Raw genomic sequence first — 115343 nt, 5'->3', positions numbered from 1 at the left:
CGTCCGGCTCGGCACGACCAAAGCGATCGTTCGTCCGCATGATTTTCCGTACGTCGAACCACTGCGCCTGCACGTTGCGTTCGCGCAGGATCTCAACAAACAGCAGGGTCGACATCAGTTCGCCGTGGCTGACCAGCTCGTCTGTCAGCGCTGCCGAGGTGGCTAATGAGGCGGCTTCCGCCAGCGTGGTGATATTTTCCAGCAGGCGTTCGATCTCTTCACGGATCACGTTCGGGTAACGCAGGCGTTCAAGAATATCGAACTGAATTTGCCGAATGGCGTCGAGTTTTTCAAAACGCGCAGGCGGCTCCAGTCCCTCCGCCAGCGCAACCAACAGATTGGTGATACCCGCCGAAGCGGAAAGCACCACCACGCGCACGTTGGTGTCGGAAAGCACCACGTCGGCGCTACGGTTCATGGCATCAAAATCGGCTACGCTGGTACCGCCAAATTTGGAGACGACTAGCTCTGTCATAACAACCTCGTGTCAGGGAATGAGAAAGCGACCATGGCACAAGGGCAAAACAGAAACCGGTGCAGGCGCAAATGCAAATTTAACTCGCGTATTTATAAATAAAATGAGTGGCCTGGACTGTCAACGCCGGGATTATGCGGATTTTTTATGCTGCGTTTAGGCTCAGTAAAGGTGCTAATAACGTCTATACTTTTGGCTTCTTTTCATTTCGTTTGACCATGGCCAGGGCAACGGCATTAAAACAATCACACTTTTCGGTGACTGGCGTTACAATCGATCCCAGTCACAATTCTCAAATCAGAAGAGTATTGCTCATGAAAAACATCAACCCGACGCAGACTTCTGCCTGGCAGGCACTCCAGAAACACTTTAACGAGATGAAGGACGTAACCATCGCGGATCTGTTCGCGAAGGATAGCGATCGCTTCAGCAAATTCTCCGCAACGTTTGACGATCTGATGCTGGTGGATTTCTCCAAAAACCGCATCACGGAAGAAACGCTGAGCAAACTGCAGGATCTGGCGAAAGAGACCGATCTGGCGGGCGCCATCAAGTCCATGTTCTCCGGCGAGAAAATCAACCGTACTGAAGACCGCGCCGTGTTGCACGTGGCGCTGCGTAACCGTAGCAATACCCCCATTATCGTTGACGGCAAAGATGTGATGCCGGAAGTCAACGCGGTACTCGAGAAGATGAAAACCTTCTCTGAAGCGATCATTTCCGGTCGCTGGAAGGGTTACACCGGCAAAGCGATTACCGACGTGGTGAATATCGGTATTGGCGGCTCCGACCTTGGTCCGTTCATGGTTACCGAAGCGTTGCGTCCGTACAAAAATCACCTGAACATGCACTTCGTTTCCAACGTCGATGGCACCCACATCGCTGAAGTGCTGAAGACAGTGAATCCGGAAACCACTCTGTTCCTGGTCGCCTCCAAAACCTTCACCACTCAGGAGACCATGACCAACGCCCACAGCGCGCGCGACTGGTTCCTGAAAACCGCCGGTGACGAAAAGCACGTGGCGAAGCACTTCGCGGCGCTGTCCACCAACGCGAAAGCGGTCGGCGAGTTCGGTATTGATACCGCCAACATGTTTGAATTCTGGGACTGGGTGGGCGGCCGTTACTCTCTGTGGTCAGCGATTGGTCTGTCGATTATCCTCTCTGTGGGCTACGACAATTTTGTTGAGTTGCTCTCCGGCGCGCATGCAATGGACAAGCACTTCTCCACCACCGCGCCAGAGAAAAACCTGCCGGTGCTGCTGGCGCTGATCGGTATCTGGTACAACAACTTCTTTGGCGCAGAAACCGAAGCGATTCTGCCGTACGACCAGTATATGCACCGCTTTGCGGCCTACTTCCAACAGGGCAACATGGAATCCAACGGCAAATACGTTGACCGTAACGGCAATCCGGTGGATTACCAGACGGGTCCCATCATCTGGGGCGAGCCGGGCACTAACGGCCAGCACGCGTTCTACCAGCTGATCCACCAGGGGACTAAGATGGTGCCTTGCGACTTTATCGCCCCGGCGATTACGCACAACCCGCTGTCCGACCACCATCCGAAGCTGCTGTCTAACTTCTTCGCCCAGACCGAAGCGCTGGCGTTTGGTAAATCCCGCGAGGTGGTTGAGCAGGAATACCGCGACCAGGGTAAAGATCCGGCGACGCTTGAGCACGTTGTGCCGTTCAAAGTGTTCGAAGGCAACCGTCCGACCAACTCTATCCTGCTGCGCGAAATCACGCCGTTTAGCCTGGGCGCGCTGATCGCGCTGTATGAGCATAAAATCTTCACTCAGGGCGTGATTCTTAACATCTTCACTTTTGACCAGTGGGGCGTAGAGCTGGGCAAACAGCTGGCTAACCGTATTCTGCCGGAGCTGAATGATGATAAAGAGATCAGCAGCCATGACAGTTCAACCAACGGGTTAATCAACCGCTATAAAGCCTGGCGCTAATCGGCTTTTGAAACGCAGCCGTAGCGGCTGCGTTTATGCTGTCATTCCAATGAATTTATCGAACTCATTTTAAGCCGATATTCATATCGGCTTTTTTATAAGATAATTCTGTTTGTCCGTGCTGATGCGCAAATAATGATATTGAGCTTAATCCTAAAATAATGAATACCCCTAAAATCACCCTGCGTTATTTTAGGAAAATACGGAGGGTAAAGGCATACGCATGAAATTTCAACGCATTGATTATAAAGCGTAATCATATTTACATTAAAATCAATTGCTCACCAAAAGTCCAATTATCCTAAAACGACTTCGCTATTTAGACCCGCCGCAATCCGCATGCTTTAGTTGTGTATACTCGATCCCGCCCGAAACGCTTTTGGGTAAATCTCCATTCATTCAATGAAGGGAAATTGTTATGAAAAAAGTTCTGTATGGCATTTTTGCCATATCTGCGCTTGCGGCGAGCTCTGTCTACGCAGCCCCCGTTCAGGTGGGTGAAGCGGCAGGTTCGGCGGCGACGTCGGTGTCAGCGGGCAGTTCCTCCGCGACCAGCGCCAGCACCGTAAGCTCAGCGGTGGGTGTCGCTCTGGCGGCAACCGGCGGCGGTGACGGTTCCAATACCGGGACCACCACCACCACGACCACCAGTACCCAGTAACACCGGTACGTTTAACCATAACCACACTTCGGTGTGGTTATTTTAGATTTCCGAAAGCCTGTGGGCCTGAAGGCCAGGGTTACGCACCCCTGGCAACCATGCGGAGAAGAGTCGTGAAGCGACCTGGAATCATCTTTATTTGCCTGCTGTTACAGGCATGCTCAGCCACCACCAAAGAACTGGGCAACTCACTGTGGGACAGCATGTTCGGTACGCCTGGCGTCCAACTGACGGACGACGATATCCAGAATATGCCCTATGCCAGTCAGTATATGCAGCTTAACGGCGGACCGCAGCTGTTCGTGGTGCTCGCCTTCGCGGAGAACGGGCAGCAGAAATGGGTGACCCAGGATCAGGCGACTCTCGTGACCCAGCATGGTCGGTTGGTGAAAACGCTGCTCGGCGGCGACAACCTTATAGAGGTCAATAACCTCGCTGAAGACCCGCTAAGAAAGCCCAACCAGATCGTCGACGGCGCCACCTGGATCCGCACGATGGGCTGGACCGAATTCAGGCAGGTTCGCTACGCCACCGCGCGCTCGGTCTTTACGTGGGACGGCAGCGATACAGTGAAGGTAGGCAGTGATGAAACGCCGGTACGTGTGCTGGACGAGGCGGTGACCACCGACCAGGCACGCTGGCATAACCGCTACTGGGTAGACAGCGAAGGGCAGATTCGCCAGTCAGAGCAGTATCTGGGGGCGGACTTCTTCCCGGTGAAAACCACGCTGATCAAGGCGGCAAAATCATGATGAGACGAACGCTTACCGCACTGCTCTTGAGCCTGAGCGCGTCATCGGTTATTGCCGCGGGCACCGTCAAGGTCTTTATGGCAGGGGGCGAGGAAGCCAAAACGCTGACCGGCGCGGAACACCTGATCGATCTGGTCGGCCAGCCGAGGCTGGCGAACAGCTGGTGGCCGGGGGCGGTCATTAGCGAAGAACAGGCTACCGCCACGGCACTGCGTCAACAGCAGGCGCTGGTCGCGCGACTGGCGGCGCTGAGCGCGGAAGAGAGCGGTGACGATGCCGCCGCTATCAACACCCTGCGCCAGCAAATTCAGGCGCTGAAGATCACCGGCAGGCAACATATCACGCTCGACCCGGACGTGGTGCGCGTTAGCGAACGCGGTAATCCGCCGCTCCAGGGAAACTATACGCTGTGGGTAGGCGCGCAGCCCACGGAGGTCACTCTGTTCGGCCTGCTGAGCCGTCCCGGAAAACAACCGTTTATGCCCGGACGCGATGTCACCCATTATCTTGACGGACAAAACTTGCTCAGTGGCGCGGATCGCAGCTACGCGTGGGTTGTTTATCCTGATGGACGCAGTCAGAAAGTGCCGGTCGCTTACTGGAATAAACGTCACGTTGAACCGATGCCGGGCAGTATCATTTTTGTAGGGCTTGACGATTCTGTCTGGAGCAGCGAACCGGACGCGCTGAACGCCGACATTCTCCATACCCTGACGCAGCGGATACCCGAATAATGAAAAAAACACATCTGCTCAGCTTACTGGCGCTGGGCATCAGCGCGGCCTGCCACGCCGAAACGTACCCGGCGCCCATTGGCCCCTCTCAGTCTGACTTTGGCGGCGTAGGATTATTACAAACCCCGACCGCGCGCATGGCGCGTGAGGGTGAGCTGAGTCTCAACTATCGTGATAACGATCAGTACCGTTACTACTCGGCTTCCGTACAGCTTTTCCCCTGGCTGGAAACCACACTGCGTTATACCGACGTGCGAACCCGACAATACAGTAGCGTAGAGTCTTTCTCCGGCGATCAAACCTATAAAGATAAAGCCTTCGATCTGAAGCTGCGACTTTGGGAAGAAAGCTACTGGATGCCGCAGGTGGCGGTGGGCGCGCGGGATATCGGGGGGACCGGCCTGTTTGACGCCGAATACATCGTGGCGAGCAAGGCCTGGGGTCCGTTTGATTTTTCACTTGGGCTCGGCTGGGGTTATCTGGGGACCAGCGGCAACGTCACAAACCCGCTGTGTTCCTACAGCGACAAATATTGTTACCGCGATAATAGTTATAAGCAGGCGGGATCCATTGACGGTAGCCAGATGTTCCACGGCCCGGCCTCGCTGTTTGGCGGCGTTGAATACCAGACACCCTGGCAGCCGCTACGTCTGAAGCTGGAATATGAAGGGAATAATTACCAGCAGGACTTCGCGGGCAAGCTGGAACAGAAAAGCAAGTTTAACGTCGGCGCCATTTATCGCGTCACCGATTGGGCCGACGTTAACCTCAGCTATGAGCGCGGCAACACCTTTATGTTTGGCGTCACGCTGCGTACAAACTTCAACGATTTGCGCCCCTCTTACAGCGATAACGCCCGACCGAAATACCAACCGCAGCCCCAGGACGCGATCCTGCAACACTCGGTGGTAGCGAACCAGCTTACGCTGCTGAAATACAATGCCGGACTGGCGGATCCAAAGATTCAGGTGAAGGGTGATACCTTGTATGTCACCGGCGAGCAGGTGAAATACCGCGACTCGCGTGAAGGGATCGAACGTGCGAACCGGATCGTGATGAACGATCTGCCAGAGGGGATCCGCACGATCCGCGTAACCGAAAACCGGCTTAACCTGCCGCAGGTGACCACCGAGACGGACGTCTCCAGCCTGAAACGTCATCTTGAAGGGGAACCGCTGGGACACGAAACGCCGCTGGCGCAAAAACGCCTTGAGCCTGTGGTTCCCGAAAGTACCGAGCAGGGCTGGTATATCGACAAGTCGCGCTTTGCTTTCCACATCGATCCGGTGCTGAACCAGTCCGTGGGCGGGCCGGAAAACTTCTACATGTACCAGTTGGGCGTCATGGCGACGGCCGATCTGTGGGTCACCGACCATCTGTTGACCACCGGTAGCCTGTTTGGCAACCTTGCCAACAACTATGACAAGTTTAACTACACTAATCCGCCAAATGACTCGAAGCTGCCGCGTGTGCGTACCCGGGTGCGTGAATATGTGCAGAACGACGCTTACGTCAATAACCTACAGGCCAATTACTTCCAGTATTTCGGCAACGGCTTCTACGGCCAGGTCTACGGGGGTTATCTGGAAACCATGTACGGCGGCGCGGGGGCAGAGGTTCTTTACCGTCCGGTAGACAGCAACTGGGCCTTTGGTCTCGATGCGAATTACGTGAAACAGCGTGACTGGCGCAGCGCGAAAGAGATGATGAAATTCACCGACTACAGCGTTAAGACCGGGCATTTGACCGCCTACTGGACGCCGTCATTTGCACAGGATGTGCTGGTGAAAGCGAGTGTCGGTCAGTATCTGGCGGGCGATAAGGGCGGAACGCTGGATATTTCCAAACGCTTCGACAGCGGCGTGGTGGTGGGCGGTTACGCCACCATCACAAACGTGTCGCCGGACGAATACGGCGAAGGGGACTTCACCAAAGGGGTGTATGTCTCGATTCCGCTGGATCTCTTCTCCGCCGGCCCGACCCGCAGCCGGGCGGCGGTTGGCTGGACGCCGCTGACGCGTGACGGTGGTCAGCAGTTGGGGCGTAAATTCCAGCTGTACAACATGACCAGCGACCGGAGCGTGAATTTCCGTTAATGCTGTTAGCCGGGCGGCACAGCGCTTGCCCGGCTAACGTTTTTGTCGCTCCGCTAACCGCAGCGCCATCGGATGAATAAGCAAACATAAACAAAAAATATAGATCACCGTCACATTTTTGCGTTATACAGGAACCTCGCCACTGAGAAAGAGGTGCCGTTATGACGTCATTATCTCGTCCACGCGCGGAGTTTATCTCCACCGTGCTTCAGACTGTTCTGAACCTGGGCCTGCTGAGTCTGGGGCTGATCCTCGTTGTCTTCCTCGGAAAAGAGACGCTGCATCTCGCGGATGTCTTGTTTGCGCCTGAGCAAACCAGCAAATATGAGCTGGTGGAAGGGCTGGTGGTCTATTTTCTCTATTTCGAATTTATCGCTCTGATTGTTAAGTACTTTCAGTCCGGCTTTCACTTTCCGCTACGTTATTTTGTGTATATCGGGATCACTGCGATAGTGCGGCTGATCATCGTCGATCATACCTCTCCACTGGATGTGCTGATCTACTCGGCGGCGATCCTGCTGTTGGTGATCACGCTATGGTTATGTAATTCGAAACGGCTTAAGCGGGAGTGACGCTTCAGGCAGTGTTTAAAATGTGATCTATATAGATTTAATTTAAAACTATATAGTTTTAAATGCTTTTCCATGAAACCTGAGGGCGGTGAGGGATCTCACCAGAGGTGGATGTCGTCATTCACATTTCATGGAGAGTGCATATGTTTAGCGAAACAGGCTATGAAGAGACCGTGATGGGCCTGATTGTTAATGCCGGGCAGTGTAAAAGCTGCGCATTTAAGGCGTTACAGGAGGCCCGAAAAGGCAATTTTTCTGAATCCGCGAAGCAAATGGCCGCGTCTGAACAAGCCGCGAAAGAAGCCCACGCCTTACAAACCCGACTAATTGAATATGATGAAGGAGAAGGGAAAGTACCGGTTCATTTAATTATGGTCCATGCACAGGACCATTTAATGACGGCCATGCTCGCCCGGGAACTTATTCAGGAAATGATCGCGCTGAATTTCCCCGCTCCGCGTTAATCCTCTTTTCGACAGGGATACGGTATGTTTCAATCCTCAATACTGGGGCGGATTACTGACGCCTCGCAGAAGATGGCCGCTGAGGTTCATTTACGGAGCTTACGCGATAGTTTTATTATTGCGGTTCCCTTCCTCGTGCTGGCGGGTTTATTTATTATGCTTAATTATGTCATTCTTGATACCAATGGCCTATTGAGCAACTTTTTATCTGCCGAAGCCTTATTACGTCTGCGTAATATTGGTGAGCGAATTCTTAATGGCACGATGAATATATTATCGCTGATGCTGGTAATATTAGTGGCGTATCACGTCGCCAGTAAGAAAAAACACCCGACGCCGGTTATACCCGCGATGGTCGCGCTGGCGGTATTCTATGTATTGATGCCGCTCGAAACAACGCAAACCCTGGCAGATGGTCAGGAGATTACACTGTCGGGTATCGTGCCTTACGCTTGTACCAATGCCGGGGGCGTCTTTCTGGCGATACTCACGGCGATACTCTCAACCAATCTCTTCTTGTGGGTGTCAAAATGTCAGGCGCTACAGATTCGCCTTGGTGACGACGTCCCGCCAATGGTGGTGCAATCCTTTCAGGCCATGTTTTCGATAATGCTGACGATAGCCAGTTTCGCGCTGGCGGCGTTTGCGGTAAGCACGCTGGCGCACACAGAAGTTCAGGCCCTGATACAGCGGCTTATACAGGCGCCATTAGTGCATTTAACCACCAATCTTCCTGGCTTTCTGGTGCTGACGACGCTTACCAATATCCTGTTTGCATTAGGGATTCATCCCGGCGGTATTATCAATCCTGTCCTGGAGCCGCCGTTACTGGTGGCGATGCAGGAAAATATGGCGGCTTTTGCCAGCGGGCAAGTTCCGCCGCATATCATCGTGCTACCGTTTCGCGATCTTTACGGTCATATGGGCGGGACAGGGAGCACGCTGGCGCTGCTGCTGGCCGTATTTATTCGTAGTAAATTATCCAGCCATCGTAAATTTTCCCGAACGGTCATTGCGCCGGGCCTCTTCAATATCAACGAACCGGTAATATTTGGTTTCCCGGTGCTTTATAATCCGTTAATGATGATTCCATTCATCGTTTACCCACAAATTAATTTTATTATCGCTTATTTTTCGACGTCCTGGGGATGGGTGTCGAAAATAGTCGCGTATGTCCCGTGGTCTGTTCCGCCATTTATTTCCGGATGGCTGGGTTCCGGCGGTGATTACCGCAATGTGATTTTGCAGGCGGTTTTGCTGGCGCTGGGGGTGATTATCTATATGCCATTTTTGAAAGCCTACGAAAGCGCAATGATCAAGAACCGCAATGAAAAGGTCATCGACGAAATCGTTGCGGAGCAAAACGCTGAGACCCATGGCGATGACGCAGAGGGTATTCATCTGCTGGACGGTAAAACCATTATTCTGGCCTGCAATGAAGGCATGTCCACCTCATTGATGGCATCGAAAATGCGTAAATATACCGAGAGCCAGAGTTGCACGCTGACTGTTTATGCGGTTAACGCCGGAAAACTGGCGCAAGAGTATGAAAAGGCGCAGCTGATTTTGCTCGGGCCGCAGCTTGCTTATCTTCAGGAAACGATCGCGCAGGAGATTAATCATCACTGCCCTGTTGTCCCGATAGATCCTCAGCATTTTAGCAAACTCGACGGACCCGCTGCGGTTCACGCGGCCTTATCTTTTTTTATTAAGGAATAATCATGATTAATTGTGCTTATATCGGTTTTGGTAAAAGCGCCACCCGTTATCATTTGCCGTATGTTCTGCATCGCAAAGATAAATTCAACGTTAAGCGTATTTATGATATTCAGCGTAAGCCGGAAATTGAAGCCAGCGAACGCTATCAACACATTACTTTCACGTCGAATCCTGACGATATTCTGAACGACAGCGAAATCCAACTGGTGGTGATCTGTACCCACCCTGACAGCCATTATCAATACGCAAAATTATGCCTTGAAAAAGGTAAAAACGTGCTGGTGGAGAAACCGTTTACCACCACGCTGGAGGAAGCCAGAACGCTGTTTGCGCTGGCGCGCGAAAAAGGACTCACCGTCACGCCCTTTCAGAACAGACGGTTCGATAGCTGCTTTCTGACCATGAAACAGGCTATTGAGAGCGGCAAACTGGGCGATATTGTCGACATCGAAAGCCACTTCGACTATTTTCGCCCCGATGCAGAAACCTGTCCGGGCAGCGATTTCACCGGCGCGTTTTATGGCCTGGGCGTGCACACCGTTGATCAAATCCTCTCGCTATTGGGTCGTCCGCAGCAGGTTGGATACCATCTCCGTAAGCTGAGAAATCCGCATAATCCTGACGATACCTTTGAAGTACATCTCTATTACGGCACCACCACCGCGATTGTCAAAACCAGTCATCTGGTCAAAATAGCCGGGCCGCGGTTTATCGTTCATGGTACCCGGGGGTCGTTTATTCGCTATGGTATCGATCAACAAGAGACCAGCCTGAAAGCCGGTATTATGCCAGGAGACGCCGCATTTGGCGCGGATCAAGAAATGGCCGTGCTGGAATATGTGAATGCTGACGGGGATTCCGTCCGCGAGACGTTTGCGGCGGTTCCGGGTGATTATGGCCGCGTTTACGATTCGCTGTATGCGACCCTGACCCGCGGAGAGGCGAATTACCTCAGTGAAAGCGAGGCGCTGACCAACCTCGAAATCCTTGAAACGGCATTTCGCCAACCGTCTCCTGCCATTGTCACCCTTGGCGGGGAGGTCGCATGATGAAACGGATCCTCAACTGTCGGGCCAGCGACTTTTCTCTCCCCGTCATGGGCGATGAGTTGCGCGAAGCCATTATGGTCAGCGAAGGGCGAGTCATTATGGCCGAGATCGCCGTACAGTCACCGCCGTTGTTTGCAGAAGTGACCAACGCGGAACTGATTAGCGCCTTCGGCGCAGATTTGCTGTTGCTGAAGGGCGTTAACTGCCTGCAACCTGAGATCAACGGCGGCGACGGCCGGTTTGGCAACGATCCTGTCACCCAGGTGAAACGGTTAACCGGGCGCTTAACTCGCGTCAGTTTTGAAATCAGCGGAGAAGGCGATGCCTCAACGCCCAATGCTTTTTCGCCCGCGCATTTCCATGCGATGGCACATGCAGATTTCTTCTGCCTCACCGGCTATGACAAACCCGGCGTCACGCCTGAACGTCTGCGCCAGGCGATTAGCCAGCTCCGAGCGCAAACAGATAAACTGATTCTGGTCGCGAAATTCTTGACGACAGGGCTGGGGCAGCCGGAAGAGTATGCCAGCTATATCCGGGCTGGCGCGCATGGCGTAATCTTTCCGGCACCCGCGGGCTGTCGCGGCGCGTCGGAAGTCCGTGTAGCGGAAATTGTGCAGGCGGTGCACGACTGCGGCGGACTTGCCGTCACCACCCTGAGCAGTAGTCAGGAAGGGGCGGATTGTGCTACGGTGCGCGAAATTGGCCTTGCCAGTAAGCGTTGCGGCAGCGACATGCATAATTTTGGCGACGCCGGCGTGGCGGGTATGGCCGATCCGCAGGCGCTCAATGCCTTGTCGATTGCGATTCGTGGGCGACGACATACCTGGGTGCGGATGGCGGCCTCACTATCCCGATAACAAGAACCGGCCCCGTAAGGGGCCGTTTGCGGAGGAACTATGCCGAAATATATGGACATATACCACAAGGTGCGACATCGCATTGTGGCGGGCATTTATGCTCCGGATAAAAAACTTCCCGAAGGCGCGAAACTGGCGGCTGAATTTGCCTGTAGCGAATTAACGGTGGCGAAGGCGCTGGATCTGCTGGTCAGAGAAGGTCTGGTGTTACGTAAACGCGGGCTGGGGTCTTTTGTAAAGCGTCAGGTTTCTGCCGCCAGCAATTCTCATCTCATAGGCACCGCGCAGCGGTGTGCCAGCTACGGTAAAACGTTGTCGACACGCGTCCAGCAGTATGCCGCTGTGCCTGCGAAGCAGGACATTGCGCAAAAATTGCAAATCCCGGAAGGCGAACTGGTCCATGAGATTCAGCGGGTGCGTATTATTGACGCGATCCCATCGATTGTTGAGTACACCTGGATGCCGGTGGCGCTTTTCCCTCATCTCAACCTCCGTCATATTCAGCACTCCATTTACGCTTACATTACCCGTGAACTGGGGCAGATTATTCACAGTGCGCATATGACGGTAACCGGGCGGAACGCCAGTGACCAGGAGCGACAGTGGCTGGACTTAAGCGAGCCGACTATCCTGATTCAGGTGGAACAAACGGCCTTTCTCGACAATGGTCGCCTTTTCGAGTACTCCTGCGCGCGTCATCTCTGGCATACCTTTAATTTCGAAACCGACTTTGTACGTGTCTAGCGTTGCGCTAAACAGCAAAAGGCGGCCCGCAGGCCGCCGTTGAAGGTCAGAGTAATCACTGTGCGGGGGCTTCGCGGGATTTTTTCTCCGCAGGTGCCCACAGCTCTTCCAGTTCTTCCAGCGTCTTGCCTTTGGTCTCCGGCACGAACTTCCACATAAACAGCGCTGCCAGCACGCCCATACAACCGTAAATCCAGTAGGAGAAACCGTTGTGGAAATGTGCGACCAGCCACGAATTTTTGTCCATCATTGGGAAAGTCCAGGAGACAAAATAGTTTGCCAGCCACTGAGCGGCGACGGCGATAGCCAGCGCTTTGCCACGAATCGCGTTCGGGAAGATTTCCGCCAGCAGAACCCAGCATACCGGGCCCCACGACATGGCAAACGCGGCGACGTAGAACAGCATCGACAGCAGGGCGACGATTCCCGGCGCCTGGGTGTAAAACGCGGTGCCGAGGCTAAACATCCCGATAGCCATACCGAGCGCGCCGATGATTTGCAGCGGCTTACGGCCAAATTTATCTACCGTCATAATGGCCAGCACGGTAAAGCTCAGGTTGATCACGCCAACGATAATGGTTTGTAACAGCGCCACGTCGGTGCTGGCGCCCAGCGTCTTAAACACTTCCGGCGCGTAATAGAGGACCACGTTGATGCCGACAAACTGTTGGAACACTGAGAGCATAACGCCAATCACAATGACTCCCACACCAAACATCAGCAGGCGTCCGCCGGTTTTGCGGCCGTGCTCCAGCGACTGGTGAATCTCCTGTACGGCCTGCGTGGCGAGCGAGGATCCCATAATTTTGCGCAGAATGCCTTCGGCCTGTTCCTGTTTGCCGTGCGCCATCAGCCAGCGCGGGCTTTCCGGAACGGTATACAGCAGCAGTAAAAAGAGCAGGGCAGGAATACATTCCGAGGCGAACATATAACGCCAACCGTTGATATTCAGCCAGGTCGCGTCACCGGATTTGGCAATAAAATAGTTGACGCAGTACACCAGGAGTTGGCCGAAAATAATCGCGAACTGGTTAAACGAAACCAGTTTCCCGCGGATTGGCGCAGGTGCCATTTCAGCGATATACATTGGCGACAGCATGGACGCTAACCCGACGCCAATACCGCCAATGATACGATAAATAACAAATTCAGGAACGTATCCGGCCAGATAAACGGGGACGGTATTATCCGGATTGATGGTGGTAAAGCCTAATTCCGGCCAGGCGGAACCGACACCGGAAATAAAGAACAACAGTGCGGCAATTTTAAGCGAATCGCGACGACCGAAGCGGTTGCTGCAATAGCCGCCGATCGCGCCGCCAATGATGCAGCCGATCAAGGCGCTGGCGACACAGAAGCCGAGCAACGAGTTGGCGGCGGATTCACTGAGATGTTGTGGGGCAACAAAGACGGTATTCAATGACTCAACGGTACCGGATATTACCGCAGTATCGTAGCCAAATAATAACCCTCCTAATGTTGCGACTAAGGTAATCGAAAAAATATATCGGGAATTATATGGGGTGTTCATTCAGACCTGCCTTGCGGATACAGTTCTTTTTATCAGTGTCGAAGATGGTGGGTTTAACAGGCAGGTAAAACAATTATCATTTTTTACATTGCGGTTACGTAATGTCTTTTCTGTGATCTTAATTCTGTTTGTTGCGCCGGGTGATAAAAGGAAAATAGAAAAGCAGTGACCGTGAGCACGAAAGATAATAATCATAACGGCATTATCAAATAACATAAAAAAAGGCGCTCCGGGGAGCGCCGAATTACAGTCACAAGTTGGATAAATACACGTTGAGGGTGCAGTGGCATTGCCCGTTTCCGGGCGGGTACAGCATAAAACTTATCCTTTCACACCGCCTGCCGTCAGGCCGTTAACCAGCCAGCGCTGGGCCAGCAGGAACACCAGGGTGATCGGAATGGCAGAAAGCACAGCCGCCGCGGCAAAATCGCCCCACAGATAGTTTTGTGGGTTGAGATATTGCTGCATCCCCACGGCCAGGGTATAGCTGTTGACATCACGCAGTAACAGAGAAGCAACCGGCACTTCAGTGATGGCGGCGATAAACGACAGGATAAACACCACCGCCAGAATCGGTACCGACAGCGGCAACAACACCAGGCGGAAAGCCTGCCACGGCGTGGCGCCATCCAGCGCTGCCGCTTCTTCCAGCGAGCCGTCGATGGTTTCGAAATAGCCTTTAATGGTCCAGACGTGCAGCGCGATACCGCCAAGATAGGCGAAGATCACCCCGCCGTGCGTGTTCAGGCCGATAAACGGAATGTACTGACCGAGACGGTCAAACAAGGCATACAATGCCACCAGCGACAGGACCGCCGGGAACATCTGGAAAATCAACATCCCTTTAAGCAGCGTGGCTTTACCCGGAAAGCGCATGCGGGCAAAGGCGTAAGCGCAAGTGGTCGAGAGCGCCACGATACCGATGGCGGTGATCCCGGCAATCTTCACCGAGTTCCACAGCCACAACAGTACCGGGAAGGGTGGCGGCGTGACCCGGCCATCAGCATGCTCGACGCTGAAGCCCAGCGCCAGCCGCCAGTGCTCCCAGGAGATTTTTTCCGGGATCAGACTGCCGGTGGCAAAGTTCCCTTCACGTAGTGAGATCGCGATAACCATCAGCAGGGGGAACATGATCGCCGCGATAAAAATCAGCAGTCCTAAGTGCGTCACGAGGAGGCGCAGCTTTTGAGATTTGGGTTGAACCATAGCCATGATCGATGCCCTCCTTAGTCAAATTTCATTCGTGTGGCTTTCAGGTTAACGATAGCCAGCGCGCCCACCAGCAGGAAGATCAGCGTGGCGATTGCCGCCGCCAGACCAAAGTCCTGCCCGCCGCCGCCTTCAAAGGCGATGCGGTAGGTGTAGCTGACGAGCAGGTCGGTATACCCGGCTGGCGTGGTGGTGCCGAGACGATCCGGGCCACCGTTGGTCAGCAGTTGAATCAGCACGAAGTTGTTAAAGTTAAAGGCGAAGCTGGCGATCATTAGCGGCGTCAACGGTTTAATCAGCAGCGGCAGCGTAATTTTGAAGAAGTTCTGGAACGGGCCTGCGCCGTCCATCGCCGACGCTTCGTACAGGTCGTCCGGGATGGCCTTCAGCAGCCCCATGCACAGGATCATCATGTACGGATAACCCAGCCAGGTATTCACGATGATAATCATCGAGCGGGCGGTTAGCGGGTCGCTGAACCAGGCCGGTTTGATACCGAACAGCGCGCTCAGCATCATGTTGATTTCACCAAAACTCTGGTTAAACAGCCCTTTGAAAATCAGAATCGAGATAAACGACGGGACGGCATACGGCAGAATCAGCAGTACACGATAAATCGCTTTGCCTTTCAGCGACTCCCACTGCACGAGGCAGGCCAGCACCATACCGACTGCGACGGTAAGGATGACGGTCAGCACCGAGAACACGACGGTCCAGACGAAGATGGCGAAGAACGGCTTCTGAATGCCTTCGTCGGTGAAGACGCGGGTGAAGTTATCCCAGCCGATAGTGACCGTGTAGCCCGGACTCAGTTTTTCATCGCCCCAGTTGCCATCGGCGTTGATGGACTGATAAAAACCGATGTTGTTGTTCGGACGGTACTGTACGCCGTTCTGGTTATTGGTGAGCGTGCCGTCGTCGGCCAGCGTGTACAGCGGTCTGGTGCCGGAGAACTGGCGCAGCGAGCTCATGATGACTTTGCTTTCATCCGGCAGCACGGCGGTGATCTGGTTCAGCGCCTGGCGATTCTGGGTAATGACGCGCAGGTTGGCGCGCTCGCCGGAAGGCAGGGCGTCCGCTGCTTTTAACTCGAGTTTCTGCTCGCCGCCAAATGTGAAGGCGTCAGAAACGTAATATTTACCGGTTTCCCCGTCGGTCAGCGCCAACTGCCAGTCGTCGCCCGCCGGGTATAATCCAAAGTTATAGGCTTTACCCGCCTGATAAGAGCGGTCCAGCAGAACCTGTTGCGCGCGCTCTTGCGCCAGTTGGTTGGTGCTGCTGTAGTTAGTAAACGCAATGGCGATAGTGCAGATCAGCGGAAACAGGACGAACAGCCCCATCCCGGCGAGACCCGGATAAACATAGCGCCAGGCGTATGCTTTACGGTTAGCGAAAATGTACAGGCCAACAGAGCTTAAAATCAGCGTCATGATGGCGAACAGATACTCCCCTTGTGCGTACATTAAAACTACAAGGTAACCCACCAGCAGGCCAAGCAGACCAATCGCCGACCACTTCAGCGCGTCGCTTTGCCACCAATGTTTCTTTTTAATGACATCCATGGGGATCTTCCTCAACAACATTGAAATCCTGCAGGTCAGTGTGTCTGATGGCGCTGCGCTTATCCGGCCTGCAGCGTTATGCAGACCGGATAAAGCACGGATGCCGCCATCCGGCACCTTACCTGTACATTACTTGGTGATACGGCCCTGCGCGTCCTTCAGCGCGGCGTCAACAGTCTGGCGACCGCTGGCGGCGTTGATTACCGCTGTGCGTACCGCATACCAGAAGGCGGACATTTGCGGAATGTTCGGCATGATTTCGCCTTTCTGGGCGTTATCCATGGTGGCGGCAATACGTGGGTCTTTGGCTAACTGATCCTGATAGGATTTCAGCGCCACGGCGCCCAACGGTTTGTCCTTGTTCACATCCGCCAGGCCTTCGTCGGTCAGCAGGTAGTTTTCAAGGAACTCTTTCGCCAGCTCTTTGTTCGGGCTGGCGGCGTTAATACCGGCGCTCAGCACGCCCACGAACGGTTTTGACGGCTTGCCTTTGAAGGTCGGCAGCAGGGTAACGCCGTAGTTCACTTTGCTCTTGTCGATGTTTGACCACGCCCACGGACCGTTAATGGTCATTGCCGTTTCGCCTTTGTTAAAGGCCGCTTCGGCGATGGAGTAATCGGTATCCGCGTTCATGTGTTTGTTCTTGATGAGGTCAACCAGGAAGGTCAGACCGGCTTTCGCGCCCGCGCTGTCCACGCCGACATCTTTCACGTCGTACTTGCCGTTTTCAAACTTGAACGCGTAACCGCCGTCAGCGGCGATCAGCGGCCAGGTGAAGTACGGCTCCTGCAGGTTGAACATCAGCGCGCTCTTACCTTTCGCTTTCAGTTCTTTATCCAGCGCCGGAATTTCTTCCCAGGTCTTCGGTGGGTTTGGTACCAGGTCTTTGTTATAAATCAGCGACAGCGCTTCGACCGCGATAGGGTAGGCGATCAGCTTGCCGTTATAACGCACCGCATCCCAGGTAAACGGATACAGTTTGTCCTGGAACGCTTTGTCCGGGGTGATCTCAGCCAGCAGGCCAGACTGCGCGTAGCCGCCAAAGCGGTCATGCGCCCAGAAGATAATGTCCGGGCCGTCACCGGTGGCCGCGACCTGCGGGAATTTTTCTTCCAGCTTGTCCGGATGCTCAACGGTCACTTTAATGCCGGTGTCTTTCTCGAATTTTTTGCCCACTTCGGCCAGGCCGTTATAGCCCTTGTCGCCGTTAATCCAGATAACCAGCTTGCCTTCTTCAATTTTGGCGAGCGCAGGTGCGGAAATCATCATTGCTGCGAGGGCGGACAATGCGAAAACGCGTGCGCCAGTCTTAATCTTCATATCTGCCATCCTTTTGGTGATGTGCTCGTGGTACGACTTCAGTGGTTCAACGTGCCCCAGTCTCCTTAATTGACATCCTCTTTCCATCATCCTTCCCCCTACGCCCCACCCCCGCTTTATGTGATCTGTGTTACATAAATGTGAGTAATGCGTACTGGCGCACATAAAAACAGTCCCATTTTTGCAAGCGACATCACGAAATTCCCTGCTGCTGCCTGGCGTCGGTCTCAGTGCTCCTTCTCTCATCCTCCCGACTCCTCCCCCATAAAAAAGCCGGGGGGTGGAGGATTTACGCAATCAATGAATCACGCATAGTCAGGCCATCATGAATGTTGCTGTCGATGACAGGTTGTAACGAAGGGAGAAGGGCATGGCGAGCGTACAGCTGCGAAATGTAACGAAAGCCTGGGGTGACGTGGTGGTATCGAAAGATATCAACCTCGACATTCACGAAGGGGAATTCGTGGTGTTTGTCGGACCGTCAGGCTGCGGAAAATCCACACTGCTGCGTATGATTGCCGGGCTGGAAACCATCACCAGCGGGGATCTTTTCATCGGTGACACCCGAATGAACGATATCCCGCCCGCAGAACGCGGCGTTGGCATGGTCTTTCAGTCTTATGCGCTCTATCCCCATTTAACCGTTGCGGAAAATATGTCGTTTGGCCTCAAGCTGGCGGGCGCCAAAAAAGAGGTGATGAACCAGCGCGTCAATCAGGTGGCGGAAGTACTCCAACTGGCGCACCTGCTGGAGCGTAAGCCGAAGGCGCTTTCCGGCGGTCAGCGCCAGCGCGTGGCGATTGGCCGTACGCTGGTGGCGGAACCGCGCGTGTTCCTGCTCGATGAACCGTTGTCCAACCTTGACGCCGCGCTGCGTGTCCAGATGCGTATTGAAATCTCCCGCCTGCATAAACGCCTGGGCCGCACGATGATTTACGTCACCCACGATCAGGTCGAAGCGATGACGCTGGCGGACAAAATTGTGGTGCTCGACGCCGGACGCGTGGCGCAGGTCGGCAAGCCGCTGGAGCTGTACCACTATCCGGCTGACCGCTTTGTCGCGGGCTTTATCGGCTCGCCGAAGATGAACTTCCTGCCGGTAAAAGTCACCGCCACCGCCATCGACCAGGTGCAGGTTGAGCTGCCTAACCGCCAGCACGTCTGGCTGCCTGTCGACAGCGCGAATGTCCAGGTGGGGGCAAACATGTCCTTAGGGATTCGTCCTGAACACCTGTTGCCGAGCGACATCGCCGACGTCACCCTGGAAGGTGAAGTGCAGGTTGTCGAACAACTCGGTCACGAAACGCAAATTCATATCCAGATCCCCGCCATCCGTCAGAACCTGGTTTACCGCCAGAACGACGTGGTGTTGGTAGAAGAGGGCGCCACATTCGCTATCGGCCTGCCGCCAGAGCGTTGCCATCTGTTCCGTGAGGATGGCACCGCATGTCGTCGGTTGCACAAGGAACCGGGCGTTTAAGGCTCCCCATTAAAAAAACAAAACGTAAAACCCGACGTGGCGGCATCAAGCCAACAAAGCGGCAGCCCGACCGGTGACGCGTTTAAAGAAAAGCAATGATCTCAGGAGATAGAATGATGATTACTCTGCGCAAACTCCCCCTGGCGGTTGCCGTAGCAGCAGGCATGATGTCTGTTCAGGCAATGGCCGTGGATTTCCATGGTTATGCTCGTTCCGGTATTGGCTGGACGGGCAGTGGCGGCGAACAACAGTGCTTCCAGGCAACCGGCGCTCAAAGTAAGTACCGTCTCGGTAACGAATGTGAAACCTACGCGGAACTGAAACTGGGTCAGGAAGTGTGGAAAGAGGGCGATAAGAGTTTTTACTTCGATACCAACGTCGCTTACTCCGTCGCGCAGCAGAACGACTGGGAAGGAACCGATCCGGCGTTCCGTGAAGCCAACGTACAGGGTAAAAACCTGATCGACTGGCTGCCGGGCTCCACTATCTGGGCCGGTAAGCGCTTCTATCAGCGTCATGACGTCCACATGATCGACTTCTACTACTGGGATATTTCCGGTCCTGGCGCCGGTATTGAAAATATCGATCTGGGCTTCGGTAAACTGTCTCTGGCCGCGACCCGTTCTCAGGAAGCGGGCGGTTCTTATACCTTCAGCAGCCAGAATATTTACGATCGCTCCAAAGATACCGCCAACGACGTGTTCGACGTACGTTTAGCCGGTCTGGAAACCAACCCGGACGGCGTACTGGAGCTGGGCGTTGACTACGGTCGCGCGAATACTACCGACGACTACCGTCTGGCGGATGGCGCATCGAAAGATGGCTGGATGTTCACCGCTGAACACACCCAGAGCATGCTGAAGGGCTACAACAAGTTTGTGTTGCAGTACGCTTTAGATGCGATGACCACGCAGGGTAAAGGGGTTCCGCAGGGGTCTTTATCCGATATCAACGATCCAAACATTAATAACAATGGTGAAATGTGGCGTGTCCTGGATCACGGCGCAATCTCGCTGGGCGATAAATGGGATTTGATGTACGTCGGTATGTACCAGAACGTCGATCTGGATAATAACCTCGGCACCGAATGGTGGACCGTGGGCGTGCGTCCGATGTACAAATGGACGCCGATCATGAGCACCCTGATGGAAGTGGGTTACGACAACGTGAAGTCACAGCAAACCGGTGATCGTAACAGCCAGTACAAAATTACCCTGGCGCAACAATGGCAGGCGGGCGATAGCATCTGGTCCCGTCCAGCAATCCGCGTCTTCGCGACCTACGCGAAATGGGATGAAAACTGGGGTTATATCAAAAACGGTGACAATGTGTCCCGTTACGCCGCAGCAACCAACTCCGGCTTCAGCACAACCAGCCGTGGCGACAACGATGAGTGGTCCTTTGGCGCCCAGATGGAAATCTGGTGGTAATCCGGCATTAACCTGACGTAACGAGGGGCGTAAGCCCCTCTGTTTTCTCGCGGTTTAGCGCGCTATTGCCTGGCCACCGCTGAACCCATGCTTTCTGAGGTGATAACAATGAAAATGAAGAAAAGTCTCGTCGCCCTTTGTTTATCCGCAGGGTTACTCGCCAGCGCGCCGGGCATCAGCCTGGCTGAGGTCAACTATGTGCCGCAAAACACCAGCGCCGCGCCGACTATTCCGACCGCTGCGCTCCAGCAATTAACCTGGACGCCGGCCGATCAATCTAAAACGCAATCTGTCCAGCTTTCAACCGCCGGCCAGCGTCTCGACGTGGCGGGCATTACCGGCCCCGTCGCGGCCTGGAGCGTCCCGGCGAATATCGGCGAACTGAACATTACGCTTTCCAGCGAAGTAAATAAACAAACCAGCGTCTTTGCGCCGAACGTGCTGATTCTTGATCAGAACATGACGCCATCCGCGTTTTTCCCCAGCAGCTATTTCACTTACCAGGCGCCGGGCGTAATGAGCGCGGATCGTCTGGAAGGGGTGATGCGTCTGACGCCAGCGCTGGGCCAGCAGAAGCTCTACGTGCTGGTCTTTACCACCGAGAAAGATCTCCAGCAGACCACTACGCTGCTTGATCCGGCCAAAGCCTATGCCAAAGGTGTCGGTAACGCCGTGCCGGATATTCCGGACCCCGTGGCCCGTCACACCACCGACGGCCTACTGACACTGAAAGTGAAAACCAGCAGCAGCTCCAGCGTGCTGGTAGGGCCGCTGTTTGGATCGTCCGGCCCGGGTCCGGTGACGGTCGGTAATACCGCCGCGCCTGCCCCAACGTATGCGGCGCCAGTGGCTGCGCCGACAGCGACACCTGCGCCGGTTAAGAAAAGCGAGCCGATGCTGAACGACACTGAAAGCTACTTTAACAAGGCGATTAAAGACGCCGTCGCCAAAGGTGACGTGGATAAAGCGCTGAAACTGCTTGATGAAGCTGAACGCCTGGGGTCGACATCTGCTCGTTCCACCTTTATCAGCAGTGTAAAAGGCAAGGGGTAAGGTTCTCCCCACATTGCTGATTTGCAACAACTGGTGCGTCTTGTGGCGCACCTTTTTTTCGCCCTCGTTTTAGCATTCAATGCGAATTGTTACGTTTCTGTTGCGTAACAGATCACTTAACTGTGTTTCTTCCTTCTGTAATCGCTTTTCTGCGATACAATGACTTTCAGTTATGAAACGGAGAGTCAGCATGTCACACCCCGCGTTAACGCAACTGCGTGCGCTGCGCTATTTTGAAGCGATCCCTGCGCTGGATGCAGAACAGCTCGACTGGCTGTTACTGGAAGATTCCATGACAAAACGTTTTGAGCAGCAGGGAAAACGGGTCACGGTGACGCTGATAAGAGAAGGCTTTGTCGGGCAACAAGAGGTAGCGGACGAACTGGCGTTGCTGCCGCAAGAGTCCCGCTACTGGCTGCGTGAAATCCTGTTATGCGCCGATGACGAACCCTGGCTTGCCGGACGCACAGTGGTGCCTGAATCTACCCTCAGCGGCCCGGAAATAGCCCTACAAAAATTGGGCAAAATCCCGTTAGGGCGCTATCTTTTTACATCATCGACATTAACCCGAGATTTTATTGAGATTGGTTGTGATGCCGGGCTTTGGGGGCGGCGTTCGCGCCTGCGGCTGAGCGGTAAGCCGCTGTTGCTGACCGAGCTGTTTTTACCGGCATCACCGTTGTACTAAGAGGAAAATAAAATGGAGTGGAGTCTGACGCAGAACAAGCTTCTGGCGTTTCATCGCTTAATGCGGACGGATAAGCCCATTGGCGCCTTACTGCTGCTCTGGCCGACGCTATGGGCGTTATGGGTCGCGACCCCTGGCGTGCCTCCATTGTGGATTCTGGCGGTCTTCGTTGCAGGCGTCTGGCTGATGCGCGCCGCCGGGTGCGTGGTAAACGACTATGCCGATCGCAAATTTGACGGCCACGTGAAGCGCACGGCGAACCGTCCGTTACCCAGCGGCGCAGTGACTGAAAAAGAGGCGCGGACGCTGTTTGTCGTGCTGGTGATGCTCGCCTTCCTGCTGGTGTTGACGCTCAACACCATGACTATTTTACTTTCCGTTGCCGCGCTGGCGCTGGCCTGGGTGTACCCATTTATGAAGCGCTACACCCATTTGCCGCAGGTGGTGTTGGGCGCGGCGTTTGGCTGGTCGATTCCGATGGCCTTTGCCGCAGTGAGCGAATCGGTGCCGCTGAGCTGCTGGTTAATGTTCCTGGCTAACATACTTTGGGCGGTGGCCTACGACACACAGTATGCGATGGTTGACCGTGACGATGACCTGAAGATCGGTATTAAGTCGACCGCTATTCTGTTTGGTAAAAACGACAAGCTGATCATCGGTATTTTGCAGGTCGCGGTGCTGGTATTGATGGCGCTGATTGGCTGGCTGAACGGACTGGGGATAGGATTTTACGGGGCGATTGTGGTCGCTGGCGCGCTGTTCGCGTATCAGCAGAAGCTGATTGCTAACCGCGAACGTGAAGCCTGCTTCAAAGCGTTTATGAACAATAACTATGTCGGACTGGCGCTGTTTATCGGGCTGGCGATGAGCTACTGGCATTTATAAACAATAAACCGGTCATTCGACCGGTTTTTTTATACGTTACTCGCTTTGCGTCGCGCTCTCGATAGTGAGGCGCACATCCGAGGTAATCAACTCCGCCAGCATCTGGTACACCTTCATGGTTTCGCCAGGTTCTGCATCGCCGGTATCGCTGATATAGCCTTCGTCACGTAAAGTAAGCACTAACGAACTGAACACAGCCTTGTCGAAAAACTCCGGCGCGTTGATGCCGTGCAGAACCGACAAACGCTGCGCCACGGTCCGGCTCTCTTTTTCCAGCGTACCGCGGTTGATTGATGGGTTCGCGCTCAGAAGCCAGAAGGTAATGGCGTAACGTTGCAACGTTTCGCGTGCGCCTGCCGCCAGCAGTTGCAGCGTGCGGGAACGCGCAGGATGAATATGCAGCTCGTCGTTTTGTACGGTAATCAGCCCCTGACGCTGCATTTCTGTCGCCAGCGCGTCAATGACTCCAGCCAGTTCATCGCGCTCCCAGCGCAGGAACAGCTCGGCTTTCAGCATTGGGTAAAGGACATCCACGTGCTGCAGCAACGCGTCGCGGGAGATACGGCGGTGCTGGGTAATGATCGCCGCCATCAGCGACGGCAGAACCAGCATATGGGCAATGTTGTTGCGATAATAGGTCATCAGTACCGCCTGCTCGCGCGGCAGAATGATGATATCGCCAATGGTATCCTTTTCGACTTCAAACTTATTCATCTGCAACGCGTGATCGATCAGTTCACTGGCGCTGGCCGACGGGACCGTTGAGTCAGAGGAGTACGGCACATTGTGCATCAGATCCAGATAACAGTTGAGCTGCTCGGTCAACTGCTCGCGAGTGAGCGAACGCTGACGTGACGCCAACAGCGCGGTGCAGCACAGGTTCATGGCGTTCGCCGCCCCTGCGTTGTTAATGCGCACCATCAGTTCAGAAGCAATACCGTTAACCGTCGGCGTCAGCCAGGCCGGACGCACCGCTTCAATAGGGTCGATAGACTCGCGCCAGTCGGGAACGTGGTGGTTGAGGTACGTCATCAGCGGCATCGGTTCGCCGAAGTTAACGTAGCCCTGACCGAGATTACGCAGTTTGCTCAGGCCACGCAGCATCTGCGGCAGGCTCTCTTTCTCTTTCGTCGCCCCGCGCAGCTCTTTGGCGTAAGTGCCCACTTCCATGACGTGCTCGTAGCCGATGTAAATCGGGACTAACGTAATCGGACGGGTACCGCCGCGCAGCATCGCCTGGATGGTCATCGACAGGGTGCCGGTTTTCGGATCCAGTAAACGGCCAGTACGGGAACGCCCGCCTTCGACAAAGTATTCAACGGAATAGCCGCGGCTGAACAGTTCGCCGAGATACTCGCGGAACACCGTCGAATAGAGCTTATTGCCTTTAAAAGTGCGGCGGATAAAGAACGCGCCCAGGCGACGGAAAATCGGTCCCGCAGGCCAGAAGTTCAGGTTGATACCGGCAGCGATATGCGGCGGCACCAGCCCCTGATGGTAAAGAACATACGAGAGCAGCAGATAGTCCATATGGCTGCGGTGGCACGGCACATAGACGATTTCGTGCCCGTCGTGGGCCAACTGGCGCACGCGCTCGGCGTTATGGACGTTGATCCCCTGATACAGCCGGTTCCACGTAAAGCCCAGAATGCGGTCGGTCAGGCGAATCATCTCGTAAGAAAAGTTCGCAGCGATCTCTTCCATCAGCGCAATGGCGTTTTGCTGCGCTTTTTCGTGAGAGATCTTCTTGCTACGCGCCTCGTCTTCTACCGCCCGGGCAATGGCTTTCGAGGCCAACAGTTTGTTAAACAGATCCTGTCGCGCCGGCAGACGCGGACCGACCGCCGCCAGACGCTGACGGGCGAAGTGCATACGCGCCACGCGCGCCAGTTTCTGCGCGATGGTTTTGTCGGTGCCGTGTTCGTCGGCCATGCGGCGCAGCGACACGGACGGCGAGAAACGCACAAAGCTGTCGCGCCCCAGCCAGGAGACGGCAAAGAATTTCTGAATGCCGTTAAGCATACGTAGCGGCGGATTCACTTCGCCTTTTTCACGTCCAGGCGAGCGGCCAAACATCACCGAGACCGGCACCATTTGCACATCCAGGTCTGGATTACTGCGATGCAGGTCGAGATAGTTATGGAACAGCTTGATAGATTCTTCTTTCGGCGTGTAATACGTAAAGACACGCGGTCCGCCATGAATAAAGACATAGCGCGGCAGCAGCGTGCCGTCGATCTCCAGCGGCTCTAACGGGTCGGGAAGATCGTGCGCCAGACACTGCGCGCGCAGTGTGAGTAAGTCCGCTTTGGAGTTATACGGCAAAACGTACATAATTGGGCGAGAGGTATCGAGTCCCAGTTCCGGGGCAGGATCCGCCGGAATAGACTTGCTTTTTACCAGTACGCTTAATGGTAAATTCAGTAATTTATAGTAAATTCGTGGCCAGCCGGACATAAACGATGTAAAGCCTCTGGTTAATAATGCAAATGCGCTGCAAGGATATCAGAAAGTCATGTGAATTTCTGTTGTATACGGTCATACTTCGCGCCGCGTTGCCCGCACTCAGATTATACGCGCTAACAAAGCATTGTCATTGACGCCAATAATGCAAAAAGGTTCTTTTAATGGCTAACAATACCACTGGATTCACCCGAATTATTAAAGCAGCCGGTTACTCCTGGAAGGGGTTTCGCGCAGCATGGGTCAACGAGGCGGCGTTCCGTCAGGAAAGCATTGCGGTGCTGGCAGGCGTGGCCATCGCCTGTTGGCTGGATGTCGATGCTATTACCCGCGTTCTGCTGATTGGCTCGGTGCTGCTGGTCATGATTGTTGAAATTTTAAACAGTGCAATTGAAGCCGTCGTCGACCGTATTGGATCCGAATATCACGAGCTGTCAGGACGGGCGAAGGACATGGGATCGGCGGCAGTGCTGCTTTCCATTATTGTCGCGCTGATCACCTGGGGCATTCTGCTGTGGGCCCATTTTCGCTAACAACATACGCGCTCCGTTCCATAACCGCATAAAACTGCGGATCATTGTGCAGTTTGTGGTTCCAAAATCACCTTTAGCTGTATATACTCACAGCATAACTGTATATACACCCAGGGGGCGGAATGAAAGCGTTAACGGCCAGGCAGCAAGAGGTGTTTGATCTTATTCGGGATCACATCAGCCAGACAGGTATGCCGCCGACGCGTGCGGAAATCGCGCAGCGTTTGGGGTTCCGTTCCCCAAACGCCGCTGAAGAACACCTGAAAGCGCTGGCGCGCAAAGGGGTGATTGAAATCGTTTCCGGCGCGTCCCGCGGCATTCGACTGCTGCAGGAAGAAGAAGATGGCTTACCGCTGGTCGGTCGCGTTGCGGCAGGCGAGCCGCTGCTGGCGCAGCAGCACATTGAAGGCCATTACCAGGTCGATCCGTCACTGTTTAAACCGAACGCCGACTTCCTGCTGCGCGTCAGCGGTATGTCGATGAAAGACATCGGCATTATGGACGGCGATCTGCTGGCGGTACACAAAACGCAGGATGTACGTAACGGTCAGGTGGTCGTGGCGCGCATTGATGACGAAGTAACGGTAAAACGCCTGAAAAAACAGGGCAACAAAGTCGAGCTTCTGCCAGAAAACAGCGAATTTACACCGATCGTCGTGGATCTGCGTGAACAAAGCTTCACGATTGAAGGGCTGGCCGTCGGCGTCATCCGCAACGGTGAATGGCTGTAATTTCATTTAGCCGGATATAAGAGCGTACGCGCCGTTATCCGGCGCCAGGCCTGGCAGCGCTGTGCTTATCAGGCCTGTATAATTTTAAATCTACGATAACTGCTCCTCAGGCTTCTTCTCATGCCGTTCTTTGCATCTGCTGATAAAGCGCTCTGGCGTCTTGCCTTACCCATGATTTTCTCCAACATCACTGTGCCGCTGCTTGGACTGGTGGATACCGCGGTGATAGGCCACCTTGACAGTCCTGTTTACCTCGGCGGGGTGGCGGTTGGGGCGACGGCTACCAGTTTTCTGTTCATGCTGCTGCTCTTTTTACGAATGAGCACTACCGGGCTTACGGCGCAGGCGTTTGGAGCGAAGAACCCACAGGCGCTGGCGCGCGCGTTAGTACAGCCATTGCTGCTGGCGCTGGGCGCTGGCCTGCTCATTGCGCTCTGCCGAACGCCGCTGATCGATCTGGCGCTGCATATCGTCGGCGGTAGCGAAGCGGTGCTGGCGCAGGCAAGACGCTTCCTGGAAATCCGCTGGCTTAGCGCGCCCGCCTCGCTGGCCAATCTGGTCCTGCTGGGCTGGCTGCTCGGTGTGCAGTATGCGCGGGCGCCGGTGATTCTGCTGATTGTCGGTAACATCCTCAACATTATCCTCGACCTGTGGCTGGTGATGGGCCTGCATATGAACGTGCAGGGCGCTGCGCTGGCTACGGTGATAGCTGAATACGCCACGCTATTGCTGGGAATGCTGATGGTGCGCAAGGTGCTGCATCTGCGCGGCGTCTCGATGGCGATGTTAAAGCAGGCCTGGCGCGGGAATATTCGTCGCCTGCTGGCGCTTAATCGCGACATTATGCTGCGTTCGCTGCTGCTCCAGCTCTGCTTTGGCGCCATTACTGTTCTTGGCGCAAGGCTCGGCGGCGACATCATTGCCGTGAACGCAGTGCTCATGACGCTGCTTACTTTTACCGCCTATGCGTTGGACGGCTTTGCCTACGCTGTTGAGGCGCATTCCGGCCAGGCGTATGGCGCGCGGGACGGTAGTCAATTGCTGGAGGTCTGGCGGGCGGCGTGTCGTCAGTCAGGCATCGTAGCACTGCTGTTTTCTTTGACCTACCTGTTGGTGGGGGAGCAGATAATCGCGCTGCTGACCTCACTGCCGCAGTTGCAGCAGTTAGCCGATCATTATCTGTTCTGGCAGGTGATCCTGCCGTTGGTCGGCGTCTGGTGCTACTTGCTGGATGGCATGTTTATTGGCGCGACCCGCGCTGCGGAAATGCGTAACAGTATGGCGGTGGCGGCGTCGGGTTTTGCGTTAACGCTGCTGGCGCTACCGGCATTGGGGAATCACGGTTTGTGGTTGGCGCTGGCGGTTTTCCTGGCGCTGCGCGGACTTTCGTTAGCATGGATTTGGCGGCGGCACTGGCGTAACGGTACCTGGTTTTCGGTAACGTGACGGTTAAATATTCTGAATACTCAACCGAACCCAGAATCCCTGACTACACTTAATATCACGTCCAGCAAGAAACGTAGCAACGTTGGATGACGTAGACTCGCTATTCACAGCCTAACGAAGAGGACTTTATGATGAATAAAGACGAAGCCGGTGGTAACTGGAAACAATTCAAAGGTAAGGTGAAAGAGCAATGGGGCAAATTAACCGACGATGACATGACGGTTATCGAAGGTAAGCGCGATCAGCTGGTAGGTAAAATCCAGGAACGTTATGGCTACCAGAAAGATCAGGCGGAAAAAGAGGTGGGTGACTGGGAAACCCGCAACGACTACCGCTGGTAAACCCTCCTGCCCAAAAGTACAAGGACGTACTGCCCTTTATTTGCTTACAGTGAGCGGCGCGCCTTGCCGCTCGCGCCATTAACGGGGTTTTTTCTTGACCTGAATAGAATGGTCATGTTGGCAATCGCCAGGATGACGACAGGCTTCAACCTCCACGCACGCTGAGCATAACCCATGCGCTTCAATCACGTTATGACGCAGGGCAAAACCCATTTTTGCCGCCAGCGTATGCATAATATCTTCCACACCTTCCGCACACTCTTCCTTCACCGCGCCGCAGCGATCGCAGATAAACATGGCTGAGGTATGCGTCGGCTGATCGAAAAGATAACAAAGTACGTAGCTGTTTGTGGATTCCACCTTATGCACAAACCCTTGCTCTAGCAGAAAATCCAGCGCCCGGTAAACCGTCGGCGGTTTGGCCTGTGGCTCTGACTCCCGCAGCAGATCGAGCAGATCGTAAGCGCTAATCGCCCCGTCCTGCAGGCTCATCAGGCGTAACACTTCGAGGCGCTGCGGGGTCAGTCGCACATTGCGTTGCGCGCACAATTTTTCAGCTTGCGCCAGCAGCTCTTGCGTTGTGGTCTTTTCCATTGGGCACCTCGGTTAGCGTGGGGTGATAAACCCTCACTTTATCATGTTCTGCAGGAAACGCCGAGATCCTGCCAGTGACGATATATCGTCTGCGAATCTTTCCGCGCTTAATAAAGTCTTCTATACATATTGAGGCGTATCACAAAAAGAGAACGCTTCAGCCCCATTCTGCATGAAGCGAATAGCACCATTTTTATTCATTTTCTCACAGCAATAGTTCTCCTCTGCTGCGTTGATACTGGCAGAGGCGTTATTTCACCTGCTAATAAAAATGGGTTTACTGTGAATAAAAATTTTAATTTTTCGGTGGTGGCGATTGCGGTTTCGTTTTGGGTATCACACCAGGCGAACGCGGCAAATACCTGGGCGGAAGCGCGTAACGATGCAATGGGCGGGACGGGCGTGGCTTCGGCACATTATGGCAGTGGGGTTCTCATCAACCCGGCTTTGCTGGCGAAGGCTAAACCTGAGGACAGCATTACCGTCATCCTTCCTGCGGTTGGGGCGCAAATTACCGACGAGGATAACTTGCAGGATGAGATTGATGAAATCAGCGACAAAATCGACTACTACGATGACGTTGTCGATAACCTGACGCCAGCCGAGGTTCTGCTGAACCCTCGCGGCGTGTTAAACCAGTTTCAGGGGGCGGCGCGCGATCTTGCCGATGAACTGGAGTACCTGAAAGGGAAGACGGCGCATGCTAACGCCGGGGCCGGACTGGCGGTCAGTATTCCCAACGAGGTGTTATCCGTTGCGTTTGTGGCGAAAGGCTATGCGCATGGCCGTGTAAGCGCGTCAATCGATCAAGGCGATATTGATTATCTGCGCAGAATCGAGGGTAGCGATGCCTATGCGTTAGTTGAAGCGGGCAGGGCGGCGCTGCAGGGCTCTGATGAAATCACCAAACACCTTAACTCCACGGCATCCGGCCGGGCGGCGATCGTCTCCGATTACGGTATCGCGGTGGCGCGTCAGTTTGCCTTAGGCGACGTGCCGCTTTCTATTGGCGTCACGCCGAAACTGCAAAAAACCTGGCTCTATAATTACACGACCTCGATTTATAACTACGACAGCAGCGACTGGAACAGCAGCCGATACCGCAACGATGACACCGGCTTTAACGTCGATGCCGGGATTGCGGCGGACTTTGGCGAAAACTGGACGCTGGGCGTCAGCGGGCAAAACCTTATCTCGCGCGATATCGACACCAAATCAATTTACATCACCAACGGCCTGACCGGCGAAACGCGTAATTATCAGGATACCTATCAGATTCGCCCGCTGGTCACCGCGGGTGTCGCCTGGCATAACGACGTAGTGACGCTGACAGCGGATGGCGATCTAACCGAAACGAAAGGTTTTAAGAGCGAAGATGATTCCCAGTATGTAGGCGTCGGCGCAGAGGTTCGTCCGCTGAACTGGCTGGCCGTTCGGGCAGGCTACCGTGCTGATGTGAAGGCGAACGACAGCAATGTCTTTACCGGCGGCGTTGGGTTTTCTCCGTTCAACCGCGTTCATGTGGATCTGATGGGTCTGTATGGTGAAGACGAAACCTGGGGGGCAGGCGCGCAGCTCAGCATGACGTTCTGAGGTAGCACCGGAGACGTTACGTCTCCGGTTTACCTTTGTGCTATAGTAGCGCCCCTTGTTCACCAGACGCTCAAAAAATCGCCATGTCACCAGAATTACACGCTGCCTTTCCCGCACACCGTTTCTCCATCGCACCGATGCTCGACTGGACGGACAGACATTGCCGCTATTTCTTGCGCCTGCTGTCTCGCCAGACGCTGCTCTATACCGAGATGGTCACAACAGGCGCCATTATTCATGGCAAAGGCGATTACCTGGCGTACAGCGATGAGGAGCATCCGGTGGCACTGCAACTGGGGGGAAGCGATCCGGCTCAGCTTGCGCAGTGTGCAAAACTTGCGGAGGCTCGCGGCTATGACGAGATCAACCTTAACGTCGGCTGTCCGTCGGATCGCGTGCAGAACGGTATGTTTGGCGCATGCCTGATGGGGAACGCGCAGCTGGTAGCCGATTGCGTGAAGGCGATGCGTGATGCGGTGTCGATTCCGGTGACGGTAAAAACCCGCATCGGTATCGACGACCAGGACAGCTATGAATTTCTCTGCGACTTCATGAATACCGTCTCAGGCAACGGTGAATGCGACATGTTCATCATTCATGCCCGAAAAGCCTGGCTTTCCGGATTAAGCCCGAAAGAGAACCGCGAAATTCCGCCGCTGGATTACCCACGGGTTTATCAGCTCAAACGGGATTTTCCGCATCTCACCCTGTCGATTAACGGCGGTATTACGTCACTGGAACAGGCGAAAGCGCACCTTGCCCATATGGATGGCGTTATGGTCGGGCGCGAAGCGTACCAGAATCCGGGAATTCTGGCCTCGGTTGACCGGGAGATTTTCGGCGTTGACACGGCGGATGCCGATCCGGTGGCCGTGGTACGGGCGATGTATCCGTATATTGAGCGGGAACTGCGCCAGGGGACCTATTTAGGCCATATCACCCGCCATATGCTCGGCCTGTTCCAGGGCATTCCGGGCGCGCGTCAGTGGCGTCGTTACCTGAGCGAAAATGCCCATAAAGCCGGTGCGGATATCAACGTGCTTGAGCATGCATTAAAACTGGTCGCTGATAAGCGTTAAAATTTCACCATTAGTTAGTCAATTTCACCACGCCCTGCGCATTGCCGCGGGGCGTTTTGTTTATATATCAACGAATTAATGTTGGCACGCATTTTGTAAAGCATTGAGCAGAATTTCATTATGGGAGAGCGTCATGCTGGAACTACTTTTTGTGCTTGGCTTTTTTATCATGCTGATGGTCACTGGCGTTTCACTGTTGGGCATCCTGGCTGCGCTGGTGGTGGCAACCGCGGTGATGTTCCTGGGCGGAATGTTTGCTTTGATGATCAAACTGTTGCCGTGGCTGCTGTTGGCGGTTGCTGTGGTATGGGTTATCAAGGCAATCAAATCGCCGAAAGTGCCGCAATATCGTCGCAATAACCGCTGGCGTTACTAGGGTATTGTGGGGTTCGTCACAACCTGCAATTTTGCCTTTAGAACCAAATAGGAATTGATAATCAAATCTGTCACTATTGCGCGTCTAACGGATTCATCGTGCTGTACCCTACATACAGCCGAACTAAAAAAAGAAAGGGCTTCCCAGGTGGAAGCCCTAATTCTTTCAGCGGATCCCGGCTTACGGAATCAGCAAGCTGGACCCTTGCGTGGCCCTGCTTTCCAGCATTTCATGCGCGCGTTGCGCATCCTGCAGGGCAAACTTCTGGCTATCCGCCACATCGACTTTGATCACGCCGCTGGCGATTAGCGAGAACAGTTCATTGCTGGCTTCAGTCAGCTCATCGCGATTGGTGACGTAGCCCTGCAGAGAAGGGCGCGTGACGTACAGGGAACCCTTCTGATTCAGGATCCCCAGGTTCACGCCGGTCACCGGGCCGGACGCGTTACCGAAGCTGACCATCAGGCCGCGACGCTGCAGACAGTCCAGCGAGGACTCCCAGGTGTCTTTCCCCACCGAGTCGTACACTACGCAGACCTTTTTCCCGCCGGTGATCTCTTTGACCCGCTCTACGAGATTTTCTTCGCGATAGTTAATCACCTGCCACGCGCCTGCATCCCGCGCCCGCTGTGCTTTTTGCGCGCTGCTCACGGTACCGATAAGTTTTGCGCCCAGCGCTTTCGCCCACTGGCAGGCAATCAAACCCACGCCGCCTGCCGCCGCATGGAACAGGAACGGTTCATCGGGTTTGATTTCATAGGTTTTACGCAACAGGTAAAAGACAGTCAGCCCTTTCAAAAACGAGGCAGCGGCCTGCTCGAAAGAGATCGCGTCGGGTAAAATCGCCGCCTTATCGGCCACGACGTTATGCACTGAACTGTAGGCGCCGAGCGCAGATTGCGCATACACGACGCGATCGCCCGCTTTGATGTGCGTTACGCCGCTGCCCACTTTGCTCACTACGCCCGCTGCTTCGGTACCCAGCCCGCTGGGCAGCGCTGGCGGCGGATAAAGCCCGCTGCGGATGTAGGTATCGATGTAGTTAATGCCAATCGCTTTGTTTTCGACCTGGATTTCGTTCTCCGCCGGATCTGCCGGGGTGAACGCCACGGCCTGAAGCACTTCAGGGCCACCATGCTTGTGAAATTCAATACGTGTTGCCATGCTTCCTCCAAAAGAAATGTGGTAATCTTTCGACCCAATCATTATTTCGGTAACTCCATTCACTATGGCAGGAAATAAACCCTTCAACAAACAACAGACTGATGTCCGGGAGCGCGACCCGCTGGTTGCCGGGCTGAAAGTGCCGCCGCACTCGATTGAAGCGGAACAGTCGGTGTTGGGCGGTTTAATGCTGGATAACGAGCGCTGGGACGACGTTGCCGAACGTGTGGTAGCGGATGATTTCTACACCCGTCCGCACCGTCACATCTTTACTGAAATGGGTCGCCTGCAGGAAGGCGGCAGCCCTATCGACCTGATTACGCTCGCGGAATCGCTGGAGCGCCAGGGACAGCTGGACAGCGTTGGCGGATTCGCCTATCTGGCGGAACTGTCAAAAAATACGCCAAGCGCGGCGAATATCAGCGCTTATGCCGACATTGTCCGCGAACGGGCCGTTGTCCGTGAAATGATTTCGGTGGCAAATGAAATCGCCGAAGCCGGGTTTGATCCGCAGGGGCGCACCAGCGAAGACCTGCTCGATCTCGCCGAATCCCGCGTTTTCAAAATCGCCGAAAGCCGCGCCAATAAAGACGAAGGTCCGAAAAATATTGCCGATGTGCTCGACGCTACCGTCGCGCGTATCGAACAGCTATTCCAGCAGCCGCACGATGGTGTGACCGGCGTGAACACCGGCTATGACGACCTCAATAAAAAGACCGCCGGTTTACAGCCCTCGGATCTAATTATCGTCGCCGCGCGTCCGTCGATGGGGAAAACGACCTTTGCGATGAACCTCGTTGAAAACGCGGCGATGTTGCAGGACAAGCCGGTGCTTATCTTCAGTCTGGAAATGCCCTCGGAACAGATCATGATGCGTTCTCTGGCGTCGCTGTCCCGCGTCGATCAAACCCGCATCCGTACCGGTCAGCTCGACGACGAGGATTGGGCGCGTATTTCCGGTACGATGGGCATTCTGCTGGAAAAACGCAATATCTATATTGATGATTCATCCGGCCTGACGCCGACGGAAGTGCGCTCCCGCGCGCGCCGTATTGCCCGCGAACATGGCGGCATCGGGCTTATTATGATCGACTATCTTCAGCTGATGCGCGTACCGTCGCTTTCCGACAACCGTACCCTGGAGATCGCCGAAATCTCCCGCTCGCTGAAAGCGCTGGCGAAAGAACTGCATGTGCCGGTAGTGGCGCTGTCGCAGCTTAACCGCTCCCTGGAACAACGTGCCGACAAGCGTCCGGTCAACTCCGACCTGCGTGAGTCCGGCTCTATCGAGCAGGACGCCGACCTGATTATGTTTATCTACCGTGATGAGGTTTATCACGAGAACAGTGACCTGAAAGGCATCGCGGAAATCATTATTGGTAAGCAGCGTAACGGCCCCATCGGCACGGTGCGTCTGACATTCAACGGGCAATGGTCGCGCTTTGATAATTATGCCGGGCCACAATACGACGACGAATAAATAATTTGGCTATTTTATTTGCGATTTTGGGATTGGGCAGTGCTCGCCATCCTCACGTACTTCAGTACGCTCCGGTGGCTGCGCGCTGGCCGCACCCAAACTCGCTGCAACAATAACGCCAAATTTGAGACATATAATTTAAGGAACTCAAATGCAAGCGGCAACCGTCATGATTAATCGCCGCGCTCTGCGACACAATCTGCAACGTCTGCGTCAACTGGCGCCTGCCAGCAAGCTGGTTGCGGTGGTGAAAGCGAACGCCTATGGACACGGCCTGTTAGAGACCGCGCGAACGCTCCCCGATGCTGACGCTTTTGGCGTCGCGCGACTCGAAGAGGCGTTGCGCCTGCGCGCGGGAGGGATCACCCAGCCTATCCTGCTGCTGGAAGGCTTTTTTGAGGCGTCTGATCTACCCACTATCTCCGTACAGCATCTGCATACGGCGGTACATAACGAAGAACAACTGGCTGCGCTGGAAGCGGCGGAACTGGATGCGCCAGTAAGCGTGTGGATGAAGCTCGACACCGGTATGCACCGTCTGGGCGTGCTGCCGGAGCAGGCAGACGCGTTTTATCAGCGTCTGACCCAGTGCAAAAATGTGCGTCAGCCGGTCAATATCGTCAGCCATTTCGCCCGTGCTGATGAACCGGAATGTGGAGCGACGGAAAAGCAGCTCGCGATTTTCAACACCTTCTGCGCGGGAAAGCCTGGGCAGCGCTCCATTGCCGCGTCCGGCGGGATCCTGCTATGGCCACAGTCGCATTTTGACTGGGTGCGTCCGGGGATCATCCTTTATGGCGTTTCGCCGTTGGAAAACCAGTCTACCGGCGCGGACTTCGGCTGCCAGCCGGTGATGTCCCTGACCTCCAGCCTGATAGCGGTGCGCGAGCACAAAGCCGGGGAACCGGTAGGCTACGGAGGAACGTGGCGAAGCGAGCGAGACACGCGGCTTGGCGTTGTCGCGATGGGCTATGGCGACGGCTATCCGCGCGCGGCGCCGACCGGCACCCCGGTGCTGGTGAACGGTCGTGAAGTGCCGATTGTGGGACGCGTGGCGATGGACATGATCTGCGTAGATCTCGGCCCGCAGGCGCAGGACAATGCAGGCGATCCGGTGATTCTTTGGGGCGAAGGGCTGCCCGTCGAACGCATCGCTGAAATAACGAAAGTAAGTGCTTACGAACTTATCACGCGCCTGACATCACGGGTGGCGATGAAGTATATCGATTAAGCGTACGGCTCTCCGGCCTGGGTTGATCTCACTGCAGGCCGGAGTCGTTGTCGCCATCCGGCAAAGCGCGGCATATTCTCTGCAACATCCTCTCGATCTTCACGGTTATCCGGTTTATTGTGTCTTAACCCCTGCCTGTAAACCTGGAGAACCATCGCGTGTTTCAAAAAGTTGACGCCTATGCTGGCGACCCGATTCTTTCGCTCATGGAGCGGTTTAAAGACGACCCGCGCAGTGACAAAGTGAACCTGAGTATCGGCCTGTATTACAACGAAGACGGGATCATTCCACAGCTCAACGCGGTAGCCGAAGCGGAAGCACGCCTGAATGCGCAACCGCATGGCGCCTCGCTTTATCTACCAATGGAAGGTCTGAACAGCTATCGCCACGCCATTGCGCCACTGCTGTTTGGCGTCGATCATCCGGTTCTCCAGCAGCAGCGTGTCGCCACGATCCAGACGCTGGGCGGCTCCGGGGCGCTGAAGGTTGGCGCGGATTTTCTCAAGCGCTATTTCCCGGATTCCGGCGTGTGGGTCAGCGACCCGACCTGGGAAAATCATATCGCCATATTTGAAGGGGCTGGATTCGAAGTAAGTACTTACCCCTGGTATGACGACGCCACTAACGGCGTGCGTTTTGACGACCTGTTGGCTACCCTGAAAACGCTGCCCGCACGTAGCATCGTGCTGTTGCATCCTTGCTGTCATAACCCCACCGGGGCGGATTTAAGCCATGCCCAGTGGGACGAAGTTACCGAAATCCTGAAAGCGCGCGATCTGATCCCGTTCCTCGACATCGCCTACCAGGGGTTTGGCGCAGGGATGGACGATGACGCCTGGGCGATTCGCGCTATTGCCAGCGCCGGATTGCCCGCGCTGGTCAGCAACTCTTTTTCTAAAATTTTCTCTCTCTACGGCGAGCGTGTCGGCGGCCTTTCCGTGATCTGCGACGATGCAGAATCCGCCGGGCGCGTACTGGGACAGCTTAAAGCCACCGTACGGCGTAACTACTCCAGCCCGCCAAACTTTGGCGCGCAACTGGTTGCGACAGTGCTGGGCGATGAGACGCTGAAAGCGAACTGGCTGGCGGAAGTGGAAACGATGCGCACCCGGATTCTGGCGATGCGTCAGGAACTGGTGAACGTGCTGACGGCGACCATTCCAGGGCGAAACTTTGACTATCTGCTAAAACAGCGCGGCATGTTCAGCTATACCGGCTTGAGCGCCGCCCAGGTGGATCGCCTGCGCGACGAGTTCGGCGTTTACCTTATCGCCAGCGGACGCATGTGCGTCGCCGGACTAAACACCGGCAACGTTCAGCGCGTGGCAAAAGCCTTTGCCGCCGTTATGTAACATTTTTACGTCAGCAGGCCGGATGGCACATTGTTCATCCGGCTTATGGGCTTACTTTCTTCAGCTGTGATCATTCTCTTTTTCTATGACAAAACCGTAGAAACTTCTTCCCTTCATTTGTCGTCGGGGTTAAGGTCAGAGCGTTTTGAATAGTCGCACTAAAAATCATAACTAAATGACTTTGAAGGGAAAAATATGCGTAAGATCACACTGGCCTTCAGCGCCCTCTGTCTGCTTTTCACGTTAAATCACTCCGCCAGCGCGCTTGCATCCCCGCCGTCTCCGCTTAATCCGGGCACTAACGTTGCAAAACTCGCTGAACAAGCGCCGGTCCACTGGGTGTCGGTCGCACAGATCGAAAACAGCCTCACCGGGCGTCCGCCGATGGCGGTCGGGTTTGATATCGACGATACCGTATTATTTTCCAGCCCGGGCTTCTGGCGCGGAAAGAAAATGTACTCGCCGGACAGCGAAGCGTATCTGACGAATCCGGCATTCTGGGAAAAGATGAATAACGGCTGGGATGAGTTCAGCATTCCCAAAGAGGTGGCGCGCCAGCTGATCGCCTTGCATGTGCGTCGTGGCGACGACATTTACTTTGTCACCGGACGAAGCCAGACCAAAACCGAAACAGTATCGAAAACGCTGGCCGATGACTTTCATATTCCGGCGGCAAATATGAATCCGGTGATCTTCGCGGGCGATAAGCCGGGACAGAACACCAAAACCCAGTGGCTACAGGCGAAAAATATTCGCATCTTCTACGGCGATTCGGATAACGATATCAGCGCTGCGCGCGATATGGGTATTCGCGGCATCCGCATTTTGCGCGCGTCCAACTCGACCTATAAACCCTTGCCGCAGGCAGGAGCGTATGGCGAAGAGGTGATCGTCAATTCGGAATATTAAGAAACGCCCGGCGATTCGCTGTTTTTTTAAACAAAAATGAGCGCGTAGCTTTTACCTTTCGCTGACTTGCTGCAAACTGAATAAAGACGTTTCAACAAGGAGCAGCCTATGTGGTATCAGCAAACCCTGACTTTACACGCGAAGCCGCGCGGGTTTCATCTCGTCACGGATGAGATCCTCGGGCTTCTGGCGGATATGCCGCGCGTAGAGACCGGGCTGCTGCACCTTTTGCTGCAACATACCTCCGCTTCTCTGACGCTTAACGAGAATTGTGATCCCACCGTTCGGCACGATATGGAACGCTTCTTTCTGCAAGCCGTTCCCGATCATGGCAACTACGAACATGACTACGAAGGGCCAGACGATATGCCAGCGCATATCAAATCGTCCCTGCTTGGCGTATCGCTACTGCTGCCGGTTCATAAAGGGCGAATAAAGCTGGGTACCTGGCAGGGCATCTGGCTCGGTGAGCATCGCATCCACGGCGGTTCGCGCCAGATAATCGCGACACTACAAGGGGAATAAAGATGACTAACTCAGAGTTACTGCAATACTGCATGGCAAAACCTGGCGCAGAACAGAGCGTGCACAGCGACTGGAAAGCCACCCAGATTAAAGTTGAAGATGTGCTGTTTGCCATGGTGAAAGAGGTGGAAGAACGCCCGGCGGTATCTCTGAAAACCAGCCCCGAACTGGCGGAATTATTGCGCCAGCAGCACAGCGATGTGCGCCCGAGCCGGCATCTCAACAAAGCGCACTGGAGCACCGTATACCTTGACGGTTCGCTGCCGGATTCGCAGATTTACTATCTGGTGGATGCGTCGTATCAGCAGGCGGTGAACACGCTGCCGGAAGAAAAACGTAAGCTGCTGGTACAGTCATAAATAAAAACGCCGTTCTTCTGACAATGAACGGCGTTTTTCGTTTTACAACATCGGCTTGAGGAAGCGGGCGGTGTGGGACGCTTGACATTCCGCCACCGTTTCCGGCGTACCGGAGACGAGGATTTCCCCGCCGCCGCTCCCGCCTTCAGGACCGAGATCAACAATCCAGTCCGCGGTTTTGATTACGTCGAGGTTATGCTCAATCACCACGATGGTGTTGCCCTGATCGCGTAACTGGTGCAGTACGTCCAGCAGTTGCTGGATATCGGCAAAGTGCAGACCGGTGGTCGGCTCATCCAGAATATACAGCGTCTGGCCGGTGCCGCGCTTCGACAGTTCGCGCGCCAGCTTCACGCGCTGGGCCTCGCCGCCGGAGAGGGTGGTCGCCGACTGGCCGAGACGGATGTAGGTCAACCCCACGTCCATCAGGGTTTGCAGCTTACGCGCCAGCGCCGGTACGGCATCAAAGAACTCGCGCGCTTCTTCAATGGTCATGTCCAACACTTCATGGATGGTTTTGCCCTTGTACTTTATCTCCAGCGTCTCGCGGTTATAGCGCTTGCCTTTGCACTGGTCGCACGGGACATAAATATCCGGCAGAAAGTGCATCTCAACTTTAATGACACCGTCGCCCTGACAGGCTTCGCAGCGCCCGCCGCGAACGTTGAAGCTAAAACGTCCCGGCGTATAGCCGCGCGAACGCGCTTCCGGCACACCGGCAAACAGTTCGCGAACCGGTGTGAATACGCCGGTATAGGTCGCCGGGTTAGAGCGCGGCGTGCGCCCGATCGGGCTTTGGTCGATGTCGATAACCTTGTCAAAATGCTCCAGCCCCTGAACGTCGCGATAGGGCGCAGGTTCGGCGATCGTCGCGCCGTTCAGCGCACGCTGGGCGATCGGGAACAGGGTATCGTTGATCAGGGTCGACTTACCGGAGCCGGACACCCCGGTAATGCAGGTGAACAGTCCCACCGGCAACGTCAACGTCACGTCTTTCAGGTTGTTACCGCGCGCGCCGGTCAGCTTCAGCACTTTTTCCGGATTCGCCGGAACGCGCTGTTTCGGCACGTCGATTTTCCGTTTGCCGCTCATGTACTGCCCGGTCAGCGATTCCGGCACCGCCATAATCGCTTCCAGCGGACCTTCGGCAACCACTTCACCGCCGTGGACGCCCGCGCCCGGACCGATGTCGATCACGTGGTCGGCGGCGCGAATCGCGTCTTCGTCGTGCTCCACCACAATGACCGTATTCCCGAGATTACGCAGATGAATCAGTGTGCCCAGCAGACGCTCGTTATCGCGCTGATGAAGACCGATGGACGGCTCATCAAGGACATACATGACGCCGACCAGCCCCGCGCCAATCTGGCTTGCCAGACGGATGCGCTGCGCTTCGCCGCCGGAAAGCGTTTCGGCTGAGCGGGAAAGCGTGAGGTAGTTCAGACCGACGTTCACCAGAAATTTGAGGCGATCGCCAATCTCTTTCAGCACTTTCTCGGCGATTTTCGCTCGCTGGCCGGACAGTTTGAGATTATTAAAGAAGTCCATCGCATGACCGATGCTCATATCGGAAATGGTCGGCAGCGGCGTATTTTCAACAAAGACGTGGCGCGCTTCGCGACGCAGACGCGTCCCTTCGCAGCTGGCGCACGGACGGTTGCTGATAAACTTGGCTAACTCTTCGCGTACCGCGCTGGATTCCGTCTCTTTATAACGCCGCTCCATATTGTGCAGCACGCCTTCGAACGGATGGCGCCGCACCGAGGTGTCGCCGCGATCGTTCATGTATTTAAATTCAATGTTCTCTTTGCCGGAACCGTACAGCACCACTTTGTGCACGCTGGCGTCGAGACTTCCCCACGGCGCATCTACGTCGAACTTGTAGTGCTCCGCCAGCGATTTCAACATCTGAAAGTAGTAGAAGTTACGGCGATCCCAGCCGCGGATTGCGCCGCCAGCCAGCGACAGGTCCGGATTCTGGATCACGCGGTCCGGGTCGAAATATTGCTGTACGCCGAGGCCGTCACAGGTCGGACACGCGCCCGCCGGGTTGTTGAACGAAAACAGGCGCGGTTCCAGCTCGCGCATGCTGTAGCCGCAGATCGGGCAGGCGAAGTTCGCCGAGAAAAGCAGCTCTTCCGCTTTCGGGTCGTCCATATCGGCAACCACTGCCGTACCGCCGGAAAGTTCCAGCGCGGTTTCAAACGACTCCGCCAGACGGGTGCTGAGATCGTCACGCACTTTGAAGCGATCAATCACCACCTCAATGGTGTGTTTTTTTTGCAGTTCCAGCTTCGGCGGATCGGAGAGATCGCACACTTCACCGTCGATACGGGCACGGATATACCCCTGACTTGCCAGGTTTTCCAGCGTTTTGGTGTGCTCGCCTTTACGCTCTTTAATCACCGGCGCCAGCAGCATCAGGCGCTTGCCTTCCGGCTGTGAGAGCACGTTGTCGACCATCTGACTCACCGTCTGCGCCGCCAGCGGCACGTCGTGATCCGGACAGCGCGGTTCGCCGACGCGGGCGAACAGCAGACGCAGGTAGTCGTGGATCTCAGTAATGGTGCCGACCGTGGAACGCGGGTTATGCGACGTCGATTTTTGTTCAATTGAGATAGCCGGAGACAGCCCCTCAATGTGATCGACATCCGGCTTTTCCATTAGCGACAGAAACTGACGCGCATAGGCGGAAAGGGATTCTACGTAACGACGCTGCCCTTCGGCATACAGCGTGTCGAAAGCAAGCGAGGATTTGCCAGACCCCGAAAGCCCGGTCACGACAATCAGTTTGTCGCGAGGGATAACGAGGTTGATGTTTTTGAGATTATGGGTGCGGGCGCCCCGAACTTCGATCTTATCCATTCACCTTTCCCGGATTAAACGCTTTTTGCCCGGCTGCATGCATGGTGCGACCGGCGATCACAAACGGTTAATTATGACACAATATAACCTGAATGGATATACAGTATTGGAATGCAAAACGCAGTGTAGTGTGTAACAATGTCCGGCTAAGGTTGTTTCGCGGAATCAGCGTCACAACGTGGTAAAACCGCCATTGGTAATGCTACAATCGCGCGTTTACACTTATTAAGAAACGTTTTTCAGGAGACTCGATCATGGCCAGCAGAGGCGTAAATAAGGTTATTCTCGTGGGTAATCTGGGCCAGGACCCGGAAGTACGCTACATGCCGAATGGTGGCGCAGTTGCCAACATTACGCTGGCTACTTCCGAATCCTGGCGTGATAAACAGACCGGTGAAATGAAAGAGCAGACTGAATGGCACCGTGTTGTGCTGTTCGGTAAGTTGGCGGAAGTGGCCAGCGAATATCTGCGTAAAGGCTCTCAGGTATACATCGAAGGTCAACTGCGTACCCGTAAATGGACCGATCAGTCCGGTCAGGACAAATACACCACGGAAGTTGTGGTTAACGTGGGCGGCACCATGCAGATGCTGGGTGGCCGTCAGGGCGGCGGCGCGCCGGCAGGCGGTCAGCAGCAGCAGGGCGGTTGGGGTCAGCCGCAGCAGCCTCAGGGCGGCAACCAGTTCAGCGGCGGCGCGCAGTCTCGTCCGCAGCAGCAGTCTGCACCGGCACCGTCTAACGAACCGCCAATGGACTTTGACGACGATATTCCGTTCTAAGCGCGGCATCAGGCATTCCAGTGTAAAGGCCTCCGAAAATGGAGGCCTTTACGTTACTCTGATTACGCCGTCCGGCGGAATTTGCGGGTCAGCGGTTTCTCGATTTCAACAATCAGGAACAGCGCGACGCCAATGGCCAACGTGATACCCCAGTAGCGCAGCGGCAGTGCTTCGGTACCAAACATCATTTGCAGGAAAGGCACATAGATAATGGCCAGCTGTAGCAGAAGCAGAATGCCGCTCACCAGCCAGATGCCTTTGTTCATCAGCAACCCACGCCCCAGCGAGAAACCGTCCGATAAGCGGCAGTTCAGCATATAGACCCACTGCGCCGTGACCAGCGTCTGCAGCAGTACGGTTCGAATAAACTCCGGGCTATGGCCGCGCGGCTGAAGCCAGGCTTCCAGCATAAAGGCACTGGCGGCAATCAGCGTGCCGACAAAGCCGACGCGCCAGATAGCAAAACCATCCATCACGTTTTCGTGGGGCCGGCGTGGCGGGCGGCGCATAATATTGCGCTCTCCGGCTTCGAACGCCAGGCCGAACGACAGCGTAGCGGACGTCGCCATGTTCATCCACAGAATCAGTACCGGCGTCAGGGGCATCAGGTTTCCGGCCAGCAGCGCGACAATAATCAACAATCCCTGCGCGAGGTTGGTTGGCATAATAAACAGGATCGTTTTCTTCAGATTGTCGTAGACGCGACGCCCCTCCTGCACCGCGCTGGCAATGGTGGCGAAATTGTCGTCCGTCAGCACCATGTCAGCGGCCTCTTTGGTCACTTCGGTGCCTTTGATCCCCATCGCGATGCCAACGTCAGCCTGCTTAAGGGCTGGGGCATCGTTCACGCCATCGCCCGTCATACCAACAATTTCGCCTTTATTTTGCAGCGCTTTCACCAGGCGCAGCTTATGTTCCGGACTGGTGCGGGCAAAAATATCGTACGTCACAGCGGCTTCAGCGAGCGCGGTGTCGTCCATCTGCTCCAGCTCATAGCCGGTCACCGCGTGGGCGCTGTTATGAATCCCGAGCATACCGCCAATGCTCATGGCCGTTTGCGGATGATCGCCGGTGATCATCTTGACGCGGATCCCAGCCTGCTGGCAGGCGCGGATCGCATCAATCGCTTCCGGGCGCGGTGGATCCATCATTCCGGCAATGCCGAGGAAGATCAGCCCATCGCTCAGGCAGTCATGCGTTAGCGTACCGGCATCGGCACGCGTGGGTTTCCAGGCGGCGGCGACCATGCGCAACCCCTCTTTGGCATAGCGGGCGATTTCTGCTTCCCAGTGTGCCTGAGTAAAAGCTTCTGTTCCGGTGGCGGTTTGCTGCTGCTGACAGAGTTTAAACAGAACGTCCGGCGCGCCGGTCACCAGCACGCGCTCGTCCTGGCCGATACGGAAATGGGTCGCCATATATTTGTACTGCGAGTCGAACGGAATCTTGCTGCGCAGTTCTGTATCGATGGCGGGCAGGTTCGCTTTTGCGGCCAACACTTTTAGCGCGCCCTCGGTTGGCCCGCCGGTAATGCCCCAGTGCCCCTGCTCGTTCCGCATCAGTTGGCTGTCATTACACAGATCGATCGTGCGCAGGTAGGTTTCCAGCACACTACCCGGACGCATTTCCGCTGTCGTGGCGTCGTTCTCAACGAGGATCTCGCCCGTGGGTTCGTAGCTGTTACCCTGTACGCGATAGTTTTTATCTGCCGTAATGATGGCTTTCACCGTCATCTCGTTCATCGTCAGGGTGCCCGTTTTATCGGAACAAATCACCGACATGGCGCCCAGCGTTTCGACCGTTGGCAGCTTACGGATAATGGCGCGTTTGCGGGCCATCGTCTGGATGCCGAGCGACAGGATGATAGAAATAATGGCGGGCAGGCCTTCCGGAACCGCCGCGACGGCAAGGCTAATGAGCGACAGCAGCAGTTCGCCCATTGGCATATCGCGCAGCAGCAAGCTGAAAATAAACAGCCCAACCATCATGGCAAGAATCAGAGAGAAGATCGCTTTGCCGAGCTTATCCATCTGTACCAGCAGCGGCGTACGATGCTTCTCGATGGCGGTCATCATCTGATTGATGTGGCCCAGCTCTGTGGCTTCGCCGGTGGCAATGACCACGCCAAGTCCGGCGCCTGCGCTGAGGGTGGTGCCGGAAAACAGCAGGTTTTTACGATCGCCGAGCGGCAGTTCCCCTTCCAGCGCTTCCGCCGTCTTATCGACCACGGTGGATTCGCCGGTCAGGATGGCTTCTTCCACCCGCAGATTATGTGCTTCCATGACACGCAGGTCGGCGGGGATACGATCCCCCGCGCGTAACACCACGATATCGCCGACGACCAGTTCGGTGGTCGGCGCCGTTTCATGCTGACCGTTGCGAATCACCACGGCGGCGCTGGAAAGCATATTGCGAATGCCTTTTAGCGATTTCTCGGCGTTGTTTTCCTGAACGTGCCCAATCAGGGCGTTGATGACCGCCACGCCAAGAATGACGGCGGTATCGACCCAATGACCCATAATGGCCGTCAGGGCCGCGGCGGCTATCAGCACGTAAATTAATACATCATGAAAATGGGTCAGAAAGCGCAGCCAGGCGGGTTTACCGGCTTTTTCCGGCAGGGCGTTAGCGCCGTCTCTGGCGAGACGGGCGCTGGCTTCGTTTTGAGTCAGTCCACTTGACTGGCTCTGCAGGTTGTTTAAGACCTCATCCACAGAAAGCTGGTACGGTTTTTTTCCAGCGCATGGCGCAGAATGGAGACGATTGCTGTTCGGCATTCTGGTCAATGTAAAATTCCTCGAAGTATAAAAATTATAATATTTAAAAAGCCAGAGCATGCTATTGGAATAATGCGTTCCGGTTTTTGATATTAATCAATAGCGTTTCGCTAAATATTATTTTATCGTTGCCATTGTTAGCGAGTTATTCATGTTGCTCAGTGACTTAATGGCTTTTGTAAATTTTAGAAAGGAGGGTGTATGTTTGGTATTTATAATGGCAAGAGATTGATTGCATTGATTATTTTTGCGATAGTAGTTGCGGTTGTCAGCGGTATTTCAACCTATGCTTTCGTAAAATATCTGGGTTAAAAGGAATAAAAATAGTCTTCCTTACATAACTTTTAAAACCTGAATAATAATGACATTAGGCAGATTCTTATGCAGTTTTAATAATTATCCTATACGCGGTCTGGTAATTAATCAGACCGCGTGTCGTTAACGGAAAATACACAGTGGTTTTCCAAAAACAGGTTCAGGAGGTATTTCAGTATGAATATTACATATTTGCTATAAAACACGAGGTTGCATTACGTGGGCGGCGTCTCCTTGCGCCACCGTTTTTCCCGCTTGTCTGAATGTCTGTATTTGTCCCATCAATACTACCTGCTCATTGAGTCGAGGCGGGTTGTGGGTTCATCCCACAGAACAATCGACGTAACCTGCCATCTCGTTGGTGTCAAAGGCCAACCGCACTTTGCGCGCCCGCCCGGACGTTAACCCGTCGTGGTGCTCAGGCGCATAAGGTGCGCAATGTACAGGAGTAGACTTAGCCAATCGTTTCGACAGTTAATTTTTCCTGGCGCCCATTAATATGAGAATAGTTCTCACTTCAAATTTGTGGACGATTTTTTTTCACACCGGGAGGTTGTGCTTTTTTCCCTTTTTTGAGTAAGTGTTAGGAAAACAATTATTTCGTGAATAATGAGTTAAAGAGAAAGTAAAAATATTTGGGAATGCTTCTTATTATTATAAAAAGTCTTCAAAAACACCATGGCTATTTATTTCGGTTGATAAAAATCAAATACCCAAAATGAATTACCCCTGATGATACGCTTTTTGAGGGGATGAAATGCAAGATCACGAAATAAGAGAGGATACGCCCTCTCTGAATGTCTCCCGGCGGGGCATGTTAAAAGCGAGCGCAGCGTTAGTCACGCTGCCTTTTATTTTGTCGGAACAGGCAAAAGCCGCAGAGACCGGACACGCCGACGCGTCGGTAGATACCCCGGCAGAGCGTGTAGTACCTACCTGTAGCACCTTCGACTGTGGCGGAAAGTGCGATATCCGCGCCCACGTTAGCGATGGCGTGGTGACGCAAATCACCACCCGTCCCGATAATGAATTAGATCCGGATATGCCCATTATGCGCGCCTGCGTGCGCGGACGGGGTTATCGTAAATTTGTTTATCATCCCGACCGTCTGAAATACCCAATGAAACGCGTGGGAAAACGCGGTGAAGGAAAGTTTGAACGTATTTCCTGGGCGGAAGCCGTCACACTTATTGCGGATAATTTACAACGTATTACCGAAAAATATGGCCCGGCTTCTCGCTTTGTTCATAATAACACCGCGACCAGCGGCGGAACTTTTTCCGGCGATAAAATGATTCGTCGCTTGTTAAATCAAACCGGCGGCTATCTGGAATATTATCACTCGGTGAGTCTTGGCAATACGGTTGCCGCCACCCCCTATACCTACGGCGTCGCCGCCAGCGGCAACTCGCTGGATACGCTGGAAAATACACCGCTGGTAATACTGTGGGGGCATAACCCGACAGAAACCATTTTTGGTCATACCAACCACTATTTCCAGCGGATGAAGCAGAACGGCACGCGTTTTATTGTCGTGGACCCGCGTTATTCCGACACCGTTTCATCGCTGGCCGATCAATGGGTCCCCCTGCTTCCAACCACCGATAACGCGCTGATGGACGCGATGATGTACGTCATCATCAGTGAAAACCTGCATGATAAAGCGTTTATTGAACGCTATACGCTCGGCTTTGATGAAGCGTCCATGCCGGAAGGCGTTCCGGCGAACGAGTCGCTGGTCGCTTACCTGACGGGCGATAAAGACGGCGTACCTAAAACGCCGGAGTGGGCGGAAAAAATCACCCATGTGCCTGCGCAGACCATCCGCCAGCTGGCGCGCGACTATGCCACCACCAAACCGGCGGCGCTGATTCAGGGCTGGGGCCCACAGCGTCATATCTGCGGCGAACGTACCGCGCGCGGTTCCACTCTGCTGGCGACCATTACCGGCAACGTTGGCGTTAAAGGTGGCTGGGCGGCGGGCTACGGCGGTTGCGGCAATCGCCTGTTCACCACCGGTCCGGAAATGCCGGAAAACCCGGTGAAAGAGAAAATCTCGATCATGAACTGGGTGCAGGCGGCGGACGATGCCAGCAAGGTGACCCCGGAACAAGGGCTGAAGGATGCAGAGCAGCTTAAGAGCAACATCCGCATTCTCTTTTCGCTGGCGGGCAACTATCTGGTGAACCAGAACCCGGACGTTAATCAGGCGGCAAAGATCCTCGCCGACGAGTCGAAAATCGAGTTCATCGTGGTCAGCGATTTGTATATGACGCCGAGCGCGAAATATGCCGACGTTCTGCTGCCGGAAACCAGCTTTATGGAGCGCTGGAACATTGGCGAAACCTGGGGAACGGCAAACTACCTGGTGCTGTCGGAAAAACTGGTGGAACCCGACTTTGAGCGTCGCTCCGACTATGACTGGATCCGCGAAGTGGCGGCGAAGCTCGGCGTGGAACCCGCGTTCAGCGAGGGGCGCAGTGAGAAAGAGTGGATTGAGCACATCTGGGAACAGACGCGGCTGTCAATGCCGGAACAGCAGTTGCCGGACTTTGCTGAATTACAGGTGAAGCGTCGCCATCTGTTCAAGAGCAAGCCGTATGTGGCTTTCGAGGACAACATTCGCGATCCGCAAAACCATCCGTTCCCAACGCCGTCGGGTAAAATTGAGATCTTCTCGAAGCGTCTCTACGACATGCAGCATCCGGAAATTCCGGCGCTTTCGCACTACGTGCCCGCACACGAAGGGCCACAGGACGCGCTAACGAAATCCTTCCCTCTACAGATGATCACCTGGAAAGGCAAAAACCGCGCGAACTCTACCCAGTACGCGAACCCGTGGCTGCAGGAAGTGCAGGAACAGAAGCTGTGGATTAACCCGGTTGATGCACAAAAACGCGGCATTGCCCACGGCGACACCGTGCGCATCCACAACAACCGTGGTATTTGCCAGGTGCCCGCTGAGGTCACGCCGCGCATTATTCCCGGCGTGGTGGCGATGCAGGCCGGCGCGTGGTGGCAACCTGACGCAGAGGGCGTTGATCATGGCGGTTGTCCGAACGTGCTGAGCTCAACGCGTATTACGCCTCTTGCAAAAGGGAATTCACATCAAACCATGCTGGTGGAGGTCGTTAAAGCATGAGTCAATTTAAAGAGTATCCGCCCGTTAGCGACAAACAGCTTGGTTTCTTTATCGATACGTCGCGCTGTTCCGGCTGTAAGGCGTGTCAGGTGGCATGCAAAGATCGCCATAATCTGGAAGTGGGACGCCGTTTTCGTCGGGTGTATGAAGTCAATGGCGGAGGGTTTATCGCCACCGGACAGGGCGGTGTGGCGAACAACGTTTACGCGTACACGATGTCGATCTCGTGCAACCACTGTGCCGACCCGATTTGCACTAAGAACTGCCCGACCACGGCGATGCACAAACGTCCAGGCGACGGCATTGTGCGGGTCAATACTGATAAATGCGTCGGCTGCGGCTATTGCGCCTGGTCATGTCCCTACGGCGCGCCGCAGATGGACACCGAGGCCGGACAGATGTCGAAATGCGATATGTGCATCGACCTGCTGGTAAAAGGCGAGCAGCCGGTGTGCGTGGCGACCTGTCCTCTGGAGGCGATTAAGTTCGGTCCGATTGACGAACTGCGCGCTAAATACGGCGATGTTTGCGATGTGCAGGGGCTGCCAGACTCCTCCATTACCCATCCGAATTTAGTGATCAAACCGCACCAGGGCGCAGAGAAGGGAGGTAAACGCCATGCATGAGTTACCGTTGCTGATTTTCACCCTGCTGGTGCAGGGCTCCGTAGGGCTGACGCTGTTTATTGCCCTGGCGACGGGCGAGAAGCGGTCGCTGCTGCCGGCGATGCTGGTTTCCTGCGTGATGGGCGGACTGGGGCTGATCGCCTCGACGTTGCACCTCGGTTACCCGCTGAATGCGTTTAATGCGCTGCGCCATGTAGAAAGTTCATGGCTGAGCCGGGAGATCGTCTTTGCCAGCCTCTATCTGGCGATTCTGGGCCTGGCAACGCTGCTGGTGATGTTGAAAAAACAGCCTTCGCGCCTCCTGCTGGCGCTAGCGACCCTGGCCGGACTGGTGGATATCTACTGCATGGGCGCAATTTATGTCCATTCGTCGGTCGTGACCTGGCAGCATATCAATACCTGGGTCATGTTCTTTGGCGCGGCGGGCATTCTGGGTGCGGCGATCGGCAACGGCCTGCTGCCGGGTATCACACGGCTTCTGCGGATGGCCGCGGTGCTGGTGGTGGCGATCACCGCCATTCGTCTGCTGGTGCAGCCGGACTATGTCAACTTTCTGGCATCCGCAAGCCTGAACGAGGTGGTCACGCTGCCGCATCAGCCGCTGGTCGCGTTTCACCAACTGACAGGGCTAAGAAACGTTGCCTGGGGACTTTCCGTACTGGGTTCCTTGCTGTTCGCCATTGGCGCATGGCGCTCGTGTCGCACGGCGATGCTGCTGGGCGGGCTGGGGCTGGTTGTGGCTGAGGCGCTGCTGCGCTTTATGTTCTTCAGCATTCTTTAATGGCCCTTTTTACCCTGATGAAAACGCCCACACCGCCGGGTGTGGGCGCCTCCTGCGTACGTAAGCGTTTTCCTCAACATACCTGTGACGCCTGCCGTCAGGCCTGTCCGGCGCAGGCCATTTCGTTTTCTGCCTCTACGGTTACGCTGGACAACGATCGCTGCATTCGATGCGGTCATTGTACGTTTGTTTGTCCTGTCGATGCGCTGGAAGATCTGCCAACCGCCCGGCGTTCTTACCGTCAGCAAACGCTGGTGGCGCCGTTTACCGCCCAGGCGGCGAGTGTAGAAGAACTGCTGATGTGGCATCTTCAGTATCAGATTCGCGGACTGGAAATCGACATCGATGCATATCCCACGTGGGCGCTTGCCGTGGCGGCGTTAAATATTCGCCTTAGGGCGCTGGGGGAACCACTCTGGCAAGTGATTCCGCCGTCCGCGAAGCGCGTGAACGTGGCGCGCCGTCATTTACTGCACGTCAGCGAAGAGAAGGTGCAGACCGCGAGCGTGAACCCGTCGCCGCGTTTGCGCCGAAGCCGTATGCCGCACATGCAGGACTATGCGCTACAGCTTGATATCGCCAGTTGCGTACTCTGCGGAGCGTGTGAACGGGTTTGTCAGGAGAAGGCGATTCAGATTGGCGAACGGGCGTTACGCGCAGAGATGTCACGTTGTACGGGGTGCAATAACTGCGCGGTAGTTTGCCCGACAAAAGCGATTACGACCAGGCACAGCGTGGGCGAGAGTCAGCCACAGCACTATCCGTTTACGCGTAAGGTCTGCCGGGACTGTCGCCGGGTGTTCGCCACGTTTGGCGCAGACGACACACAGTGTCCCATTTGCCAGCGGCATGAATACGGAATGCGGGGGCGGTAATGGACTGACCAGGCCCCTGTCGGGATTGCAAACGCGGGGCCGGGAATCAGGTCAATACCATCGGCCATTCGGGCGGTGTGTGGCTCATCACTTCGACCATAACGGATTCGATGTTTTTCCAGATGGCGGAGATATCCATCAGGGTGATGCCGAGCAGCCCGGTGGCAAACCAGCAGGCGGCGATAACGCCCAGACCGCTGCTGATAACAGCCAGGCCAATATAGTCGGATTTACGAAAACGGATATTCAGCGTACTGGCTAAAAACATCAGCACGGCGCTCAGCAGTGGCCAGCGGAGAAGCACTACGCCAGTGGTTAGGGTTGCCATGAAACATTTCCTCTGAAAAGCAGGGTGCCCGGACAGCGCGGCGTTTTCACGGGCGTGTAACACTCTGGCTATCGACAGGCATTCACATTAACACGAATGAAACGTTGTTTCTGTTTCATAATTTTTGTGAACTATATCACGTTAATGAGCTTGTTTTCCAGCCAGGGCGAGGATTTTTTGTTTGATTTTTAACCATGCTTTGCGTGTGGGTAAAGGTGTTCAGAGGAAGTAAAAGCATCGGGGCGTCTGGTCGGAATAGACCGTTAATAACGCGCGATTAAGTCGACCTTTTTTGGTTTGTCCAAAATAATACCGGGAAATTGAACGCCACTGCTTAATAGAAATGATGGCTTGCCAGGAATGATCCACGAAATGATATTAATAACCCCTGATATTATCAGACTTTTACTAATAAAAGTCAGTTGCTAATATTGTAGGATTCATGCAACGTAACACCCCTGTGTGATTTATACCTGTCAGGCTTCAGATTGCCCGTGCGTTGGCGGCAATGGCAATTATCCAGGTATGGCATCCGGCCTCGATAATAACAGGCGTATAATATGCAGGGATATAGGGCTGAAATGAATCATCAGGCGCGACGGAAGATGCTGAGGTTTCTCGGGATAATCATGGTGGTGTTGCTTCCCATGATGTTAGCGCTATGGTTTGCCCAATTGCGAGCCGTATCCCAGACCAGTCATCAATTGCGTATATTCGCACAACTGACATTAGATAAAACTGAACTGGTTATTTTACAGGCTGACTTAGCGCGCGACGCCGCCGAACAGTATCAGGGACAAGCCTGTACCCCTGCACATCGGCAAAGAATGTTAAATATTATTCGTGGGCGTCTTTATATCAATGAGTTAATTTATGCGCAGGGTAATCGCTTTTTATGTTCAACGGTCATGGCACCGACCACGCCCTTTATTATGCCGGACGCTGAGTATAAACGAAAACCTGATGTCGCGATTTATTACTTCCGTGACACGCCCTTTTTTACAGGCTACAAAATGGCGTATATGCAGCGTGGCAATTACGTTGCAGTGATCAATCCCTTATCCTTCAGCGAAGTGATGACAGACGATCCGGCGCTTGCCTGGGGCGTTTTCGACACGGTTACCGATACGTTCTTTTCCGTCAGCGAAAAAGCGTGGGTTGCGGAGCTACTGCCGCTGGTGCGCCGCGGTCAGTCCGTGTTTCAGCAGGATGGCCGTTTTTACACGCTCGTTCATTCCGATAAACGCCCCATCGCGGTAATTGTTTCGACAACGACCGGTCGATTTTATCAAAATCTGTACCAGCAACTGCTCTTCACCCTTCCGCTTGCCGTGCTTTGCAGCATACTGCTGTTGCTGCTCTGGTCGCGGGCGCGTCGGCAATACAGGTCGCCGCCGCGGATGCTGCAGCGGGCGCTTAAACAGCGCCAACTGTGCGTACACTATCAGCCGATTATGGACATCAAAAATGAGAAATGCGTGGGCGCGGAAGCGTTGCTGCGCTGGCCTGGATACAACGGACAGGTCATGAGTCCCGCCGAATTTATCCCCCTGGCGGAAAAAGAGGGGATGATCGCGCAGATCACCGATTATGTGGTGGAGAACGTTTTCCGGGAGATGGGGGCGTTTCTGGCGGCAAACCCGTCGCTGTATATTTCGATCAATCTCTCCGCGTCAGACTTCCATTCTTCCCGACTGATTGCCCTGATCGCCAACAAAGCGCGTCAATACGGCGTGCTTGCGCAACAGATCAAAGTGGAAGTCACTGAGCGGGGCTTTATCGACGTGCCGAAAACTACGCCGGTTATTCAGGCGTTTCGTCAGGCGGGCTACGAAGTGGCGATCGATGACTTTGGCACCGGCTATTCCAACCTGCATAACCTGTATTCCCTGAAGGTGGATATCCTGAAGATCGATAAATCGTTTATCGACACACTCACCACGAACAGCACCAGCCACCTGATCGCGGAGCATATTATCGAGATGGCCCAAAGCCTGCGGCTGAAAACCATCGCGGAAGGCGTGGAAACGGCGGATCAGGTCAACTGGTTGCTTAAGCGCGGCGTACAGTATTGTCAGGGGTGGCACTTCGCGAAAGCGCTGCCGCCGCAGGCGTTCATCGACTGGCTACAGCAGCCGCCCGCACGTCTGATGTCGCGCGGGCAGTAAACTTACAGACGATGGCGGTAGTCGCTGGGTGTACGATCAAACTCCCGGCGAAAAACGCGGGAAAAGGTCTGTTGTGATACGTAGCCTAAATCCATAGCGATATCGAAGATGGGCCGCTCGGTATTACGCAACTCCACGGCGGCTAACAGCAGTCGGCGCTGGCGGATATAGTCGCCGAGCGTCTGGCGCATCACGGTGCGGAACATCCTTTGTAAATACCATTTTGAATAGCCTGATTTTTTCGCGACCACATCAATGTTCAGCGGTTGGTCGATATGTTCATCAATCCATTCAACAAGGGTCTGAATAATTTGCTGATGGGACATAGCGTTGCCTCTTTTTCAGGGTTCGATTCGTCTTTTGTCTGCGGGCGAGTATAATTCCTCAAGTTAACTTGAGGTAAAGCGATTTATGGAAAAGAAATTACCCCGCATAAAAGCCTTGCTGACGCCGGGCGAAGTGGCGAAACGCAGCGGTGTGGCGGTATCCGCGCTGCACTTCTATGAAAGTAAAGGGTTGATTAGCAGTACTCGTAACAGCGGCAATCAGCGGCGGTATAAGCGCGATGTGTTGCGTTATGTGGCGATCATTAAGATTGCCCAACGGATCGGCATTCCGCTGGCGACCATCAGCGAGGCGCTTGGGGTACTGCCGGAAGGCCATACGTTGAGTGCGAAGGAGTGGAAGCAGCTCTCTTCGCAATGGCGGGATGAACTGGACCGTCGCATTCATACGCTGGTGGCGCTGCGCGATGAGCTGGACGGTTGTATCGGCTGCGGCTGCTTATCGCGTAAGGATTGCCCGTTGCGGAACCCTGGCGACCGACTTGGTGAACAGGGTACCGGCGCGCGGCTGCTGGAGGATGATTAACGTTTTTCGCCGGCCCGGACCGCTAAGCGCATCCGGGCGACAGGATTACTGATTCTCAATCAACAGCGCTTCCAGCAAATCAAGGTCATGCAGCAGCTTTTGCAGGGTCTCATTGCTGATCTCACGCGTGGCGCGCAGGTGGTACAACTCCGCGCGTTCAGAACGCAGCGCGGCAAGGCGGAAACGACGCTCGAGGTTCTCTTCCTGTAGCGAACTTTCGACATCGTTGCGTCCGTCAGCGCGGCGACGCAGGTTACCGATGACCCGCGAACTCACTTCGGTCAGCAGTTGGTTGTCGATGTTCTCCTCGGTATCCGCCGCCAGGCGCTCTTCCATTTTCTGAATCGCTACTATCGCCACTTCTGCCGTTGCCGCGCGCGCGATGCGTTCCTCTTTCAGTTGCTGCGAATGGTCAGCCACTTCCAGATGTTGCAGCAGTATCGGCAGCATTATCACGCCAACGAACAGCGAGAACAGGATCACCCCGGCGGCGAGGAACACCAGTTCGTAACGCGCCGGGAAAACGTTGCCATCCGGCAGCAGCAGAGGAATGGAGAGCACACCCGCCAGCGTGATCGCCCCGCGCACCCCCGCGAAAGAGGCGATAAGAATTTCACGCGTGGTCCACGATCCAAACTCCATCGGTTTCTTTTTCAAAAAACGCATGCTGAATTTTTTCATCGTCCACAGCCAGCCGAAGCGCACCAGCATCAGCGCGACGTAAATCAGCACGATGTCGGTAAACAGCATCCAGATTTCGACGTTTGGATCGGCTTCCGCCGCCACCAGCGACGATTCGAGAATACCAGGCAGTTGCAGGCCCAACAGTAAAAAGACCATGCCGTTAAACACAAACTCCAGCATCGCCCAGGTACTGTTGGCGCGCAGACGCATGGCCAGCGGCGCGCGGCGCATGACGCCGGAACGGGTGATGGTCATCCCGGCGGCGACTGCCGCCAGAATTCCCGACACGCCGATGTGTTCAGCAATCAAGTAAGAGGCGAACGGCAGCAGGAACAGCAGCACGATCTGTGTCGCGGGTTCATCGCCGCCCCAGCGGCTAAGAAAACGCAGCGAACGCCCGTACAGCCAACTGACCACAAAGCCCGCGAGGATACCGCCAATCGCCACCTTAAGAAATTCCACGGTTGCGCCGCCAACGGTAAAGATCATTGTGCCCATCGCCACCGCGACGGCAAACTTCAGCGACACCAGACCAGAAGCGTCATTCATTAACGCTTCGCCCTGTAAAATGCCCATGATCTTCTTCGGAATACGTCCTTCACCGACGATGCCGGAAAGCGCCACCGCATCGGTTGGCGACAGCACCGCCGCCAGCGCAAAAGCGGGTATCAACGGGATGCCCGGCACCAGCCAGTAAATCAGAAAACCGATGCCGACAACGGTGACAATCACCAGCGCCAGCGCCAGACCGAAGATCTCTCGCCCGTGTTCAAGGAATTCGCGCGTCGGCGTCTTCCAGCCGTCGGCGAACAGCAGCGGCGGAATAAACAGAACTAAAAACAGTTCGGGATCAAATTCCACATGCAGACCAAATGTGGGCCATGCCAGCAGTGCGCCGATGGCAATCTGCATGAGGGGTAAGGGGAGCTGGAAGGGCAATACGCGCGTAAATACCCCGGACAGCGAGACCACAAGGGTCATGATGAGTATTGTGAAAAAAATTTCCATGCGTTCCCTGTTTGCGATGTTTTTTATGTGCCTGAGAGGCTTCGTGCCTCGATTTTACCTTTTTCAGAGTATCGCAAAAGACAACGAAATGTGCGGTGAAAATAAAAACGGGCGGCCAAAGCCACCCGTTTTCGGAATCACTTCGCGATCAAATCGCCCAGCCGCCCGCGTAGAACGTCACCAGCGCGATGGCGATCACCACCGTACCCACGTTCAGCTTGCGCCATTCGCCGGAAACCAGACGACCAATCACCAGCGTGGCAAAGCCGATCATGATGCCGGTAACGATATTACAGGTCAGCACGATGAACACCGCTGTGACCAGACCCGCCATCGCGTCGACGAAGTCGGCGAAATCAATTTTCGCCACGTTGCTCAGCATTAACAGGCCCACGTACATTAGCGCAGGCGCCGTCGCGTATACCGGCACCAGATAGGACAGCGGAGAGAGGAACAGGATCAGCAGGAACAGAACGCCGACGGTGATCGCTGTCAGGCCGGTTTTACCGCCCGCTGCCGTCCCTGCCGCGGATTCGATATACACCGCTGCCGGCGCTGCGCCCACCAGACCGGAGAACACGCTGCTCAGGGAGTCTGTGGTCAGCGCTTTTCCGCCGTCGATGATCTGGCCGTCTTTGTCGAGCAGATTCGCCTGCCCCGCCACGGCGCGGATGGTGCCGGTTGCGTCAAACACTGCGGTCATAACCAGCGCCAGCACGCTTGGCAGCACCACCGGATTCAGCGCGCCCATGATATCCAGGCTGCCAATCAGCGATTTGCCGTTTTCATCGCTCAGCGACGGCATCGCGAAAATGCCGGAGAATTTCACCGCCGGATCACAGATCAGCCCGACAATCGAAATACCAATGATGGTCAACAAAATGCCGCCCGGCACTTTCAGCTTTTCAAGGCCGAGGATTACCGCCAGTCCGACCAGCGACATGATCACCGGGAACGTTGCGAAGTCACCCAGCGCCACTGGCAGGCCATCCAGTGGGTTTTTGATTACCAGGCCTACGCCATTTGCCGCAATTAGCAGCAAAAACAGGCCGATACCAATACCGGTACCATGCGCGACGCCCTGCGGCAGATTGCGCAAAATCCAGCTACGAATGCCGGTCGCAGAGATAATGGTAAACAGAATCCCCATCAGGAATACCGCGCCCAGCGCCACCGGCACGCTGATCTGCTGACCGAGCACCAGGCTGAACGCGGTAAACGCGGTCAGTGAAATGGCGCAACCGATCGCCAGCGGCAGATTCGCCCACAGCCCCATAACGATGGAGCCTAACCCCGCCACCAGACAGGTCGCGACAAATACCGCGGCAGGCGGAAAGCCAGCTTTGCCCAGCATGCCCGGCACCACGATAACCGAGTACACCATCGCCAGAAACGTTGTTAACCCGGCAACCACTTCCTGACGGACAGTGCTTCCACGTTGTGAAATTTTAAACCAGGCGTCAAGTGAACCGCCGGTACGCGCTGAAGGCGTAGACATAGAAAACATCCCCTGAGAGTTTATTTTTCGTCTTTATGCGTGGTGGACAATCCACTGCCAGCGAAACGTCAATTCCCTGTGCTCTGTCGCGACAAAAGGGGAGTCGCAAAAAGCAAACGTTTAGCTCCGCGCATAAAAAAACGGGTAGTAAAAAAAAGCAAACGATTATCCAGCGATCATATGGCGATTTTCAACTGAACTTTGTCGCTTTTTATGCATTTCTTGCGTTAACGACGAAGAAATCATCAACTGATGCGCAAACGTTACCGTCGATGCGCAATCTGGCAACATAATTTGCGGTATCGTTTTGCCCATGCGCGGGGCACAGGAGACATTTTCGTCCTCACCCGCCGGGGATCTCAAAGGGGCCGCCCTGTTGAATCGCTCGCTGCCAGGCCGGACGCATTTCCACCCGTTTTTTCCATGCCTCGATGTGGGAGAGATTATCGATGCCGCCGCGCGCCAGTAGAGCAAACAGCGGGAAACTCATCTGAATGTCGGCCATGCTGAACGGTTCTCCGGCAAACCAGAGATGTTCGGCAAGGTGAGCGTCAATGAAACGCGCGTGGGTTTCCAGTTGTGGATTGAGATACGCTTTCTGCACGCCTTTTCCCAGCGCACCGCCCAGCGTGCGCAAGCCAAAGGGAACCGGCGGCTTGCCAAGACTGACAAAGACCAGTTTCATCAGCAGTAACGGCATGAGCGAACCTTCCGCATAGTGCAGCCAGAATCGGTACTGCCGCTTCTGTTCCGCGTCGGCGGGTTTAAATTTGCCTTCGCTGTCGTAGGTTTCCTGCAAATATTCAAGGATTGCACCCGATTCCGCAATGACGACGCCGTTATCCTCCACTACGGGCGACTTGCCGAGCGGATGCACTTTTTTCAACGCCGGCGGGGCAAGCAGGGTCTTTTCACGCTGGTAACGGACAATCTGGTAGGGCAGCGATAGTTCTTCCAGCGCCCAGAGAATGCGCTGGGAACGAGACTGGTTTAAATGATGTACCGTTAGCATGTGAGGCTCCTGTGAATTCATCTTCTTAACTATAGAAAATTGTGGAAGATGACGAAAAAAATTCGGCTAAAAAATCACCACGTCGGCTGGCAAACAGGCGGCCTCGGCATACACTTACAGTATCAACACAAACCGGAACCTCCACCACGTGCTCGAATGAGGGGTGTTGACGTCGGGGGAAACCCTCCCGTGAACTCAGCGGGATAGAGAGAAAGACAAAGACCGGAAAACAACTAAAGCGCCCTTGTGGCGCTTTAGTTTTTTGCCGGGTTGATGGTTTGCGATGCCCCTGCCCAGAATCCTTCGCAACATGAAAGCCACGCTTTGGCGCTATGGGAAAGGTAGACCCCTTCGCGCCAAATCATCCCGAGCTGCCAGCGCAGTTCGCTTTCCAGCGGGATCCAGCGCAGCGTGTTTTTATCCAGCCGTTCACAGATGGGCTCCGGTAGAATAGCAATGCCGACGCCTGCCTGTACCATCGCCGCAAGAAAATCCCACTGTCCGCTGCGTACCGCAATGCGCGGCTTGACGTTGCGTTCGCTAAAAAGCTGCATCAGCTGACGGCTCAGGGCGAAATCTTCGTTGTAAATCAGCAGCGGGTGCTCTGCCAGCGTTTCAGGGGAAACGGACTCACAGGTTGTCCACTGACCGGCACGGGGCGCCAGGACGCAAAGCGGATGGTTAAACAGCGGCAGGGTCGCCAGACCGCTTTCAGCTTCTATCGGCAGCGCGGTCATCGCCACGTCCAGTTCGCCATTCATCACCGCCTGTTGCACCGTCAGGCCGCCAAACTCCGCGACCTTCAGCTCGACGCCCGGATAGCGCTGGCGAAACAGACTGATAGGACCCGCCATCAACATGCCGACCATGGGCGGAATGCCTAACCGTAGCAGGCCTTTGTTGAGATGGTTGATGTCTCCCAGCTCCGCTTCCAGTTGGCGAAACTCCGCCAGAATCGCCAGCCCGCGCTCAAACACCACCCGTCCGGTGTCCGTGAGCAAAAGCTTGCGCCCGTCGCGGATCAGCAGCGTGCAGTTAAGCTCGTCTTCAAGATTTTTTAACATCTTGCTGATGGTGGGTTGCGTGACATACAACTTCTCCGCCGCGCGGGTGAAACTCTGCTGGCGCACCACCTCGACAAAATAACGCAGCGTTCTGATGTCCATGACTATTCCTTACGACTATGCCCGCAATGATTTTAATTCATTTCTTTCATCGACGGGCGCTCTCTATACTGGCGCTCCGAATTATTTTTCAGGACATCCCTTCATGGCTGTGGCGATACGCCGCATTACGCCTGTTGTCGTACAGCGACTTCAGGTTCCGGTTCAGGTTCTGCTGTACGCTGGTCTGTTTATCGTTGCGCAAAACCTTGTCTCCTGGCTGCATTTGCCGCTTCCGGCCAATCTGGTGGGCATGGTGCTAATGCTGGCGCTGATTGTGTGTCGGATCCTGCCATTGCGCTGGGTGCGGGCGGGGGCCCGCTGGCTGCTGGCGGAAATGCTGCTGTTCTTTGTGCCCGCGGTGGTGGCGGTGGTGAACTATGCGCAACTGCTGTTGATCGACGGCTGGCGTATTTTTGCCGTGATTGCGCTCAGCACCCTGATGGTACTCGGTGCGACCGCGTGGGTGGTGGACAAGGTGTATCGCTATGAGTTGCGCAGGTTAAATCGTGAGTAATTTTCAGCTTAGCGCGCTCTGTCTGGTCATCACACTGGTCATCTATTTTCTCAACAAGCGCCTGTATCGCCGCTTTCGCCGACTGCCGCTGATGCCGCTGGTGCTCACCCCGGCGCTGCTGGTGTTGATGCTGGTGTTTGGGCATATCTCCTGGCAAAGCTATATTGGCGAGTCGCACTGGTTATTGTGGCTGCTTGGTCCGGCGACCATCGCCTTTGCAGTGCCGGTCTACGACAATTTTGCCATCATCAAACGTCACTGGATGTCCCTTAGCGCAGGCGTGGTGACGGCAACGGTGGTGGCGGTCACCAGTTCGGTCTGGCTGGCGCGGCTGTTTACGCTCTCTGATGAAATCCAGCGCAGCCTGGCCGTTCGCTCGGTGACCACCCCGTTTGCGCTGGCGGCGGCGGAGCCTATCGGCGGACAGCCGGATCTGGTGGCGCTGTTCGTGGTGGTGACCGGCGTGTTTGGCATGGCGGTTGGCGATGCGCTGTTTCTGCGGCTGTCGATACGCGAAGGTATGGCGAAAGGCGCCGGATTCGGCGCGGCGTCTCACGGCGCAGGAACGGCGCGCTCCTACGAACTGGGGCAGCAGGAGGGCGTCGTCGCCAGCCTGGTGATGATGCTCTCCGGCGTCGTGATGGTGCTCATTGCGCCGCTGGTCGCGAAGCTGATGTTCTGACCAGCGGCGGTTGGGTTATGTCAGACGCGACGCCAGCGCAAATTCGTTAAAGTGGACCGGACGCTGCTGCTGCATGGAGAGGTTTCCGGCGATGCCGGTGAGGATCGACATCGCCCCGGCGCGGTGGTCGGCGGCGCGCTGAAGCGGGTCGTGTTTCACCTCGCCAAACAGATCGGCGAGCATCGCGTTGTCGCCGCCGCCGTGTCCGCCTTCGCCCAGCGTGAAGTCAGCTTTCCACGGCGCGGCAAACATTGGGAAGACGGTAATATCGCAGGTCTCGAGGCTGCCTTCGTTGGCGCGTTCGCCGCCAGCGTTAACGTACGATTTCTCGACGATCTTCATCTCCAGACGGCCTTTGCTGCCGTTAAAGACCACGTTCAGCCCTTCCCAGGGCAGATAAGTGTTCAGTGAATACGTCAGCTGTACGTCATTCTGATATTTCACCAGCACCGACATCGTATCTTCAATGGTAATGCCGTCGCTGAACACGCTCTGGTCGCGGAAGTAGCTATCCTCATGTTCCGCATCCAGATAGAGCGCTTTCAACTGCGGATTCTCTGCCATTTGCAGGGCAAAAGGGTCGTCTTTCGCCTGCGGGTAGCCGTGGGTACGGGGATAAAACTGCGTGACGCCGCGTCGTTCGGCGTTCTCTCTGCCATAAAAACGCAGGCCGCCTTCAGCGTAAACGCGCGCTGGCGTGCTGGCCAACCAGAAGTTCATCAGGTCGAAATGGTGGGTCGATTTATGCACCAGCAGGCCGCCGCTATTGCGCTTTTCGCGGTGCCAGCGACGAAAATAGTCTGCGCCATGCTCGGTGTTCAGCAGCCATTCGAAGTGGACGGAATAAACCTCGCCGATCGTGCCGTTCATCAGCAGTTCGCGCACTTTGCTGTGGTGTGGGGCATAGCGATAGTTGAAGGCGACGCGCACCTGGCGGCCTGTTTCTTCAATGGCATCCAGAATACGCAGGGCGCGCTTTTCGTCGATAGTCATCGGTTTTTCGGTGATCACGTCGCAGCCCGCATGCAGTGCCCGGACGATGTAATCATCGTGGGTGCGGTCCATGGTGGTAACGATGATAATGTCCGGGCGCGTTTCACGGATCATCTCCTCAAACTGCTGCGCTTTCCAGGTTGATACCGGCGCAGTGCCCTCTTTTTCCAGTAATGTGTTGGCGTAGTTCATCCGGGTCTGGTTGGTATCGCAGAAGGCAACCAGCCGGGCGTTCTCTTTCCATTGCCCGCCAATTGCCGAAATATACAATCCAGCGCGACCGCCGGTTCCCACCAGGGCATATTTCTTCATCGCATTCCCTTCTCTTAAAATGAATTAACGTGTTGATGTAATAAAAACAGCGTTTCACTCTTGTTTGGGTACTGTAGCGCTATCGCGGGAGATGGGTAGAACGCAGGAAGAAAAATGTGATCCCCGGCCATAAAGACCGGGGAGGGGGAGAGTGATTAATGGGCGCGGCCTTGTTCGACGCCGTATCCGGTCTGGGAACGGATAAACTGGGCGCGGAACTGCTCGCGTTCGCGGTTTCCTTCCGCTGAGTTATCGGTGGCCGAGAAGAACCAGATACCGAGGAACGCCACGGTAATGGAGAACAGCGCCGGGTATTCGTAGGGGAAGATCGCCTTTTCGTGACCGAGGATCTGTACCCAAATCGTCGGGCCAAGCACCATCAACACCACTGCCGTCAGTAACCCTAACCAGCCGCCCATCATCGCGCCACGGGTGGTCAGCTTCGACCAGTACATGGAAAGCAGGATGATCGGGAAGTTACAGCTTGCCGCGATGGCAAACGCCAGGCCGACCATGAAGGCAATGTTCTGGTTTTCAAACAGTACGCCAAGAATAATGGCGATGACGCCCAGCACCAGTACGGTGATTTTCGACACCCGCAGTTCTTCGCGCTCGGTGGCGCCTTTACGAAACACGTTGGCGTAGAGATCGTGTGAAACCGCCGACGCGCCCGCCAGCGTCAGTCCGGCCACCACCGCGAGAATAGTGGCGAAAGCGACCGCGGAGATAAAGCCGAGGAACAGATTGCCGCCGACCGCGTTAGCCAGATGCACCGCCGCCATATTGTTGCCGCCAATCAGTGCGCCCGCCGCGTCTTTGTACGCCGGATTTGCCCCGACCAGCATGATCGCGCCAAAGCCGATAATAAAGGTCAGAATGTAGAAGTAACCCATAAAGCCGGTGGCGTAGAACACGCTTTTACGCGCTTCGCGCGCGTCTGACACCGTGAAGAAGCGCATCAGGATATGCGGCAGACCGGCGGTCCCGAACATCAGACCAAGGCCCAGCGACAGCGCGGAGATCGGATCTTTTACCAGCCCCCCAGGGCTCATGATGGCGGTGCCTTTCGGATGAACCGCCATTGCTTCGGTAAACAGGTTATTGAAGCTGAAACCGACGTGCTTCATCACCATAAAGGCCATGAAGCTGGCGCCGAACAGCAGCAGCACCGCTTTGATGATCTGCACCCACGTCGTCGCCAGCATACCGCCGAATAGCACGTACATCATCATCAGCACGCCGACCAGCACCACCGCAATGTGGTAATTCAGACCAAATAACAGTTCGATGAGTTTGCCCGCGCCGACCATCTGGGCGATCAGATACAGCGCCACCACTACCAGCGAACCGCAGGCGGAAAGAATGCGGATCGGGCCTTGCTTGAGACGGTAGGAGGCTACATCGGCAAAGGTATAACGTCCCAGATTACGCAGGCGCTCGGCGATCAGAAACAGAATGATCGGCCAGCCCACCAGGAAGCCCAGCGAGTAAATCAGGCCGTCGTAGCCGGAAGTGAACACCAGCGCGGAGATGCCCAGAAAAGAGGCGGCAGACATGTAGTCGCCCGCAATCGCCAGCCCGTTCTGAAAACCAGTAATATTGCCGCCCGCCGTGTAGTAGTCGTTGCGCGAACGCACGCGTTTAGAGGCCCAGTAGGTAATTCCGAGCGTAAATACGACAAAAATCAAAAACATAATAATGGCCTGCCAGTTGGTTGGCTGGCGCTCTACTGTACCGCTAAGGGCATCCGCCGCGTTGGCCGCGAAGGGTAGTGTGGCGGCAAGCGCCGTCAGGACTCTCTTCATGATGCGTTAACCTCGTGCAGTACTGCATTATTAAGACGGTCGAATTCGCCGTTCGCCCGCCAGATATAAATGCCGGTCAGAATAAAGGAGATCAGAATGACCCCGACGCCAATGGGGATACCCCGGGTGACGCTGGTTCCCGCGTGGAGCGGCGTACCCAGCCAGCCAGGCGCGAAAGCAATCAGTAAAATAAAGCCGATATAAATCACCAACATGATGACCGACAGAAGGGTGGCAAACCGTTGCCTTTTTTCGACTAACTCCCTGAAACGCGCACTGTCTTCTATCCGCTGATAAATAGTGTCATTCATCACAGAGCTCTCCAGAGGCCCCCTGCGTCTTTCGCGCCACAGGTGCGTTGGCCGCACTTACCCACCCCAGTCGCCTGGTTCATTCTGCGACTGGGGATGTGTTCGTTTGCCGCCTTCCTGCAACACGAAATCCTTTGGGGGGTTTTATATATTCCCTCCCGATGAAGAGAGGGGTAAGGTCAGAAATGTCGGCCGGATAAAACGCTTCGCAGCGCCATCCGGCCTGTTCTCATTATGAAGGCATCGCGATAGCCTGCTTCTCTTCGAGCAGTTTCTCTACCACGCCAGGATCGGCAAGGGTCGAGGTATCGCCCAGATTGCTGGTATCGCCTGCCGCGATCTTGCGCAAAATACGGCGCATAATTTTGCCGGAACGGGTCTTCGGCAGGGAATCGGTCCAGTGCAGCACGTCCGGCGTCGCCAGCGGACCAATCTCTTTTCGTACCCAGTTGCGCACTTCCGCGTACAGTTCCGGAGAGGGCTCTTCGCCGTGGTTCAGGGTCACGTAGGCATAAATCGCCTGGCCTTTAATGCTGTGCGGAATACCCACCACCGCCGCTTCGGCGATTTTGGGATGCGCCACCAGCGCGGACTCAATCTCCGCGGTGCCCAGACGGTGACCGGACACGTTCAGCACGTCGTCCACGCGACCGGTGATCCAGTAATAGCCATCTTCGTCACGACGCGCGCCGTCGCCGCTGAAGTACATATTTTTAAAGGTCGAAAAGTAGGTCTGCTCGAAACGCTCATGATCGCCGAACAGCGTGCGCGCCTGACCCGGCCAGGAGTCGGTGATCACCAGGTTGCCCTCGGTCGCCCCTTCCTGTGGATTGCCTTCGTTATCCACCAGCGCAGGCTGCACGCCAAAGAACGGACGGGTGGCGGAACCGGCTTTCAGCTCTGTCGCCCCCGGCAGCGGGGTGATCATGAAACCGCCGGTTTCGGTCTGCCACCAGGTATCGACCACCGGGCATTTCTCATTGCCGATCTTTTTCCAGTACCACTCCCACGCTTCCGGGTTGATCGGCTCGCCAACGGAGCCGAGAATGCGCAGGGAGGAACGGTCGGTGCCCTCGATCGCTTTGTCGCCTTCCGCCATCAGCGCACGGATCGCGGTTGGTGCAGTATACAAAATCGTGACCTGATGCTTATCGACCACCTGCGCCATACGCGCTGGCGTCGGCCAGTTGGGCACCCCTTCGAACATCAGCGTCGTGGCGCCGCAGGCCAGCGGGCCGTACAGCAGGTAGCTGTGTCCGGTGACCCAACCCACATCGGCGGTGCACCAGTAGATGTCGCCCGGATGGTAGTCGAACACATATTTAAAGGTGCTCGCGGCATACACCAGATACCCGCCGGTGGTATGCAGCACGCCTTTCGGCTTGCCGGTAGAGCCGGAGGTATAAAGAATAAACAGCGGATCTTCCGCATTCATTTCAACAGGCTGATGCTCAGCACTGGCATTTTCAATGACGTCGCTCCACCACAAATCGCGGTTTTCCGTCCAGTCGATAGTGCCGCCGGTGCGCTTGAGCACAATCACGTGTTCGATGCTTGTTACGTTCGGATTTTTCAGCGCGTCGTCGACGTTTTTCTTCAACGGAATGCTGCGCCCGGCGCGCACCCCTTCATCGGCGGTGATCACCAGCTTCGAGCTGGAGTCGATAATGCGTCCGGCAACCGCCTCCGGCGAAAAACCGCCGAAGATCACCGAATGCACCGCGCCGATGCGTGCGCAAGCCAGCATCGCGACGGCGGCTTCCGGCACCATCGGCATATAAATCGCCACCACGTCGCCTTTTTTGATGCCTAACGCCTGCAGGGCATTGGCAAAGCGGCAGACGTCACGATGCAGTTCGCGGTAGCTAATGTGTTTACTCTGCGACGCGTCGTCGCCTTCCCAGATGATGGCGGTGCGATCGCCATTTTCCGCCAGATGGCGGTCAAGGCAGTTCGCCGCCAGGTTGAGCGTGCCGTCTTCGTACCATTTAATCGAGACGTTGCCCGGCGCGAAAGAGGTGTTCTTTACGCGTGTATACGGTTTGATCCAGTCGAGAATTTTGCCCTGCTCGCCCCAAAAGGTATCCGGCTCGTTAATTGATTGTTGATATTTTGCCTCATACTGCTCCGGGTTTATCAGGCAACGGTCCGCAATATTGGCGGGAATGGCGTGTTTATGTATTTGGCTCATGGCTTTTGTTCTCCTTGTAAGATGTTAATAATATGTCTCATAAACGTTAAATGTAGGGGTTTAGTCAGTTTTGTTTAGTATTTGCGCGGCAGATCACGCAATAACGGAACTGTGCAAATAATCGGCAATACGTTTTTTGAAGAAGGCCAAAAAAAGTTGGGGAATTCTTTTCGCAACAGACGGTTATGTTAATTTTTTATGAAGGTGTTTCGACGAGGAAAAGCACAAAGGGAGTAGCGATAAAACGGGGTGACTAACTCTAAAGTGGTATTTTACATACACTTACAATTGATTAAAGACAACATTTTCCGTGTGGTTTTTTGTTACATCTAGATTAGGGCAATGTCATGACGGTTATGTGCGGTTATCGTCATGGAAAGAATAAAAAAGAACCGTCATTAAGAGCAATGGCGCAATCTGGATGAGACCTCTATGACAAGGATTACACATCGTGCACGCCGTTTTTTCAGCCTGATAGTACCGCTTTTTTTCATTTCTGCTGTTTACGCTGAGCAAACTGCCGCACCCGCAAAAACCGTTACCGTTGAAGCGAAAAATGACGTCTTCGCGCCTCAACATCCCGATCAATACCTCTCCTGGAAAGCCACGTCGGAACAGTCCACGCGGGAAGACGCGCTGGCGGAAGATCCGCGGCTGGTGATCCTGTGGGCAGGTTATCCCTTCTCTCGTGACTACAACAAACCGCGCGGGCACGCGTATGCGGTAACCGACGTGCGGGAAACCCTGCGTACGGGCGCGCCGAAAAACGCCGAAGACGGTCCGCTGCCGATGGCCTGCTGGAGCTGCAAAAGCCCGGACGTGGCGCGTTTGATCCAAAAAGAGGGGGAAGATGGCTACTTTCACGGCAAATGGGCGCGTGGGGGACCGGAGATCGTCAATAACTTAGGCTGCGCCGACTGCCATAACACCGCATCCGCCGATTTCGCGAAAGGCAAGCCGGAACTGACCCTGTCGCGCCCCTATGCGGAACGCGCAATGGAAACCATCGGCAAGCCGTTCGATAAGGCCAGCCGCTTTGACCAGCAGTCAATGGTCTGCGGTCAGTGCCATGTGGAGTACTATTTCGACGGTAAAAACAAAGCCGTTAAGTTCCCGTGGGATGAGGGAATGAAGGTCGAGAACATGGAGAAATACTACGACGCCATTGCGTTCTCTGACTGGACCAACTCGCTGTCGAAAACGCCCATGTTAAAAGCGCAGCACCCGGAATATGAGACCTGGAGCGCGGGTATTCACGGTAAAAACAACGTGACCTGTATTGACTGTCACATGCCAAAAGTGCAGAACGCGGAAGGTAAACTCTACACCGACCACAAGATTGGCAATCCATTCGACAACTTCGCCCAGACCTGCGCGAACTGCCATACCCAGGACAAGGCTGCGCTGCAAAACGTGGTCGCCGAGCGTAAAAAGTCGATCAACGAGCTGAAAATCAACGTCGAGGATCAACTGGTTCATGCCCACTTCGAAGCGAAGGCGGCCTGGGATGCCGGAGCGACGGAAGCGGAAATGAAGCCGATTCTGGAAGACATTCGCCATGCGCAATGGCGCTGGGATCTGTCGATCGCCTCTCACGGCATACATATGCATGCGCCGGAAGAAGGGCTGCGGATGCTGGGCGGCGCGATGGATAAAGCCGCTGATGCCCGTACCAAACTGGCGCGTCTGCTGGCGACCAAAGGCATCACCCACGAGATCGCCCTGCCGGATATCTCCACTAAAGAGAAAGCCCAGGCGGCGATTGGTCTGAACATGCAGCAGATTAACGCTGAAAAACAGGACTTCATCAAAACGGTGATTCCGCAGTGGGAAGACCAGGCGCGTAAAAACGGTCTGTTAAGCCAATAACCCCTTCCGCCCCACACACAGGGGCGGATTACTCAACGGAGTGAATATGAGCGTATTACGTTCGTTATTAACTGCTGGGGTGCTGGCGTCAGGTCTGTTATGGAGCCTGAGTGGGGCAACCGCCACGCCAACGCCGCAGGAGTCTGATCGCTGGGAGGTCACGCCACAGCGTAGCCCGGACGCCGCCTGCCTGGACTGTCATAAGCCGGACACCGACGGGATGCAGGGCAAGCATGCGTCCGCCACCAATCCGAATAATAAACTGCCGGTCACCTGTACTAACTGCCACGGTCAGCCGTCGCCGCAGCACCGTGAAGGGGTGAAGGATGTGATGCGCTTTAACGAGCCGATGTACAACGTCGAGCAGCAAAACAGCGTCTGTATGTCCTGTCACCTGCCCGAGCAACTGCAAAAAGCTTTCTGGTCGCACGATGTTCACGTCACGAAAGTAGCCTGCGCCAGCTGTCACTCACTGCATCCGAAGCAAGACGCAATGCAGACGTTAAGCGATAAAGGGCGGATTAAAATCTGCGTCGATTGCCACAGCGATCAGCGCAACAATCCGAACTTTAATCCGGCGTCGGTTCCCTTGCTTAAGGAGCATCCATGAGCTGCTCCCGTCGCCAGTTTATCACCCGCGTCGGCGCGCTGGTGGCGGTTAGCGGCACAGCAGGACGCGTGGTAGCGAAAACGTTGAATATCAACGGCGTGCGTTACGGCATGGTGCATGATGAATCGTTATGTATCGGCTGTACCGCCTGTATGGATGCCTGTCGGGAAGTGAACAACGTGCCGGAAGGCGTCTCGCGGCTGACGATTATTCGCAGCGAACCGCAGGGGACGTTTCCGGACGTGAAGTACCGCTTTTTCCGTCATTCATGCCAGCATTGCGATCATGCGCCGTGCGTGGACGTCTGTCCGACCGGCGCGTCCTATCGCGATGCCGCCAACGGTATTGTGGACGTCAACCCGGATCTCTGTGTCGGTTGCCAGTACTGTATCGCCGCTTGTCCATACCGGGTGCGCTTTATCCATCCGGTGACGAAAACGGCGGATAAGTGCGATTTCTGCCGTAAGACCAACCTGAAAGCGGGCAAGCTGCCAGCCTGCGTTGAGGCCTGCCCGACGAAGGCGCTGACCTTTGGTAATCTTGACGATCCCAACAGCGATATTTCGCGGCTGTTACAGCAGAAACCCACCTACCGTTACAAGCTGGCGCTGGGCACGAAACCGAAGGTCTACCGCGTTCCCTTTAAATTTGGGGAGGTGAGCCAATGACAAACGCATCTGCTTTCCACTTTGAATCGCTGGTGTGGGACTGGCCCATCGCCATCTATCTGTTTTTGATCGGTATCTCCGCCGGGCTGGTCACGCTGGCGATTCTGCTGCGTCGTTTCCATCCGGAGGCGGGCGGCGCTGACAGTACGCTGCTGCGTACAACGCTGGTGGTCGGGCCGGGGGCGATAATTCTCGGCCTGCTGATTCTGATCTTCCATCTGACGCGTCCGTGGACCTTCTGGAAACTGATGTTTCACTACAGTTTTACGTCAGTGATGTCGATGGGGGTCATGCTGTTCCAGTTGTACATGGTGGTGCTGGTACTGTGGCTGGCGAAAATCTTTGAAAAAGAGCTGATTGCTCTGCAACAGCGTTGGCTGCCGCGTCTGAGTGTGCTGCCAAAAGCGCTGTCGCTCATCACGCCGTTTTATCGCCCGCTTGAAACGCTGATGCTGGTGTTGGCGGTACTGCTTGGCGCCTACACCGGATTTTTGCTTTCCGCGCTCAAGTCCTACCCGTTCCTGAATAACCCGGTCCTGCCGGTGTTGTTCCTGTTCTCGGGGATCTCTTCCGGCGCGGCGGTGGCGCTCATTGCAATGGCCTTGCGCCAGCGCAGCAACCCACACAGTACGGAAGCGCACTTTGTTCACCGAATGGAAACACCAGTGGTGTGGCTGGAAATCTTCCTGCTGGCGGCCTTTTTTGTTGGCCTGGCGTTGGGCGATGACGGCAAAATGCGCGCGCTTTCCGCCGCGTTAGGCGGTGGATTCTGGACCTGGTGGTTCTGGATCGGCGTCGCGGGGCTGGGGCTGATTGTGCCGATGCTGTTGAAGCCGTGGGCGAATCATGGATCCACCTTCCACGGTGTGCTGGCGGCCTGCGGCGCCAGCCTGACCGGCGTTCTGCTGTTACGTTTCTTTATTCTGTATGCGGGGCAACTGACGGTTGCATAACCTGGACGTGTTCCTACCTGAAGCCGGTTTTCTGGCGCTGTTGTTAAGCCTTGGGGTCAACGTGTTGACCCCGCTTGCCGTGCTGACCGGGATTCAGCGGCGCTGGCTGGGCGTTATGCGCCTGGCGAGCGTCGGCGTCTGGACGCAATTCGCGCTTTTGCTGGCGGCGTTTACGCTGTTGATAAACGCCTTTCTGAGCAGCGACTTTTCGGTCATCTACGTGGCGCAGCACAGCCACAGCTTGCTGTCGTGGGGGCTAAAGCTGGCGGCGGTATGGGGCGGACATGAAGGTTCCTTACTGCTATGGGTGCTGTTTCTTTCTGCCTGGAGCGCGCTGTTTGCCTGGCGCTACCGTCAACAATCGGATGCGCTGTTTCCGCTGACGCTCAGCCTTCTTTCTCTGATCATCGCGTTGCTGCTGCTGTTTGTGGTGGTGTGGTCTGATCCGTTTGCACGCATTTTCCCTCCCGCGATAGAAGGGCGCGATCTCAACCCGATGCTGCAACATCTGGGGTTGATCCTGCATCCGCCGCTGCTGTATCTGGGCTATGGCGGGCTGATGGTGGCTACGGGCGTGGCGCTCGCCTCGCTGCTTCACGGCGATTTTACTGCCGCGGCCGCCCGGGTGTGCTGGCGCTGGGCGCTGCCCGGCTGGTGCGCGCTGACCCTCGGCATCATCCTCGGCTCCTGGTGGGCGTACTGCGAGTTGGGGTGGGGCGGATGGTGGTTCTGGGACCCGGTGGAAAACGCCTCTCTGTTGCCCTGGCTGTCCGCCAGCGCGCTGCTGCACAGTCTGTCGCTTTCGCGCAGACAGGGGATTTTTCGCCACTGGTCACTGCTGCTGGCGATCGTCACCCTGATTCTTTCACTGCTGGGCACGCTGATTGTGCGCTCCGGCATTCTGGTCTCTGTGCATGCTTTTGCGCTGGATAACGTGCGCGCGGCGCCGCTGTTTGCGCTGTTCGCCGTGCTGAGTCTCGCTTCGCTTGCGCTGTACGCCTGGCGGGCGCGTGATGGTCAACCGACAGCGCGTGCGGGGAACGGGTCGCGCGAAACGTTGATACTCGCGACGCTACTGCTTTTTTGCGCGGTACTGCTGATCGTACTGGTGGGGACGCTTTACCCGATGATTTACGGTCTGCTTGGCTGGGGACGTCTTTCCGTAGGCGCGCCTTATTTCAATCGCGCTACGCTGCCGTTCGGCCTGCTGATGCTGGTCGTCATCGTTGTGGCGACGATAAGAAACCGTAAATCTGCCTGGCGACGACAGCTTCCGGCGCTGATTGCCCATACAGGCGTGCTGATCGCGGCGCTGGGGATTGTGGTGTCCAGCGTCAGCCGTCAGGAGATTAGCCTGAATTTACGTCCGGGGCAGCAGGTGGCGCTGGCAGGATACACCTTCCGCTTCGACCGGCTCGAGCTTGAAGCAAAGGGCAATTACACTACCGAGAAAGCGCAGATTGCGCTGTGGCAGGGGGAGAATCGTATTGGCAATTTGACACCGGAGCGGCGGTTTTATACCGCGCGCCGTCAGCAGATGATGGAGCCGGACATTCGCTGGAACCTTATACACGACTGGTATGCGGTAATGGGCGAGAAAACCGGTCCGGAACGTTACGCCATGCGATTGTACGTTCAAAGCGGCGTGCGCTGGATCTGGGGCGGTGGGCTGCTGATGATTGTCGGCGCGCTACTGAGCGGCTGGCGCGGGAGGAGGGAAGATGCGTAATACGGCGCCATTTCACAGGCTGTTCATCCTGGTTACGCTACTTTTTTTCACGCTTACCGTCCACGCTCAGGTCGTCGATACCTGGACCTTCGCTAACCCGCAGCAGCAGGAGAAAGCGCTTTCTGTCGCCAGCCGGTTGCGTTGTCCCCAGTGCCAGAACCAGAACTTACTGGAATCCAACGCGCCGGTGGCGGTCAGTATGCGCCATCAGGTCTACACAATGGTGGCGGAAGGGAAAAGCGAAGCGGAAATTACTGTCTGGATGACCGAACGCTACGGCGACTTTGTTCGCTACAATCCACCGCTGAACGGACAAACTTTGCTGCTTTGGGCGTTGCCGTGTCTGTTACTGCTGGTGGTGGTGGGGATCCTGTGGCGCGCGGTAAAGCCCAAAAGGACAAACGATGATGCAGCCTGACTCCCACCGTTCTCTGCCCGTAAAACGTCTGGCGGCGGCCGTCATGCTGATGGTGATTATCTGCTTTAGCGGCTATCTGCTGTCGCCGAAATGGCAGGCGGTACGCAGCGAACGGCAGCGTCTGGCAGATCCGCTGCATGCGTTTACCGACGCGCAAACTCCACAAGCGCAACTGCGAACGTTGCAGACCCAGATTCGCGCGAATCCCCAGGACAGCGAAAAGTGGGCGTTACTCGGCGAGTATTACCTCTGGCGTAACGACTACGCTAACGCGCAGCGGGCGTATCGTCAGGCGCTGCAACTGCGCGGGGAGAACGCCGAGCTTTACGCCGCGCTGGCGACGGTGCTTTACTATCAGGCGGGACAGCATATGACGCCGCTGGCCCGTGAGATGATTGATAAAGCATTAGCGCTGGACGCCAGTGAGGTGACCGCGCTGATGCTCCTGGCCTCGGATGCGTTTATGCAGGCTGATTACCGCGAGGCGATTATCCAGTGGCAAAAAGCCCTTGATCTCAATTCACCCCGGGTAAACCGCGCACAGGTGATTGACGCAATAAATATGGCGAAGTTGTTGCAGAATCGTCAGAAATGATTTTGTTTTTTTGTGATTTATGTCGTTTTTGCTGTTTAAAAAACAGGCAAATGAACATCATACGCAAAATAATTCCTGAAAGTTATAATTCAAAAACGCACTTTTAAAAATCTTTCCATAACAAATAGTTATTCATAATAAACGCCATAAACTCGCGTTATTATGCATTATTTCAGCTAAATGCGCTGTTCTGAAAGGGTTGCGCAAGATGCCTTGCAAATGGTACTGATTATGCGCGTTAAAAAACTCTATAACCCAACGCAACACAATTCATACCCTTTCAGTATGTATCCATTCCCGCTTTGACGAGGGGACTGGCGCTCCATTGAGGAAGTCCGCTGTTATGAAAAGTTTTAAACTCAGCCTGGCCTGGCAGATTTTGATTGCCATGGTGCTGGGCATTCTACTGGGGAGTTACCTGCACTATCACAGCGACAGCCGTGAATGGCTGATTGCTAACCTGCTGTCACCGGCAGGGGATATCTTTATCCATCTGATCAAAATGATCGTCGTCCCTATCGTGATTTCGACGCTGATTGTCGGTATTGCCGGGGTGGGTGATGCCAAACAGCTTGGGCGTATCGGCGCCAAAACCATTATCTATTTCGAAGTGATCACGACCATCGCCATCATTCTGGGTATCACGCTGGCGAATGTGTTTCAACCCGGTTCCGGCATTGATATGTCGCAACTGGCGACCGTGGATATTTCGAAATACCAGAACACGACGGCGGAGGTGCAGAGCCATGCGCATGGCCTGATGGGCACCATACTCTCGCTGGTGCCAACCAACATCGTGGCATCGATGGCGAAAGGCGACATGCTGCCGATCATCTTCTTCTCGGTACTGTTTGGCCTGGGGCTTTCTTCGCTGCCTGCCACACACCGTGAACCGCTGGTGACGGTGTTCCGCTCCATCTCCGAAACCATGTTTAAAGTCACCCATATGGTCATGCGTTATGCGCCGGTCGGGGTGTTCGCACTGATTGCCGTGACCGTCGCTAACTTCGGTTTTGCCTCCCTGTGGCCGCTGGCAAAACTGGTGCTGCTGGTTCACTTCGCGATTCTGTTCTTCGCGCTGGTGGTGCTGGGGATTGTCGCGCGCCTGTGTGGACTTAGCGTCTGGATCCTGATTCGCATTCTGAAAGACGAGCTGATCCTGGCTTACTCCACCGCCAGCTCCGAGAGTGTGCTGCCGCGTATCATCGAAAAGATGGAAGCCTACGGCGCGCCAGCGTCGATTACCAGCTTCGTCGTGCCAACGGGGTACTCCTTTAACCTTGACGGTTCCACCCTGTACCAGAGTATTGCCGCCATCTTTATTGCGCAGCTGTACGGGATCGACCTGTCGTTGTGGCAGGAGATCGTACTGGTGCTGACGCTGATGGTTACGTCGAAAGGGATTGCCGGCGTGCCGGGCGTGTCATTTGTGGTGCTACTGGCTACATTAGGCAGCGTGGGCATTCCGCTGGAAGGTCTGGCGTTCATCGCTGGTGTCGACCGTATCCTCGACATGGCGCGTACCGCGCTGAACGTGGTGGGGAATGCGCTGGCGGTGCTGGTCATTTCCAAGTGGGAACACAAGTTTGACCGCAAGAAAGCGCTGGCTTACGAGCGCGAGGTGCTGGGCAAATTTGATAAAACCGCCCAGTAACGGTTAACAGGTTGCCGGATAAGCATCGCGTTATCCGGCAACCTGCATCACCCGTTCGTTAACTTCTCAAACTCCTCGCAGCCGGTATCGAATCCTTCGGTGCAGCTCAGATTCAACCAGTGCAGCGCCTTCTGTTTGTTCTTCTCAATAAAGCCCTGTTCACCGTTCAGAAACATCATTCCCGCCCAGTATTCGGAATAGCCGGTACGGGAAATGGCGGAACTGCGTTTGAAATACCAGGTCGCTTTGTCATCGTCTGCCGGAATGCCGACGCCGTTGGCGTAAATCAGTCCAAGCAGCATCTGCGCATCAACCGCCACGTCGCTCTCGAGATTTTGCGAGGCGTTTTGCAGCAGGGAAATCGCTTTCGGGTAGTCGGGCTTCCCGGCCTGGGTGTTCAACAGAATCCGCGCGAGGGTGATCTCGCCCGCTTTACTGCCCGCTTGCGCCGCCCTTTCGGCCAGCGTTTTCGCTTCACGGTAATCGAGGCTGACCGGGTTGGTGATTTTAATTTGCGCCAGTAGCGCACAGGCGTCGGCATCGCCATTACTGGCGGATTTCTGCGCCCAGTATTCGGCTTTGCTTAAGTCGCCAAAGCTAAACCAACTGTCAGCGAGGTAATACTGTGCGCGTCTGTCTCCTGCCTCTGCGGCCTGCAAATACTGGCTTCCCGGTTCCGGGGCGGCAGCATGGGCAAAGAATGTCATGAATAACATCAATGCAAGAAGTGGTTTCATTTTGCGTTTTAGTTAGGGTACGGAAAAGACAGTATAAAGAGATCGTCTGGATAAAAAAACAGCCTCCACGGAGGAGGCTGCTGTCGTTAAACATGCCAGGTAAGGCGTGTCAGAATCAACCCATTGCGCTTTCGCGCAGACGGGTTTTCAGCTTGTTGTACTCGTCAATCACATACTGCTCGGCGGCGCGCTGGTCGGCGATCGGCTCAACGCGTACGGCGCAGTATTTGTACTCCGGCGTTTTGGTAATCGGGCTTAAGTTCTCGGTAACCAGCTCGTTACAGGCGCCAATCCACCACTGGTAGGTCATGTAAATCGCCCCTTTGTTCGGGCGTTCGCTGACCTGCGCGCGGGTGATGATTTTGCCTTTACGCGAATGAACCCAGACCAGCGCTTCATCTTCAATGCCCAGACGCGCGGCGTCGGCGGCGTTGATTTGCGCATAGCCCGGCTCGTCCGCCAGCGCAGCCAGCGCCGCGCAGTTACCGGTCATTGAGCGGCAGGAGTAGTGGCCAACTTCACGAACCGTCGACAGCACCATCGGGTACTCTTCGGTCAGCTTGTCGATCGGCGCAACCCAGTCGCAGGTAAAGAACTGCGCGAGACCGTTCGGGGTATCAAATTTCTCTTTAAAGAGATACGAGGTGCCCTGATCGGCGTCGGACGTGTCGCGACACGGCCACTGGATATAGCCCAGTTCGCCCATTTTCTCGTACGTGGCGCCGTAGAAATCCGGGCACAGATGACGCAACTCGTCCCAGATCTCCTGGGTGTTGTTATAGTGCATCGGGTAGCCCATCCGGGTGGCGATTTCACTGATAATTTGCCAGTCCGTTTTCAGATCCCACTTCGGTTCGACCGCTTTAAGGAAGCGCTGGAAACCACGGTCAGCGGCGGTAAAGACCCCTTCATGCTCGCCCCACGACGTAGACGGTAAAATCACATCCGCCGCCGACGCGGTTTTGGTCATAAAGATGTCCTGCACGATAACCAGTTCCAGGTCCTCAAACGCTTTACGCACGGCTGACAACTCGGCATCAGTCTGTAGCGGATCTTCGCCCATGATGTACGCCGCGCGCACTTCGCCATGCGCCGCCCGGTGCGGCAGCTCGCTGATGCGATAGCCGGTATGTTCCGGCAGGCTGTCGACACCCCAGGCTTTGGCGAACTTCTCACGGTTTTCCGGGAACTTCACGTACTGATAGCCCGGATAGGTGTCCGGCAACGCGCCCATGTCGCAGGCGCCCTGTACGTTGTTCTGGCCACGCACCGGGTTGACGCCGACGCTCGGCTTACCGAGGTTACCGGTCAGCATCGCGAGGCTGGTCAGCGAACGAACGGTTTCCACGCCCTGATAGAACTGGGTGACGCCCATGCCCCACAGGATCGATGCGCTTTTCGCCCCGGCATACATCCGCGCCGCCTGACGAATGTCGTGGGCGCTGACGCCGGTGATATCCTCAACAGATTCCGGCGTATAACCGTCGACAATCTTACGGTACTCTTCAAAGCCTTCCGTACGCGAAGCGACAAACGCCTGGTCGTACAGGTTTTCTTCAATAATGACGTGGCCCATGGCGTTCAACAGCGCGATATTCGAGCCGTTTTTCAACGCGATGTGCATATCGGCAATGCGCGCGGTTTCAATTTTGCGCGGATCGCAGACGATGATTTTCGCGCCGTTACGTTTCGCGTTAATCACGTGATTCGCCACGATGGGGTGGGAATCCGCCGGGTTATACCCGAAGATAAACACGAGATCGGTGTTATCAATTTCGTTAATTGCGTTACTCATTGCGCCGTTACCGACCGACTGGTGCAGACCTGCAACCGATGGGCCGTGTCAGACGCGAGCGCAGCAGTCAACGTTATTGGTACCAATAACGGCGCGCGCAAATTTTTGCATGATGTAGTTGGTTTCATTCCCGGTGCCACGCGACGAACCGGTCGTCTGAATGGCGTCGGGTCCGTATTTCGCCTTGATGGCGCTCAGGCGTTCAGCGACATAATTCAGCGCTTCATCCCAGGAAACGGATTCCAGTTTGCCGCCGCGCTGGCGACGAATCATAGGGGTTTTCAGGCGCGGGGTCAGGATCTGGGTATCGTTAATAAAATCCCAGCCGTAGTAGCCCTTCAGACACAGGGTCCCCTGGTTGGTTTTCCCCTGCGCTGCCTCAGCCCGGACGATTTTGCCGTTATCGACCACCAGGTTGATTTTGCAACCTGATGCGCAATACGGGCAAACCGTGACGACTTTTTTCATCGGTCTCGCTCCAGTTAATCAAATCGCGCATACACGCTTGTCGCCCTGAGTATGCATCTTTTATGCCACATTTTAATTGGGGACTTTCCCTGATATTACGGGCAAATTTTGGACAAAACCCTGACGAAAAACAGGCTGTCGACAGTTTTGACGTGACGAAGGCGGCGATGGGCGCTCATTCTGCCCGGCAGGCTGGATTTGAGATTCCTCCGCTACTCGCGAGAATGACCGATGATTACCGTAGAGCCAGTCCACCGTTGAGGCTAACGCTATGAAACGCTACTCCACGCTCTTTTTATTCAGCTTACTGTCGCTGAGCACCGTTTCGGCGCAGGCCGATGTGATTGATGACGCCATTGGCAATATTCAGCAGGCGATCAACGACGCTTATAATCCCGGCAGCAGCCGTAATGACGACGATGACGATCGTTACGATCGCAGCCGTCAAACCGACAGTCGACAGTACGACGATCGCCGCCGACAGCTCGAGGACAGGCGCCGCCGTTTAGACGAACGCCAGCGCCAGCTGGATGACGACCGACGTCGATTAGAAGAGGACGAACGCAGGCTGGAAGAAGATTACGAACGGTGGTAAGGGCAGTCTGTTGCCCTCTCCCGCGGAGGAGGGAAAACGCTTAGTCCAGCATCAGTACCGTCCCGTCATACCCCGCTTCGATGCCGTCCGGCAGCGGGTTATCCATCATCCACACGTCAAACTGATGGCTGATATGCGTCAGGATCACCCGTGGGCAGCCAATCACCTCATTCAGCGCAATCACGGTGTTTAAATCGCAATGGTTGCGCGGCGCGTCCGGTCGCGGTTCATGGCTACAGTCGATCACTATCGCCTGCGGGCGGTTGTTGAGCAAAAATTTCAGCGTCTTATCCGGCAGCCCGGCGGTATCCGAAAGCCACGCCACCCGGCTGTGGGCAGACTCCAACAGATAGCCAAAGGTCAGCTTTGAGTGATTCAGCGGCAGCGGCGTCACCTGCAATCCCTGCAAATCAAACACCACAAACGGCTCGACGGTATGGCTGAAGTCGAGAATGCCGGGATGCTTAAACAGATCGTCGCAGCCCTGTTCGTCAGGCGGCCCGTACACCGGGATCGTCGCGCCCACGCCCCAGCGCAGCGGAAACAGCCCCTGCACGTGATCCATATGATAATGGGTGAGTAAAAATTGCTCAAAAGATCCGGCAGGCCAGCGATCCGCAAGATCGTGCAAGCCCGCGTCCAGCAATGTTACCGCATGATTAAATTTAATCACGCCGCTACACGGGCGACGACGATACGCTTCATGCTGGCGCGCCCGGCAGCAGGCCGCGCAGTCGCAGCCATACGCTGGAACGCCTTGTGCGCCGCCGGTTCCGGTTAAGGTGAGGATCAGGCTCATCGGTTGCCTCACAGCGCTTTGGTGAAGCGAAAATGGCTCTGGGTGTAACCTTCGCGCAGGTAAAAGCGGTGGGCGTCAAGACGCTTCACGTTGGTGGAAAGCTCGGTCATCTCCGCCCCCGCGCGTCTGGCTTCGTCCTCTGCCCAGGCCAGCAGTTGGCTGCCGATTTTCAGGCCGCGCGCCTGGGGCATTACCACCAGTTCCTGAATCTCGCCGATCCAGTTGGCGTGATGGAGATGAAATTGCATATGCAGACCAATCATGCCCACCACCTCGCCGTCGAGCAGCGCAAGCTGATAGCGCAGATTGCTATCCCGCAGGTTCGCCGCAAAGCCGGCGCTGAACGCCTGATGATCGAACTCGGCTTGCTTTAGTTCGCAAATGAGGGCATAGACGGCGTGGGTGTCGTCCGCCGTGGCGCGACGCAGTTCACAGGCAGGCATGGCTTTTCTCCTTTCGTCCGATCAGCATTAACAGCGTATCGACTGACTGTAGCAGACTGCCGTCATTGTTCAGCGTATGGCAGTCAAACGGCGCGTAGCGGGCGGCACGTTCGAGACGGGCGGCAATCTCCGCTTCGCTTTCGCGTCCGCGCGCCTGTAACCGCTGGCGCAGAATGGCGGGGGAGACCTGCAAACAGACCGGCATCAGCGCTGTGCCGTAACGCGCCTGCGCCTGGGGCAGATGGGCGCGGGAGCCATTAACCACCACGTCGAATCCGCCGTTCAGCCACAGGTCGATCTCCACCCCAACGCCGTAGTATAAACCATTGGCGTGCCAGCTTAGCGCCAGCAGGTTATGTCCCGCACGGGTGAAAAATTCCTGTTCGCTCAGGGCGATATGGTTTTCATTTCCGGCGTTGGCCGCGCGGGTAATGTAGCGGTGCGCGACCAGGAGTTGCGCATGTTCCTGCTGGCGCAGCGCCGCCAGCAAACTGTCTTTACCGGAGCCGGACGGCCCCATCAGCCAGATCAGTTTTCCCATAGTCAGAACACCCTTTTTCCTTGACGCCAGACGTGATCGATATGCACGTGGTCGCCTTTGCGGTGCGCCAGTACCAGGTCGGCGCGTTTGCCCTCGGCGATAACGCCGCGATCGTTCAGATTCAGCGCCCGCGCCGGGTTGCGGGTTACCAGACGAATGGCCTGCGGCAGGGTAAAGCGGTTGGCATCGTCGTCGGCGACGCGAAAGGCGGCGTCGAGCAGGCTGGCGGGGTAATAATCGGACGAAAGAATATCCAGCAGCCCCAGCTCGGCCAGCGCATGCGCGGCGACGTTACCGGAGTGTGAACCGCCGCGCACGATGTTCGGCGCGCCCATCAGCACATTCATGCCATGCTCGCGCGATGCTTGCGCCGCGGCGAAGGTGGTGGGAAATTCGGCGATCACGCTGCCAAGCTGATGTGACTCGCGTACGTGGTCGGGCGTCGCGTCGTCATGGCTTGCCAGCGCGATGTTGCGCTCGCGGCAAAGCCGGGCGATAGCGCTGCGGTTAGGTTGCGACCAGCGGGCGGCGAGCGCCAACTGTTCTTCTTCATAGCGGGCCATCTGCTCGTCGGTGAGGGAATATTTGCCCTGATAATATTCGCGATACTTCTCGCGGTTGGCGAACTGGCGCTGGCCCGGCGAGTGATCCATCAGGGAAACCAGCGTGACCGGCTCGCGGCCGACCAGCTTTTCAAACAACGGCAGGGTGGTGTGATGCGGCAGCTCGCAGCGCAGATGCAGGCGATGCTCGGCGCGGTTGACGCCGCGCTTTTGCGTCTCTTCCACCGCGTTAATCATCTTTTCCAGATTTTCCAGCCTGTCGCCGCCGTCACGCACGTCGCCAATCGCCACCGCGTCCAGAACGGTGGTGATACCGCTGGCGACCATCAGCGCGTCGTGGCTGCTCATCGCTGAATGGGCGGGCCAGTCCACCTTTGGGCGCGGGGTGAAAAATTTATCCAGATTATCGGTATGCAGTTCAATCAGTCCCGGCAGCAGCCAGCCGCCTTCGCCGTCCAGCGCCTCCGGCAGACGGCTCTGGGTTTCGGCAAAAGCGTGGATCATCCCGTTGTGCATTTCCAGCGATCCCTGCACTATCTCGTCTTCCAGCACCAGCTTTACATTGTTGATAATCATGGTGTTGTTCCCATAAGATGCAAACGATCCGCCACCCGGTCGCGCACGGATTCATCGTGAAAAATGCCGACAATCGCCGCGCCGCGCGCTTTCGCTTCGGTAATCAATGCCACCACGGCGGCGCTGTTTTTGGCATCCAGCGAGGCGGTGGGCTCGTCGAGGAGCAGGATGGGATAATCGACAATAAAGCCGCGGGCGATGTTGACCCGCTGCTGCTCGCCGCCGGAAAAGGTCGAGGGGGCGAGATGCCACAGGCGCTCGGGTACGTTGAGGCGGGTCAGAAGACTCGCGGCTTTGGCGGCGCATGCTTCTCGCGGCGCGCCGAGGTCCAGCAGCGGCTGCATTACCACGTCCAGCGCGCACACGCGGGGGATCACCCGCAGAAACTGGCTGACCCAGCCGATGGTAGAACGACGTACTTCCAGTACCTTGCGCGCTGGCGCCTGCACCAGATCCACCCACTCGTCGCCGTGACGAATCCGGATCTGCCCTTCGTCGGGCAGATAGTTAGCGTACAGCGAGCGCAGCAGCGTCGATTTTCCGCTGCCGGAGTGACCGTGCAGCACCACGCATTCGCCGCGCGCTACCGTCAGCGAGGCGTTTTGCAGTACCGGCAGACGCACGCCGTTTTGCTGGTGGAGAACAAAGGTTTTACTGACGTTTTCAACGCGAATCATGTTGGCCTCTTAATTCTGTAATACCGACGACACCAGCAACTGCGTGTACGGATGATGCGGATCGTCGAGCACGCGGTCGGTTAATCCACTTTCCACCACCTGGCCCTGCTTCATCACCAGCAGACGGTCCGCCAGCAGGCGCGCAACGCCCAAATCGTGGGTGACAATCACCACCGCCAGATCCAGCTCCACCACCAGCCCGCGCAGCAGGTCCAGCAGTTTGGCCTGCACCGAGACGTCCAGCCCGCCGGTCGGTTCATCCATAAACACCAGCTTTGGATGGGTGACCAGATTGCGGGCGATTTGCAAACGCTGCTGCATTCCGCCGGAGAAGGTGGTCGGCAGGTCATCAATGCGCGAGGCCGGAATTTCCACTTCCTCGAGCCATTTTTGCGCGGTAGCGCGGATCTCGCCGTAGTGGCGCGCGCCGGTCGCCATCAGCCGTTCGCCGATGTTGCCTCCCGCTGAGACCTGGCGGCGCAGGCCGTCCAGCGGATGCTGATGCACCACGCCCCATTCGGTACGCAGCAGGCGGCGACGGTCGGCCTCGCTCATCGCATACAGCGAACGGTTCTGATACTGGATCTCGCCGGACTGCGGCGTCAGGCGCGAAGAGATTGACTTCAGCAGGGTGGTTTTACCGGAACCGGACTCCCCAACAATGCCCAGCACTTCGCCCGGCCACAGGTCAAACGAGACATCGCTGAAGCCTTTGCCCGGCGCGTAAAGGTGGGTCAGGTGATTTACTGAAAGCAGCGGCTGCGTCATTGGCGTTGGGCCTCACTCTGTTGGCGGCAGTAGTCGGTGTCGGAGCAGACAAACATCCGTTTGCCGCTGTCGTCGAGCACCACTTCGTCGAGATAGCTATGGGTTGACCCGCAAATGGCGCACGGCTCATTCCAGGTCTGGACGCTGAACGGATGATCGTCGAAATCGAGACTCTCCACGCGGGTGTACGGCGGTACGGCGTAGATGCGCTTTTCGCGCCCGGCGCCAAACAGTTGCAGAGCGGGCATCCTGTCCATTTTCGGGTTATCGAATTTGGGGATCGGCGACGGGTCCATCACGTAGCGCCCGTTCACCTTCACCGGATAGGCGTAGGTGGTGGCGATGTGGCCGAAGCGGGCGATATCTTCGTACAGTTTCACCTGCATTACGCCGTACTCTTCCAGCGCATGCATGGTGCGGGTTTCGGTTTCGCGCGGTTCGATAAAGCGCAGCGGCTCTGGGATCGGCACCTGGAAGATCAGGATCTGATCTTCGGTCAGCGGCGTTTCCGGGATCCGATGGCGGGTCTGGATCAGCGTCGCGTCTTCCGTACGTTCGGTGGTGTTCACGCCGGTGACGCGTTTAAAAAAGTTGCGGATCGACACCGCGTTGGTGGTGTCGTCGGCGCCCTGGTCGATCACTTTCAGCACGTCCGGTTCGCCGATCACGCTGGCGGTGATCTGAATGCCGCCGGTGCCCCAGCCGTAGGGCATCGGCATTTCGCGGCCGCCGAACGGCACCTGATAGCCAGGGATCGCCACCGCCTTCAGGATAGCGCGGCGGATCATGCGTTTGGTCTGTTCATCAAGGTACGCAAAGTTGTAGCCGGAGAGGTTAGTCGTCACGGGCGGCCTCCTGTTGCAGGCGTTTAAGCAGTTCCAGCTCGGCCTGGAAATCGACGTAATGAGGGAGCTTGAGGTGCGAAACAAAACCCGCCGCCTCGACGTTATCCGCATGCGCCAGCACGAACTCCTCGTCCTGCGCCGGTCCTGTGACCGTTTCATCGTAGTCTGGTGCCTGTAGCGCGCGATCCACCAGCGCCATCGCCATGGCTTTGCGTTCGCTCATGCCGAACACCAGCCCGTAGCCGCGGGTGAAGTGAGGCGCATCATTGTCCGGTGCGACGAAGCCGTTGACCATCTCGCATTCGGTCACCAGCAGTTCGCCAACGTTTACCGCGAATCCCAGCTCTTCCGGCACCGTTTCCAGCTCAACGTAGCCGCTGCGGATCTCCGCCGCGAACGGGTGGTTGCGGCCATAACCGCGCTGGGTGGAATAGGCCAGCGCCAGCAGGTAGCCTTCGTCGCCGCGCATGAGCTGTTGCAGGCGTGAGGCGCGCGAGCAGGGGTAGACCGGCGGTGTGCGGGTGATATCGTCCGGCTGTGCGCCGGTATCCTCTTCGCGCTTTGCCAGCCCCTGCTTCGCCAGCAGGGAAAAGACGTGCGGCGCGGGTTCCGTTGGGTGATCGGCGGTGCGCAGAGGCGGCGTTTCGCCGTTCGCCAGCAGGGTGAAATCGAGCAGGCGATGGGTGTAGTCGTAAGTCGGGCCTAAAAGCTGCCCGCCGGGAATGTCTTTATAGACGGCGGAAATACGCCGCTCCAGGCGCATCTCCGCGCTGTTCAGCGGTTCGCTCACCGCCAGCTTCGCCAGCGTGGTGCGGTAGGCGCGCAGCAGGAAGATGGCTTCGACGTTGTCTCCGCTGGCCTGTTTCAGCGCCAGCGCCGCCAGTTCGCGGTCGGCGATACCGCCTTCGGTCATCACCCGGTCAACCGCCAGGTTCATCTGCTGTTCAATCTGCGCCACGCTCAGTTCATCGATGGCGGCATCGCCCCGACGGCGGTTCTCCTGGAGCGCATGGGCGTTGGCTATCGCCTTCTCGCCCCCTTTAACGGCGACGTACATCAGCACACCTCCACGTGGGTAGTGCGAGGGATGGCCAGCAGGCGCTCGCCGCAGGTAAGTATCAAATCGACGCCCAGCGGGAAGGGGTGCGGGCGTTCGGTCAGTTCGTGGATCAGACAGTCCGGTAACTGCGGCGCGATCATCCGTTCTTCGGCGATCCCCGCCCCGGTCAGGCGCAGCATCCGCCCGCCGCTGAGGCTGGTGACCTGGACGATCAGCGTGGCGCTGGTTTCCGGCGCCACGGCGGAACCCGCGGAAAGGGCGTTAAGCTGCTCGCGGCTGATGCGCTCGTCGGTGACGGCAAACGCTGCCAGCTGCGGCTGCTCGACCAATGGCGCCTGAGTATGAAAACGCAGGTTCTGGCTGGCGATGTCGTTGTTCACCGCAGGTGACAGCCATACCGGCGTGTCGCCATCGACCAGGGTCAGCAGGACGCTGGTGGTGGCAAGGTTCAACGGTTGCCAGCCGTGCTTAAGCTGATGCAGGGCGACAATCACGCCCGGTTCGCTCATTGCTTTCAGCAGGCGGCGAAAGCTCTGTTGCGCGTCCTGAACGGGCAGGGTAAAGGCGGTTTGTAGTTCCGTGGATCGTGTCATTCGTTATCTCCGCGTACCAGCGTAAAGAAGTCGACCCGGCTGGCGTTCACTTCAGCGCGGCGGGCAGCGATTTGCGCCTCGCGTTCGGCCTCCAGCGGGGCGATTAAGGTTTCCATGAGCGTCTGAAAATGGGCCTGCTCCTGTAACAGCGCGTCGACGACGGCGCACCGTTCGGCGTGCTGTTTATTGCGTCCCAGCAGGTAGCTGTAGCCGAGCGTGCCGCTGTTCAGGCGCACCACCGCGCGGGTGAGCGTGGTATCGCCGGCAAAGAAACGGTTGCCGGTGCCGCCCATGCGCGCCTGGATCTGCATCAGACCGGTTTCCGGCGCGCGGATAAGCGTGTATTCCGGCGCCAGCTTCAGCGCCTGCATCAGTGCGTTCAGCGTTTCGGCGTTGCTCCAGGACAACGCGCGCATCCAGCGCTGGCGGGTGGCGGTATCGATATGCATTCAGTGCTCCATAGTGAATTCGATCATGTCGGCGCGGGTCAGGCTGACGGAGTATTCCGCTGCCTGCTCCTCACCTTCACGATGGTTCAGGGTGCGCACGCAGAGCAGCGGCGCCATGTTCGGGATTTCCAGTACCTTGCTCTCTTTCGCCTGCGCGCGGCGGGCGCTGATGCGCGTCTGGGTACGCATCAGCGTCAGCCCGGACTGTTCGCGCAGATAGTCATGCAGCGAGCCGCTATGGAAGCCCTGCAACAGCGGCCAGAGGCTGAGGTCGGAAAAGTAGTGATCGATCAGGCACAGGGCGATACCGTTGACCCGGCGTAGCGTTCGCAGGTGAATGACGTTGTCGCCTTCCTGCACGCTGAGGGCATCAGCAACGTGGCGGGAAGCCGGTCGCAGTACCGCCAGCAGCTTTTCGCTGGTGGGATGGCTGCCCTGATCCAACAGATTCTGGCTAAAGCGCGCCTGGGCGTTCAGCGGATAGTCGAACGGGCGCATCAGCACCAGCACGCCGACACCCTGACGACGCTGCACCCAGCCGCGTTCAACTAACTGATCGATGGCCCGGCGCAGGGTATGGCGGTTCACCTCATAACGGGCGGCAAGCTGATGCTCCGCCGGAAGATAGTCGCCGCAGCGGTAATGTTGACGAAGCTCCTGCTCAAGTCTCGCGGCAATCTCCTGATAACGCGTTGGGTAACTGGTCGGATGTGTAGACAAGTGCATAGCCATCAATGCCTCGCGAATCAGATAAAGTGCTTACGTAAACGCTGGGAGAGGAAGTCCAGCAGGCTGACGGTGATGATGATGAGCACCATCAACGCGCAGGTTTGCTGGAACTGGAAACCGCGTATCGCCTCCCACAAGGTGACGCCGATGCCGCCTGCGCCCACCATGCCGACCACCGTGGCGGAGCGGACGTTGGACTCAAAGCGGTACAGCGAATAGGAGATGAGCAGCGGCATGACCTGCGGCAGTACGCCGTAGAGAATTTCTTCGAGCTTATTGGCGCCGGTGGCGCGGATACCTTCTACCGGGCCGGGTTCGATAGCTTCGACCGCTTCGGAAAGCAATTTCGACAGCACGCCGGTGGTGTGGATAAATAGCGCCATCACGCCCGCAAACGGACCGAGACCGACGGCGACCACGAACAGCATCGCAAACACCATTTCGTTGATGGCGCGGCAGGCGTCCATCAGACGGCGCATGGGCTGGTAAATCCACCACGGTACGAGGTTGTCGGCGCACATCAGACCAAAAGGAATGGACAGGATAACCGCCAGCGCGGTGCCCCAGACGGCGATTTGCAGGGTGACGGCCATTTCGCCGAGGTAGTCCCGCCACTGGCTGAAGTCCGGCGGGAAGAAGTCGGCGGCGAACGTCGCCATGTTGCCGGAATCCTGAATCAGCGTCAGCGGGGCCATTTCGGCGCCTTTCCACGACACGACCAGTACAGCCAGCAGGATGGCCCAGCTCAAGAGCGAGAACCAGCTTCGCTTCGGCGGGGGGACGGTAATGGTTTGCATAGTTGCTCCATAAGTGACGACGAATTGACGCGGGTATAGGCCGGATAAGCGCTGCGTCATCCGGCCTACAGCCAGGGGTTATTGCACCGCTTTGTTCACGCTGGTCATGGCGCCGAGCGCGGCAGTCAGACGGTCGAGATCGTCCAGTTGCCCTTTAATCGCCGAGGTTTTGCTGGCTTTCTCTTCGTCGCTCAGTCCTTTGTTGTCCTTCACGCCCTGCATCTCTTTAAACAAGGCGAGCTGGCGAATCGGCACCAGTTGCAGGTCGCTGGAGGCACGGAACGGCGCCCAGCCCAGACGTTCCAGCACGCTTTTTTCTTCCGGCGTTTTGCCGTAATTCATAAAGAAGTCGTACACCTTGTCCTTGGTGGTTTCAGAAAGATTTTTCCGCCAGACGATGGGATCACCCGGGATCAGCGGCGACTTCCAGATCACCTTCAGCTCTTTGAGCTTGTCCGGCGCGGAGGTTTTCAGCTTGTCGAGGTTTTCGGTGTTGTTGGTGGCGACGTCGACCTGCTTGTTCGCTACCGCCAGTGCGTTGGTTTCATGACCGGCGTTAACGGTGCGTTTGAAGTCGCTGGCGGAGATATTGTTTTTTGCGAAGACGTAATACCCGGGAACCAGATAGCCAGAGGTGGAGTTAGGATCGCCGTTGCCGAAAGTGAGATCTTTGCGCTGGGCGATCAGATCGTCGAGAGTGTTGATCGGACTGTCCTTGTTGACGATCAGTACGCTCCAGTAGCCGGGCGATCCGTCAGCGGCGACAGTCTGGGCGAAGACCTGGCCGTTGGCGCGATCTACCGCTTCCATCGCGGAAAGATTGCCGTACCAGGCGAGATCCACTTTGTTAAAGCGCATCCCCTGGATGATCCCGGCGTAGTCCGGGGCGAAGAAGGCATTGACCTTGACCCCCAGTTTCTTTTCCATATCCTTCAGGAACGGGTCCCACTGCGGTTTCAGGTTTTGCTGTGACTCGGTCGAAATAATGCCAAAGTTCAGCGCTTTTTCCTGTTCTTCGGCATGTGCCGGGGTGAGCAGGGTGCTGACGCTGAACATGCTTGTAAACGCCAACGCGGCAACCGTTTTGTAATTCATATTATCCTCGCATTGTTCCAGGCTATTTCACTTGCCTGGTCTTTTTGAATTAAGCAGCCTGCGCGTTCTGTTCGACGCGGTTCATGCTGCGGTACAGATGGTCAAAGCGATCGTTATCGAAGTGTTGGCTGCTGCCGTCGTAGAACACATGCCCCTGACGCAGCGCCACAATGCGTTCGCAGTAGCGCAGGGCGTAATCCACCTGATGCAGCGTGACGACGACGGTGATGCCGTCGGTCTGGTTGATGTCGCGCAGGGTATCCATCACGATGCGCGCGGATTCCGGGTCCAGCGAGGCAATCGGCTCGTCGGCCAGAATCACTTTCGCCCGCTGCATCAGGGCGCGGGCGATGGCCACGCGCTGTTGCTGGCCGCCGGAAAGGGTAGAAACGCGCTGGTGCGCGAAGTGCGCCATGCCGACGCGGGTCAGCGCCTGTAACGCGCGCTGCTTCTGTTCCTGGGTGAACCAGCTAAAGCAGGTGCGCCAGAACGGCGTGCTGCCGAGCGCGCCAATCAGGACGTTCTCAAGCACTGTCAGGCGATTGACCAGGTTGAACTGCTGGAAGATATAGCCGGTATGGGCGCGGCTTTTGCGGATATCGCGCGCCAGACGGCCTTCGCGCTGGACGGTGCGACCAAGCAGCTCGACGTGGCTGCCCGGCGCTTTGTCACCGGTGATCAGCCCGCTTAAGTGACGTAAAAGGGTGGATTTGCCGGAACCCGACGGCCCAAGCAGAGCCACCATCTCACCGGAAACGATGTTCAGATCGACGGCGTGCAGCGCCTGCTGCTGATTGAACGTTTTGGAGAGTTTTTCGACGCGAATAATCGTTTGCATGATGCGGCCTCTCTGAAAAAAGTGGCCCCATCGTGGCGGATTAATGTGACGTTTGGGTTAAGTTGTGATGACCTGATGATGAAGAATTAAGTGGAATCAGATGACAGGGCGGGAGGCAGGGCCTCCCGCGAGGTTAACCGTTTGCCTGCTGCTTAACGACGTTGATCATCCACGGGACGCCGTAACGATCGCTGACCTTGCCAAAACCGTGCGCCCAAAAGGTTTCCTGCCAGTCCATTTCAATTTTTCCTTCGGCAGCGAGGCGGTCGAACCAGCGTTTTCCTTCGTCGACATCCTGCGTGTCAAGAACCAGCGTAAAGCCGGAATAGTGCGCCGTGCCTGACGGCAGGGCGTCACTCATCATAATGTCGCTCCCCGCAATACGCACATTGGCATGGGCGATGGCAGTATCGGGGAAGGTCATTGCGGACGGGCAGCCGTCCTGACTGTCCTGCGCCGACGGAGGCATTTCACCAAAGCTGATTTTATAGAGCAGTTCTGCGCCGAGCGTTTGCTGATAAAACGCAATGGCGTCGGCACAGTTGCCAGCAAAAGAGAGATAGGGACTTAACGACATGATCTGGACCTCTGATAAGGGAAGCCCATTAAGTGTAGTTACCCCCGGCCCGGTAAGCGAAGCGCCACCGGGCAATATCAGGCAGGCAGGATAACAATCAGTTCTTTTTCACAAACTCCGATTTCAGCTTCATCGGTCCGAAACCGTCGATTTTGCAGTCAATGTTGTGATCGCCTTCCACCAGACGGATGTTTTTCACTTTGGTGCCGATCTTCAGCATCGAAGAACTGCCTTTCACCTTCAGATCTTTAATCACGGTCACGCTGTCGCCGTCGGCCAGCAGGTTGCCGTTAGCGTCTTTCACAATCAGCTCATCGCTGTCCTGCGCCGGTTCGGCATCGTTCCATTCGTGGGCGCATTCCGGGCAGATATACATGCCGTTGTCTTCGTAGGTGTATTCGGAGTTGCATTGTGGGCAGTTAGGTAATGACATGGTGAGTTCCTCAAAAGTCAGCAGGGGCAAACGCGCCCCAAAAGCATGGCAGATTGCCGAAAAAGGCGGCAATTATACACAAAATCCCCAACGTTGTCGGGACTACTCGCGTTTTAAGAAAGGGGGGCTGGAAGAAAGCGAGGTGAAAGGCGCGAAGAGAAGCGGACGCAGTCGTTAGACGTCGCCCTCCCGCGCAGAGCGGGAGGGCGACTGAAGGTTAGTGATTCATGGATTCAGCGGTTTTTTCTTCCGCATTGACCGGAGGCTGAACGTTGCCGAAGCGTTTGGCGTACAGCGCAGTGATGATCGGCACCAGGATGGCGGTGACAATCACGCTGGCGGCAACCAGCGCCGTCGCGGAAGCCGCGACGGGCTCAAACGCCGGGTTGATCTGGGCGATAATGACCGGGTTCGCCACCGCAGCGCCCGCCGCAGAAGACGCTGCCACACCCGCTGTACCGTTACCGCCGCCGATCACGCGGTCGGCAATAATCAACGGAATACCGGTGATAATGATGACTGCCACGCCCAGCATGATGCCCAGCAGACCTGTATCAACAATCACGCTCAGGTTAATGGTGTTACCCAGCGCAAAGCCGAAGAACGGAATCAGTACTGGCGTCGCCTTGCTGAAGAACGCACGCAGATCGTGGTCGAGGTTGCCGAGGGCAAAGCCGATCAGGAACGGTAATACGGCGCCGATAAAGTGATGCGGCTCGAAAGAAGCGAGGCCAGCGGAACCAAGAATCACCATGGTCATCAACGGACCGGACTCCAGTGACATCAGCACGAACGCGCCGGACTCTTCTTTGGTGCCGTACTGGTTCATCAGGCTGGCGTACAGGCCGCCGTTGGTCATGTCCATTGCGGAAACAATCGCCAGTACAGACAGACCCGCGAAGAAACCGGTTTGAATGCCGGTGTCCGGAATAAACGAGGCGGCGATCATCGCCACCACCCACGCAACGGCAATTTTCGTGATCACCAACGTACCGGATTTACGTAATACCGTACCGGTTGCGCGCAGATCGATAGAAGCGCCAATACAAAAGAACCATACCGCCAGAATGGGCACCGTGCCGCTTATCATTCCTTTAGTAAATGAACCGAAATACGCGCCCGTGTCTGGCGCCAGGGTATTTAAAACGGCGCCGAGCAGTAATGGAATCAACATCATCCCACCAGGGATGCGTTCTATGGTGGCTTTAATTTTCATAAACGTCCTCACTTCTTACCCGCGAAACAAACGGACAAGGTGGCAAAAGGTATTGAATTCAGTTTGTTATATCGAAGCGAAGCGCAGAAAATACTGCGTTCCCTTTACGTTGTACGTAGCGATTGCGCCTGCTGGCGGCCTCTTTCGCTCCCCGGTGGTGTTGCCTCGTCTCTTATCTTGCATTCATTGGAATATTGATTCAATGAAAACGAAACAGTGTTTTAGTTATCTTTGTCACATAATTAATGTAAACATTCGGCGGCTTTTGGATTATTTAAAATAAACGTAAACAAGGTGTAAAAAAGCCAGGGGAATTTGCATAGCAGATTAATAGTGTCGCCGGGAAATGTTAGGTCGTGACGATGAATGTCATCGCAACGAAAGCAAAAAAGAATCGCAACGTTGCCACGTCAAAAAAGAGAGTGAGGATCACCTTATTTACGTTCTTTGACGAAACACAAACATATATGTGAAGTTGATCACAAATTTAAACACTGGTAGGGTAAAGAGGTCATTAACCGCCCACTTCAGGCGTCAACAGGTTCGGTTGTACAGTCCTTAACCGGTCAGTGTAAGTAAACCTGCTACGCTTGGTAAAGGAATTGCGCCTGCGTGATTCCAACGCTCGACGGTGACGTTCGCGCAGCTTGCGCCAATGAAGCGGTATGCAGCGAGACAGGGCTTAGTCTATGAGGACAGCTATGCTGAAAAGGAAAAAAGTAAAACCGATAACGCTTCGCGACGTAACCATTATTGATGACGGTAAACTGCGTAAAGCGATCACCGCGGCCTCGCTCGGCAACGCGATGGAATGGTTTGATTTTGGTGTTTATGGCTTCGTTGCCTACGCGTTAGGTAAAGTATTCTTCCCGGGGGCTGACCCCAGCGTGCAAATGATTGCCGCGCTCGCGACTTTCTCTGTTCCCTTCCTGATTCGTCCACTTGGCGGTTTGTTCTTCGGTATGCTCGGCGATAAATATGGGCGTCAGAAGATCCTGGCTATCACCATCGTCATTATGTCGATCAGTACGTTCTGTATCGGCCTGATACCGTCCTACGCTTCTATTGGTATCTGGGCGCCTATCCTGCTGCTGCTGTGCAAGATGGCGCAGGGCTTCTCGGTCGGCGGCGAATACACCGGCGCGTCGATCTTTGTCGCGGAATATTCCCCGGACCGTAAACGCGGCTTTATGGGCAGTTGGCTGGACTTTGGCTCGATTGCCGGATTCGTGCTGGGCGCAGGTGTCGTGGTGCTGATCTCCACGGTGGTGGGGGAAGCAAACTTCCTTGATTGGGGCTGGCGTATTCCGTTCTTTATCGCGCTGCCGCTGGGGATTATCGGGCTTTACCTGCGCCATGCGCTGGAAGAGACCCCGGCGTTCCAGCAGCACGTCGAAAAACTGGAGCAGGGCGACCGCGAAGGCTTGCAGGAAGGTCCAAAAGTTTCGTTTAAAGAGATTGCGACCAAACACTGGCGCAGCCTGCTGGCGTGTATCGGTCTGGTGATTGCCACCAACGTAACCTATTACATGCTGCTGACCTATATGCCGAGTTACCTGTCGCATAACCTGCACTATTCGGAAGATCACGGCGTGCTGATTATTATCGCCATTATGATCGGGATGCTGTTTGTGCAGCCGGTGATGGGGCTGCTGAGTGACCGTTTTGGTCGCCGCCCGTTTGTGATTCTGGGCAGTATCGCGCTGTTTGCGCTGGCGATTCCGGCATTTATCCTGATTAACAGTAACGTGATCGGGCTGATTTTTGCGGGTCTGCTGATGCTGGCGGTGATCCTGAACTGCTTCACCGGCGTGATGGCCTCCTCGCTCCCGGCGATGTTCCCGACGCACATTCGCTACAGCGCGCTGGCGGCGGCATTTAATATCTCGGTGCTGATTGCCGGTCTGACGCCAACGCTGGCCGCCTGGCTGGTGGAAAGCTCCCGGGACCTGATGATGCCAGCCTATTACCTGATGGTGATTGCGGTGATTGGTTTCATTACCGGTATGACCATGAAAGAGACCGCCAACCGTCCACTGAAAGGGGCGACGCCTGCCGCGTCTGACATTCAGGAAGCGAAAGAAATCCTCGGCGAGCACTACGATAACATCGAGCAGAAAATCGAAGATATCGATCAGGAAATTGCTGAACTCCAGGAGAAACGGACTCGTCTGGTTCAGCAGCATCCACGTATCGACGAGTAAAGGCGTCTTAAGGTTTGCTTAATCTCTGACGGGCATACTCTCCTTCATAATCTGGAGGAGAGTATGATGAAAAAGCGTCTTTATGAACGTGTCGCCACTGTCTTTAGCGTGCTGATTGTCAGCAGTTTTTTGTACGTCTGGGTCACCACTTATTAGATCTTCTCCAGCCTCACCGACGCGCGGGTTCCCGTCGCATCCACCCGGTTTTGCAAATAAAATTCGCCGCGATGCAACTGCGTGATGCGGCTGACAATACTCAGCCCCAGCCCGACGCCGCCGAAACGACTGTCCATACGCACGAACGCTTTACTTAGCTCGCCGCATTGACTTTCATCGATCCCCGGCCCTTCATCTTCAACCGCCATGACGGCCTGTTTATCCGTGTTCAGCGCGATCGCGATCGTCGTCCCCTTGGGACTGTAACGATGGGCGTTTTCCACCAGGTTACGCAACAGCATGCGCAGCAGCGTGGCGTCGCCTTTTACCGTCACGTCGTCGCGCCTCTCGGGCAGCAGCAGGGCCTGATCGCGCTGTTCCAGCATGGTGCTAAGTTCATCCCAGGACGGCAGGATGACGTCTTCCAGCAGCCGGACCTGCTGATAATTACCCGACGAGAACGACTGTCCGACGCGCGCTAACTGTAACAGCTGCGAGACGCTGTCCATCATCTGATCCAGCCGCGCAACGAGCGGGGCGACGTCTATATTATGCGCTTTTGACAGCAGTTCGAGGTGCAGACGTACCCCGGCCAGCGGCGTTCGCAGTTCGTGCGCCACGTCGGCGGTAAACAGGCGCTCGTTCTCAAGCGTCGCGGTCAGCCGGTTCACCAGTTGGTTCAGCGCGGAAACCACCGCTTCAATTTCCAGCGTTGAACTGCGAAGGTCGATCGGCGTCAGGTTATCTGCGGTGCGGCTCTCCAGCTCTTTTTGCAGGCTGACGAGCGGCCGGGTGATACGCCGCACCGCCTGGTAACAGATCAGCAGCGTCAGGCTGACCATCAACACGCCGGGGACGATCAGGCTGGCGACCGCTTCGCGAATTTCATGCATGATGTGGCGGTCATTATTGCGGTTATCCCGTAGCGCCTGCTCAAACAGCTCAATCTGCTCAGTGCTTTCATGCCAGAGCCAGAAGGCGCTGATCAACTGGAAAACCAGCAGGATAACGCCGATGGTCAACATCAGGCGCTGGCGCAGGGTCATGGGCCGGCGCAGAAAACGCGTCAGGTTCACTTAGCCTTCCTCGGTCGCGGTCGCCACCAGCATGTAGCCAAAGCCACGCACGGTGCGAATGCGCGACTTACCGACCTTGTCGCGCAGGTTGTGGATATGGACTTCCAGCGTGTTGGTCGAAGGCTCGTTGTCCCAGTTATAAATGTCGTTATAAAGAATTTCCCGGTGCACCGGGCTGCCGGCTTTCAGCATTAGCCTGGAAAGCAGGGCGTACTCTTTTGGCGTCAGCACCAGCTCCTCGCCGGCTTTCCAGACCTGGCGACGCCCCATATTGAGAGTCAGACCGCCGACCACCAGTTCGCTTTCGCCCTGGTTATTGTGGCGGCGAAGCAGCGCGCGGATGCGGGCATGAAGTTCTTCCAGCGCAAAGGGTTTCACCAGATAGTCGTCGGCGCCCACGTCCAGCCCGGCGATCTTGTCGCTGAGCGTATCGCGGGCGGTCAGGATCAACACGGGCAGGGTGTATTTTTTCTGCCGGATACGCGCCAGAAAATGCAGGCCGTCCTCGTCCGGCAGGCCGAGATCCAGCACCAACAGGCTGTAATGACCACTTTCCAGACACTGCTCCGCCGCGCGTGCGGTGGAGACGCCGTCGCAGGCGTATCCCTCGGTTTGCGCCGCCAGGATCAACCCCTGTAAGAGCAGCGTATCGTCTTCCACAATCAGTATTTTCATTCAGCGGTTCTCCTGCAGGTCCGCAGAATGTCATCCGCGGGCCGGTATTGCGTTGTCTGCACGCCGGTCAGTCCCAGCATGGTCGAAAAAAGGTTGTCCTGCGAGTAATCCTGTTCCCGCGCCTGTTTTTGCAGGCAATCATTGTCTACGCCGTAGCGTTGCTGATAATCCGGCGACAGCCACAGCAGCATCGGCACATGCTTTTGCGTTTCTGGCGCAATGGTGTAAGGCAGACCGTGCAAATACACGCCATCTTCCCCCAGCGATTCGCCGTGGTCGGAAAGATACACCAGGCTGGTGGTAAATTTATCCTGATGCGTCTTCAGGATATTAATCGTTTTATCAACAATATAGTCGACATACAGAACGGTATTATCGTAGGTATTGATGAGCTGCTGCTGTGAGCAGGTTTGAATTTCATTGGTGTCGCAGGTTGGGGTAAATTTCCTGAACTGCGGCGGGTAGCGGTGGTAATACGTCGGGCCGTGACTGCCAATGGTATGCAACACAATGACCCCATCGCCTTGTAACTGGTTGATGTACGACTCCAGGCCGTTAAACAGCACGTCGTCATAACATTCGCCGTCAATGCACTGGCCTTTCAGGTTGAGGGTAGTGACATTCTGATGCGGTACGCGGTCGCAGGCGCCTTTGCAGCCGCCGTCATTATCGTTCCACAGCACGCTGATACCCGCGCGTTGAATGATATCCAGCAACCCTTCCTGATGGTGCGCCAGCTCTGCGTCATAGTGCTTGCGCGGCATCCCGGAGAACATACACGGCACGGAGACCGCGGTAGAAGTCCCGCATGAGGTGGTGCGCGGGAAATAGACCACGTTATCTTTTGTCAGCAGCGGATTGGTTTCACGCGGATAGCCGCCCAGCGAAAAGTTTGCCGCCCGCGAGGTTTCCCCGACGATCAAAATGGTCAGGTTTTTACGTTCGCCGTCCACGCTCTGCGGAGTGCGATGGGCATCTTCGCCAATGCGCACCAGCGGCAGGTTAGCCAGCCGTTCGTGCGCGTACCAGGACCAGGAGGCCACCAGACTGTTCGAGGGACTGAGCGCTTTCACCAACTGCTTATTGTTGCGAAACAGCGAGGCGTAATCTTTATAAAAAAAGCTGGCGACCAGGACGATCAGCAGGACGGAGATCATAATGCTGATCCCACGCGCCAGTACGCTGCGCAAACGCGGCGTAGAGGGGCTGATTCTGATCCCGCAGGCGATCAGGGCCGCTACAATGCCGCTCAGACCGAGGGTAAGCACCATCTGCGGCGTCATCAGGGCGAATGTTTCGGCGGGCGTGGTATCCATCATGTTGGCGATCATCGAACGGTCGATGATGATGCCGTAGGTGAGGATGAAATATTGCGCCGCCGCGCCCATCAAAATAAACAGGCAGGCCAGCGGGCGGTTCAGCCAGAGAAACGAGGCCAGCGTCAGGACGATGTTGATCACGCTGAACGCCACCACCGGCATCGACAGAAAGACCAGCACGTTACGCGCGGAGTCCAGCGGTAGAGCCTGTATGACCTGCTTATAAAAGGCGAGATTCAGGCAAACGGAAAGATAAAACGAAACCAGCAGCAGCCAGGTGAGCAGGCTGATAGAGGGTCTTTTGAATATGCGCTTTAACATGGGGTGAGGTCCATCAACGAAGTGGCGCCAATCTTCGCAGAGTAAAATTAAGCCAACCTTAAGAAATTAAGGTTGGCTGTTTTGAAAAGCCGCGCCCTTGGGCGTTTCCCGGCAGGCGAACTAATTTTTGCTCACTGGCGCATCCAGCGGATACGGGTTTTTATGGATGCGGTTGTAGTTCAGGGCATACAGTGCAGTTATGATCATTAAGGTGACAAACGACCACATCACCTCTTTCGCGCCGGAGCCAACCACCGCCCAGATGCAGTAAACAAATGCCACGAAGGTGACGAGCAGGTAGATTGGGCGCGCTTTGCCGAAGTGTCCGTGACCGAGCAACAGCAGTGCGGCGCAGGTATACAGATACGGCACCAGGGTAAAGATCACCGAGACAGAGGACACCAGACCAAACTCTTTGGCGGCGTTTGGCGACATGCTACTGAACTGAAACAGGGTCATTAAGATCCCGACGATGATCAGCCCGGCGACCGGGGTACCGGCTTTGTTGACGCGGGCGAAAATGGGCGGGAACAGGCCGTCGTCGGCGGCGGCTTTCGCCGTCTGACCGGCCAGCAGCGTCCAGCCGCCGAGCGAACCTAAACAGCCCGCCGCGGCGCAGAAGGAAACGATCGCGCCTGCGGTATTCCCCAGCGCCATGCGGGCGGCATCGCCAAACGGCGAGGCGGAAACGCGCAGCGCGGCGTTCGGGATCATCCCCATGATCGCGGTGGTTGAGAGCACGTAGCAGACGGCGGCTATCAGCACTCCGCCAATGGTGGCGATCGGCACGTTGCGTTGCGGGTTTTTAACTACCCCCGCGGCTACCGAGGCGCTTTCTACCCCAATAAACGACCACAGCGTGACGTTCAGGGTACTTTGAATCGCGCCAAAGGTGTTCATGCCGCTAACGTTCCACGCCGCCATATAGGTTTCACCGCGAAACCAGAACCAACCGAACACGGCGATGCCAACAATCGGCACCAGCGCCAGCACGGTGGCGACGGCCTGTACGCGGGTGATCATTTTCGGCCCGACGATATTCAGCAGAACGAAAATCCACAGCACCGCCACGCAGGTCAGAGTGAGCACCAACGGATCTTTCAGGATCGGGAAGAAGTAGCTGAGATAACCAACGCCAATGACTACCATGGCAATATTGCCGATCCAGCAGGCCAGCCAGTACAGCACGTTGGTCTGATACCCGAGGAAAGGGCCGAAGCAGCGTCGTGCGTAAGCGTAAGAGCCGCCAGGACTGGGGTCTAATGCCGACATTTTGGCGTAAACCATCGACAGCGCCAGCGCGCCGATAATGGTCACTAACCATCCGTAGATGGCAATCCCGCCGGTGGCGGCGAGGTTAGCTGGCAGCAGGAAAACCCCTGATCCCATAATATTCCCCGACACCATAAGGGTGACGGGGATTAAGCCCACTTTGTGGGCATCAGCATCTGAAGACATTATTCAACTCCTGAAAAGGACTGTGAAATCAGGTCGTATAATACGCCCGGAGTGCGCCGCTGAATGATGTCGGAACAGGCTTATCGCTAATGCTGATATTATCGTGGCTTATTACAAAACAGGAATGCGTCAGGGCGCAGGGCGATTCTTAAACTGGCTGACATAATGCAACGGCGTCATGCCGTAATACTCTTTAAATACCGAGATAAAATAGGATGTGCTGTTATATCCGCACAGTTCAGAAACCTGAGAGATATTTTTACCGTCCATTAATAATTGATTAACGGCATAGCGCATACGGCAGGTAGTGATGATTTGGCTGTAGCTGGTATTTTCGTTTTTTAATTTTTTCTTCAGCAGGCTGGGGCTCAGGCATAAACAGCTGGCAACCTGGCTGAGGTTCCACGCTTTATGTATATCACTTTCAATAATATGGTAAACGCTGTCGCTGATTCGGTCACGCAGCATAAACATTAACAGCGACATAAACTTTTTGCTGTCGAGAAAGCGCGACAGTACGGTGAACAGCAGGGAGCGGGTGCGCTCGTTTTCGCCGGGACTGTTGGTATGCTGGACGCTGTGTTCCGCCGCGACCCGAAAAACGTCTGGCGTTACGCATAATGCGGTTAACACTGGCGATGAGCTTCGTTGCCAGAGGGGGACGTGAGATAAATCTTTATTCAAAAAACGCAGGTATTCTTTAATGATATCGCGACTTATATGCGCGACAAGTGCATTATTAAGCGATGAGATATCAATGATGTTATTTTCGCAGGCGATAAGCGCCATATGATGTGCTTTTAAATTTATCGCCTCTTTGCCATTTACCCTCAGCCAAACATCTTTTTCTGTTAACACCACGATGCAGGGTTCTGTGCTGCAAAGTCTCATACCCCAACTCCTGAAATATGAACATAAAATACCCGATCCCGCCAATGGAGAGAGATAACGGAAGCCGTAAAATTTGTATGATGAATCCAATCCTGCATTAAAATAATCTTTTTATTTTCTATTTCAAGCGTCAGCAGATGATTCTTATGTACAGAATTTTTTACGAGGGTGGAAACCGGAATGAGAGATAAAAAAAGCGCGGGGGGACCCGCGCAAAAAGGTATGACAATGCTCATGTTGCAACAATACTCAGGAAAAGGCTGTCACATCCTCTGGCCAAAATCTGGCTGCGTCACGCTGGCCGGGCCATGACGCAGTCGTCGGAACAGACGTCAGGCTTTCACGCACATGACGTGATACACACCGTCAATAATTTCCGTCCCCTCCGTTTCATGTTCAAAGCCCGGGAAGTGACGATCCCACGACTGTAGCGCGCGCAGATACCCCACCTGCGGACTGTTGTCATCGCCAAAGTTTTCCCCGGAAAGCAGCATGGGAATGCCTGGCGGGTAAGGGATAACCGAGTTAGCGGCAATACGCCCCGGTAAATTCTCAATTGCCACCCTTTCGACTGCATCATTAACAATGGCGTTATAGGCGTCACGTGGCGTCATTTCTGCAACAGGCAGGCTGGAATAGGCCGCGTTCAGGCGCGCACCAGGGTTATTCTCTTTCAGCCAGGCGAACATCCGATCGCCCAGATCGTGCAGCCCGATATTCGCATAAGCGTCAGGATGCGCTTCCACCTGTTCCGGCATTACCTGCGCCAGCGGTGTGTTGGCGTCATAATGCTGTTTAAACGAGCACAGCGTGTTGATTAGCGTGCCCCATTTCCCGCGGGTGATCCCCATCGAGAACAGAAACATAATCTGGAAGTCGGTGGTGCGGGTCGGCACGATGCCGTGACGTCCCAGCCATGCGGTAACCAGCGCGGCAGGCACCCCGGTCTCTTCCAGTTCGCCATCGTCACCCATACCCGGTGCGAGAATACTGACTTTGATCGGGTCGAGCATGCTCCAGTTATCCGGTAAATCCGTAAATCCATGCCAGCTTTCACCCGGACGCATTATCCAGCAGTTCTGGTCGGTGGCCAGTAAAGACGCCGGCGCGTCAGCAAAATCATACGTTTCTCCGCTTTGCGGATCGGTAACCTGCTCTTTATTCCACGGTTTGAAGAACCAGTCGCCGTCGGCACGGTACTCTTTGTACAGGCGTGCCATCGCCTGACGGAAATCTATCGCTTCATCGATCACTTCCTGCGTCAGCGACAGGCCGCTGTTGCCATCCATCATTGAAACCGCCACGTCGTTGGATGCGCAAATAGCGTACAGCGGCGAAGTGGTGGCATGCATCATGTACGCCTGGTTAAAGCGGGAGAAATTTACCGCGCCGCGCCCTTCACGCACATGGATATACGACGCCTGCGAAAGCGCGTTCAGCAGTTTGTGAGTGGAGTGGGTGGCGAAAACGGTAGGACCGCTGTGATCGCCCGGCTCGCCGCGCATGGCGAAATGATCGGCGTAAATTGGGTTAAAGCGGGCATAGCCGTACCAGGCTTCGTCGAAATGGATGCGGTCGGTGGTTTGCGCCAGCAGAGCCTGCGCCGCTTTCGCGTTATAGCAAACGCCGTCATAGGTACAGTTGGTCACTACGCTGTAGGTGGGCTGTCGCCCGGTTTTTTCGCGGGTCAGCGGACTGGCGTCGATTTTTTTCCGCAACGTTTCCGGCTGCATCTCCTGCGGATAAATTGGCCCGATAATGCCATAGCGGTTGCGGCTTGGCACCATATAAACCGGCTTCGCCCCGGTCAGGATCAGCCCCTGTTCGATGGATTTATGGCAGTTACGGTCAATCACCACCACATCATTGTCGGTCATACAGGCCTGCATGATTGTGCGATTGGAGCCGGACGTCCCGACCACCACTGACCATGACCGGTCTGCGCCAAAGACGCGGGCGGCATATTTTTCGCTTTCGCCAAATGCGCCAGTGTGGTCGAGCAGCGAACCGAGCGTGGTACGCTCAATGCCCATATCGCTGCGGAACAGGTTTTCGCCGTAGAAGTCATGATAGAAACGACCGGCAGGCGTTTTGGTAAAGCCCACGCCGCCCTGGTGGCCCGGGGCGGCCCACGAGTATTCATGAATGTCGCTGTACTTCATCAGCGCGCTGAACAGCGGCGGCAACAGTTGCTGACGATAGCGGGTCATCGCCGCCACGGCGCGCCCGGCAATAAAGTCGGCGGTATCTTCAAGGATCCAGGCGAACTCATCGACAAGCTCCAGCAGGTCGCGGTCCAGCGATGCGGTGGCTTTCTCTCTGTCGCCCAACAGAAAGACGGGCACGTTTTGCTGGCGCTCATGAAGCTTACCGATCAGTTGCCTGACGTTGAGATGTTCATCCGCGTGTTCCATCTGATAGCTGAACATCAGGCAATCAATGGCTTCGTTGGCAGAAAGGATGGCGTAGCCGTCGTCGAAAGACGTGGACTTAATGACGGTAACATTTTGCCGACTTAAGGCGTCAGCCAGACGTTCCACGGCGCTGCCCACCCAGGTGTCCTGATGCAGAAATTCACTTTCAACAATTAATACTTTCATCATCTTTACCCGGTAGTGAAGGAATGTGTGACGCGGGCAAGTATTGTCCCGGCAAAACAGAGAGTAAAGAGGGCGTCAAGGGCAGAGGTGTTACGATAAATAAATTACTAATCAATGGGTTATGTGGGAAATATCCTGTTTATTGGCACGTTTTTATCGACAGGTCGATTATTTTTGGGGCTGATAGTGATATTACCGGGCGGTCTTTTGCGCCCCCTCACCCGGTTGCTGTCTGGCGGCGCTGTTGGCTCAGTTTGCGATACTGCTGCGGCGACATGCCGACGTATTTATTGAAGGTGCTGTAAAAACGGCTGCTTGAGCGGAACCCGGCGGTCAGCGCGACGTCAAGGATCGTTTTGTCGGTGTCACTTAATAACGCGCGCACGTGATTGATGCGCATCGCCGTAATGTATTGCTTCAGGGTGAGTTGCATGACGCGCTGGAATATCCCCATCGCGTAATTAGCGTTGAGCTTCACGTGATCCGCCACGTCGTTGATGGTCAACGCCTGATCGTAGTTATCGGCAATAAAGCTGAGCATCTGGCTGACGTAAAACTGCGCATGGCGCGAGACGCTATTTTCATGCGTGCGCGAGGTTTTATTAAGCAGGACGGGCTGCCAGCCGGAAAGGCAGAAGCGCTTTAGCATCAGACCGATTTCATCGATCGCCAACTGGCGAATCTGTTCATTAGGGCTGTTGGCCTCCTGTTGCCAACGCACCACTTCGAATGTGCTGAGCTGCTGGCTGACCAGCGATTTCACCACCATTCCGTGGGTGACGTGGTTGATCAGTTCGCGGTCCAGCGGCCAGGAAAGAAACAGGTGCATGGGTAGACTAAAAATCGCCATCTGTTTGCATTCACCGGGACGGGTAAGCTGATGGGGCGTACAGGCCCAGAACAGGGTAATGTGGCCTTGTTCTATCCGCACCACTTCGTTGTTAATTAAATACTCCACGTCGCCGTCGAACGGCACGTTGACTTCCACCTGACCGTGCCAGTGACTGGCTGCCATAGCGTGAGGCCGCCGTAGCTCAATGTCCATTCGCTGGTATTCAGAATAGAGCGACAGCGGGCTACGGGTTTGCTTTTCATCGCCATTGCACATATGCGGATCGGGCGGAAGAAACGCTATCGGTTGGGTACTCATACTTTCTCCCTTTCCTGAATCATCAGAATCATGCCTGCGGCTGCGCAAAGATACCGCGAACAGGCGCACAAGTCGGTCCGCTAACAACAATAATAGTCGGCGAAACAGGCCGGATACTCTGCTTTACTGGCTATTTACTCCCAAAAGCTCAGATCTGATGCCCGGCGGCGGGCGATCTGAGTTTTCGGGAATGCTCATTGGAGAAGACGGAGGTTTTCCCGCGGATCGCATGCCACGATGAGTGCAGTACAACACCGATCTGGAGAGTCATGATGTCTGCACCAAAAATTACCTTTATCGGCGCCGGTTCGACGATTTTCGTGAAAAATATCCTCGGCGACGTCTTTCATCGCCAGGCACTGAAGTCGGCCCATATCGCGCTGATGGATATCGATCCGACACGGCTTGAGGAGTCCCACATTGTGGTGCGCAAGCTGATGGATTCCGCGGGCGCAACCGGAAAAATCACCTGCCATACCGATCAAAAAACGGCGCTTCAGGATGCCGACTTTGTGGTGGTGGCGTTCCAGATTGGCGGTTATGAACCCTGTACCGTCACCGATTTTGAAGTCTGTAAACGCCACGGGCTGGAGCAGACGATCGCGGATACACTTGGCCCCGGCGGCATCATGCGGGCGCTGCGTACCATTCCGCATCTCTGGCGGATTTGTGAGGATATGACCGAGGTATGCCCGGACGCTACCATGCTGAACTACGTTAACCCGATGGCGATGAATACCTGGGCGATGTACGCTCGCTATCCGCACATTAAGCAGGTGGGGCTGTGTCATTCGGTGCAGGGTACGGCGGAAGAGCTGGCGCGCGATCTGGATATCGACCCGGCCTCGCTGCGCTATCGCTGCGCGGGCATTAACCATATGGCGTTTTACCTGGAACTGGAGCGAAAGACCGCCGAGGGGCGCTACGTCAATCTTTATCCGGAATTGCTGGCGGCGTATGACGCCGGACAGGCGCCGAAGCCAAACATTCACGGTAATACGCGCTGTCAGAACATCGTGCGCTACGAAATGTTCAAAAAGTTGGGCTACTTCGTAACGGAATCCTCGGAGCATTTTGCCGAGTATACCCCGTGGTTTATCAAGCCAGGGCGTGAAGATCTGATCGCGCGGTACAGCGTGCCGCTGGATGAATACCCGAAACGCTGCGTCGAGCAGTTGGCGAACTGGCGTAAAGAGCTGGAGGAGTACAAAACGGCGGATCGCATTGAGATTAAACCGTCGCGTGAATATGCCAGCACAATCATGAACGCCCTGTGGACCGGCGAACCGAGCGTGATTTACGGCAACGTACGCAATGACGGGCTTATCGACAATCTGCCGCAGGGGTGTTGTGTCGAAGTGGCCTGTCTGGTCGATGCCAACGGTATCCAGCCGACGAAGGCCGGAATGCTCCCGTCGCATCTGGCGGCGATGATGCAGACCAATATCAACGTTCAGACACTGCTTACTGAAGCGATACTGACGGAAAACCGCGATCGCGTTTACCACGCGGCGATGATGGATCCGCATACCGCCGCCGTGTTGGGCATTGAGGAAATCTATGCGCTGGTGGATGACCTGATCGCCGCACACGGCGACTGGTTACCGGCCTGGCTACATCGTTAATGTTCATGACGCCGGGGAAGCCCCCGGCATTTTATCTCTGACGTTTCCCATTACAGAAGGCGGGCGCTGGCAACAGCGACCCGGTACCCTATGAGCATATCAATGACAACAAAACTCAGTTATGGATTCGGGGCGTTTGGTAAGGACTTCGCGATTGGCATTGTCTACATGTACCTCATGTATTACTACACCGATGTGGTCGGACTGTCGGTAGGGCTTATCGGTACGCTGTTTTTGGTCGCCCGGATCTGGGATGCGGTCAACGACCCGATTATGGGGTGGATCGTCAACGCCACCCGTACGCGCTGGGGGAAGTTTAAGCCGTGGATCCTCATTGGCACGCTGGCGAACTCGCTGGTGCTGTTTCTGGTTTTTAGCGCCCACCTGTTCGAAGGCACAACGCAGATAGTGTTTGTTTGCGTGACCTACATCCTGTGGGGCATGACCTATACCATTATGGATATTCCCTTCTGGTCGCTGGTGCCAACCATCACTCTGGACAAGCGCGAACGCGAACAACTGGTCCCATTCCCTCGTTTTTTCGCCAGCCTCGCCGGGTTTGTCACCGCCGGGGTGACGCTGCCGTTTGTCAATTATGTGGGGGGCGCCGATCGTGGATTTGGCTTTCAAATGTTCACGCTGGTGCTGATTGTGTTTTTTATTGCTTCAACGATCGTTACGCTGCGCAACGTACACGAGGTTTATTCTTCCGACAGCTCGGCGAACGCCGACGGCAGCCGTCTGACCTTAAAAGCCATCGTCGCGCTGATTTATAAAAACGATCAGCTCTCCTGCCTGCTGGGGATGGCGCTGGCTTATAACGTGGCCTCCAACATCATCAACGGTTTTGCGATTTACTACTTCACTTATGTGATTGGCGATGCCGATCTGTTTCCGTATTACATGTCCTATGCCGGAGCCGCCAACCTGTTGACGTTGGTCTTTTTCCCGCGACTGGTGAAACTGCTGTCACGGCGAATTTTGTGGGCAAGCGCTTCCGTTTTACCGGTGCTGAGCTGCGCGGCGCTGCTGGTAATGGCGCTGGCGGGATATCATAATGCCGCGCTGATTGTATTCGCTGGGGTATTGATGAATATCGGCACCGCGCTTTTTTGGGTGCTCCAGGTCATCATGGTGGCGGATACCGTAGATTACGGCGAGTACAAGCTGCACGTTCGCTGCGAAAGCATTGCCTATTCGGTACAGACCATGGTGGTAAAAGGCGGCTCCGCGTTCGCGGCGTTCTTTATCGCTATTGTGTTAGGGCTGATTGGCTACGCGCCAAACGTCGCGCAGTCTGCCGAAACGCTACAAGGAATGCAGTTTATTATGATCGCGCTGCCAACCCTGTTTTTCGTCCTGACGCTGATTCTCTATTTCCGTTTTTATCATCTGAACGGCGATATGCTGCGTAAGATCCAGATCCATCTGCTGGATAAATATCGGCGGACGCCGACCACCGTTGAGCAGCCCGAGCTACCGGCAATTCCGGTTAGCGTGACAGGCGAAGCGAAGGCGTAATCATGGAATGGATTTCGTGGGTGGGTTATCTGGCGGCAAGCCTGACGACGCTCTCTTTTTTACCCCAGTCGATAAAAGTGATCGCTACCCGCAACACGCAGGGCATTTCTGGCGTAATGTACGTGATGTTTGTCTGTGGGTTAGTGATGTGGCTGATTTACGGATTGTTAATAGACGACATGGCCGTCAGCATGGCGAATCTCCTGACGCTGGTATTCGCGCTGCCGATTCTGGTAATGACGTTTCGCCGGGGATAATGGGGAGTTCTGCACGTAACGTTGCCGGATGCGTTGTCGCAGCCGGCATGGGAAAGTGAAAGCCGGATGACGCTGCGCTTATCCAGCCTGGGGAGGGGAGTCCAGGAGGGATAAGACGCAGCCGCCATCCGGCGTGGTGCTGTGATTACTTCGCGCAGTTAGCGCACTGTTTGCTGACGATCTGCTGGAAGAAATCGTTGCCTTTGTCATCCACCAGGATAAACGCCGGGAAGTCTTCCACGTCGATCTTCCAGATTGCTTCCATACCCAGTTCCGGATATTCAACGCACTCCAGATGTTTGATGCTCTGCTGCGCCAGCACTGCCGCCGGGCCGCCGATGCTGCCCAGATAGAAGCCGCCGTGTTTATGGCACGCGTCCGTCACCTGCTGGCTGCGGTTGCCTTTCGCCAGCATGATCATGCTACCGCCGTGTGACTGCAGCAGATCGACATAGGAGTCCATACGGCCTGCGGTGGTTGGGCCTAATGAACCGGACGGGTAGCCCGTTGGGGTTTTCGCCGGACCCGCGTAGTAGATCGGATGATCTTTAATGTATTGCGGCAGCCCTTCGCCGGACTCAATGCGCTCTTTCAGCTTCGCGTGGGCAATGTCGCGTCCCACGATAATCGTGCCGGTCAGCGACAGGCGTGTGGAGACCGGGTACTGCGAAAGCTGGGCGAGGATCTCTTTCATTGGGCGGTTAAGGTCAACTTTCACCACGTCGCCTTCACCCGCCTGGCGCAGGGCATCGGGAATGTACTGGCCCGGATTGTGCTCCAGTTTTTCAATCCAGATCCCTTCGCGGTTGATTTTCGCTTTGATGTTACGGTCAGCGGAACAGGAGACGCCCATTCCCACCGGGCAGGAAGCGCCGTGACGCGGCAGGCGGATCACGCGAATGTCATGCGCGAAATACTTCCCGCCAAACTGCGCGCCGAGGCCGAGTTTTTGCGCTTCTTCCAGCAGTTCCTGCTCCAGCTGCGTGTCGCGGAACGCCTGGCCGTGCTCATTGCCTTCGGTCGGCAGACCGTCGTAATAATGCGTGCTGGCGAGCTTCACGGTTTTCAGCGAGCTCTCAGCGGAGGTACCGCCAATGACGAAAGCGATATGGTACGGCGGGCAGGCCGCAGTGCCGAGCGTGCGCATTTTCTCAACAAGGAAGTTTTTCAGCTTGCCCGGAGTGAGTAGCGCTTTGGTTTCCTGGTAAAGATAGGTCTTGTTGGCCGAACCGCCGCCTTTAGCCACGCAAAGGAATTTGTACTCGTCGCCGTCGACGGTATACAGGTCGATCTGCGCAGGCAGGTTGGTTCCGGTGTTCACCTCTTTGTACATATCCAGCGCCGCGTTCTGGGAATAGCGCAGGTTGTCTTCGATGTAGGTGTTGTAAACGCCTTTGGAAATCGCCGCTTCATCACCGCCGCCGGTCCAGACGCGCTGGCCTTTTTTACCGACGATAATCGCGGTACCGGTATCCTGGCAGGTCGGCAGAACGCCTTTAGCGGCGATTTCGGAGTTTCTCAGGAATTGCAGCGCCACGTATTTATCGTTTTCGCTGGCGTCGGGGTCGTGAAGAATGGAGGCGACTTGTTGCTGGTGTTCAGGGCGGAGCAGGAAAGAGGCGTCGTGGAAGGCTTGTTGCGCCAGCAGCGTCAGGGCTTGCGGTTCCACCTTCAGGATAGATTCTCCTTCAAATTCGCTCACGCTGACGTAGTCGGAAGTGAGCAGATAGTACTCTGTTTTGTCTTCCCCCATCGGGAAAGGCGCCTGATAAAAGAATTCTTTGTTTGACATGTGCTTCCAGCCTGTTGATTTTTATGAATATTATTAATCCCGTGCCGCCCGAAAAGAAGCGGCACGGGGGAACCTTTACAGGAATCCGTACATGGCGGCGAAGATCCAGCCAAACACGCAGGAAACGCTGACGCCAATCAAACCTGGCAAAATAAAGCTGTGGTTAATGACGAAGCGACCAATGCGCGTCGTACCGGAACGGTCGAACTGAATCGCCGCCAGATCGCTTGGATAGGTCGGCAGAATGTAGTAACCGTAGCACGCCGGCGCAGACGCTACGATATACGCCGGGTCAACGCCGATAGCCAGCGCCAGAGGAACGATAGCCGCCAGCGCCGCCGCCTGCGAGTTAACAAACTTGGAAACCAGCAGCAGGACAATGGCGTAGGCCCACGGATACTCTTTCACCATTTCACCGAGCACGCTTTCGATTTCGGTCATGTGCGCGCCGAACATGGTTTCCGCCATCCACGCGATCCCGTACACCGCCACAATGGCGATCATACCCGAGCGGAAGACTTCGTTTTTAGAGATTGAAGCGGGATTGGTTTTCGTCAGGATAATAATCAGCGCGCCAGTCAGCAGCATGAACATCTGAATGACCAGCACCATTGACAGCGGTTTTCCGTTAAACGCCGGACGCAGCTCAGAGAAGGCGCCCAACAGCGCGACGACAGCAATAGCCGCCAGGAAGATCCACATCGCCAGCCAGTTGCTTTTCGGCAGTTTTTTGTCCAGCAGCGTGGCAGTGTCGCCATACACATAATGATGGTTTTCGGGTACGGAGATGAACTTCTGGAAATCTTCGTCTTTGTCCAGATCTTTACCGCGGAACCAGCTGAAAATCCCGATCGCCAGAATGCCCAGCAGGGTGGACGGAATGGTGATGGAGAGCAGGTCGAGGAACTCCAGGTGCTTACCGTTAAAGGTGAAGTTACCCAGCATAGCGACCAGCGAAACCACCGCTACGGATACCGGGCTGGCGATGATACCCATCTGCGCGCCGATGGAGCTGGCGGCCATAGGGCGTTCCGGGCGGATGTTATTCTTGATCGCCACGTCGTAGATGATCGGCAAAATGGTGTACACCACGTGACCGGTACCGCAAAGAATGGTCAGCGTACAGGTCACAAACGGCGCGACAATAGAGACATATTTTGGGTTGCGGCGCAGCAGCTTTTCAGCAATCTGCAACATGACGTCCAGGCCGCCGGAAGCCTGTAGCGTTGCCGAGGCGGCGACCACGGCGATGATAACCAGCATGACATCGACAGGCGGTTTACCCGGCTGGAGATGGAAAACGAACACCAGAATGACCAGGCCAATACCGCCTAACAAACCCAGCGCGATACCGCCCTTTCTGGCGCCATAAAACAAACATATTAATATTATTAGAAGTTGTATACTAAATAGCATTTATTTACCCTCGCGATAAAACTCATCAATTTTGATAAATCGATCACAGCCATGTTCTGTTTTTTGTGAATTGGGCGCAGAGCCTGGCGAATATGCGTTGCGTCTGAAACGTGATTAATTTCTAAACATTCGATAAGCATTCGTCATGTTTATGCGGACGATGCGAATCGGCTTTTATGATACTCAGGAAGCAGCGCTTCCCGGCGATGGGCAGGTTTGAAAAGGAGAGCAGAGGCAAGGCGTGTGCTTCTTGTTGTATCGTTATGAAATTTATGAACATCTACTCTGCTCACGAAATGCGCTTATCCTTAAGCTGCAGCATCGATTCCATTGCCACTGTTTATCTTTTTTTATTCGTCCGGTTATATTTCCAGACTACTCCTTTGTGGTTAAAAATACACACTCCACTGGTGAGTTAATACTTTATTAACTTTTGTTAGCGTTTTTGAAATTAAAAACAATGTGACCTCTGGCAATAATTTCGGCTCGAAAGAAATACGGCCAGCAAATTCATTTTGATCTGGCACAATGTATTCTCTTTCTTCTTTTTACTTTTACGTTGCCGATTTTTCATTATTGCAATAATTGTTACCAATAGATAACGTAATAATGGCCGACGGTGAATTTATCTTCTACTGGCAATATTGCTTAAGTAAAGAATAATGTTCTGCCTGAATACGGTAACGGTATACCGGACGGCCGGTCACGCCGTAATGGATGCTGGTGAACAGAATATGACAATTAACCAGCCAGATAAGGTATTTACGGCAGGAGACACGCGAAATATTCACCGCGTTGGCCAGTTCGTCGGTGGAAAACTCATAATCCTGATGGGCGTCTATCCACTGGCAGAGCGTGCGCAGGGTTTGCGGCGTCAGCCCTTTCGGCAGGCGACGGGTGTCCTGCTCGTTTGACGCGCTGCCGTGGATCAACTGGTCCAGTTCCGACTGCTCGAAGTACTGGTGCTTATCCATGTCCCGTTTCTTTTGCAGCCAGCCGGTCAGCGCTTCTTCAAAGCGCGATGCTTGGAAGGGTTTGATCAAATAATCCACCACCCCGTAGTGCAGCGAATCCTTAATGGTGGCGGCATCGGCGGCGGAGGAGATGACGATGACGTCGCTTTTACATCCGGCGGCATGCAGGAGAGGGAGCAGATCCAGCCCGTTCTCTTTTTGCAGGTAGATATCCAGCAAAATCAGATCGATGTGGGTGTCACTGTCAAAAATAACCTCTTTGGCTTTCGCCAGCGTCGGGGCGGTGCCACAGCACTGAAAGCCGGGGATCTGTGCGACATAACGGCGGTTTAACTCCGCAACCATCGCATCGTCATCGATAATAAAGACATTGATCATGTGCTGGCCCTCTCCCCATCCCAGGGTATTTGTACGAAAAATTGTGTGAAAACGCCGGGTTCGGATTCCACGAAAATATTGCCGCCAAGACTTTCAACCTGTTGTTTAACAAGCGCTAAACCTACGCCGCGTCCAGTTCCTTTAGACGAGACGCCTTTTTCGAAAATCGAGTCAATACGCTCCGGCGTAATGCCCGGACCGTCGTCGTTGACCTCACAATGTAGCCAGCCATTGCGATAGTATAAGGAGACGCTGATTTCGCCCCCTGGCTGTTCCGCTAACGCGTCGAGCGCGTTTTCAATTAAATTTCCGAGCACGGTGATCAATACCGCAACCTGATTTTCATTACCACTGTCCGGCAATTGGCTGTCGTGGCTAATCAGCAGTTTGTGCCCCGCATCGGAGGTGCGATTAATCTTACTGAGTAAAAATCCGGCGATCACCGGTGATTTTATTTTACCCAGTAGCGAGCCGATTTCTTCCTGATAGTTATTCGCAGTCTTTATAATATAGTCTTCAAGTTGCTTATAACGCTTCAGATGTAACAAACCCAGAATCACATGCAATTTATTCATAAATTCGTGGGAGCGTTCACGGAGTGAGTCGGCATAGTTAACCATACCGTCGAGCCGCTGCATAAGCTGGCGGACCTCGGTTTTGTCCCTGAAGGTGGAGATCGCGCCGATAATTTTCCCGTTGCTGCGCACCGGTACGGTGTTGATCAGCAGCAGCCGATCTTTAATGTTGATTTCCTCGTCGCGATGGGGCGTGCCGTCGCGCAGCACTTCCGTTAAATCCACCACCTGCGACCAGGCATGGCTGAGCGTGGACAACTGCGCGTCATCTTGTGATTTGCGGTAGCTGAGCAGTTCCTGCGCGGCCGCGTTGATCAGCGTGACTTCGCCGCTGGCGTCTACGGCAATTACCCCTTCTTTTATGGATTGCAACATCGCCTGGCGCTGCTCGAAGAGGGTAGAGATTTCATACGGCTCAAGGCCAAAAAGGATGCGCTTAAGCACCTTCACCAGCACCCACGTCCCCAGCAGGCCAACCAGCACGCCAAAGAGTATCGACCAGATAATGCTGCCGCGACTGTCATTGATTTGCTCAGTCACCCGGCTCAGTTCAAGGCCTATCGCCACCACGCCAATCTGCCGGTGTTGCTCGTCATAAATGGGGGTAAAAACGCGCAGCGCTTTGGCGAGAAAGCCACGATTGATGGCGACATTCTCTTTGCCATCCAGCGCCAGCAAAATATCGTCGCCCTTAAACGGCTGCCCTATACGCTGGGCTTCGGGATGGGAATAGCGCAGGCTTTGCATGTCGGTCACGACGATAAACAGCATGTCGTTTCGCTTGCGCACCGCTTCGGCGATGGCCTGAATTCCGCTCTCCTCGGGTTTTTTCATCAACCCCTGACGAATTTCCGGAGAATCGGCCAGCGTTCGCGCCACCGCCAGCGCTTTATCAGCCAATGCTTCCCGCGTCATGTGGCTGATTTGCGAGAAGTAAATCAGGTGTACCACCAGCAGCACGGAAAACAGGACGGCGCTGACCATCAAAATCACCGTCGTACCGAGTTTCATCGGCCGTTTACGCAGCTTGCGGTAGGGCAGGGGGTATCTCATGGTGGTCCCGGATTCACAATTCGTGGGGTTATTATCCCTATTGAGACGCGTAATTCAAAGGTGGTGGGGAAAAAGCGCAGGGTCTGGAGTCACTATCAGATATTTTCTGCGCCCTGCAGGTTAACAACCGGCGGCGATATAGTCACCGTTCGCGCTAATCGGGATCACCGTTAAAAACAACACGGCGGCAAAGAGGATCAGCAGCACGCCGCCGATGATTTTTACCGCGGGCGCGAGCCATTTCGCCACGGGATGGCCTGTACCAAACCAGGCCAATGTCTGACTACGCGCATAGCGTACCGCCAGCGACAATCCCATGATCGACAGCGCGGTGCCAAAGGACATGGTCATGACCGCGGCGATCCCCCAACTGATAATGCCAAGGGCATTGGAAAAAAGCAGGATCATGATAGCGCCGCTGCAGGGGCGGGCGCCGATGGCGAGAATTACGCCCAGACGGGTTTTCCAGTTGCTGTCCGTCAGGTCGCGTCCCACTCCGTGATGACCACATCCGCACTTCTCATTATGGAGATGCTGGGGCGTTACGCGCGTAAAACGTGTAAAGGTGACGGGACGCAGGGACAGAAATGCCTGATAAATCAGAAATCCGCCAAAACCGGCGATTAACACGGCGCTGATTTTCTCGACATACCAGCGGCTGGTACTGAGATCGCCTGAGGCGAAGTTAAAGCCTATCGCCAGAATAAACACGAACAGAATCGCGCTCACCCCCTGCATCAGGCTGCCTATAAACGGCACAACCCGCACGGCCAGCAAACTCTCTTTATTGGCGCTCAGATACGTGGTGACGATGAATTTCCCATGCCCCGGGCCCACCGCATGCAGCACGCCATAGATAAACGCGCCGATCAGCAGCCAGAACCCGCCGCTGTACTGATGATTATTTAACTGGAGCAGGTACATCACCAGATAACGGTGCAGCGTGATTTGCGCGGCCAGACACCACTGAATAAACGCCCCCCAGTGTAGATGCAGGGTATATCCCATGATCAACAGCGTCAGGGTCAGGAGCCAGGCCAGCGTCAGACGTCGCGAGGGGGTGCGTTGTAACAGGGACATAATTAAACCCGGTGATGAATACGTAAAAAGTATAACTGCTGCTATTCGCTAAAGGGAAATTTCTCGCTAAGCCGCGCGGAATCTGAGGGGAAGATTATTTCGTCTGGGATTTTTCGCTTGATCATAGTCAATCGTCTGACAAGCATACTCCTTTATGATGAGAATTGATTACTTATTAATAATAACTATGGATGCAATGTGGGAAATAAAACATGGAAATAAAAGAGTGGCTCAACGCCAAATTGTCCCGACGAGATGCCGTCACCGGCACGGCGAAAGTGGGGGCCGCTGTTGCCCTGAGTAACGCGATAACCCTTCCTTTTTCGACCTCTGCCCACGCCGACACCCCTTCCGATGCGACACCCGCCGCGAATGGCGAAACCGTCCGCCATAGCGCTTGCCTCGTTAACTGCGGCAGCCGCTGCCCGCTAAAGGTGATCGTTAAAGACGATCGTATCGTACGTATCGAACCGGAAGATGCGAAAGACGACGCGGTCTTTGGCGAGCACCAGATACGTCCCTGTCTGCGCGGCCGTTCCAGCCGCTGGCGCGTCTACAGCCCGGATCGCATTAAGTATCCGATGAAGCGCGTGGGTAAACGTGGCGAAGGAA

104 protein-coding genes (2 of these 104 cut by a window edge) are annotated in these 115343 nt (G+C 55.5%); 53 read left to right on the top strand and 51 right to left on the bottom strand.

The features are described from left to right. Window positions 1–475: the 5' end (the start) of a lysine-sensitive aspartokinase 3 gene (lysC, locus tag APU02_RS14840; RefSeq protein ID WP_060570429.1), read on the bottom strand. Its footprint begins 875 nt before the window's first position; 475 of the gene's 1350 nt are visible here — the first part of the coding sequence; the start codon lies at window positions 473–475; the stop codon falls past the left edge of the window. 314 nt (window positions 476–789) lie between these two features. On the opposite strand from lysC, the gene pgi reads away from it, so the two are divergent. The 11 genes from pgi to APU02_RS14785 all read left to right on the top strand — a co-directional run bounded on the left by pgi (window position 790) and on the right by APU02_RS14785 (window position 12087). Then, window positions 790–2436 (top strand): glucose-6-phosphate isomerase, encoded by a 1647-nt coding sequence (gene pgi / locus APU02_RS14835; protein ID WP_042291280.1) that lies wholly within the window; start codon window positions 790–792, stop codon window positions 2434–2436. 418 nt (window positions 2437–2854) lie between these two features. Continuing rightward, window positions 2855–3097 carry an exopolysaccharide production protein YjbE gene (gene yjbE, locus APU02_RS14830; RefSeq protein WP_042291277.1) on the top strand — a complete coding sequence of 81 codons (243 nt, stop codon included), beginning with the start codon at window positions 2855–2857 and terminating at the stop codon, window positions 3095–3097. 113 nt (window positions 3098–3210) lie between these two features. Then, window positions 3211–3849: a YjbF family lipoprotein gene (locus APU02_RS14825; protein WP_042291275.1), complete on the top strand. Its 639-nt coding sequence runs from the start codon at window positions 3211–3213 to the stop codon at window positions 3847–3849. After that, complete coding sequence (locus APU02_RS14820) at window positions 3846–4583, top strand: capsule biosynthesis GfcC family protein (RefSeq protein WP_042291268.1); 738 nt, start codon at window positions 3846–3848, stop codon at window positions 4581–4583. Before APU02_RS14825 ends, APU02_RS14820 begins: the two co-directional genes overlap by 4 nt. Then, a complete protein-coding gene (locus APU02_RS14815) occupies window positions 4583–6679 on the top strand; it encodes a YjbH domain-containing protein (protein ID WP_042291266.1) in 2097 nt (698 codons plus the stop codon). The genes APU02_RS14820 and APU02_RS14815 overlap by 1 nt, the downstream gene beginning before the upstream one ends. Window positions 6680–6840: 161 nt before the next feature. Further along, window positions 6841–7251: a phosphate-starvation-inducible protein PsiE gene (gene psiE, locus APU02_RS14810; RefSeq protein ID WP_042291264.1), complete on the top strand. Its 411-nt coding sequence runs from the start codon at window positions 6841–6843 to the stop codon at window positions 7249–7251. 143 nt (window positions 7252–7394) lie between these two features. Further along, window positions 7395–7715 carry a PTS lactose/cellobiose transporter subunit IIA gene (locus APU02_RS14805; RefSeq protein WP_060570427.1) on the top strand — a complete coding sequence of 107 codons (321 nt, stop codon included), beginning with the start codon at window positions 7395–7397 and terminating at the stop codon, window positions 7713–7715. A gap of 24 nt (window positions 7716–7739) precedes the next feature. Beyond that, a complete protein-coding gene (locus APU02_RS14800) occupies window positions 7740–9434 on the top strand; it encodes a PTS transporter subunit EIIC (RefSeq protein WP_060570425.1) in 1695 nt (564 codons plus the stop codon). Further along, on the top strand, window positions 9434–10483 hold the full coding sequence (locus APU02_RS14795) for an oxidoreductase (protein WP_060570423.1): 1050 nt from the start codon (window positions 9434–9436) through the stop codon (window positions 10481–10483). The genes APU02_RS14800 and APU02_RS14795 overlap by 1 nt, the downstream gene beginning before the upstream one ends. Continuing rightward, window positions 10480–11343, top strand: a complete 864-nt coding sequence (locus tag APU02_RS14790) for a hypothetical protein (protein ID WP_082636844.1) — start codon at window positions 10480–10482, stop codon at window positions 11341–11343. Before APU02_RS14795 ends, APU02_RS14790 begins: the two co-directional genes overlap by 4 nt. A gap of 39 nt (window positions 11344–11382) precedes the next feature. Next, window positions 11383–12087 carry a GntR family transcriptional regulator gene (locus tag APU02_RS14785; protein ID WP_042291256.1) on the top strand — a complete coding sequence of 235 codons (705 nt, stop codon included), beginning with the start codon at window positions 11383–11385 and terminating at the stop codon, window positions 12085–12087. 55 nt (window positions 12088–12142) lie between these two features. On the opposite strand, the gene xylE is transcribed toward APU02_RS14785, so the two are convergent. The 4 genes from xylE to malE form a co-directional block, all read right to left on the bottom strand. Then, complete coding sequence (gene xylE / locus APU02_RS14780; RefSeq protein ID WP_042291255.1) at window positions 12143–13618, bottom strand: D-xylose transporter XylE; 1476 nt, start codon at window positions 13616–13618, stop codon at window positions 12143–12145. A gap of 321 nt (window positions 13619–13939) precedes the next feature. Next, window positions 13940–14830: a maltose ABC transporter permease MalG gene (gene malG / locus APU02_RS14775; protein ID WP_042291250.1), complete on the bottom strand. Its 891-nt coding sequence runs from the start codon at window positions 14828–14830 to the stop codon at window positions 13940–13942. A 14-nt stretch (window positions 14831–14844) separates the two neighbouring features. After that, window positions 14845–16389, bottom strand: coding sequence for a maltose ABC transporter permease MalF (gene malF / locus APU02_RS14770; protein ID WP_042291248.1), 1545 nt, complete (start codon window positions 16387–16389; stop codon window positions 14845–14847). A gap of 129 nt (window positions 16390–16518) precedes the next feature. Continuing rightward, window positions 16519–17709 carry a maltose/maltodextrin ABC transporter substrate-binding protein MalE gene (malE, locus tag APU02_RS14765; RefSeq protein WP_042291245.1) on the bottom strand — a complete coding sequence of 397 codons (1191 nt, stop codon included), beginning with the start codon at window positions 17707–17709 and terminating at the stop codon, window positions 16519–16521. 370 nt (window positions 17710–18079) lie between these two features. On the opposite strand from malE, the gene malK reads away from it, so the two are divergent. From malK to ubiA, 5 genes are all read left to right on the top strand, one after another. Next, on the top strand, window positions 18080–19189 hold the full coding sequence (malK, locus tag APU02_RS14760; protein WP_042291242.1) for a maltose/maltodextrin ABC transporter ATP-binding protein MalK: 1110 nt from the start codon (window positions 18080–18082) through the stop codon (window positions 19187–19189). A 113-nt stretch (window positions 19190–19302) separates the two neighbouring features. Then, window positions 19303–20619, top strand: coding sequence for a maltoporin (locus APU02_RS14755; protein WP_060570420.1), 1317 nt, complete (start codon window positions 19303–19305; stop codon window positions 20617–20619). A 108-nt stretch (window positions 20620–20727) separates the two neighbouring features. After that, entirely contained in the window at window positions 20728–21672 is a 945-nt protein-coding gene (gene malM / locus APU02_RS14750; RefSeq protein WP_060570419.1) for a maltose operon protein MalM, read from the top strand. Between the two features lie 190 nt (window positions 21673–21862). After that, window positions 21863–22360 carry a chorismate lyase gene (ubiC, locus tag APU02_RS14745; protein WP_042291236.1) on the top strand — a complete coding sequence of 166 codons (498 nt, stop codon included), beginning with the start codon at window positions 21863–21865 and terminating at the stop codon, window positions 22358–22360. Between the two features lie 12 nt (window positions 22361–22372). Continuing rightward, window positions 22373–23245 carry a 4-hydroxybenzoate octaprenyltransferase gene (gene ubiA, locus APU02_RS14740; protein ID WP_060570417.1) on the top strand — a complete coding sequence of 291 codons (873 nt, stop codon included), beginning with the start codon at window positions 22373–22375 and terminating at the stop codon, window positions 23243–23245. A gap of 36 nt (window positions 23246–23281) precedes the next feature. Here the strand turns inward: ubiA and plsB are convergent, their stop codons facing one another. After that, window positions 23282–25702, bottom strand: coding sequence for a glycerol-3-phosphate 1-O-acyltransferase PlsB (gene plsB, locus APU02_RS14735; RefSeq protein WP_060570416.1), 2421 nt, complete (start codon window positions 25700–25702; stop codon window positions 23282–23284). Window positions 25703–25872: 170 nt separating this feature from the next. Here plsB and APU02_RS14730 point away from each other — a divergent pair, with 170 nt between their 5' ends. The 4 genes from APU02_RS14730 (at window position 25873) to APU02_RS14715 (ending at window position 28759) form a co-directional block, all read left to right on the top strand. Continuing rightward, window positions 25873–26241 (top strand): diacylglycerol kinase, encoded by a 369-nt coding sequence (locus APU02_RS14730; RefSeq protein ID WP_060570414.1) that lies wholly within the window; start codon window positions 25873–25875, stop codon window positions 26239–26241. A gap of 122 nt (window positions 26242–26363) precedes the next feature. After that, on the top strand, window positions 26364–26972 hold the full coding sequence (lexA, locus tag APU02_RS14725; RefSeq protein ID WP_042291226.1) for a transcriptional repressor LexA: 609 nt from the start codon (window positions 26364–26366) through the stop codon (window positions 26970–26972). 120 nt (window positions 26973–27092) lie between these two features. Continuing rightward, entirely contained in the window at window positions 27093–28418 is a 1326-nt protein-coding gene (dinF, locus tag APU02_RS14720) for an MATE family efflux transporter DinF (protein WP_060570412.1), read from the top strand. Between the two features lie 131 nt (window positions 28419–28549). Beyond that, window positions 28550–28759, top strand: a complete 210-nt coding sequence (locus APU02_RS14715; protein ID WP_042291340.1) for a CsbD family protein — start codon at window positions 28550–28552, stop codon at window positions 28757–28759. 78 nt (window positions 28760–28837) lie between these two features. Here the strand turns inward: APU02_RS14715 and zur are convergent, their stop codons facing one another. Continuing rightward, entirely contained in the window at window positions 28838–29353 is a 516-nt protein-coding gene (zur, locus tag APU02_RS14710; RefSeq protein WP_042291221.1) for a zinc uptake transcriptional repressor Zur, read from the bottom strand. Between the two features lie 282 nt (window positions 29354–29635). Here zur and APU02_RS14705 point away from each other — a divergent pair, with 282 nt between their 5' ends. From APU02_RS14705 to pspG, 3 genes are all read left to right on the top strand, one after another. Then, window positions 29636–30946 carry a conjugal transfer protein TraF gene (locus APU02_RS14705; RefSeq protein ID WP_042291219.1) on the top strand — a complete coding sequence of 437 codons (1311 nt, stop codon included), beginning with the start codon at window positions 29636–29638 and terminating at the stop codon, window positions 30944–30946. An 83-nt stretch (window positions 30947–31029) separates the two neighbouring features. Beyond that, a complete protein-coding gene (dusA, locus tag APU02_RS14700) occupies window positions 31030–32025 on the top strand; it encodes a tRNA dihydrouridine(20/20a) synthase DusA (protein ID WP_060570410.1) in 996 nt (331 codons plus the stop codon). A 133-nt stretch (window positions 32026–32158) separates the two neighbouring features. Beyond that, window positions 32159–32401: an envelope stress response protein PspG gene (pspG, locus tag APU02_RS14695; protein ID WP_042291214.1), complete on the top strand. Its 243-nt coding sequence runs from the start codon at window positions 32159–32161 to the stop codon at window positions 32399–32401. A 180-nt stretch (window positions 32402–32581) separates the two neighbouring features. Here pspG and APU02_RS14690 read toward each other — a convergent pair whose 3' ends face one another. Further along, entirely contained in the window at window positions 32582–33565 is a 984-nt protein-coding gene (locus APU02_RS14690) for a quinone oxidoreductase (RefSeq protein WP_060570451.1), read from the bottom strand. A 64-nt stretch (window positions 33566–33629) separates the two neighbouring features. Between APU02_RS14690 and dnaB the strand changes: the two genes are divergently transcribed. From dnaB to APU02_RS14660, 6 genes are all read left to right on the top strand, one after another. After that, window positions 33630–35045 (top strand): replicative DNA helicase, encoded by a 1416-nt coding sequence (gene dnaB / locus APU02_RS14685; RefSeq protein ID WP_060570408.1) that lies wholly within the window; start codon window positions 33630–33632, stop codon window positions 35043–35045. A gap of 151 nt (window positions 35046–35196) precedes the next feature. Then, entirely contained in the window at window positions 35197–36276 is a 1080-nt protein-coding gene (alr, locus tag APU02_RS14680; protein WP_060570406.1) for an alanine racemase, read from the top strand. 158 nt (window positions 36277–36434) lie between these two features. Further along, window positions 36435–37628, top strand: coding sequence for an aromatic amino acid transaminase (tyrB, locus tag APU02_RS14675; protein ID WP_060570404.1), 1194 nt, complete (start codon window positions 36435–36437; stop codon window positions 37626–37628). 195 nt (window positions 37629–37823) lie between these two features. Next, window positions 37824–38537, top strand: a complete 714-nt coding sequence (aphA, locus tag APU02_RS14670; RefSeq protein ID WP_060570402.1) for an acid phosphatase AphA — start codon at window positions 37824–37826, stop codon at window positions 38535–38537. Window positions 38538–38645: 108 nt separating this feature from the next. After that, window positions 38646–39062 (top strand): secondary thiamine-phosphate synthase enzyme YjbQ, encoded by a 417-nt coding sequence (locus APU02_RS14665; RefSeq protein ID WP_060570401.1) that lies wholly within the window; start codon window positions 38646–38648, stop codon window positions 39060–39062. A 2-nt stretch (window positions 39063–39064) separates the two neighbouring features. Further along, window positions 39065–39421: an MmcQ/YjbR family DNA-binding protein gene (locus APU02_RS14660; protein WP_042291198.1), complete on the top strand. Its 357-nt coding sequence runs from the start codon at window positions 39065–39067 to the stop codon at window positions 39419–39421. Window positions 39422–39463: 42 nt separating this feature from the next. Here APU02_RS14660 and uvrA read toward each other — a convergent pair whose 3' ends face one another. Continuing rightward, the gene (gene uvrA, locus APU02_RS14655; RefSeq protein WP_042291194.1) at window positions 39464–42286 is read right to left on the bottom strand and encodes an excinuclease ABC subunit UvrA; all 2823 of its coding nucleotides are present in this window, start codon (window positions 42284–42286) and stop codon (window positions 39464–39466) included. 254 nt (window positions 42287–42540) lie between these two features. Here uvrA and ssb1 point away from each other — a divergent pair, with 254 nt between their 5' ends. Beyond that, window positions 42541–43065 carry a single-stranded DNA-binding protein SSB1 gene (gene ssb1, locus APU02_RS14645; RefSeq protein WP_042291190.1) on the top strand — a complete coding sequence of 175 codons (525 nt, stop codon included), beginning with the start codon at window positions 42541–42543 and terminating at the stop codon, window positions 43063–43065. A gap of 62 nt (window positions 43066–43127) precedes the next feature. Here the strand turns inward: ssb1 and APU02_RS14640 are convergent, their stop codons facing one another. Further along, the gene (locus APU02_RS14640; RefSeq protein ID WP_060570400.1) at window positions 43128–45839 is read right to left on the bottom strand and encodes a cation-transporting P-type ATPase; all 2712 of its coding nucleotides are present in this window, start codon (window positions 45837–45839) and stop codon (window positions 43128–43130) included. 1072 nt (window positions 45840–46911) lie between these two features. Between APU02_RS14640 and APU02_RS14635 the strand changes: the two genes are divergently transcribed. The 4 genes from APU02_RS14635 to APU02_RS14620 are packed head-to-tail and all read left to right on the top strand — an operon-like array spanning window position 46912 to window position 51578. Beyond that, window positions 46912–49296 (top strand): DMSO/selenate family reductase complex A subunit, encoded by a 2385-nt coding sequence (locus APU02_RS14635; protein WP_060570399.1) that lies wholly within the window; start codon window positions 46912–46914, stop codon window positions 49294–49296. After that, window positions 49293–49922 carry a DMSO/selenate family reductase complex B subunit gene (locus tag APU02_RS14630; protein WP_060570398.1) on the top strand — a complete coding sequence of 210 codons (630 nt, stop codon included), beginning with the start codon at window positions 49293–49295 and terminating at the stop codon, window positions 49920–49922. The genes APU02_RS14635 and APU02_RS14630 overlap by 4 nt, the downstream gene beginning before the upstream one ends. Beyond that, window positions 49915–50703 carry a DmsC/YnfH family molybdoenzyme membrane anchor subunit gene (locus APU02_RS14625; protein WP_060570397.1) on the top strand — a complete coding sequence of 263 codons (789 nt, stop codon included), beginning with the start codon at window positions 49915–49917 and terminating at the stop codon, window positions 50701–50703. Before APU02_RS14630 ends, APU02_RS14625 begins: the two co-directional genes overlap by 8 nt. Further along, window positions 50703–51578, top strand: coding sequence for a 4Fe-4S binding protein (locus tag APU02_RS14620; RefSeq protein ID WP_060570396.1), 876 nt, complete (start codon window positions 50703–50705; stop codon window positions 51576–51578). The genes APU02_RS14625 and APU02_RS14620 overlap by 1 nt, the downstream gene beginning before the upstream one ends. A gap of 46 nt (window positions 51579–51624) precedes the next feature. On the opposite strand, the gene APU02_RS14615 is transcribed toward APU02_RS14620, so the two are convergent. Beyond that, window positions 51625–51906 (bottom strand): YjcB family protein, encoded by a 282-nt coding sequence (locus tag APU02_RS14615; protein WP_042291177.1) that lies wholly within the window; start codon window positions 51904–51906, stop codon window positions 51625–51627. A 581-nt stretch (window positions 51907–52487) separates the two neighbouring features. Between APU02_RS14615 and APU02_RS14610 the strand changes: the two genes are divergently transcribed. Continuing rightward, the gene (locus APU02_RS14610; RefSeq protein ID WP_060570395.1) at window positions 52488–54074 is read left to right on the top strand and encodes an EAL domain-containing protein; all 1587 of its coding nucleotides are present in this window, start codon (window positions 52488–52490) and stop codon (window positions 54072–54074) included. 2 nt (window positions 54075–54076) lie between these two features. Here APU02_RS14610 and soxS read toward each other — a convergent pair whose 3' ends face one another. After that, window positions 54077–54400, bottom strand: coding sequence for a superoxide response transcriptional regulator SoxS (gene soxS, locus APU02_RS14605; RefSeq protein WP_042291172.1), 324 nt, complete (start codon window positions 54398–54400; stop codon window positions 54077–54079). Between the two features lie 85 nt (window positions 54401–54485). On the opposite strand from soxS, the gene soxR reads away from it, so the two are divergent. After that, window positions 54486–54944 carry a redox-sensitive transcriptional activator SoxR gene (gene soxR / locus APU02_RS14600; protein ID WP_042291170.1) on the top strand — a complete coding sequence of 153 codons (459 nt, stop codon included), beginning with the start codon at window positions 54486–54488 and terminating at the stop codon, window positions 54942–54944. Between the two features lie 45 nt (window positions 54945–54989). Here the strand turns inward: soxR and APU02_RS14595 are convergent, their stop codons facing one another. The 4 genes from APU02_RS14595 to APU02_RS14580 form a co-directional block, all read right to left on the bottom strand. After that, window positions 54990–56636: a Na+/H+ antiporter gene (locus tag APU02_RS14595; RefSeq protein WP_042291168.1), complete on the bottom strand. Its 1647-nt coding sequence runs from the start codon at window positions 56634–56636 to the stop codon at window positions 54990–54992. Window positions 56637–56784: 148 nt separating this feature from the next. After that, the gene (gene ghxP / locus APU02_RS14590) at window positions 56785–58134 is read right to left on the bottom strand and encodes a guanine/hypoxanthine transporter GhxP (RefSeq protein ID WP_042291165.1); all 1350 of its coding nucleotides are present in this window, start codon (window positions 58132–58134) and stop codon (window positions 56785–56787) included. Window positions 58135–58477: 343 nt separating this feature from the next. Next, window positions 58478–59146, bottom strand: coding sequence for a glutathione S-transferase (locus APU02_RS14585; RefSeq protein WP_060570394.1), 669 nt, complete (start codon window positions 59144–59146; stop codon window positions 58478–58480). Window positions 59147–59400: 254 nt separating this feature from the next. Beyond that, window positions 59401–60312: a LysR family transcriptional regulator gene (locus tag APU02_RS14580; protein WP_042291157.1), complete on the bottom strand. Its 912-nt coding sequence runs from the start codon at window positions 60310–60312 to the stop codon at window positions 59401–59403. A 103-nt stretch (window positions 60313–60415) separates the two neighbouring features. Here APU02_RS14580 and APU02_RS14575 point away from each other — a divergent pair, with 103 nt between their 5' ends. Both APU02_RS14575 and APU02_RS14570 read left to right on the top strand, forming a co-directional pair. Continuing rightward, window positions 60416–60826: a CidA/LrgA family protein gene (locus APU02_RS14575; protein ID WP_060570393.1), complete on the top strand. Its 411-nt coding sequence runs from the start codon at window positions 60416–60418 to the stop codon at window positions 60824–60826. Further along, complete coding sequence (locus tag APU02_RS14570) at window positions 60819–61508, top strand: LrgB family protein (RefSeq protein WP_042291151.1); 690 nt, start codon at window positions 60819–60821, stop codon at window positions 61506–61508. Before APU02_RS14575 ends, APU02_RS14570 begins: the two co-directional genes overlap by 8 nt. 15 nt (window positions 61509–61523) lie before the next feature. Here APU02_RS14570 and APU02_RS14565 read toward each other — a convergent pair whose 3' ends face one another. From APU02_RS14565 to acs, 4 genes are all read right to left on the bottom strand, one after another. Next, window positions 61524–62813: a Gfo/Idh/MocA family oxidoreductase gene (locus APU02_RS14565; RefSeq protein WP_060570392.1), complete on the bottom strand. Its 1290-nt coding sequence runs from the start codon at window positions 62811–62813 to the stop codon at window positions 61524–61526. A 155-nt stretch (window positions 62814–62968) separates the two neighbouring features. Beyond that, complete coding sequence (gene actP / locus APU02_RS14560; RefSeq protein ID WP_042291146.1) at window positions 62969–64618, bottom strand: cation/acetate symporter ActP; 1650 nt, start codon at window positions 64616–64618, stop codon at window positions 62969–62971. Further along, the gene (locus tag APU02_RS14555; protein ID WP_042291143.1) at window positions 64615–64929 is read right to left on the bottom strand and encodes a DUF485 domain-containing protein; all 315 of its coding nucleotides are present in this window, start codon (window positions 64927–64929) and stop codon (window positions 64615–64617) included. Before APU02_RS14555 ends, actP begins: the two co-directional genes overlap by 4 nt. A 232-nt stretch (window positions 64930–65161) precedes the next feature. Continuing rightward, the gene (acs, locus tag APU02_RS14550; RefSeq protein ID WP_060570391.1) at window positions 65162–67120 is read right to left on the bottom strand and encodes an acetate--CoA ligase; all 1959 of its coding nucleotides are present in this window, start codon (window positions 67118–67120) and stop codon (window positions 65162–65164) included. Window positions 67121–67552: 432 nt separating this feature from the next. Here acs and nrfA point away from each other — a divergent pair, with 432 nt between their 5' ends. The 8 genes from nrfA to gltP all read left to right on the top strand — a co-directional run bounded on the left by nrfA (window position 67553) and on the right by gltP (window position 75616). Continuing rightward, entirely contained in the window at window positions 67553–68989 is a 1437-nt protein-coding gene (nrfA, locus tag APU02_RS14540; protein ID WP_042291139.1) for an ammonia-forming nitrite reductase cytochrome c552 subunit, read from the top strand. A gap of 46 nt (window positions 68990–69035) precedes the next feature. Then, the gene (gene nrfB / locus APU02_RS14535) at window positions 69036–69599 is read left to right on the top strand and encodes a cytochrome c nitrite reductase pentaheme subunit (RefSeq protein ID WP_060570390.1); all 564 of its coding nucleotides are present in this window, start codon (window positions 69036–69038) and stop codon (window positions 69597–69599) included. Next, the gene (gene nrfC / locus APU02_RS14530; protein ID WP_042291135.1) at window positions 69596–70267 is read left to right on the top strand and encodes a cytochrome c nitrite reductase Fe-S protein; all 672 of its coding nucleotides are present in this window, start codon (window positions 69596–69598) and stop codon (window positions 70265–70267) included. Before nrfB ends, nrfC begins: the two co-directional genes overlap by 4 nt. Continuing rightward, entirely contained in the window at window positions 70264–71220 is a 957-nt protein-coding gene (gene nrfD, locus APU02_RS14525) for a cytochrome c nitrite reductase subunit NrfD (protein ID WP_060570389.1), read from the top strand. The genes nrfC and nrfD overlap by 4 nt, the downstream gene beginning before the upstream one ends. Continuing rightward, window positions 71213–72949: a heme lyase CcmF/NrfE family subunit gene (locus APU02_RS14520; protein WP_060570388.1), complete on the top strand. Its 1737-nt coding sequence runs from the start codon at window positions 71213–71215 to the stop codon at window positions 72947–72949. The genes nrfD and APU02_RS14520 overlap by 8 nt, the downstream gene beginning before the upstream one ends. After that, entirely contained in the window at window positions 72942–73367 is a 426-nt protein-coding gene (gene nrfF, locus APU02_RS14515; protein ID WP_060570387.1) for a heme lyase NrfEFG subunit NrfF, read from the top strand. Before APU02_RS14520 ends, nrfF begins: the two co-directional genes overlap by 8 nt. Next, entirely contained in the window at window positions 73354–73962 is a 609-nt protein-coding gene (gene nrfG, locus APU02_RS14510) for a heme lyase NrfEFG subunit NrfG (RefSeq protein ID WP_060570386.1), read from the top strand. The genes nrfF and nrfG overlap by 14 nt, the downstream gene beginning before the upstream one ends. Before the next feature lie 343 nt (window positions 73963–74305). Beyond that, the gene (gltP, locus tag APU02_RS14505; RefSeq protein ID WP_042291121.1) at window positions 74306–75616 is read left to right on the top strand and encodes a glutamate/aspartate:proton symporter GltP; all 1311 of its coding nucleotides are present in this window, start codon (window positions 74306–74308) and stop codon (window positions 75614–75616) included. Between the two features lie 47 nt (window positions 75617–75663). Here gltP and yjcO read toward each other — a convergent pair whose 3' ends face one another. Both yjcO and fdhF read right to left on the bottom strand, forming a co-directional pair. Beyond that, window positions 75664–76353, bottom strand: coding sequence for a Sel1 family TPR-like repeat protein YjcO (gene yjcO / locus APU02_RS14500; protein ID WP_042291118.1), 690 nt, complete (start codon window positions 76351–76353; stop codon window positions 75664–75666). Window positions 76354–76468: 115 nt separating this feature from the next. Continuing rightward, the gene (gene fdhF, locus APU02_RS14495; RefSeq protein WP_082636841.1) at window positions 76469–78616 is read right to left on the bottom strand and encodes a formate dehydrogenase subunit alpha; all 2148 of its coding nucleotides are present in this window, start codon (window positions 78614–78616) and stop codon (window positions 76469–76471) included. Between the two features lie 271 nt (window positions 78617–78887). Between fdhF and yjdP the strand changes: the two genes are divergently transcribed. Further along, window positions 78888–79211, top strand: a complete 324-nt coding sequence (gene yjdP / locus APU02_RS14485; RefSeq protein WP_060570384.1) for a DDRRRQL repeat protein YjdP — start codon at window positions 78888–78890, stop codon at window positions 79209–79211. 40 nt (window positions 79212–79251) lie between these two features. Here the strand turns inward: yjdP and phnP are convergent, their stop codons facing one another. From phnP to kdgT, 17 genes are all read right to left on the bottom strand, one after another. Further along, a complete protein-coding gene (gene phnP, locus APU02_RS14480; protein ID WP_060570383.1) occupies window positions 79252–80010 on the bottom strand; it encodes a phosphonate metabolism protein PhnP in 759 nt (252 codons plus the stop codon). An 8-nt stretch (window positions 80011–80018) separates the two neighbouring features. Next, window positions 80019–80453, bottom strand: a complete 435-nt coding sequence (phnO, locus tag APU02_RS14475) for an aminoalkylphosphonate N-acetyltransferase (protein ID WP_042291090.1) — start codon at window positions 80451–80453, stop codon at window positions 80019–80021. Beyond that, on the bottom strand, window positions 80440–80994 hold the full coding sequence (gene phnN, locus APU02_RS14470) for a ribose 1,5-bisphosphokinase (RefSeq protein WP_042291088.1): 555 nt from the start codon (window positions 80992–80994) through the stop codon (window positions 80440–80442). The genes phnO and phnN overlap by 14 nt, the downstream gene beginning before the upstream one ends. Window positions 80995–80996: 2 nt before the next feature. Beyond that, window positions 80997–82133 (bottom strand): alpha-D-ribose 1-methylphosphonate 5-triphosphate diphosphatase, encoded by a 1137-nt coding sequence (phnM, locus tag APU02_RS14465; protein WP_060570382.1) that lies wholly within the window; start codon window positions 82131–82133, stop codon window positions 80997–80999. Then, entirely contained in the window at window positions 82130–82810 is a 681-nt protein-coding gene (gene phnL, locus APU02_RS14460; RefSeq protein ID WP_042291083.1) for a phosphonate C-P lyase system protein PhnL, read from the bottom strand. The genes phnM and phnL overlap by 4 nt, the downstream gene beginning before the upstream one ends. A 9-nt stretch (window positions 82811–82819) precedes the next feature. Next, window positions 82820–83578 (bottom strand): phosphonate C-P lyase system protein PhnK, encoded by a 759-nt coding sequence (gene phnK, locus APU02_RS14455; RefSeq protein WP_042291081.1) that lies wholly within the window; start codon window positions 83576–83578, stop codon window positions 82820–82822. Beyond that, window positions 83575–84366, bottom strand: a complete 792-nt coding sequence (gene phnJ / locus APU02_RS14450; protein WP_060570450.1) for an alpha-D-ribose 1-methylphosphonate 5-phosphate C-P-lyase PhnJ — start codon at window positions 84364–84366, stop codon at window positions 83575–83577. Before phnJ ends, phnK begins: the two co-directional genes overlap by 4 nt. Window positions 84367–84412: 46 nt before the next feature. Then, a complete protein-coding gene (locus tag APU02_RS14445) occupies window positions 84413–85480 on the bottom strand; it encodes a carbon-phosphorus lyase complex subunit PhnI (protein ID WP_060570381.1) in 1068 nt (355 codons plus the stop codon). Next, window positions 85480–86076 carry a phosphonate C-P lyase system protein PhnH gene (phnH, locus tag APU02_RS14440; protein ID WP_042291077.1) on the bottom strand — a complete coding sequence of 199 codons (597 nt, stop codon included), beginning with the start codon at window positions 86074–86076 and terminating at the stop codon, window positions 85480–85482. The genes APU02_RS14445 and phnH overlap by 1 nt, the downstream gene beginning before the upstream one ends. Then, window positions 86073–86525: a phosphonate C-P lyase system protein PhnG gene (phnG, locus tag APU02_RS14435; RefSeq protein WP_042291074.1), complete on the bottom strand. Its 453-nt coding sequence runs from the start codon at window positions 86523–86525 to the stop codon at window positions 86073–86075. The genes phnH and phnG overlap by 4 nt, the downstream gene beginning before the upstream one ends. After that, complete coding sequence (gene phnF / locus APU02_RS14430) at window positions 86526–87251, bottom strand: phosphonate metabolism transcriptional regulator PhnF (RefSeq protein ID WP_060570380.1); 726 nt, start codon at window positions 87249–87251, stop codon at window positions 86526–86528. It abuts the gene before it with no gap. A gap of 20 nt (window positions 87252–87271) precedes the next feature. Next, window positions 87272–88051, bottom strand: a complete 780-nt coding sequence (phnE, locus tag APU02_RS14425) for a phosphonate ABC transporter, permease protein PhnE (RefSeq protein WP_042291069.1) — start codon at window positions 88049–88051, stop codon at window positions 87272–87274. A 78-nt stretch (window positions 88052–88129) separates the two neighbouring features. Next, window positions 88130–89146, bottom strand: a complete 1017-nt coding sequence (gene phnD / locus APU02_RS14420) for a phosphonate ABC transporter substrate-binding protein (protein ID WP_060570379.1) — start codon at window positions 89144–89146, stop codon at window positions 88130–88132. Window positions 89147–89195: 49 nt separating this feature from the next. After that, the gene (gene phnC, locus APU02_RS14415) at window positions 89196–89984 is read right to left on the bottom strand and encodes a phosphonate ABC transporter ATP-binding protein (protein WP_042291065.1); all 789 of its coding nucleotides are present in this window, start codon (window positions 89982–89984) and stop codon (window positions 89196–89198) included. Between the two features lie 133 nt (window positions 89985–90117). Next, complete coding sequence (gene yjdN / locus APU02_RS14410; RefSeq protein ID WP_042291063.1) at window positions 90118–90561, bottom strand: VOC family metalloprotein YjdN; 444 nt, start codon at window positions 90559–90561, stop codon at window positions 90118–90120. A 97-nt stretch (window positions 90562–90658) separates the two neighbouring features. Then, the gene (locus tag APU02_RS14405; RefSeq protein ID WP_042291061.1) at window positions 90659–90994 is read right to left on the bottom strand and encodes a zinc ribbon domain-containing protein YjdM; all 336 of its coding nucleotides are present in this window, start codon (window positions 90992–90994) and stop codon (window positions 90659–90661) included. Window positions 90995–91211: 217 nt separating this feature from the next. Beyond that, window positions 91212–92210, bottom strand: a complete 999-nt coding sequence (gene kdgT, locus APU02_RS14400) for a 2-keto-3-deoxygluconate transporter (RefSeq protein ID WP_042291058.1) — start codon at window positions 92208–92210, stop codon at window positions 91212–91214. A gap of 701 nt (window positions 92211–92911) precedes the next feature. Here kdgT and proP point away from each other — a divergent pair. Continuing rightward, window positions 92912–94414, top strand: a complete 1503-nt coding sequence (proP, locus tag APU02_RS14395) for a glycine betaine/L-proline transporter ProP (protein WP_042291054.1) — start codon at window positions 92912–92914, stop codon at window positions 94412–94414. Between the two features lie 63 nt (window positions 94415–94477). Then, window positions 94478–94570 carry an LpxT activity modulator PmrR gene (pmrR, locus tag APU02_RS14390; protein WP_060570378.1) on the top strand — a complete coding sequence of 31 codons (93 nt, stop codon included), beginning with the start codon at window positions 94478–94480 and terminating at the stop codon, window positions 94568–94570. Here pmrR and pmrB read toward each other — a convergent pair. The 7 genes from pmrB to melR form a co-directional block, all read right to left on the bottom strand. Then, complete coding sequence (gene pmrB / locus APU02_RS14385) at window positions 94567–95646, bottom strand: two-component system sensor histidine kinase PmrB (RefSeq protein WP_042291049.1); 1080 nt, start codon at window positions 95644–95646, stop codon at window positions 94567–94569. The genes pmrR and pmrB overlap by 4 nt on opposite strands. Further along, the gene (basR, locus tag APU02_RS14380) at window positions 95647–96321 is read right to left on the bottom strand and encodes a two-component system response regulator BasR (protein WP_042291047.1); all 675 of its coding nucleotides are present in this window, start codon (window positions 96319–96321) and stop codon (window positions 95647–95649) included. Beyond that, window positions 96318–97961 carry a phosphoethanolamine transferase EptA gene (gene eptA, locus APU02_RS14375; RefSeq protein ID WP_060570377.1) on the bottom strand — a complete coding sequence of 548 codons (1644 nt, stop codon included), beginning with the start codon at window positions 97959–97961 and terminating at the stop codon, window positions 96318–96320. The genes basR and eptA overlap by 4 nt, the downstream gene beginning before the upstream one ends. A 120-nt stretch (window positions 97962–98081) precedes the next feature. Continuing rightward, window positions 98082–99419: an arginine/agmatine antiporter gene (adiC, locus tag APU02_RS14370; protein ID WP_042291043.1), complete on the bottom strand. Its 1338-nt coding sequence runs from the start codon at window positions 99417–99419 to the stop codon at window positions 98082–98084. A 129-nt stretch (window positions 99420–99548) separates the two neighbouring features. Continuing rightward, window positions 99549–100310, bottom strand: coding sequence for an AraC family transcriptional regulator (locus APU02_RS14365; protein WP_042291041.1), 762 nt, complete (start codon window positions 100308–100310; stop codon window positions 99549–99551). Window positions 100311–100642: 332 nt separating this feature from the next. Further along, window positions 100643–102910 carry an arginine decarboxylase gene (gene adiA, locus APU02_RS14360; RefSeq protein WP_120714897.1) on the bottom strand — a complete coding sequence of 756 codons (2268 nt, stop codon included), beginning with the start codon at window positions 102908–102910 and terminating at the stop codon, window positions 100643–100645. Between the two features lie 217 nt (window positions 102911–103127). Beyond that, entirely contained in the window at window positions 103128–104060 is a 933-nt protein-coding gene (gene melR, locus APU02_RS14355) for a transcriptional regulator MelR (RefSeq protein ID WP_042291035.1), read from the bottom strand. A 269-nt stretch (window positions 104061–104329) separates the two neighbouring features. On the opposite strand from melR, the gene melA reads away from it, so the two are divergent. The 3 genes from melA (at window position 104330) to APU02_RS14340 (ending at window position 107463) form a co-directional block, all read left to right on the top strand. Continuing rightward, window positions 104330–105685, top strand: a complete 1356-nt coding sequence (gene melA, locus APU02_RS14350; RefSeq protein ID WP_082636840.1) for an alpha-galactosidase — start codon at window positions 104330–104332, stop codon at window positions 105683–105685. Window positions 105686–105775: 90 nt separating this feature from the next. Then, complete coding sequence (gene melB / locus APU02_RS14345; RefSeq protein WP_060570374.1) at window positions 105776–107206, top strand: melibiose:sodium transporter MelB; 1431 nt, start codon at window positions 105776–105778, stop codon at window positions 107204–107206. A gap of 2 nt (window positions 107207–107208) precedes the next feature. After that, complete coding sequence (locus tag APU02_RS14340; protein WP_042291027.1) at window positions 107209–107463, top strand: SemiSWEET transporter; 255 nt, start codon at window positions 107209–107211, stop codon at window positions 107461–107463. 145 nt (window positions 107464–107608) lie between these two features. On the opposite strand, the gene fumA is transcribed toward APU02_RS14340, so the two are convergent. The 5 genes from fumA to APU02_RS14315 form a co-directional block, all read right to left on the bottom strand. Further along, a complete protein-coding gene (gene fumA, locus APU02_RS14335; RefSeq protein WP_060570373.1) occupies window positions 107609–109255 on the bottom strand; it encodes a class I fumarate hydratase FumA in 1647 nt (548 codons plus the stop codon). A gap of 75 nt (window positions 109256–109330) precedes the next feature. Further along, a complete protein-coding gene (gene dcuB, locus APU02_RS14330; RefSeq protein ID WP_042291024.1) occupies window positions 109331–110671 on the bottom strand; it encodes an anaerobic C4-dicarboxylate transporter DcuB in 1341 nt (446 codons plus the stop codon). Window positions 110672–111303: 632 nt separating this feature from the next. Then, window positions 111304–112023: a two-component system response regulator DcuR gene (gene dcuR, locus APU02_RS14325; RefSeq protein ID WP_042291022.1), complete on the bottom strand. Its 720-nt coding sequence runs from the start codon at window positions 112021–112023 to the stop codon at window positions 111304–111306. Next, complete coding sequence (locus APU02_RS14320) at window positions 112020–113651, bottom strand: sensor histidine kinase (protein ID WP_042291020.1); 1632 nt, start codon at window positions 113649–113651, stop codon at window positions 112020–112022. Before APU02_RS14320 ends, dcuR begins: the two co-directional genes overlap by 4 nt. Before the next feature lie 120 nt (window positions 113652–113771). Beyond that, window positions 113772–114659, bottom strand: a complete 888-nt coding sequence (locus tag APU02_RS14315; protein WP_239692873.1) for a nickel/cobalt transporter — start codon at window positions 114657–114659, stop codon at window positions 113772–113774. Between the two features lie 284 nt (window positions 114660–114943). Between APU02_RS14315 and APU02_RS14310 the strand changes: the two genes are divergently transcribed. Continuing rightward, window positions 114944–115343, top strand: partial view of a DMSO/selenate family reductase complex A subunit gene (locus APU02_RS14310; protein WP_060570371.1) — the beginning only. Its footprint extends 2033 nt past the window's final position; the window shows 400 of its 2433 coding nt (coding positions 1–400); its start codon is at window positions 114944–114946; its stop codon lies beyond the right edge, outside the window.

The sequence above is a fragment of the Citrobacter sp. 50677481 genome, from assembly GCF_001463265.1.
In the GTDB taxonomy this organism is placed as follows: Bacteria; Pseudomonadota; Gammaproteobacteria; order Enterobacterales; family Enterobacteriaceae; genus Citrobacter_A; species Citrobacter_A sedlakii.
Note: the sequence above shows the minus strand (reverse complement) of the source record. Positions and strands in the feature narration are given on the sequence as shown.

Bases quoted from the DNA above. Each gene is read 5' to 3' on its own strand.
- pgi (WP_042291280.1), top strand. From the start codon at position 790: ATGAAAAACATCAACCCGACGCAGACTTCTGCCTGGCAGGCACTCCAG.
- yjbE (WP_042291277.1), top strand. From the start codon at position 2,855: ATGAAAAAAGTTCTGTATGGCATTTTTGCCATATCTGCGCTTGCGGCG.
- APU02_RS14820 (WP_042291268.1), top strand. From the start codon at position 3,846: ATGATGAGACGAACGCTTACCGCACTGCTCTTGAGCCTGAGCGCGTCA.
- APU02_RS14815 (WP_042291266.1), top strand. From the start codon at position 4,583: ATGAAAAAAACACATCTGCTCAGCTTACTGGCGCTGGGCATCAGCGCG.
- psiE (WP_042291264.1), top strand. From the start codon at position 6,841: ATGACGTCATTATCTCGTCCACGCGCGGAGTTTATCTCCACCGTGCTT.
- APU02_RS14805 (WP_060570427.1), top strand. From the start codon at position 7,395: ATGTTTAGCGAAACAGGCTATGAAGAGACCGTGATGGGCCTGATTGTT.
- APU02_RS14800 (WP_060570425.1), top strand. From the start codon at position 7,740: ATGTTTCAATCCTCAATACTGGGGCGGATTACTGACGCCTCGCAGAAG.
- APU02_RS14790 (WP_082636844.1), top strand. From the start codon at position 10,480: ATGATGAAACGGATCCTCAACTGTCGGGCCAGCGACTTTTCTCTCCCC.
- APU02_RS14785 (WP_042291256.1), top strand. From the start codon at position 11,383: ATGCCGAAATATATGGACATATACCACAAGGTGCGACATCGCATTGTG.
- xylE (WP_042291255.1), bottom strand. From the start codon at position 13,618: ATGAACACCCCATATAATTCCCGATATATTTTTTCGATTACCTTAGTC.
- malG (WP_042291250.1), bottom strand. From the start codon at position 14,830: ATGGCTATGGTTCAACCCAAATCTCAAAAGCTGCGCCTCCTCGTGACG.
- malF (WP_042291248.1), bottom strand. From the start codon at position 16,389: ATGGATGTCATTAAAAAGAAACATTGGTGGCAAAGCGACGCGCTGAAG.
- malE (WP_042291245.1), bottom strand. From the start codon at position 17,709: ATGAAGATTAAGACTGGCGCACGCGTTTTCGCATTGTCCGCCCTCGCA.
- malK (WP_042291242.1), top strand. From the start codon at position 18,080: ATGGCGAGCGTACAGCTGCGAAATGTAACGAAAGCCTGGGGTGACGTG.
- APU02_RS14755 (WP_060570420.1), top strand. From the start codon at position 19,303: ATGATGATTACTCTGCGCAAACTCCCCCTGGCGGTTGCCGTAGCAGCA.
- malM (WP_060570419.1), top strand. From the start codon at position 20,728: ATGAAAATGAAGAAAAGTCTCGTCGCCCTTTGTTTATCCGCAGGGTTA.
- ubiC (WP_042291236.1), top strand. From the start codon at position 21,863: ATGTCACACCCCGCGTTAACGCAACTGCGTGCGCTGCGCTATTTTGAA.
- ubiA (WP_060570417.1), top strand. From the start codon at position 22,373: ATGGAGTGGAGTCTGACGCAGAACAAGCTTCTGGCGTTTCATCGCTTA.
- plsB (WP_060570416.1), bottom strand. From the start codon at position 25,702: ATGTCCGGCTGGCCACGAATTTACTATAAATTACTGAATTTACCATTA.
- APU02_RS14730 (WP_060570414.1), top strand. From the start codon at position 25,873: ATGGCTAACAATACCACTGGATTCACCCGAATTATTAAAGCAGCCGGT.
- lexA (WP_042291226.1), top strand. From the start codon at position 26,364: ATGAAAGCGTTAACGGCCAGGCAGCAAGAGGTGTTTGATCTTATTCGG.
- dinF (WP_060570412.1), top strand. From the start codon at position 27,093: ATGCCGTTCTTTGCATCTGCTGATAAAGCGCTCTGGCGTCTTGCCTTA.
- APU02_RS14715 (WP_042291340.1), top strand. From the start codon at position 28,550: ATGAATAAAGACGAAGCCGGTGGTAACTGGAAACAATTCAAAGGTAAG.
- zur (WP_042291221.1), bottom strand. From the start codon at position 29,353: ATGGAAAAGACCACAACGCAAGAGCTGCTGGCGCAAGCTGAAAAATTG.
- dusA (WP_060570410.1), top strand. From the start codon at position 31,030: ATGTCACCAGAATTACACGCTGCCTTTCCCGCACACCGTTTCTCCATC.
- pspG (WP_042291214.1), top strand. From the start codon at position 32,159: ATGCTGGAACTACTTTTTGTGCTTGGCTTTTTTATCATGCTGATGGTC.
- APU02_RS14690 (WP_060570451.1), bottom strand. From the start codon at position 33,565: ATGGCAACACGTATTGAATTTCACAAGCATGGTGGCCCTGAAGTGCTT.
- dnaB (WP_060570408.1), top strand. From the start codon at position 33,630: ATGGCAGGAAATAAACCCTTCAACAAACAACAGACTGATGTCCGGGAG.
- alr (WP_060570406.1), top strand. From the start codon at position 35,197: ATGCAAGCGGCAACCGTCATGATTAATCGCCGCGCTCTGCGACACAAT.
- aphA (WP_060570402.1), top strand. From the start codon at position 37,824: ATGCGTAAGATCACACTGGCCTTCAGCGCCCTCTGTCTGCTTTTCACG.
- APU02_RS14665 (WP_060570401.1), top strand. From the start codon at position 38,646: ATGTGGTATCAGCAAACCCTGACTTTACACGCGAAGCCGCGCGGGTTT.
- APU02_RS14660 (WP_042291198.1), top strand. From the start codon at position 39,065: ATGACTAACTCAGAGTTACTGCAATACTGCATGGCAAAACCTGGCGCA.
- uvrA (WP_042291194.1), bottom strand. From the start codon at position 42,286: ATGGATAAGATCGAAGTTCGGGGCGCCCGCACCCATAATCTCAAAAAC.
- ssb1 (WP_042291190.1), top strand. From the start codon at position 42,541: ATGGCCAGCAGAGGCGTAAATAAGGTTATTCTCGTGGGTAATCTGGGC.
- APU02_RS14640 (WP_060570400.1), bottom strand. From the start codon at position 45,839: ATGCCGAACAGCAATCGTCTCCATTCTGCGCCATGCGCTGGAAAAAAA.
- APU02_RS14635 (WP_060570399.1), top strand. From the start codon at position 46,912: ATGCAAGATCACGAAATAAGAGAGGATACGCCCTCTCTGAATGTCTCC.
- APU02_RS14630 (WP_060570398.1), top strand. From the start codon at position 49,293: ATGAGTCAATTTAAAGAGTATCCGCCCGTTAGCGACAAACAGCTTGGT.
- APU02_RS14625 (WP_060570397.1), top strand. From the start codon at position 49,915: ATGCATGAGTTACCGTTGCTGATTTTCACCCTGCTGGTGCAGGGCTCC.
- APU02_RS14620 (WP_060570396.1), top strand. From the start codon at position 50,703: ATGGCCCTTTTTACCCTGATGAAAACGCCCACACCGCCGGGTGTGGGC.
- APU02_RS14615 (WP_042291177.1), bottom strand. From the start codon at position 51,906: ATGGCAACCCTAACCACTGGCGTAGTGCTTCTCCGCTGGCCACTGCTG.
- APU02_RS14610 (WP_060570395.1), top strand. From the start codon at position 52,488: ATGAATCATCAGGCGCGACGGAAGATGCTGAGGTTTCTCGGGATAATC.
- soxS (WP_042291172.1), bottom strand. From the start codon at position 54,400: ATGTCCCATCAGCAAATTATTCAGACCCTTGTTGAATGGATTGATGAA.
- soxR (WP_042291170.1), top strand. From the start codon at position 54,486: ATGGAAAAGAAATTACCCCGCATAAAAGCCTTGCTGACGCCGGGCGAA.
- APU02_RS14595 (WP_042291168.1), bottom strand. From the start codon at position 56,636: ATGGAAATTTTTTTCACAATACTCATCATGACCCTTGTGGTCTCGCTG.
- ghxP (WP_042291165.1), bottom strand. From the start codon at position 58,134: ATGTCTACGCCTTCAGCGCGTACCGGCGGTTCACTTGACGCCTGGTTT.
- APU02_RS14585 (WP_060570394.1), bottom strand. From the start codon at position 59,146: ATGCTAACGGTACATCATTTAAACCAGTCTCGTTCCCAGCGCATTCTC.
- APU02_RS14580 (WP_042291157.1), bottom strand. From the start codon at position 60,312: ATGGACATCAGAACGCTGCGTTATTTTGTCGAGGTGGTGCGCCAGCAG.
- APU02_RS14575 (WP_060570393.1), top strand. From the start codon at position 60,416: ATGGCTGTGGCGATACGCCGCATTACGCCTGTTGTCGTACAGCGACTT.
- APU02_RS14565 (WP_060570392.1), bottom strand. From the start codon at position 62,813: ATGAAGAAATATGCCCTGGTGGGAACCGGCGGTCGCGCTGGATTGTAT.
- actP (WP_042291146.1), bottom strand. From the start codon at position 64,618: ATGAAGAGAGTCCTGACGGCGCTTGCCGCCACACTACCCTTCGCGGCC.
- APU02_RS14555 (WP_042291143.1), bottom strand. From the start codon at position 64,929: ATGAATGACACTATTTATCAGCGGATAGAAGACAGTGCGCGTTTCAGG.
- acs (WP_060570391.1), bottom strand. From the start codon at position 67,120: ATGAGCCAAATACATAAACACGCCATTCCCGCCAATATTGCGGACCGT.
- nrfA (WP_042291139.1), top strand. From the start codon at position 67,553: ATGACAAGGATTACACATCGTGCACGCCGTTTTTTCAGCCTGATAGTA.
- nrfB (WP_060570390.1), top strand. From the start codon at position 69,036: ATGAGCGTATTACGTTCGTTATTAACTGCTGGGGTGCTGGCGTCAGGT.
- nrfC (WP_042291135.1), top strand. From the start codon at position 69,596: ATGAGCTGCTCCCGTCGCCAGTTTATCACCCGCGTCGGCGCGCTGGTG.
- nrfD (WP_060570389.1), top strand. From the start codon at position 70,264: ATGACAAACGCATCTGCTTTCCACTTTGAATCGCTGGTGTGGGACTGG.
- nrfF (WP_060570387.1), top strand. From the start codon at position 72,942: ATGCGTAATACGGCGCCATTTCACAGGCTGTTCATCCTGGTTACGCTA.
- nrfG (WP_060570386.1), top strand. From the start codon at position 73,354: ATGATGCAGCCTGACTCCCACCGTTCTCTGCCCGTAAAACGTCTGGCG.
- gltP (WP_042291121.1), top strand. From the start codon at position 74,306: ATGAAAAGTTTTAAACTCAGCCTGGCCTGGCAGATTTTGATTGCCATG.
- yjcO (WP_042291118.1), bottom strand. From the start codon at position 76,353: ATGAAACCACTTCTTGCATTGATGTTATTCATGACATTCTTTGCCCAT.
- yjdP (WP_060570384.1), top strand. From the start codon at position 78,888: ATGAAACGCTACTCCACGCTCTTTTTATTCAGCTTACTGTCGCTGAGC.
- phnP (WP_060570383.1), bottom strand. From the start codon at position 80,010: ATGAGCCTGATCCTCACCTTAACCGGAACCGGCGGCGCACAAGGCGTT.
- phnO (WP_042291090.1), bottom strand. From the start codon at position 80,453: ATGCCTGCCTGTGAACTGCGTCGCGCCACGGCGGACGACACCCACGCC.
- phnN (WP_042291088.1), bottom strand. From the start codon at position 80,994: ATGGGAAAACTGATCTGGCTGATGGGGCCGTCCGGCTCCGGTAAAGAC.
- phnM (WP_060570382.1), bottom strand. From the start codon at position 82,133: ATGATTATCAACAATGTAAAGCTGGTGCTGGAAGACGAGATAGTGCAG.
- phnL (WP_042291083.1), bottom strand. From the start codon at position 82,810: ATGATTCGCGTTGAAAACGTCAGTAAAACCTTTGTTCTCCACCAGCAA.
- phnK (WP_042291081.1), bottom strand. From the start codon at position 83,578: ATGACGCAGCCGCTGCTTTCAGTAAATCACCTGACCCACCTTTACGCG.
- phnJ (WP_060570450.1), bottom strand. From the start codon at position 84,366: ATGATCCGCCGCGCTATCCTGAAGGCGGTGGCGATCCCTGGCTATCAG.
- APU02_RS14445 (WP_060570381.1), bottom strand. From the start codon at position 85,480: ATGTACGTCGCCGTTAAAGGGGGCGAGAAGGCGATAGCCAACGCCCAT.
- phnH (WP_042291077.1), bottom strand. From the start codon at position 86,076: ATGACACGATCCACGGAACTACAAACCGCCTTTACCCTGCCCGTTCAG.
- phnG (WP_042291074.1), bottom strand. From the start codon at position 86,525: ATGCATATCGATACCGCCACCCGCCAGCGCTGGATGCGCGCGTTGTCC.
- phnF (WP_060570380.1), bottom strand. From the start codon at position 87,251: ATGCACTTGTCTACACATCCGACCAGTTACCCAACGCGTTATCAGGAG.
- phnE (WP_042291069.1), bottom strand. From the start codon at position 88,051: ATGCAAACCATTACCGTCCCCCCGCCGAAGCGAAGCTGGTTCTCGCTC.
- phnD (WP_060570379.1), bottom strand. From the start codon at position 89,146: ATGAATTACAAAACGGTTGCCGCGTTGGCGTTTACAAGCATGTTCAGC.
- phnC (WP_042291065.1), bottom strand. From the start codon at position 89,984: ATGCAAACGATTATTCGCGTCGAAAAACTCTCCAAAACGTTCAATCAG.
- yjdN (WP_042291063.1), bottom strand. From the start codon at position 90,561: ATGTCGTTAAGTCCCTATCTCTCTTTTGCTGGCAACTGTGCCGACGCC.
- APU02_RS14405 (WP_042291061.1), bottom strand. From the start codon at position 90,994: ATGTCATTACCTAACTGCCCACAATGCAACTCCGAATACACCTACGAA.
- kdgT (WP_042291058.1), bottom strand. From the start codon at position 92,210: ATGAAAATTAAAGCCACCATAGAACGCATCCCTGGTGGGATGATGTTG.
- proP (WP_042291054.1), top strand. From the start codon at position 92,912: ATGCTGAAAAGGAAAAAAGTAAAACCGATAACGCTTCGCGACGTAACC.
- pmrR (WP_060570378.1), top strand. From the start codon at position 94,478: ATGATGAAAAAGCGTCTTTATGAACGTGTCGCCACTGTCTTTAGCGTG.
- basR (WP_042291047.1), bottom strand. From the start codon at position 96,321: ATGAAAATACTGATTGTGGAAGACGATACGCTGCTCTTACAGGGGTTG.
- eptA (WP_060570377.1), bottom strand. From the start codon at position 97,961: ATGTTAAAGCGCATATTCAAAAGACCCTCTATCAGCCTGCTCACCTGG.
- adiC (WP_042291043.1), bottom strand. From the start codon at position 99,419: ATGTCTTCAGATGCTGATGCCCACAAAGTGGGCTTAATCCCCGTCACC.
- APU02_RS14365 (WP_042291041.1), bottom strand. From the start codon at position 100,310: ATGAGACTTTGCAGCACAGAACCCTGCATCGTGGTGTTAACAGAAAAA.
- adiA (WP_120714897.1), bottom strand. From the start codon at position 102,910: ATGAAAGTATTAATTGTTGAAAGTGAATTTCTGCATCAGGACACCTGG.
- melR (WP_042291035.1), bottom strand. From the start codon at position 104,060: ATGAGTACCCAACCGATAGCGTTTCTTCCGCCCGATCCGCATATGTGC.
- melA (WP_082636840.1), top strand. From the start codon at position 104,330: ATGATGTCTGCACCAAAAATTACCTTTATCGGCGCCGGTTCGACGATT.
- melB (WP_060570374.1), top strand. From the start codon at position 105,776: ATGAGCATATCAATGACAACAAAACTCAGTTATGGATTCGGGGCGTTT.
- APU02_RS14340 (WP_042291027.1), top strand. From the start codon at position 107,209: ATGGAATGGATTTCGTGGGTGGGTTATCTGGCGGCAAGCCTGACGACG.
- fumA (WP_060570373.1), bottom strand. From the start codon at position 109,255: ATGTCAAACAAAGAATTCTTTTATCAGGCGCCTTTCCCGATGGGGGAA.
- dcuB (WP_042291024.1), bottom strand. From the start codon at position 110,671: ATGCTATTTAGTATACAACTTCTAATAATATTAATATGTTTGTTTTAT.
- dcuR (WP_042291022.1), bottom strand. From the start codon at position 112,023: ATGATCAATGTCTTTATTATCGATGACGATGCGATGGTTGCGGAGTTA.
- APU02_RS14320 (WP_042291020.1), bottom strand. From the start codon at position 113,651: ATGAGATACCCCCTGCCCTACCGCAAGCTGCGTAAACGGCCGATGAAA.
- APU02_RS14315 (WP_239692873.1), bottom strand. From the start codon at position 114,659: ATGGGATATACCCTGCATCTACACTGGGGGGCGTTTATTCAGTGGTGT.